The 82,126-nt window shown below is 70.9% G+C and carries 72 protein-coding genes, 4 tRNA genes and 2 pseudogenes (1 of these 78 only partly in view); 30 read left to right on the top strand and 48 right to left on the bottom strand.

Annotated features, from left to right (window positions below):
- Nucleotides 1-982: 982 nt before the first annotated feature.
- Together aceB and aceA are read right to left on the bottom strand one after the other, a co-directional pair.
- Nucleotides 983-2,623, bottom strand: coding sequence for a malate synthase A (aceB, locus tag IF12_RS0114235; protein ID WP_030159372.1), 1,641 nt, complete (start codon nt 2,621-2,623; stop codon nt 983-985).
- 122 nt (nt 2,624-2,745) lie between these two features.
- Nucleotides 2,746-4,089, bottom strand: coding sequence for an isocitrate lyase (gene aceA, locus IF12_RS0114230; RefSeq protein WP_030159369.1), 1,344 nt, complete (start codon nt 4,087-4,089; stop codon nt 2,746-2,748).
- A 129-nt stretch (nt 4,090-4,218) separates the two neighbouring features.
- On the opposite strand from aceA, the gene IF12_RS0114225 reads away from it, so the two are divergent.
- From IF12_RS0114225 to IF12_RS0114215, 3 genes are all read left to right on the top strand, one after another.
- Nucleotides 4,219-5,838, top strand: a complete 1,620-nt coding sequence (locus IF12_RS0114225; RefSeq protein WP_081913596.1) for a helix-turn-helix domain-containing protein — start codon at nt 4,219-4,221, stop codon at nt 5,836-5,838.
- A 394-nt stretch (nt 5,839-6,232) separates the two neighbouring features.
- Nucleotides 6,233-7,513 (top strand): right-handed parallel beta-helix repeat-containing protein, encoded by a 1,281-nt coding sequence (locus IF12_RS0114220; protein ID WP_081913595.1) that lies wholly within the window; start codon nt 6,233-6,235, stop codon nt 7,511-7,513.
- Between the two features lie 106 nt (nt 7,514-7,619).
- Complete coding sequence (locus tag IF12_RS0114215; RefSeq protein ID WP_030159361.1) at nt 7,620-8,459, top strand: alpha/beta fold hydrolase; 840 nt, start codon at nt 7,620-7,622, stop codon at nt 8,457-8,459.
- 7 nt (nt 8,460-8,466) lie between these two features.
- On the opposite strand, the gene IF12_RS0114210 is transcribed toward IF12_RS0114215, so the two are convergent.
- A complete protein-coding gene (locus tag IF12_RS0114210) occupies nt 8,467-9,228 on the bottom strand; it encodes a hypothetical protein (protein ID WP_030159358.1) in 762 nt (253 codons plus the stop codon).
- Nucleotides 9,229-9,319: 91 nt separating this feature from the next.
- Complete coding sequence (locus tag IF12_RS0114205; RefSeq protein WP_030159356.1) at nt 9,320-10,042, bottom strand: SDR family oxidoreductase; 723 nt, start codon at nt 10,040-10,042, stop codon at nt 9,320-9,322.
- A gap of 81 nt (nt 10,043-10,123) precedes the next feature.
- Between IF12_RS0114205 and IF12_RS0114200 the strand changes: the two genes are divergently transcribed.
- Nucleotides 10,124-10,534, top strand: a complete 411-nt coding sequence (locus IF12_RS0114200) for a MerR family transcriptional regulator (RefSeq protein WP_197034721.1) — start codon at nt 10,124-10,126, stop codon at nt 10,532-10,534.
- A 10-nt stretch (nt 10,535-10,544) separates the two neighbouring features.
- On the opposite strand, the gene IF12_RS0114195 is transcribed toward IF12_RS0114200, so the two are convergent.
- A complete protein-coding gene (locus IF12_RS0114195; RefSeq protein WP_030159351.1) occupies nt 10,545-11,018 on the bottom strand; it encodes a hypothetical protein in 474 nt (157 codons plus the stop codon).
- 108 nt (nt 11,019-11,126) lie between these two features.
- On the opposite strand from IF12_RS0114195, the gene IF12_RS0114190 reads away from it, so the two are divergent.
- Together IF12_RS0114190 and IF12_RS0114185 are read left to right on the top strand one after the other, a co-directional pair.
- On the top strand, nt 11,127-11,771 hold the full coding sequence (locus IF12_RS0114190; RefSeq protein WP_030159348.1) for a TetR/AcrR family transcriptional regulator C-terminal domain-containing protein: 645 nt from the start codon (nt 11,127-11,129) through the stop codon (nt 11,769-11,771).
- A gap of 81 nt (nt 11,772-11,852) precedes the next feature.
- Nucleotides 11,853-12,467: a dihydrofolate reductase family protein gene (locus IF12_RS0114185; RefSeq protein WP_030159346.1), complete on the top strand. Its 615-nt coding sequence runs from the start codon at nt 11,853-11,855 to the stop codon at nt 12,465-12,467.
- A 271-nt stretch (nt 12,468-12,738) separates the two neighbouring features.
- On the opposite strand, the gene IF12_RS0114180 is transcribed toward IF12_RS0114185, so the two are convergent.
- On the bottom strand, nt 12,739-13,941 hold the full coding sequence (locus IF12_RS0114180) for a hypothetical protein (RefSeq protein ID WP_030159345.1): 1,203 nt from the start codon (nt 13,939-13,941) through the stop codon (nt 12,739-12,741).
- Nucleotides 13,942-14,243: 302 nt separating this feature from the next.
- On the opposite strand from IF12_RS0114180, the gene IF12_RS0114175 reads away from it, so the two are divergent.
- Nucleotides 14,244-14,891, top strand: coding sequence for a DUF6518 family protein (locus IF12_RS0114175; protein WP_030159342.1), 648 nt, complete (start codon nt 14,244-14,246; stop codon nt 14,889-14,891).
- 287 nt (nt 14,892-15,178) lie between these two features.
- Here the strand turns inward: IF12_RS0114175 and IF12_RS0114170 are convergent, their stop codons facing one another.
- The 4 genes from IF12_RS0114170 to IF12_RS0114155 all read right to left on the bottom strand — a co-directional run bounded on the left by IF12_RS0114170 (nt 15,179) and on the right by IF12_RS0114155 (nt 19,690).
- On the bottom strand, nt 15,179-16,135 hold the full coding sequence (locus IF12_RS0114170) for an acyl-CoA desaturase (RefSeq protein ID WP_051704391.1): 957 nt from the start codon (nt 16,133-16,135) through the stop codon (nt 15,179-15,181).
- A 263-nt stretch (nt 16,136-16,398) separates the two neighbouring features.
- Nucleotides 16,399-17,040 carry a response regulator transcription factor gene (locus IF12_RS0114165; protein ID WP_030159333.1) on the bottom strand — a complete coding sequence of 214 codons (642 nt, stop codon included), beginning with the start codon at nt 17,038-17,040 and terminating at the stop codon, nt 16,399-16,401.
- 56 nt (nt 17,041-17,096) lie between these two features.
- A complete protein-coding gene (locus IF12_RS0114160; RefSeq protein WP_051704390.1) occupies nt 17,097-18,395 on the bottom strand; it encodes a sensor histidine kinase in 1,299 nt (432 codons plus the stop codon).
- A 626-nt stretch (nt 18,396-19,021) separates the two neighbouring features.
- Nucleotides 19,022-19,690: an O-methyltransferase gene (locus IF12_RS0114155; RefSeq protein ID WP_030159331.1), complete on the bottom strand. Its 669-nt coding sequence runs from the start codon at nt 19,688-19,690 to the stop codon at nt 19,022-19,024.
- A gap of 410 nt (nt 19,691-20,100) precedes the next feature.
- On the opposite strand from IF12_RS0114155, the pseudogene IF12_RS27250 reads away from it, so the two are divergent.
- Nucleotides 20,101-20,526 (top strand): annotated as a pseudogene (locus tag IF12_RS27250) (SsgA family sporulation/cell division regulator); the annotation flags it as partial.
- Nucleotides 20,527-20,781: 255 nt separating this feature from the next.
- Here IF12_RS27250 and IF12_RS0114145 read toward each other — a convergent pair.
- The 3 genes from IF12_RS0114145 to IF12_RS0114135 all read right to left on the bottom strand — a co-directional run bounded on the left by IF12_RS0114145 (nt 20,782) and on the right by IF12_RS0114135 (nt 25,616).
- Complete coding sequence (locus tag IF12_RS0114145) at nt 20,782-21,966, bottom strand: acetate/propionate family kinase (RefSeq protein ID WP_030159329.1); 1,185 nt, start codon at nt 21,964-21,966, stop codon at nt 20,782-20,784.
- Between the two features lie 29 nt (nt 21,967-21,995).
- Nucleotides 21,996-24,095 carry a phosphate acetyltransferase gene (gene pta / locus IF12_RS0114140; RefSeq protein WP_030159328.1) on the bottom strand — a complete coding sequence of 700 codons (2,100 nt, stop codon included), beginning with the start codon at nt 24,093-24,095 and terminating at the stop codon, nt 21,996-21,998.
- A gap of 360 nt (nt 24,096-24,455) precedes the next feature.
- Nucleotides 24,456-25,616, bottom strand: coding sequence for a citrate/2-methylcitrate synthase (locus IF12_RS0114135; RefSeq protein WP_030159325.1), 1,161 nt, complete (start codon nt 25,614-25,616; stop codon nt 24,456-24,458).
- Between the two features lie 350 nt (nt 25,617-25,966).
- On the opposite strand from IF12_RS0114135, the gene IF12_RS24210 reads away from it, so the two are divergent.
- From IF12_RS24210 to IF12_RS0114115, 4 genes are all read left to right on the top strand, one after another.
- Nucleotides 25,967-27,610 (top strand): serine/threonine protein kinase, encoded by a 1,644-nt coding sequence (locus IF12_RS24210; protein WP_051704389.1) that lies wholly within the window; start codon nt 25,967-25,969, stop codon nt 27,608-27,610.
- Between the two features lie 129 nt (nt 27,611-27,739).
- Entirely contained in the window at nt 27,740-27,910 is a 171-nt protein-coding gene (locus tag IF12_RS25675; RefSeq protein ID WP_156036838.1) for a hypothetical protein, read from the top strand.
- 403 nt (nt 27,911-28,313) lie between these two features.
- Nucleotides 28,314-29,810 (top strand): MFS transporter, encoded by a 1,497-nt coding sequence (locus tag IF12_RS0114120; protein WP_197034720.1) that lies wholly within the window; start codon nt 28,314-28,316, stop codon nt 29,808-29,810.
- Between the two features lie 122 nt (nt 29,811-29,932).
- On the top strand, nt 29,933-30,583 hold the full coding sequence (locus IF12_RS0114115; RefSeq protein WP_030159319.1) for a TetR/AcrR family transcriptional regulator: 651 nt from the start codon (nt 29,933-29,935) through the stop codon (nt 30,581-30,583).
- A gap of 200 nt (nt 30,584-30,783) precedes the next feature.
- Here the strand turns inward: IF12_RS0114115 and IF12_RS0114110 are convergent.
- From IF12_RS0114110 to IF12_RS0114100, 3 genes are all read right to left on the bottom strand, one after another.
- Nucleotides 30,784-30,856, bottom strand: a tRNA-Gly gene (locus IF12_RS0114110).
- 115 nt (nt 30,857-30,971) lie between these two features.
- The gene (locus IF12_RS0114105; RefSeq protein ID WP_030159317.1) at nt 30,972-31,640 is read right to left on the bottom strand and encodes a GNAT family N-acetyltransferase; all 669 of its coding nucleotides are present in this window, start codon (nt 31,638-31,640) and stop codon (nt 30,972-30,974) included.
- The gene (locus tag IF12_RS0114100; protein WP_030159315.1) at nt 31,637-32,296 is read right to left on the bottom strand and encodes a GNAT family N-acetyltransferase; all 660 of its coding nucleotides are present in this window, start codon (nt 32,294-32,296) and stop codon (nt 31,637-31,639) included. Before IF12_RS0114100 ends, IF12_RS0114105 begins: the two co-directional genes overlap by 4 nt.
- Before the next feature lie 114 nt (nt 32,297-32,410).
- Here IF12_RS0114100 and IF12_RS0114095 point away from each other — a divergent pair, with 114 nt between their 5' ends.
- The 4 genes from IF12_RS0114095 to IF12_RS0114080 all read left to right on the top strand — a co-directional run bounded on the left by IF12_RS0114095 (nt 32,411) and on the right by IF12_RS0114080 (nt 36,165).
- Nucleotides 32,411-32,764 carry a winged helix-turn-helix domain-containing protein gene (locus tag IF12_RS0114095; RefSeq protein WP_035749092.1) on the top strand — a complete coding sequence of 118 codons (354 nt, stop codon included), beginning with the start codon at nt 32,411-32,413 and terminating at the stop codon, nt 32,762-32,764.
- Nucleotides 32,764-33,009: a hypothetical protein gene (locus IF12_RS0114090; protein ID WP_133884345.1), complete on the top strand. Its 246-nt coding sequence runs from the start codon at nt 32,764-32,766 to the stop codon at nt 33,007-33,009. Before IF12_RS0114095 ends, IF12_RS0114090 begins: the two co-directional genes overlap by 1 nt.
- Nucleotides 33,010-33,139: 130 nt before the next feature.
- On the top strand, nt 33,140-35,512 hold the full coding sequence (locus tag IF12_RS0114085) for a phosphoketolase family protein (RefSeq protein WP_030159310.1): 2,373 nt from the start codon (nt 33,140-33,142) through the stop codon (nt 35,510-35,512).
- A gap of 116 nt (nt 35,513-35,628) precedes the next feature.
- Nucleotides 35,629-36,165 carry a DUF4188 domain-containing protein gene (locus tag IF12_RS0114080; RefSeq protein WP_133884346.1) on the top strand — a complete coding sequence of 179 codons (537 nt, stop codon included), beginning with the start codon at nt 35,629-35,631 and terminating at the stop codon, nt 36,163-36,165.
- 4 nt (nt 36,166-36,169) lie between these two features.
- On the opposite strand, the gene IF12_RS0114075 is transcribed toward IF12_RS0114080, so the two are convergent.
- The gene (locus IF12_RS0114075; RefSeq protein ID WP_051704386.1) at nt 36,170-37,144 is read right to left on the bottom strand and encodes a phosphotransferase family protein; all 975 of its coding nucleotides are present in this window, start codon (nt 37,142-37,144) and stop codon (nt 36,170-36,172) included.
- 121 nt (nt 37,145-37,265) lie between these two features.
- Here IF12_RS0114075 and IF12_RS0114070 point away from each other — a divergent pair, with 121 nt between their 5' ends.
- Entirely contained in the window at nt 37,266-37,829 is a 564-nt protein-coding gene (locus tag IF12_RS0114070) for a GNAT family N-acetyltransferase (protein WP_030159304.1), read from the top strand.
- Between the two features lie 176 nt (nt 37,830-38,005).
- Here IF12_RS0114070 and IF12_RS0114065 read toward each other — a convergent pair whose 3' ends face one another.
- Both IF12_RS0114065 and IF12_RS0114060 read right to left on the bottom strand, forming a co-directional pair.
- Nucleotides 38,006-38,719 (bottom strand): PspA/IM30 family protein, encoded by a 714-nt coding sequence (locus tag IF12_RS0114065; protein ID WP_030159301.1) that lies wholly within the window; start codon nt 38,717-38,719, stop codon nt 38,006-38,008.
- A 93-nt stretch (nt 38,720-38,812) separates the two neighbouring features.
- The gene (locus IF12_RS0114060; protein ID WP_133884347.1) at nt 38,813-40,783 is read right to left on the bottom strand and encodes a TPM domain-containing protein; all 1,971 of its coding nucleotides are present in this window, start codon (nt 40,781-40,783) and stop codon (nt 38,813-38,815) included.
- A 206-nt stretch (nt 40,784-40,989) separates the two neighbouring features.
- On the opposite strand from IF12_RS0114060, the gene IF12_RS23100 reads away from it, so the two are divergent.
- The gene (locus IF12_RS23100) at nt 40,990-41,487 is read left to right on the top strand and encodes an Hsp20/alpha crystallin family protein (protein WP_051704385.1); all 498 of its coding nucleotides are present in this window, start codon (nt 40,990-40,992) and stop codon (nt 41,485-41,487) included.
- A gap of 108 nt (nt 41,488-41,595) precedes the next feature.
- Here IF12_RS23100 and IF12_RS0114050 read toward each other — a convergent pair.
- From IF12_RS0114050 to IF12_RS0114040, 3 genes are all read right to left on the bottom strand, one after another.
- Nucleotides 41,596-41,669 (bottom strand) — tRNA-Cys (locus IF12_RS0114050).
- A 49-nt stretch (nt 41,670-41,718) separates the two neighbouring features.
- Nucleotides 41,719-41,790 (bottom strand) — tRNA-Val (locus IF12_RS0114045).
- A 24-nt stretch (nt 41,791-41,814) separates the two neighbouring features.
- Nucleotides 41,815-41,887, bottom strand: a tRNA-Gly gene (locus IF12_RS0114040).
- Between the two features lie 131 nt (nt 41,888-42,018).
- On the opposite strand from IF12_RS0114040, the gene IF12_RS0114035 reads away from it, so the two are divergent.
- From IF12_RS0114035 to IF12_RS0114010, 6 genes are all read left to right on the top strand, one after another.
- Nucleotides 42,019-44,367: a Tex family protein gene (locus IF12_RS0114035; protein WP_030159295.1), complete on the top strand. Its 2,349-nt coding sequence runs from the start codon at nt 42,019-42,021 to the stop codon at nt 44,365-44,367.
- A gap of 63 nt (nt 44,368-44,430) precedes the next feature.
- Nucleotides 44,431-45,570: a sensor histidine kinase gene (locus tag IF12_RS0114030; protein ID WP_051704384.1), complete on the top strand. Its 1,140-nt coding sequence runs from the start codon at nt 44,431-44,433 to the stop codon at nt 45,568-45,570.
- A complete protein-coding gene (locus tag IF12_RS0114025) occupies nt 45,567-46,238 on the top strand; it encodes a response regulator transcription factor (RefSeq protein ID WP_030159291.1) in 672 nt (223 codons plus the stop codon). The genes IF12_RS0114030 and IF12_RS0114025 overlap by 4 nt, the downstream gene beginning before the upstream one ends.
- Before the next feature lie 120 nt (nt 46,239-46,358).
- Nucleotides 46,359-48,494, top strand: a complete 2,136-nt coding sequence (locus tag IF12_RS0114020) for an MMPL family transporter (RefSeq protein ID WP_051704383.1) — start codon at nt 46,359-46,361, stop codon at nt 48,492-48,494.
- A gap of 133 nt (nt 48,495-48,627) precedes the next feature.
- Nucleotides 48,628-49,170: an HdeD family acid-resistance protein gene (locus IF12_RS0114015; protein ID WP_030159287.1), complete on the top strand. Its 543-nt coding sequence runs from the start codon at nt 48,628-48,630 to the stop codon at nt 49,168-49,170.
- Between the two features lie 85 nt (nt 49,171-49,255).
- Nucleotides 49,256-49,741, top strand: coding sequence for a hypothetical protein (locus IF12_RS0114010; protein ID WP_030159284.1), 486 nt, complete (start codon nt 49,256-49,258; stop codon nt 49,739-49,741).
- Nucleotides 49,742-49,787: 46 nt separating this feature from the next.
- Here IF12_RS0114010 and argH read toward each other — a convergent pair whose 3' ends face one another.
- From argH to IF12_RS0113960, 10 genes are all read right to left on the bottom strand, one after another.
- Nucleotides 49,788-51,188, bottom strand: a complete 1,401-nt coding sequence (argH, locus tag IF12_RS0114005; protein WP_030159282.1) for an argininosuccinate lyase — start codon at nt 51,186-51,188, stop codon at nt 49,788-49,790.
- Nucleotides 51,185-52,393, bottom strand: a complete 1,209-nt coding sequence (locus tag IF12_RS0114000; protein ID WP_030159280.1) for an argininosuccinate synthase — start codon at nt 52,391-52,393, stop codon at nt 51,185-51,187. The genes argH and IF12_RS0114000 overlap by 4 nt, the downstream gene beginning before the upstream one ends.
- A complete protein-coding gene (locus tag IF12_RS0113995; protein WP_035749089.1) occupies nt 52,390-52,941 on the bottom strand; it encodes an arginine repressor in 552 nt (183 codons plus the stop codon). Before IF12_RS0113995 ends, IF12_RS0114000 begins: the two co-directional genes overlap by 4 nt.
- On the bottom strand, nt 52,938-53,861 hold the full coding sequence (argF, locus tag IF12_RS0113990) for an ornithine carbamoyltransferase (RefSeq protein WP_030159276.1): 924 nt from the start codon (nt 53,859-53,861) through the stop codon (nt 52,938-52,940). The genes IF12_RS0113995 and argF overlap by 4 nt, the downstream gene beginning before the upstream one ends.
- On the bottom strand, nt 53,858-55,060 hold the full coding sequence (locus tag IF12_RS0113985; RefSeq protein WP_030159273.1) for an acetylornithine transaminase: 1,203 nt from the start codon (nt 55,058-55,060) through the stop codon (nt 53,858-53,860). The genes argF and IF12_RS0113985 overlap by 4 nt, the downstream gene beginning before the upstream one ends.
- The gene (gene argB, locus IF12_RS0113980) at nt 55,057-55,971 is read right to left on the bottom strand and encodes an acetylglutamate kinase (RefSeq protein ID WP_030159271.1); all 915 of its coding nucleotides are present in this window, start codon (nt 55,969-55,971) and stop codon (nt 55,057-55,059) included. Before argB ends, IF12_RS0113985 begins: the two co-directional genes overlap by 4 nt.
- The gene (argJ, locus tag IF12_RS0113975) at nt 55,968-57,122 is read right to left on the bottom strand and encodes a bifunctional glutamate N-acetyltransferase/amino-acid acetyltransferase ArgJ (protein WP_030159270.1); all 1,155 of its coding nucleotides are present in this window, start codon (nt 57,120-57,122) and stop codon (nt 55,968-55,970) included. Before argJ ends, argB begins: the two co-directional genes overlap by 4 nt.
- Nucleotides 57,119-58,132 carry an N-acetyl-gamma-glutamyl-phosphate reductase gene (gene argC, locus IF12_RS0113970; protein WP_030159269.1) on the bottom strand — a complete coding sequence of 338 codons (1,014 nt, stop codon included), beginning with the start codon at nt 58,130-58,132 and terminating at the stop codon, nt 57,119-57,121. Before argC ends, argJ begins: the two co-directional genes overlap by 4 nt.
- A gap of 90 nt (nt 58,133-58,222) precedes the next feature.
- Nucleotides 58,223-58,879: a response regulator transcription factor gene (locus tag IF12_RS0113965; RefSeq protein ID WP_030159268.1), complete on the bottom strand. Its 657-nt coding sequence runs from the start codon at nt 58,877-58,879 to the stop codon at nt 58,223-58,225.
- Between the two features lie 22 nt (nt 58,880-58,901).
- The gene (locus tag IF12_RS0113960) at nt 58,902-60,065 is read right to left on the bottom strand and encodes a sensor histidine kinase (RefSeq protein ID WP_030159266.1); all 1,164 of its coding nucleotides are present in this window, start codon (nt 60,063-60,065) and stop codon (nt 58,902-58,904) included.
- Nucleotides 60,066-60,180: 115 nt separating this feature from the next.
- On the opposite strand from IF12_RS0113960, the gene IF12_RS25020 reads away from it, so the two are divergent.
- Nucleotides 60,181-60,597, top strand: coding sequence for a YrdB family protein (locus tag IF12_RS25020; RefSeq protein WP_197034719.1), 417 nt, complete (start codon nt 60,181-60,183; stop codon nt 60,595-60,597).
- Here the strand turns inward: IF12_RS25020 and IF12_RS24205 are convergent.
- The 13 genes and pseudogenes from IF12_RS24205 to IF12_RS0113890 all read right to left on the bottom strand — a co-directional run bounded on the left by IF12_RS24205 (nt 60,581) and on the right by IF12_RS0113890 (nt 71,453).
- Nucleotides 60,581-61,060 (bottom strand): DUF4190 domain-containing protein, encoded by a 480-nt coding sequence (locus IF12_RS24205; RefSeq protein ID WP_051704381.1) that lies wholly within the window; start codon nt 61,058-61,060, stop codon nt 60,581-60,583. The two genes, IF12_RS25020 and IF12_RS24205, sit on opposite strands and share 17 nt — an antisense overlap.
- 87 nt (nt 61,061-61,147) lie before the next feature.
- A complete protein-coding gene (locus tag IF12_RS0113945) occupies nt 61,148-61,567 on the bottom strand; it encodes a DUF4190 domain-containing protein (RefSeq protein WP_051704380.1) in 420 nt (139 codons plus the stop codon).
- A 184-nt stretch (nt 61,568-61,751) separates the two neighbouring features.
- Nucleotides 61,752-62,294, bottom strand: a pseudogene (locus IF12_RS27245) (phosphatase PAP2 family protein); the annotation flags it as partial.
- A gap of 23 nt (nt 62,295-62,317) precedes the next feature.
- On the bottom strand, nt 62,318-63,727 hold the full coding sequence (locus tag IF12_RS0113935) for a penicillin-binding transpeptidase domain-containing protein (protein WP_030159252.1): 1,410 nt from the start codon (nt 63,725-63,727) through the stop codon (nt 62,318-62,320).
- Between the two features lie 338 nt (nt 63,728-64,065).
- Nucleotides 64,066-66,531, bottom strand: a complete 2,466-nt coding sequence (gene pheT / locus IF12_RS0113930; RefSeq protein WP_030159250.1) for a phenylalanine--tRNA ligase subunit beta — start codon at nt 66,529-66,531, stop codon at nt 64,066-64,068.
- 3 nt (nt 66,532-66,534) lie between these two features.
- The gene (gene pheS / locus IF12_RS0113925; RefSeq protein WP_030159248.1) at nt 66,535-67,602 is read right to left on the bottom strand and encodes a phenylalanine--tRNA ligase subunit alpha; all 1,068 of its coding nucleotides are present in this window, start codon (nt 67,600-67,602) and stop codon (nt 66,535-66,537) included.
- Between the two features lie 31 nt (nt 67,603-67,633).
- On the bottom strand, nt 67,634-68,557 hold the full coding sequence (locus IF12_RS0113920) for an RNA methyltransferase (protein ID WP_081913587.1): 924 nt from the start codon (nt 68,555-68,557) through the stop codon (nt 67,634-67,636).
- On the bottom strand, nt 68,558-68,941 hold the full coding sequence (gene rplT / locus IF12_RS0113915; protein ID WP_030159242.1) for a 50S ribosomal protein L20: 384 nt from the start codon (nt 68,939-68,941) through the stop codon (nt 68,558-68,560).
- A 50-nt stretch (nt 68,942-68,991) separates the two neighbouring features.
- The gene (gene rpmI, locus IF12_RS0113910) at nt 68,992-69,186 is read right to left on the bottom strand and encodes a 50S ribosomal protein L35 (protein ID WP_030159239.1); all 195 of its coding nucleotides are present in this window, start codon (nt 69,184-69,186) and stop codon (nt 68,992-68,994) included.
- A gap of 92 nt (nt 69,187-69,278) precedes the next feature.
- Entirely contained in the window at nt 69,279-69,953 is a 675-nt protein-coding gene (infC, locus tag IF12_RS23090; RefSeq protein WP_051704379.1) for a translation initiation factor IF-3, read from the bottom strand.
- A 303-nt stretch (nt 69,954-70,256) separates the two neighbouring features.
- Nucleotides 70,257-70,724, bottom strand: a complete 468-nt coding sequence (locus tag IF12_RS0113900) for a PH domain-containing protein (protein ID WP_133884348.1) — start codon at nt 70,722-70,724, stop codon at nt 70,257-70,259.
- Between the two features lie 31 nt (nt 70,725-70,755).
- Nucleotides 70,756-71,151, bottom strand: a complete 396-nt coding sequence (locus IF12_RS0113895) for a hypothetical protein (RefSeq protein ID WP_030159232.1) — start codon at nt 71,149-71,151, stop codon at nt 70,756-70,758.
- Nucleotides 71,148-71,453, bottom strand: coding sequence for a ribbon-helix-helix domain-containing protein (locus IF12_RS0113890; RefSeq protein WP_051704378.1), 306 nt, complete (start codon nt 71,451-71,453; stop codon nt 71,148-71,150). The genes IF12_RS0113895 and IF12_RS0113890 overlap by 4 nt, the downstream gene beginning before the upstream one ends.
- A gap of 236 nt (nt 71,454-71,689) precedes the next feature.
- Here IF12_RS0113890 and IF12_RS0113885 point away from each other — a divergent pair, with 236 nt between their 5' ends.
- The 5 genes from IF12_RS0113885 to IF12_RS0113865 all read left to right on the top strand — a co-directional run bounded on the left by IF12_RS0113885 (nt 71,690) and on the right by IF12_RS0113865 (nt 78,443).
- Nucleotides 71,690-73,177 carry an aminopeptidase P family protein gene (locus IF12_RS0113885; protein ID WP_030159228.1) on the top strand — a complete coding sequence of 496 codons (1,488 nt, stop codon included), beginning with the start codon at nt 71,690-71,692 and terminating at the stop codon, nt 73,175-73,177.
- A gap of 429 nt (nt 73,178-73,606) precedes the next feature.
- Nucleotides 73,607-76,327 (top strand): aconitate hydratase AcnA, encoded by a 2,721-nt coding sequence (acnA, locus tag IF12_RS0113880; RefSeq protein WP_030159226.1) that lies wholly within the window; start codon nt 73,607-73,609, stop codon nt 76,325-76,327.
- Between the two features lie 65 nt (nt 76,328-76,392).
- On the top strand, nt 76,393-76,782 hold the full coding sequence (locus tag IF12_RS0113875) for a VOC family protein (protein WP_030159224.1): 390 nt from the start codon (nt 76,393-76,395) through the stop codon (nt 76,780-76,782).
- Nucleotides 76,783-76,841: 59 nt separating this feature from the next.
- On the top strand, nt 76,842-77,300 hold the full coding sequence (locus tag IF12_RS0113870) for a DUF3291 domain-containing protein (RefSeq protein ID WP_030159222.1): 459 nt from the start codon (nt 76,842-76,844) through the stop codon (nt 77,298-77,300).
- A gap of 84 nt (nt 77,301-77,384) precedes the next feature.
- A complete protein-coding gene (locus IF12_RS0113865) occupies nt 77,385-78,443 on the top strand; it encodes an NAD(P)/FAD-dependent oxidoreductase (RefSeq protein ID WP_030159220.1) in 1,059 nt (352 codons plus the stop codon).
- A 9-nt stretch (nt 78,444-78,452) separates the two neighbouring features.
- Here the strand turns inward: IF12_RS0113865 and IF12_RS0113860 are convergent, their stop codons facing one another.
- The 3 genes from IF12_RS0113860 to IF12_RS0113850 all read right to left on the bottom strand — a co-directional run.
- Entirely contained in the window at nt 78,453-79,328 is an 876-nt protein-coding gene (locus IF12_RS0113860; RefSeq protein WP_051704377.1) for an endonuclease/exonuclease/phosphatase family protein, read from the bottom strand.
- Nucleotides 79,329-79,416: 88 nt separating this feature from the next.
- Nucleotides 79,417-81,111 carry a glycosyltransferase family 2 protein gene (locus IF12_RS0113855; RefSeq protein ID WP_197034716.1) on the bottom strand — a complete coding sequence of 565 codons (1,695 nt, stop codon included), beginning with the start codon at nt 81,109-81,111 and terminating at the stop codon, nt 79,417-79,419.
- A 283-nt stretch (nt 81,112-81,394) separates the two neighbouring features.
- Nucleotides 81,395-82,126, bottom strand: the 3' portion of a protein-coding gene (locus IF12_RS0113850) for an FAD-dependent monooxygenase (RefSeq protein WP_035749083.1). The gene runs 693 nt beyond the window's last position; the window shows 732 of its 1,425 coding nt (coding positions 694-1,425); the start codon falls outside the window, past its right edge; the stop codon is at nt 81,395-81,397.

The following is an 82,126-nucleotide window of genomic DNA, read 5'->3' as shown; positions in this document are numbered from 1 at the left end:
CCGACGCCCCGACGCCCCGACGCCCCGACGCCCCGACGCCCCGACGCCCCGACGCCCCGACGCCCCGACGCCCCGACGGATTGTCGTACCCCCGCGTCACCCTTGCAACCGGGGGCCCAGCGAACCGACACACCCGACCCCGGGGCACGCAGCAATCCCGACTGTCACACCCCCGCGGCATCGTTGAAACGGGGGATCCCGCGAACCGACACGCCCGACCCCGGGATCCGGACAACCCCCGCAAACCCACCGCTGGCCGCCTGCCACCGCTCTCAACGTTTCCGACGCCGCCCCGATCCGCCGCTATGAAGCCTTCCGTCGCCGCAGCGAGTCCCCAATTCGAATACCACGATTCCGATATAACTCAAAAAGGCACGGAGCTAAGCGCGAAAATGGCCGACCCTGCGCGCCAGCGGTCAGGGTCGGCCAAAAGTGAACGGAGGGTCCCGGCAAATCGGACATTCGCGGGCCCCCAGTTCAACCCTGCATCACGGGTACGACAATTCGCAGCCCGAGCGCAAGGCGGTCCGAGTGAAGGGCGACTCGGAGGGTGACTCGAAGGCCGACTCGGGTGAAGGGCGTCCCGGGTTAAGGAGACGGCTTGGGTGGAGGGCGACTCGAGTGAAGGACGGCTTGGGTGCAGGGCGACCTGGGTGAAGGACGGCTTCGGTAAAGGAGACGGCTTGGGTGAGGGGCGACCCGGGTGGAGGACGGTTTGGGAACGGAGTGGTGCTCCGCCGCCCCGGCGCCTGCGGCCCCGGACTCCTCCACTTCGGGCCCGCGGCCTCGACTTCCTTCACTTCAGGCTCGCCGCCTCGGCTTCCTCCGCTTTGTGTCTTCGGCCCCGGCCTCCTCCGCTGCGGACCTTCGGCCTCGGCTTCCTCTACTTCGAGCATGCAGCCCCGGCCTCCCCAGCTTCGAGACGGCGGGGCCGGGACCGGGCTAGTACGGCCCGGGTCCGGCCCCGCCTTCGGGGGATCACTCAGCGAACCAGGTTCGGGCGGCCTAAGACCAGGAATCTGGTGTAGGCCGGCAGCGTGAGGAAGGTCGGGTAGCCCTCGCCCAGTGCGCATTCGGCGAAGACCGACAGCGCGTCGTCGAACCGGTCGCCCTCGAACCGCTCCATGAGAGCGAACTCCTGGCGCAGCAGCTCCTCGACCCACGCGCGCGTCACGGTGCGCCCCTCGTCGGTCTTGGACTCGGCGTGGATCCACTGCCAGATCTGCGAGCGCGAGATCTCGGCGGTCGCGGCGTCCTCCATCAGGTTGTTGATCGCCGCCGCCCCGTTGCCGCGCAGCCACGACTCGATGTACCGGACCCCGACCTCCAGGTTCTTGCGGATCCCGACCTCGGTGATCTCCCCGGGCGTGGCGGCCACGTTCAGCAGGGCGGCCGCGTCGGGCACCACGTCCTCGCGCTGCTTGTCGATCTGGTTCGGCACGCCCCCGAGGGTCTCGTCGAAGACCGCCATCGCCACCGGCACCAGGTCGGGGTGGGCGACCCAGGACCCGTCGAAGCCGTCGTCGGCCTCGCGGGTCTTGTCGGCCCTGACCTTCTCCAGGGCCGCGGCGTTCGCCTCGGGGTCCCTGCGGTTGGGGATGAACGCGGCCATACCGCCGATCGCCGAGGCGCTGCGCCGGTGGCAGGTCCGCACGAGCAGTTCGGTGTAGGCGCGCATGAACGGCGCGGTCATGGTCACCTGGTCGCGGTCGGGCAGGACGAAGCGCGGACCCCGCTCGCGGAAGTTCTTGATGACCGAGAAGATGTAGTCCCAGCGCCCGGCGTTGAGCCCCGAGGAGTGGTGCCGCAGCTCGTAGAGGATCTCCTCCATTTCGAATGCGGCCGTGATGGTCTCGATGAGCACGGTGGCGCGGATGGTCCCCTGCGGGACGCCGAGGAGGTCCTGGGCGGTGACGAACACGTCGTTCCACAGTCGCGCTTCGAGGTGCGATTCGAGTTTCGGCAGGTAGAAGTAGGGGCCTCGGCCGAGTTCGAGGAGCCGGTGGGCGTTGTGGAAGAAGTACAGGCCGAAGTCCACGAGGGAGCCGGCCACGGGCAGGCCGTCGACGCGGAGGTGCAGCTCGGCGAGGTGCCAGCCGCGCGGGCGGACGATGATGGTCGGCAGGTCGGTGAGGCTCTCGCCGGTGAGCCGGTAGTCCTTGCCCTGCTCGCTGGTGAAGTCGATGCGCCGCTCGATGGCGTCGCGCAGGTTCGCCTGGGCGTCGATGACGTTGTGCCAGTTGGGGGTGGAGGAGTCCTCCAGGTCGGCCATCCAGCATTTGGCGCCCGAGTTGAGGGCGTTGATCGTCATCTTGCGGTCGCAGGGCCCGGTGATCTCGACGCGGCGGTCCTCCAGGCCCGGCGCGAGGGTCGCGACGCTCCAGGAGAAGTCCTCGCGCACGTCGGCGGTCGCGGCGAGGAAGCCGGGGTCGGCGCCGTTGGCGATCTGGGTGCGGCGCTCCTGCCTGCGTTGCAGCAGTTCCTGGCGTCGCGGCGCGAAGGTGCGGTGGAGGGCGGCGACGAAGGCCAGCGCCTCGGGCGTGAGGATCTCGTCTTGGCGGGCGGTGCTCGGCCCGCTGACCGTTATCCCGGTGTCGGTGCGGGTCTCGGATGTGGTGACCACGTGGTGCTCCTTGTGTCGCAAGGCGGTTGGTGTCGCAAGGCGGATGTTGTCGCGGGGCTGCTGGTCGTCTCGGGGCGGAGCCGGGCCGGGTCGGCTCCGCCGCGGCGGATGGTCGCGGGCGGCTAGTGGAATTGTCCCGCTTCGGTGGAGCCGTTGAGCGCGAGCGTCTCGCTGGCGGGGTTCAGGGCGGTGGTGACGCGGTCGAAGTAGCCGGTGCCGACCTCCCGCTGGTGTTTGGTGGCGGTGTACCCGCGGCCTTCGGCGTCGAACTCGCGTTCTTGGAGGTCGACGTAGGCGCTCATGCCGCTTTGGGCGTAGCCGTGGGCGAGGTCGAACATGGAGTAGTTGAGCGCGTGGAATCCGGCGAGGGTGATGAACTGGAAGGTGAAGCCCATCGAGCCGAGTTCGCGTTGGAATTTGGCGATGGTGTCGTCGTCGAGGTGGCGTTTCCAGTTGAACGACGGCGAGCAGTTGTAGGCGAGCATCTGCTCGGGGTGCTCGGCTTTGACCGCTTCGGCGAAGGTGCGGGCGGCCTCCAGGTCGGGGGTGCCGGTCTCCATCCAGAGCAGGTCGGCGTAGGGCGCGTAGGCGTTCGCGCGGGCAATGCACGATTCGATGCCGCCGCGGACGCGGTAGTAGCCCTCGGGGGTGCGGTCGCCGGTGATGAAGGGCCGGTCGCGTTCGTCGACGTCGGCGGTGAGGAGTGTGGCGGCCTCGGCGTCGGTGCGGGCGATGATGACGGTCGGGACGCCTTCGACGTCGGCGGCGAGGCGGGCGGCGTTGAGGGTCCGCAGGTGCTGGGAGGTGGGGATGAGGACCTTGCCGCCGAGGTGGCCGCATTTCTTCTCGGAGGCGAGTTGGTCCTCCCAGTGGACGGCGGCGGCGCCGGCGCCGATCATGGCCTTCATGAGCTCGTAGGCGTTGAGGGGGCCGCCGAAGCCGGCTTCGGCGTCGGCGACGATCGGCACGAGCCAGTCCTCGACGCTCTGGAGGCCTTCGGAGGCCTCGATCTGGTCGGCGCGCATGAGGGCGTTGTTGATGCGGCGCACGACCTGCGGGACGGAGTTGGCGGGGTAGAGCGACTGGTCGGGGTAGGTCTGGGCGGCGAGGTTGGCGTCGGCGGCGACCTGCCAGCCGGAGAGGTAGATGGCGTGGAGGCCGGCTTTGACCTGTTCGACGGCCTGGCCGCCGGTCATCGCGCCGAGGGCGTGGGTGTAGCCGCCGGTGGCCGCGTCCTCGGTGAGCCGGGTCCAGAGGTGCTCGGCGCCGCGGCGGGCGAGGGTGTGCTCTTCGGTGACGCGGCCGCGCAGGCCGATGACGTCGGCGGCGGTGTAGTCGCGGGCGGTGTGGGCCCAGCGCGGGTCGGAGGCCCATTCGAGGGCGAGCCGTTCGGCGGCGAGGCCGGCGTCGGTCGCGCTGTTGTGGGAGGCGCTGTCGCGGGTGCGGTCGCGGGTGCTGTCGGACATCGTCGGCTCCGAGAAGTCGGGACCGCAGTGCGGTCATTACTTGCAGGTAACAGCAATCTTTCATCGATGGAGGCGGTCTGGGAGCCGTTTGGGGTGGAAAGATCGGCAGTTCTTCGCGATACTGGGGAAATGACGAACCTGCCATCGAGTGCCGTGAACGAGGCCCGCGAGGGCGCCGGGGCCAAGCGGGTGCCGGTGCCGCCACGCAGCCGCAAGGCGCCGCGGCCGGCGGCCGAGGGTCCCGCAGACGCGCTGCCCGTCGACGAGGTGCACCGGCCGTGGGGTGCGGCAGAGGCGGCGGAGTTGGCTGCCGACGACGTCGCGGTGGACCTCATCAGCCTGGGCAAGCAGATCCGGCACCTGCGCAAGCAGCGGGAGATGAGCCTGGACGACCTGGGCGCGGCGGTCGGGGCGGCGGCGTCGCAGTTGTCACTGATCGAGAACGGCAAGAAGGAGCCGAAGCTGTCGATGCTGCGGGCGCTCGCGAGGGCGCTGGGGGTGTCCTCGGACGAGCTGCTGGGGGCCGAGCCGCCGAACCGGCGGGTGGCGCTGGAGATCGAGCTGGAGCGGGCGCAGCGGTCGGTGCAGTACCGGTCGCTGGGGCTGCCGTCGGTGAAGCCGTCGGGGCGGATTCCCACCGAGATCCTGGAGGCCCTCGTGGGTCTGCACCGGGAGGTGGACCGCCAGGTGAACCTGCACGCGGCGACACCGGAGGAGGCGCGGCGGGCGAACACGGAGCTGCGGCGGCGGATGCGGGACAAGGACAACTACTTCGGCGACATCGAGGCCGAGGCGCGCACGCTCCTGGGGCACGTGGGCTATGCGGGCGGGCCGCTGTCGCAGCACCAGATCGCGGATCTGGCCGCGCACCTGCGGTTCACGCTGCACCACGTGGACGACCTGCCGCATTCGACGCGGTCGGTGACCGACCTCAAGCACCGCCGGATCTACCTGACGCAGGTGGGCACGGGCTCGCACGATCCGCGGACGGTGCTGCTCCAGGCGCTCGCGAGCCATGTGCTCCAGCACGAGGTGCCGCGCACGTACCTGGAGTTCCTGGGGCAGCGGGTGTCCACGAACTACCTGGCGGCGGCGCTGCTCATCCCGGAGTCGAGCGCGGTGGCGCATCTGCGGCAGTCGATGGCGGGCAAGGAGATCGCGGTGGAGGACCTGCGGGACAACTTCGCGGTGTCCTATGAGGCGGCGGCGCACCGCTTCACGAACCTGGCGACGCACCACCTGGGGATCCGCACGCATTTCCAGAAGGTGCACAAGTCGGGGATCATCTTCAAGGCGTACGAGAACGACGACGTGGCGTTCCCGGCGGACGCGACGGGGGCGATCGAAGGACAGCCGATCTGCCGGTACTGGACGAGCCGGCAGGTCTTCGACGTGCCGGACAAGTTCAACGCGTTCAACCAGTACACGGACACGGCCACGGGCACGTACTGGTGCACGGCGAGGACGGAGCGGAGCCCGGACGGGCTGTTCTCGCTGAGCATCGGGGTGCCGTACGAGTCGGCGAAGTGGTTCCGGGGCAAGGAGACGCGGGCGCGGTCGGTCTCGCGCTGTCCGGACCCGGACTGCTGCCGCAATCCTCCGCGGGAGCTGTCGCGGGCGTGGGCGGGTCAGGTGTGGCCGACGGCGCGGGCGGCGAGCTCGCAGTTGGCGGCGATGCCGATCGGCTCGTTCCCGGGCGTGGACGAGACCGAGGTCTACCAGTTCCTGGAACGCCACTCGAAGGACTGATCAAGGAGCGGCGCGGGCAAACGCGGTCCGGAACGCTGCGGCGACCCTCCGGGCCGGTTGCCAAGTGCACGGTCGTACTGCCATGAGGCGGGCCTCGAAGCGGACCTCGGGGTGGTTTTCGCTCGCACGGTGGTATTGCCATCCCTAACCCCCACCCTCCCTGGGGAAAGGTAGGTCCCACTTTCCCGCGCGGGTACGACAAGAACCGGGCCCGGCCCGCCTCGTGTCACCCGGACGTGTCCGCCATGCGACGAGGGCTCCGATCCTCGCCGAGCCGGTCGCGATTTCCACCCATACATTGACTTTTGTCTATGCAACCGGTTACCGTGAACGCCAGGCGTCGGCAAGCGCCTTCATCGATCTCGTACCGCATCATCGAGAGAGCGACCCTCACATGACCACTGCATCTTCGCGCGCCGCCGCGCGCGCAACGCGCGGCCGCACCGCCGCTCCCACCGCCCGCCGCCGCTGGACCCGCAAGGCCGTCCTCGCGCTCGCGGCCGTCACCGCCGCCGCGACCGCCACCGGCGCCACCCTCGCCTGGACCCACACGGCCTCGGCCCAGACCGCCACGATCACCGTCGCCACCGACGGCGACGACGCCGCCCCGGGCACCGTGACCGAGCCGCTCCAGACCCTCCAGGCCGCCGTCGACCGCGCCGAACCCGGCACCGTCATCCAGATCCGCGGCGGCACCTACGCCCCGGACACGAACGTCCAGATCATCGCCGACGGCACCGCCGCCGCCCCGATCACCTTGCGCGCCTACGAGAACGAGAAGGTGATCATCGACGGGGAGAACATGCCGTACACCCCCGGCGCCGTCGACTCCTCGATTCCCCGCCCCGACCGCGGCGCCCTCCACGTCGAAGGCGACCACTGGCGCTTCGAGAACCTGGAGATCATCAACGGCCCCTACGGGATCTTCGCGGTCGACAGCAGCCACAACGTCTACGACGGGCTCATCACCCGCGACAACTACGAGTCGGGCCTGCACATCCAGGGCGCCTCCTCGGACAACCTGATCGTGAACCTCGACGCCTACGGCAACCGCGACCCCCGCAAGAACGGCGAGAGCGCCGACGGCCTCGCGATCAAGGAGGGCTCGGGCACCGGGAACACCGTCATCGGCGCTCGGCTGTGGAACAACTCCGACGACGGCTTCGACGCCTGGGAGTTCCTCTCCCCCATCCGCATCGAGGACTCCCTCGCGTGGAGCAACGGGTACAACCACTGGGACCTGCCGAACTACTCCGGCGACGGCAACGGCTTCAAGATGGGCGGCGGCGATGACGACCTGCCCGCCGACCACGTGGTCGTGAACTCCATCGCGTGGAAGAACTCCGCCCACGGCTTCACCGACAACGGCAACCCCGGCACGCTCCACTTCAACGACTCGACCGCCTGGAAGAACGGCAAGACCGGCTTCGACGTCGACTCCTCGACCTCGCAGCTGACGGCGAACCTCGCGCTCAACAACGCCACGCAGGTCGCGCTCGGACCGTCCACCGGGTCGGGCAACTCCTGGGACATCAAGTCGAAGTGGGTGGACGCCGACCTCCGGAATACCAGCGCCTCGGTGATCACCGGCCCCAGGGCCGCGGACGGCTCGATCCCGAGCACGGACTTCCTGGTCCCGAAGGACTACCCGGACCTCGGCGCCGACTTCAGCTAGACACCGGAGGGCGGCCCCGCTCGCGCCGCCCCTCGGCACGCCATTGGGGACGGTCGCGCCGCGCAGCGCGACCGTCCCGTCTCACCACCGGTGCGATAATCGGGCCATGACGCCGACGTTCGTACTCATCCACGGTTCCAACGCCAATTCGTTCAGTTGGGCGCCACTTCAGCGGGAGCTGGCGCTGCTGGGGCACCGGTCGCTCGCGGTGGACCTGCCCGGCCACGGCTTCGGGGCGGGCTTCCCCTCGGCCTACCAGACGCAGGACGCGGCCGAGCTGGCCGTGGCGCCGTCGAACCTCGTCGGTGTGGGCCTGGAGGCGAACGTCGAGCACATGGTCGCGCTCCTGCGCCGCGCCAAGGAGCACGGCCCGGTGATCGCGGTCGCCCACAGCCGCGGCGGCCTCACTCTCACCCCCGTGGCGAACCGCCACCCGGAGCTGCTGGACCACCTGGTGTACATGTCGGCCTGGTGCTGCGTCGACCACTCCCCGCGCGAGTACGTGGTCCGCCCGGAGAACTCCGGGAGCGTCCTCGACGGGGTGATGGGCGTGACGGCGGCGAACCCGGCGCGGCTCGGCGCGGTGCGGATGAACTGGCGCACCACCGACCCGGTCCTGCTCGCGGCGCTCAAGGAGTCGCTGCTCGCCGACGGCACCGACGACGAGTTCCGGGTCTTCCTGAGCACCCTCACCCCGGACGAGAGCCGCGACGCGGGCGGCCCCGACGACCGCGCGGATGCCGAGACCTGGGGCCGGCTGCCGCGCACCTATATCCGGCTCGCGCGGGACACGTCGATCCCGGTCGAGCTCCAGGACCTGTTCATCAAGGAGGCGGACGCGCTCACCCCGCAGAACCTGTTCGACGTGCGCACCATCGAGTCGAGCCACGTGGGCGTCCTCGTGCGCCCCGAGGAACTCGCGGGCGTGCTCGCCGACCTCGCCTGATCCCGGTTCAGGCGGCCGATTCGTCGACGGGGAGCTGGTCCCACCGCTTGCTCGAGTTCGGCGGGTCGGGCACGAGCAGCATCCAGCGCTTGCGGAAGTAGTCGTGCCTGATGAGATAGCCGCCTTCGGCCTCGGGCCCGAAGATGTCCGCAGCGGGCCGCACCTCGCGCTCGCCGTTGTGGTCGCGCACCGCGTTGGCGGTCTTCGCGTCGGTCCTGAGGTGCGCGAACCAGTCCTTGAACGCCCGCCGGATCCGCGCGGCGGCCACGGGGTCGAGGCGCGCGTCGATCCCGACCACGGCACTGGACCAGCCTCCGCTGCCGTGGACCTTGAAGTCGGTCGGGAAGGTCTCGACCATCACGCCGCGGTCGCGGGCCGCCTCGTACATGTCGCGGACCTCCTTGGGGTGGTCGCGCCGGTCCTTGCGGTAGACCCGGGGCGCGTGGAGGAGGGCCAGCACGCCGGCCGCCAGAGCGATGACCCAGTGCCAGCGCACGGCGACATCGAAGGCGGCCCAGAGGCCCTCGGCCCCGTCGACCGGATCGGGGCGGATAGCGAACGCCACGATCGCGTAGACGAGGTATGCGGCGCCGAACACGCCCCAGATGATCGCCGAGCCCGCGCCGGGTTTCGGCCAGCCGGCGAGGCGTTCGAAGTCCTCGAAGCGGGAGAGGTCGGGCGGTGTGCGGCGCGGCAGCGTGTCGATGCCGGTGGCGGTGGCGGCCCAGAAGGTGTCGGGGTCGCCGGGCCAGGGTTTCGGAGGGCGCATCGATCGATTATGCGCGCTCCGGTCCATGCCGGGCCCGTGCGAGCACGGGCCCGGCGGTGCACTAACCGGCAGTGAGCGAACTGGCTGTGACCTATCCGGCAGTGAGCTGATTGGCGGTGAGTTCGGGGTAGAGGTCGCGCAGGTCGGCGTTCAGGGTGGCTTTGAGGTCGATCGCGGCCTGATCGGCGAGCACTTCGAGCGCGCCGGCCTCGATGCCGTCGAGTCCCGCGCGGGCGACGTCGGCCGGGTCGCTCTTGTCGGCCTCGACCGCGGCGAGCATGTCGGTGTCGACGCCGCTGACGTGCAGTCCCGTCACCTGCGTGCCCTGGGCGGCCAGCTCCAGGCGGGCGCCGTTGGTGAGGCTCCACGAGGCGGCCTTCGAAGCGGCGTAGGCGGTCGCGAGGTTGACCGAGCGCCACGACAGGACCGAGAGGATGTTGAGGATCGCCCCGCCGCCGTTCGCGGCCAGCGCGGGCGCGAAGGCCCGCACCATGTTGAGCGTGCCGAAGAAGTTGGTCTCCATCTCGGTCCGGGCCGCGTCGGCGTCGCCGGTGACGAGGTTCTGGAAGGTCGCGATGCCGGCGTTGTTGATGAGGACCGTCACGTCGGGGGCGGCTTTGGCTGCCGCGGCGACCGAGTCGGGGTCGGTGATGTCGAGCCGGATCGGTTCGACGCCGGGCAGGTCGATCTGTTCGGGATTGCGTGCGGCGGCATAGACCTTGGTCGCGCCGCGTTCCAGTAGTTGCCGTGCGAAGTGGCGGCCGATGCCGCGGTTGGCGCCGGTGACGAGGGCGGTGGATCCGTGGAGGTTCATGTGGCGCTTCCGTTCTCGAGCGTGGGTCGCTGTTGCGCGGCCAACGCTAAGACCTGACATCGGTGTCAGAGGCAAATATTGGTGTCGGAGACCACAGGAGGGGCGCGGATGCGGATCGGGGAGTTGGCCGAGGCGACGGGGGCGAGCGTGCGTTCGCTGCGGTATTACGAGAAGCAGGGGCTGCTGGTCTCGGAGCGCAGTTCGAGCGGGCAGCGGCTGTACGAGCCGGAGGCGGTGGAGACGGTGCGGTGGATCCGGATGATGCTCTCGGCGGGACTGCCCAGTCGGGCGATCGCGAAGTTGAAGCGGTGCCGCCACCGCGATGAGGTCACCGCCGAGCAGAAGGCGGTGCTGGAGGCCGAGCGTGCGCGGATCGCCTCGCAGGTGGAGAACTTGACGGCGGTCCGGGACCGCCTCGACTCGATGCTCCGGTTCGTCGACGGCGAACCCGAGCCTCGTGGTGAGGCGGTCCCGGAGGCCGCGCACGGTTGAGGCGTCCTGGTCAGGTCGCGTTCTTGTCCTTGCGCCAGACGAGGATCACCGCCGCGAGTCCGGCGAGGCACGGCAGCAGCCCGAGGGCGCCGTAGGCGGGCGGCAGGATCGTGTCGTAGCCCTCGCCGCCGAGGGACATGTTGGTGAGGGCGATCAGCGTCCCGACCGCGAAGAGGGCGGTCACCAGGCCGCGGGCCCAGCGGCGCCCCGTGGCGACCGCCCCGATCGCGACGAGCCAGCACACGAGGCCCAGTCCCCCGGTGGCCGCGAGGTAGGTCGCGATCGCGTCGCGGTCCTTGCCCACCTCGCTCGCGGGCCAGTCGGGGTAGGCCTGGCGCACGTGGTCGGTCAGGGTGTCGACCGTGGCGATGTCGATCAGGGGCGCGACCGCGGCGATCGCGGTCAGCGCGAGCCCTAGGTACATGGCGAGGAGCAGCCGCGGCCGGGACGCGGGCCTCACCTGGGTTCGGGTGTCAGCGGACATTGGTTTCCCTTCGCTCGACGGCGCGGGTGAACGCCATCGAATCATACGATGTATGTTTCCTTCTCGCACCCTATACTTACGTCGTATGAATAATCAAGAGGGGGCACCATGACCGCCAATCGGACCCGCGGCCAGAAGGCCGGGCTGACCCGTGAGGCCGTGCTCGAGGGCGCGGTGCGGCTGGTGGACCGGGACGGGCTCGCGAAGCTGTCGATGCGCCGGCTCGGCGCCGAGGTCGGCGTGGAGGCGATGACCCTCTACAACTACTTCGCGAACAAGGAGGCCCTGCTCGACGGCCTGGTCGAGCACGTGTTCTCGCTGGCCACACTGTCGCTGGAGGAGGACGCGTCCTGGCAGGCGTGGCTTCGCGGCTACGCCCGCTCGCTGCGGGCGACGCTCCTCGCGCACCCGAGCCTCATGCCGGCGGTGATCACGCGCCCCGCGGTGACCCCGCAGAGCCTGCGGGTCATGGAGTACGGCCTGCGGGAGTTGCGCAAGGCGGGCTTTCCGACGAGGACGGCCATGGACCTGGTGTATTCGCTGACGGAGTTCGTCGTCGGCCACGTCGCGACCTCCCCGACCACCGTGCCGGACGGGGCGGCCGCGAAGGAGGAACGCCTGACCGGCGTCGATCCGCAGGAGTTCCCGCTCATAGCCGAGGCGATCGGCACCCCCCGGCCGCAAGGCGAGGACGCACGGTTCGACGTGGCGCTGGAGGCGATGTTCCGCGGTTTCGCCGACTTCATTCGCTAGCGGGGCCGCGCGGGCGCCGATGAGTCCCGGCTCGCGGGCTCGTCTCTACAGGCGAGGATTCCCAAGCGAAAGGGACGGACCATGGGCAAGCTCATCGTCACCGAGTTCATGACCCTCGACGGGGTCGCGCAGGCCCCGGGCGGGCCCGACGAGGACAAGGACAGCGGCTTCGATTACGGCGGCTGGCAGGCGCCGCTGATCGAGCCGGCGGCCGACGGCCTCGTGTTCGACCAGGCCAAGAGCATGGACGCGCTGCTGCTCGGCCGCAAGACCTACGACATCTTCGAGGCGTACTGGCCAAGCGCGCCGGACGAGATCGAGTTCAAGGGCCTGCTCAACGAGGTCCCGAAGTACGTCGCGAGCAGGACGCTCGCGGACCCGCTGGGCTGGAACAACTCCAGTGTTCTGGGAGGTGACCTCGCCGAGGCGGTGGCGGCCTTGAAGGAGCGCCACGACGAGGTCCAGGTGATCGGCAGTCTCGACCTGCTCCAGTCGCTGCTGAACCTGGGTCTGGTGGACCGGCTGAACCTGTGGGTGTATCCGCTGGTGCTCGGCCGGGGGAAGCGCGTGTTCGAGGCCGGGACCGTGCCGTCGGCGCTGCGGCTGGTGAATTCGAGCGTCTTCCCGAACGGAACGGTCAAGCTCGACTTCGAGCCCCAGGGAGACCCGGCCACCGGAGACATGGCCGCCGGCTAGCGCGCATGGCTTGAGCCGCAAGCAGGAAGCGAGCGCCGGCCTGGAGAGAACCGCCGCTGAGCGGATTCCTCGGGTCGGTGACTTCGCAGCGGATCCACAGTGGCCTGTCCGCGCCCCGCGGTCGGGCGTGTCGGTGCGGAGGTCCCCCCGCTTCAACAGTGACGCGGTGGTACGACACTCCGTCAAGGCGCTTGTTCGAGCCGGCCGGGTTCAGGCACGGTGACTCGGTGGTTCAACACCCCGCCAGGGCGCTCGTTCGAGCCGGCCGGGCTCAGGCGTCGATCGCCGCCAGCGCCGCCTCGAGTTCAGCGAGGTACGCCTGCTGGGCGGGGGCGTGCTCCAGGAACGACGCGGCGATGGTCTCCTCGTATTGGAGGCTCGCCGCCGCGGAGTAGCCGCTGGATTCGTCGCAGGCGGCGATCGCGGCCGCGGCCTCGAATTCGGCGGCCTTCACCGTCTCGTAGTTCTCGCGGTCGGCTTCGGTGATGTCCGAGTACCGGTATTCGGTGACCCCGTCCACGACGTCCTGCGCGGCCTCGGGGAGGTACTGCTCGCGCCAGTGGTCGTCGAAGTCGAGACCTCCGGACGCCGAGAGCGTCCACTCCGCATGGCCCGAATCGGCGAGGCAGGTCTCGAAACTCTCGGCTTCGGGGACGACGCCGACCGCGATCGGCGCGAACCCGCCGGCGTCGAGTTCGAGGATCGGGCCCCAGACCCATTGCGCGGCATCGGAACCGTTGTCGACTTGACGCGGTTCGCCGTGCAGCTCGGTGAGCACTTCGCCTTGGCAGCCTTCGGGACTGCCGGTCATCGCGTCGGCCTCGACCCATTCGCCGCCGGGCAGGCCCACGGCCTCCCAGTCGTCGGCGGTGAGGACGCTCGCGGCCTTGCTGATGGTGGCCCAGTCGGCGCCGCGGTAGGCGATCTCCCACACCATCTGCTCGCGGGCGGAAAGGTCATCCCAGCCTTCACCCGCCGATTCGAAGGAGGACAGGTCGACGACCGCCGTCTCGGACTCGTCCGTTTCGGCCTCCTGTTGCGCTGCTTCCTGCTCCGCGGTGTTCAGGTCAATGCCAGCCTGGTCGCCGTAGGCTTCGGCGAAGCTGAGCCAGTGGCCGAGCGCGCGGGTCTCGGCCTCGGCGGCGTCGGGAAAGCCGATCGGATCGTCGAGGCCGGCGAGAATCACGCTCGGCGCGGGGCTCTTGTAACTCCACGAGTTCGTCATGGATCGGACGTTGTGAGAGGTGAAGCCTTCGGCCGCGAGGCATTCGATGGTCAGTTCGGTCTCGATGAGCCGCAGGCGGGTCTGCGCTTCCACGACATCGGTCCAGAGCCGATCGAGCTGCTCCATGTTCTCCGGAGGCGCCGCGTTCTCCGGCGATGCGGTGTCCGCCGACGAGGCGGGATCGGTGGTGCCGGTGCAGGCTGCTGCGGCGAGGAGGACGAGAGCGAGTGGCGGCGCGAATCGGCGCAAGCGCAAAGCGGGAATCCGTTCGACGGGAGGGAGGCGACAGTCGGTTGCCGGGCCGATCCTACCCGCGGCAAGGCGGCACGCCGGTCCGGCGACCAGCAACCACCGACCACCGACCACCGACCACCGACCACCGACCACCGACCACCGACCACCGACCACCGACCACCGACCACCGACCGAGCCTCGCACGAGCGGCCTGGATAGAAAGCCGCAGCGAGGAACGACGGCAGGGACCACACACTCCATGAATACCCGGTATCCCTCCGGTCGACTTCGGGACGCCCCATGGGATACTCCCGGCCATGCCTCAAGAACACACCGGGCGGCGTCGGCTGCCTCTGATCCTGGCGGTCGCGGTCGTCGCGGGGATCGCGCTCGGCGCGGTCGACCTGATCGCACAGCGGGAACTCCCCTACCCCTGGGCGAACCTCGCCAATTCGAGCGCCGTCTGGGCGGTCGGAGCCTTCGCGATCGGCGCCTGGGTGCGGGCGGGCCGATGGCGGCCGGCGCTCGCCGGAGTGGTGCTGCTGGTCGTCGCGGTCGAGAGCTACTACCTGGCGGCGGCGCTGGTGCAGAACGACAACGTCGCGAACCTGTGGTCGCCGACGGCGGTGCTCTGGGTGGTCTTCGGGGTCCTGGCCGGGGTGGTGTTCGGAACGTTCGGGGCCTGGTCGCGGTCGGACACGCGCTGGCGGGCCGTGGTCGGCCTCGCCGCACTGAGCGGGGTGTTCCTCGCGGAGGCGGCGGTGCTGCTGGGTCGGCAGTCGAACATGGAGGAGGCCTACAGGGCCGACGGTCTGGCGACGGCGGCCATCACGGCGGCGATCGGCATCGCATTGCCGCTGGTGCTGGGACGCGGCTGGCGGACTCGACTCCTCGCACTCGGTGTGGCGATTCCCCTTGCGGCATTGGGCTATGCGGGGTTCAGGGCGGCCGGATTCGGCGCTTAAGGCTCGCAATGAATGGCCAGTGAGAAGCGGCGCAAGCACTTCGGGCCGGAGAGCAATGCGGTTGGCTACGGTCCTGAAAGTGGCCCGCGATGAACGGCGCAGGCGCTTCGGGCCCGAGACCAATGCAGGGGGCTCCGGCCCCGAAAACGACACGAGCGCTTCGCCCCCGGCTACGACTCTGGCGCTTCAGCTCCCAACAGGCCCGGTTTCCGCCTCCGATCACGGATACGACCAAGGCCGCGTACTCGGTACGCAGCCTTGGTCGTAAGAGTCGTCGCGGCAATACTCTAGTCGGCGGCGAGTTTTTCGAAGCGTTCCTTGTTGGGCCACTTCACGTCGGTGACCCAGCCGGCCTTCTCGAAGAACCAGATGAAGCGGGCCGAGGTGTCGATCTGGCCGCGCTTGACGCCGTGCCGCGCGCAGGTCGGGTCGGCGTGGTGGGAGTTGTGCCAGGACTCGCCGAAGGACAGCAGCGCGAGCGGCCAGAAGTTGGCGGCCTTGTCGCGGCTCTTGAAGGGCCGCTCGCCGATCATGTGGCAGATCGAGTTCGTCGACCACGTGGCGTGGTGCAGGACGGCGACGCGCACCAGTCCGGCCCAGAAGAAGGCCGTGAGGGCGCCCATCCACGAGCCCGTGATGAGGCCGCCGGCGAGTGCCGGGAGACCGAAGGTCAGCACCGTCCACACCCAGAAGTACTTGTCGATGCGGACGATGTCGCGGTCCTTGAGCAGGTCCGGGGCGAAGCGCTCTTCATTGGTGGTGTTGTGCGGCTCGAACATCCAGCCCATGTGCGCGTGCCAGAACCCGCGCGTCAGCGCCCAGGCGGAGGTGCCGTGGAGCCAGGGCGAGTGCGGGTCGCCCTCTTTGTCGGAGTAGGCGTGGTGGCGGCGGTGGTCGGCGACCCAGTTGATGATCGGGCCCTGCACGGCCATGCTGCCGACGATCGCGAGGGTGATCTTCGTGGCGCGGTTCGGGCGGAAGGAGCCGTGTGTGAACAGGCGGTGGAAGCCGATGGTGACGCCGTGGCCGGTCGCGTAGAAGAACACGAACGCCAAGATCACGTCGGTCCAGCTCAGCAGCCCGGTCGACCACGCGAGCGGGATCGCGGCCGCCAGGGCGGCCATCGGGATGAGCAGGAAGAGGTAGATCAACGACTGGCGTCCTACGTCGCGCCGTGCGCCGAGGATGGGCCTGGGCCCGGTGGGCGTCGCCCTGGGGGTCCTGGTCTGAGTGATGGTGGCCATCGCGCGTCCTCGCCTTCGCTTCGTCGGACCCTTCAATCGTCGCCTTTGGAGGTTCCGTGCGCAGTGGGGCGGATCAGTGCTTTTCGGACCATTGCTGCCCCGGGTCGCAGGGGGTGTACACCCCCCTTGGACCCGAGGTCCGCTCGCATCCCGTACGGAAGCGGACACGAGGGCCGCACGGGAGCGAGCGGCAGGACCGGCGGCGGTCGAGATCGTTCAGGATCGTTCGGACCCGGTGAAGATCGTTCGGGGCCGTTCGGGACCTAGTTGTCCTCGAGGTAGGCGAGGACGGCGAGGACGCGGCGGTTGTCGTCTTCGGACTGTCCGAGGCCGAGCTTGCGGAAGACGTTCGCCGAGTGCTTGCCGACGGCCTTCTCGGTGACGTACAGGCTCGCGGCTATGGCGGCGTTGGTGCGCCCTTCCGCCATGAGCCCCAGGACTTCCAGCTCCCTGGGGGTGAGGGCTTCGAGCCGGTTCTGCTGCCTGCCGAGGAGCCGGGCGACGACCTCGGGGTCCATGGCGGTGCCGCCGGCGGCGACGCGGCGGAGGGCCTCGATGAACTCGGTGACGTTGGAGACGCGGTCCTTGAGGAGGTAGCCGACGCCGCCGCGGCGGTCGCCGAGGAGTTCGCGGGCGTAGAGCTGCTCGACGTACTGGGAGAGCACGAGGATCGGCAGGGCGGGGATGTGGCGGCGGGCCTCGATGGCGGCGCGCAGTCCCTCGTCCTTGAACGTCGGGGGGAGGCGGATGTCGACCACGGCGACGTCGGGGCGGTGTTTGAGGAGCGCGGCGAGCAGGGAGGGCCCGTTGTCGACCGCTTCGACCACGGTGCAGTCGTGGGCCTCGAGCATCCGGGTCAGGCCGTCGCGCAGCAGCGAGTGGTCTTCGGCGAGGACGACGTCCATCAGGGCTCCTCTGTTGTTGTCGGCGGGCCGATCGGCGAGATCTGCGATCCGGTGGTTCAGCCGGCCGCGGCCTCGGCGGGATTATCGGCGCCGCCGCGGTCGACGGTCGCGGCGGGGATGGTCATGGTGACGAGCGTCGGCCCGCCTTCGGGGCTCTCCACGTCGAGCGTCCCGTCGAAGGCCGCGAGGCGGTTGCGGACCCCGTCGAGGCCGCCGCCGGGGGCGATGACGGCGCCGCCGCGGCCGTCGTCGCGGACCTCGATGACGACCCGGTCGCCCGCGCGGCCGACGATCACCTGGACCTGCCGGGCCTCGGCGTGCTTGGTGATGTTGGTGAGTACCTCGTTCGTCGCGAAGTACGCGGCCGCTTCGAGCGGTTGCGGAAGTTTGTCGACGAGCCGGTCGACGACCGACACCGGCAGCGGGTGGTCGAGGGCCATGGCCTGGAGCGCGCCGGTGAAGCCGCGGTCGGCGAGCACGGGCGGGTGGATGCCGCGCACGAGCTGGCGGATCTCCTCCAGTGCGTCGGAGCAGGCCTGGCGGGCCTCGCCGACGAGCGACGCGGCCTGTTCGGGCTTGTCGTGGTGGAGGAGCTCCTCGGCCATGCCGAGGGTGAGGCTGAGCGCGGCGATGCGGGCCTGGGCGCCGTCGTGCAGATCGCGCTCTATGCGGCGCAGCTCGGCGGCGGCGTGGTCGGCGGTCTGGTCGCGGGACTGGCGCAGCTCGGTGACGCGGGCGGTCAGCAGGGCCTTCGAGGTGGGGCCGAGCAGGAGCACGCCGAGGTGGGAGTACCAGCGCAGGAACAGCTCGCCCCAGCGCCACCAGGCGGCGCCGCAGGCGATCGCGAGCGGGACCAGCATGAGGGTCTTGGCGGGGGTGTCGAAGTCGTAGAACCCGAAGTCGTTGACGACCGGGATCGGCGCCGATTCGAAGATCGTGACCAGCAGCAGCGGTTGCACGAGGTAGTAGACGGCGATGCCGAAGACCCCGAGGTAGAGCAGGTTCACGAGGAACCCGAGGGTCGCGTCGATGGAGAGCCAGGCGACGTCGCGCCAGGTCGCGGCCTCGCGGACGAGCCACAGGGCCTGCTGGTCGAGCCGGGCCTTCGGCCGGACCCGGTACGGGGCGGGGATCTGGACGCCCAGTTGCTCTCCTATGATCCGCCGCTGCGAGTTCGCCCAGAGCCGTATGGCGAGGAAGACGGCGACGGCCACGGGGATGCCGATCCAGAACACCACCAGAGCGCCGGTGATGATCGCGGCGACCAGAAGGGCGCCGGCGACGAGAGTGAGACCGAAGCGCAGGACGGACCAGCCCGGCAGGGCCAGTCGCCGCGTGATGGGATTCGCCGGCATTGACATGGTGGAGCAAGCCTACTCGCCACCCCTGCCCCGACCTGCGGCGCGACCCGGCGATGCGCGCGGATCGTCGGGCCCGGGCCGGAAACCGCCCGGTCGGGGTGGGGAACGGCATGGACGCGAGTGCATGAGCGGTGCGGACGTGAGCCCTGGTCACGGGTGCTTCGGCTGGGATCGGAACGGCGATCGAGGAAGCACCGGCGGCCGCGAGCTGAGGCCCACGCGGGGCTCACGGCTCACGGCTCACGGCTCACGGCTCACGGCTCACGGCTCACGGCTCACGGCTCACGGCTCACGGCTCACGGCGACGTTATTGCCATCCCTAACCCCCACCCACCCGGGGAAAGGTAAGTCCGATATTTGCGCGCGGGTGTGACAAGAACCGGCGCCCGCGCCGATCATGTCACCCGAACGTGTCGTACAGCCGAGGATCGTTCGCCTGCAACACAACGCGGCGGCGCAGCGGGACAGTCGAGCAGCGGACCGATCGCCCGGCGGACCAGTCGCACGGCCAACCGATCGCACGGCCAACCGGTCGCATGGCTAACCGATCTCGAGGCGAACCGCACGCGAGGCGGGCTGCGCCCGCCATCGCGCGTCTCGAAACCGGTGCGGTGAGCATGTCACTCAACGACGCGGGCGATCGAGAGGCCGTCGTAGCCCTTCACGCCCACCGTCTGCATGACCGTGCCCTCGAGGTTCGGGTGCGCCGCGACGCTCTCCAGGTAGGACCGCACGCCGCGCACGTTCGGGTCGCGGCTGAGCCCATCGGCCACCGCCCCGCCGCGGACCACGTTGTCGGCCACGATGAGGCTGCCCGGCCGCGTCAGCTTCAGCGCCCACTCCAGATAGGCCGGATACCCGCCCTTGTCGGCGTCGATGAAGACCATGTCGAACGGCTCAGGCTGCTCCTCGGCCAGCTTCGGGAGGCTCTGGCCCGCGTCCCCGACGCGGATCTCCACCGTCCCCACCAGACCCGCCCGGGCGACGTTGCCGCTGGCGACCTCGGCATGCCGCGGGCTGAACTCCAGGCTGATGAGGTGCCCGTCCGCCGGCAGCGCCCGCGCCATCCAGATCGCGCTGTAACCGCCGAGCGTGCCGATCTCCAGGATCCGCCGCGCCCCGAGCACCTTGGCCAGCAGGTACAGCAGCTTGCCCTGCGCGGGCGAGATCGATATCGGCGGCAGACCGGCCCGCTGCGCGGCGGCGGTCGCCTCGGCGAGCGCCTCGTCTTCGCGGACGAGCAGCGAGCCGAGGAATGCGTCGACTTCGGTCCATTGCGCCTGACCCATGGTTCGCCCCTCCCGAGGAGTCCGAGTTGTAGGGTGAAACGCTATCACCGCACGCCCCCGGACCTCACTCCCGTAATTGCGGACTTGCACCGCGGCCTTGCGCGGCGACCCCGCGGGTCCATTGCGGTCCCGCATCGGAGAACGCGGAATAGTACCGCTAATGGGTGAAGCCTGTTGTTGTAATTACGACATCGAGGGACGATTGATGGTGGTCTTTTGTGGGATTTTGCCCCTGAATCAACGGAACGCGCCGGGCTCGGTCTTGCCGATCGTCGTACGACACAACGGCTTGAATGATAGACCTGAATCACGACTTGTTCGCGACCGAGAATCCGGCTCTCCGGTGCGGCGGCGAACTGGAATGACGACCGGCTTCGGGGGGAGCCGGTCGCACACTGGGGGGTAACGCTATGAGCATGGCACGATCGGCGACCGTCGATATCGGCACCACCATGCGGCTCGTCGCGCCCGATTTCGCGACGGTGAGTGTGCGCGCGAGTCTGCGATACGACCCGGACGACCCTTACGCGGTCTGCGTCATGTTCCACCCGGACGGCACGGACGCCGACCAGGTGGCCTGGTCCTTCTCCCGCGAGCTGCTCGCGAAGGGCCTGGAGGAGCCCACCGGCATCGGCGACGTGCGGGTGTGGCCGTGGACGACGCCGCGCGGCGAGTCGGTGGCGCTGGCGCTCTCCTCGCCCGACGGGAACGCCCTCTTCGAGATCAACCGCGGCGTGGTGCAGCGCTTCCTCCGCCGGGCCTACAGCCTCGTGCCCCGCGGCCGCGAATCGGGCTATGTGGACATGGACACGACCCTCGTCAAGCTTCTGGCCGGGGGCGTCTTAGCACCTCCGACCGCCATGCCAGCGAGTCGAAGGGCGGACCGGGAAACCCGGTCCGCCCTTCGCATGCGTCCATTCGCGAGGCCGAAGACTACGGTGCCTTCGGCGATGCCGACCATTGGGACCGCGTCGACCATTCGCATGTCCGCGAACGACCATCGCGGCCCCTTTGTCGTACCCCGGTGTCAGGGTTGTTACCGGGGGTCTTGCATGTGCCCGTTTTGCACTACTTAGGACTGGTATTGCCGCTCAGTTGCGCAGCAGTGCCGTTGTCTGCGAGGCGATCTCGCCTTCCTCGTTGGTCGGAATGACCATCACGGTGATCGGCGAGCCCGGCGTCGAGATGATCGGCCCTCCGGCGGCGTTCGCGGCCTCGTCGAGCCGCACGCCGAGGGCCACGAGCGAGCCGAGCGCGCCCGCGCGCACCTCGGCGCTGTTCTCGCCGATCCCGGCGGTGAACGCGATCGCGTCCGCCCCGCCGAGCGCGGCGATGTAGGAGCCGATGTACTTGCGGATGCGGTAGCAGTAGATCTCCAGGGCGACCTGCGCCGCCCGGTCCCCCTCGCGGGCCGCGGCCTCGATCGCGCGCATGTCGATCTGGCCGGCGAGGGCGAGCATCCCCGACTCCTTGTTCAGCGCCGCGTCGAGGTCGGCGAACGAAGCGCCGATCCGGCGGTGCAGGTGGAAGACGATCGCCGGGTCCAGATCGCCCGAGCGCGTCCCCATGACGAGCCCTTCGAGCGGGGTCAGGCCCATCGACGTGTCGATCGAGCGGCCGCGCTCCACGGCCGTCACCGAGGCGCCGTTCCCGAGGTGGGCGACGATCACGTTGACTTCCTTGGGGTGCCTGCCGAGCATCTCGGCGGCCTTTCGTGACACGTACGCGTGCGAGGTGCCGTGGAAGCCGTAGCGGCGCACCCCGTGCTCCTCGCGCCACGCGTTCGGCACCGCGTACAGGTGGGCGCGCTCGGGCACCGTGGCGTGGAAGGCGGTGTCGAACACCGCGACCTGCGGCAGGCGCGGGAAGAGCTTGCGGGCGACCCGGATGCCCTCCAGGTTCGCGGGGTTGTGCAGGGGCGCGAGCGAGGAGAGCCCTTCGATGGCCTGCTCGACCTCGTCGTCGATGACGACCGGCTGCACGAACCGCTCGCCGCCGTGGACGACGCGGTGGGCCACGGCGATGAGCCCGGCCTCGGCCAGAGGCGTGCCGTGCTCCTCGAAGGCCGCGACCATCGCCTCGAGCCCGGCGGCGTGGTCGGCGAGGTGCTCGGTCCGTTCGGTCCGCTCGCCCTCGTGCCGGTGGGTGAGGGTCGACTCCGACTGTCCGACGCGCTCGATCAGGCCTGAGGTGGACGCCTCCTGGGTCTCGCCGTCGACCAGTTGGTACTTGATCGACGAGGACCCGGAGTTGATCACCAGGACCGGTGCGCTCATGGAAGTTCCCCTCTCGGCCGGCCGCAGGCTCAGGCGGTCTGGCTCGCTTGGATGGCGGTCAGTGCGACAGTGTTGACGATGTCGGGCACCGTCGCGCCCCGCGACAGGTCGTTCACGGGCTTGCGCAGGCCTTGGAGCACCGGGCCGACCGCGATCGCCCCGGCGGAGCGCTGCACGGCCTTGTACAGGTTGTTGCCGGTGTTCAGGTCGGGGACGATGAAGACGGTGGCCTTGCCCGCCACTTGCGACTGCGGCAGTTTGGTTCCCGCGACGCCGGCGTCGGCGGCGGCGTCGTACTGGATCGGTCCCTCCACCGGGAGGCCCGGTCGGCGGGACCGGACGATCTCGGTGGCCGCCCGGACCTTGTCGACGGCTTCGCCGCTGCCCGAGGTGCCGGTGGAGTAGGAGAGCATCGCCACCCGCGGTTCCACGCCGAACTCGGTGGCGGTGTCAGCAGAGGATAGCGCGATGTCGGCCAGTTGCTCGGCATCGGGGTTGGGGTTGACGGCGCAGTCGCCGTAGACGAGGACGCGGTCTTCGAGGCACATGAAGAACACCGAGGAGACCACGGCGACTTCGGGTTTGGTCTTGATGATCTCGAAGGAGGGCCGGATGGTGTGGGCGGTGGTGTGGACGGCGCCGGAGACCATGCCGTCGGCCATGCCGGTGTGGACCATCATGGTGCCGAAGTAGGAGACGTCGGCGACGGTGTCGTAGGCGGCTTCGGCGGTGACGCCCTTGTGGGCGCGCAGCTGCGCGTACTCCTTCGCGAAGCGCTCGCGGATCTCGTGGTCGCCGGGGTTGAGGATGGCGACCCGGCCGAGGTCGACGCCGAGCTGCGCGGCCTGGGAGCGGATCTCGGACTCCTCGCCGAGGAGGGTCAGGCGGGCGACGTCGCGGCGGGTGAGGATCTCGGCGGCCTTGAGGATGCGCGGCTCGGCGCCCTCGGGGAGCACGATGTGCTTGTCGAGGGCCTTGGCGCGCCCCAGCATGGAGTGCTCGAACATGATCGGGGTGACCACGGTCGGTTTGGTGAGCGCGAGCCGGTCGAGCAGTTCGTCGCCGTCGACGCCTGCGGCGAAGTCCTCCAGAGCGCGGGTGATCTTGCCCTGGCCGCCGGCGGCGATCGAGCCGGCGACGTCGCCGACGAGGTTGGCCATGTCGAAGGTGTCGTGCTGCACCAGGGCGATCGGCAGCCGCGAGTCGAGGCCCGCGACGATGTCGAGGATCTGCGGTTCGGGCCGGATGCCGCCGGTGAGGAAGACCGCCGAGAGGCTCGGCGCGCCTTCGGCCTGGTGGGCGGCGAGGAGCCCGAGGAGGACCTCGGAGCGGTCGCCGGGGAGGATCACGGCCTTGTCGTCGGCGAGGCGCAGGAGCAGGTTCGGGAGGGTCATCGCGGCGACCACGACGTCGCCGACGGTGCGGGTGAAGACCTCGGGGTCGCCGGAGATGAGCGTCGCGTCGGCCGCGTCGATGAGCTCGCCGACGGTGGGCGCCTCGAGGGCCGGGTCCTCGGCGATGACGCCGATGCCGGGGTGGGCGGCGCGGACCAGGTCGGCGTCGGCGGGGTCGACGCGGTTGACGATCGTGCCGAGGACCGTCGCGTGCTCGGCCTCGGCCTGGGCGGTGCCGAAGCGCAGGGCCGCGGCGATGTCGGCAGGGCTCTTGCGGTGGCCGGTGACGACCAGGAGCATCGGCGAGGCGAGGTTCACGGCCACGCGCGTGTTGTAGGTGAACTCGACCGGGGAGCCGACGTCGGAGTAGTCGGAGCCGACGACGAGGACGACCTCGTGGCGTTCGGCCAGCGCGTGGTAGCGCTCGACGATCTGGGTGAGGGCGGCGTCGGCGTCGGCGCGGACGTCGCTGTAGGTGACGCCGACCGAGGATTCGTAGGGTTCGGTCAGGCGGTACTGGTCGCGGAGGAGGGTGATGACGGGGTCGCCGCCGCGTTCGGGGCCGAGCCCGGACGGGTCGGCGGCGGGCGGCGCGCTGGCGTGCTCGTCGCGGACGATGGGTCGGAAGACGGCGACGGAGACGGCGCGTCGGGTGAGCAGGTCCATGACGCCGACGGCGACGGCTGACTTGCCGCTGCCGGGGTCGAGACTGGCGAGATAGAGACTTTGAGCCACGGCTCCAACGCTATCCACCCCGTGCACGCGGCGCAGGTGATCTGCGCCGCGCTTCGCCTGTGAGCTTGGGCCCGCAGGAGGGCACTGCGGACGGTGAGCGAGCGTTTCGGTGCTGTGCCGGTAGGGAGACCGGACGGCGAATCGGTCGAGGAATCGGGTCGGTAACCGGTTGGGGAATTCGGTAAGGGAATCGGTCGGGGAATCGATCCGGCCTGGGGGTTGCCATCCCTAACCCCCACCCTCCCTGGGGAAAGGTAGGGCCAGCTTCCCGCGCGGGTGTGACAGAAAACGGGCCTCGTGGCGATCTTGTCGCCCGAAAGCATGAGCGACCGCGAGCGCAGCTCGCGGTCGCTCGCGGGTTCAGGCGGTGAAGCCGCCTTCGGGGAGCGGTTGCGGCGGCGGGGTGCCGGTGTAGCGGGCCCTGGGCCTGATGATCTTCGAGTCGCGGGCCTGCTCCAGGATGTTCGCGCTCCAGCCGACGACGCGGCTGGTGGTGAACGTGGGCGTGAACATCGGGCGCGGCACGCCCGACAGCTCCATCACCACGCCCGCGTAGAACTCGACGTTCGTGTAGAGCTTGCGGCCGGGTTTGACCTCGGCGAGGATCTCCACGACCCTCCGTTCGACGGTCTTGGAGAAGTCCACGATGTCGCCGCCGATCGCGGTGGCGACCTCCCGCAGGTGGTTGGAGCGGGGGTCCTCGGTCTTGTACACGTTGTGCCCGAAGCCCATGATGCGCCGCCCGGCCTCGAGTTCGCCGCGGATCCAAGCGTCGATGTTGTCCGGCCCGCCGATCGCGTCGAGCGCGTCGAGGGCCCGCGCGGGCGCGCCGCCGTGCAGGGGCCCCGACAGCGCGCCGATCGCGCCGACGAGTGCGGCGCCGACATCAGCGCCGGTCGAGGCGATGACGCGGGCGGTGAAGGTGGAGGCGTTGAAGCCGTGGTCGACGGTGAGGATGAGGTAGTGCTCGATCGCACTCGCGGCCGCTTCGGTGGGGACCTCGCCGGTGATCATGTACAGGTAGTTCGCGGCGTAGCCGAGGTCGTCTCGCGGGTCGAGCGGCTCCTGGCCCTGGCTCAGGCGCCACAGGCCGGTGAGGATCGCGGGGGTGACGGCGCAGGCGAACAGGGCGTCTTCGGCGCGGGCGTCCTCGTCGATGTCGAGGACCGGGCGCATGGGCCGGGCGGCACACGCGGCCGAGAGGGCGGTGCGCAGGCCGTCGAGCGGCGCGACGGGGCCGTTCTCGGAGACGGCGAGGTGCGGGAGGAGTTCGCGCAGTTGCGCGGTGAGCTTGCGGTGCGGGGCGACGCGGTCCTTGAAGGCGGCGAGCTGCGCGCGGGTGGGCAGCTCGGCGTGGGTCATGAGGTACCAGACCTGCTCGAAGGAGCAGTGCTCGGCGAGGTCGACGGCGCTGTACTGCCGGTAGTGGTAGAAGCCCTCCTCGCCGCGGACGTCGCCGATCTCGGTGTCGGCGACGATGACGCGGTCGAGGCCTTTGGGGACTTCGATGAACTCGGTCATTGGGTGCTCCTCCTCGGCGAGGCCGGTGACCTGGACGTTGACGGACCGGGACGGGCGCGGTCGGCCCGCTTGGCGCGGCCGGTCGCCTCGTCGCCCGATTCGCTTGAAAGCCTACGGGATTTCGCACCGGACGGGTCCGAACGGCGACCCGGGGCCGCGTCGCGGTGCCCGGGAGGTCACACTGGTGCAGAACGGTTTTCTAGAGCGTCGCTCAGCTTCTCGCACGCGCGCCCTAGAGTGGACCCCGCCCGATCGCAGCGCCCGCCCGTGAGCCGCCGGACCTCGTCTTTCCTGGCTCGCAGGCGATCCGACCCCTCGGCGCCGCAGTACGCCCCGAACGAGGTTTGCACGTGGACTCCGGAACGCTGATCGCCGGCCGGTACCGGCTGGAGCAGGTCGTCGCCTCGGGCGGCATGGGCTCGGTCTGGCGGGCCCGCGACGAGCGGCTCGACCGCGAGGTCGCCGTCAAGGTCATGCACCCGGGTCTCAGCGGCGAGGAGCTGCAACCGCACGAGCGCTTCGAGCGCGAGGCGAAGACCCTGGCGAGCCTCAAGGGCCCCGGCTGCGTGGAGGTCTACGACTTCGGGGAGCACCTCGACGGGGACCGCCGGGCGCTGTACCTGGTGATGGAGCTGGTCGAGGGCGTGTCGCTGGCCGAGCTGCTGCGCCGCGAGGGGCCGCTCGACCCGGCCCGGACCATGCGGATCGTCGCCGAGACCGCCGAGGCGCTCGAGGCCGCGCACCGGCGCGGGATCGTGCACCGGGACGTCAAGCCCGGGAACGTGCTCATCGACGCCGACGACCGGGTCCGCGTGATCGACTTCGGGATCTCGCTGTTCGCCGACCGGACGCGGATCACCCCGGGCGACTCGGTCCTGGGGACCGTCACATACGTCTCGCCGGAACAGTTGCGCGCCAAGGAGGTCACGGGTTCGTCCGATCTGTACTCGCTCGGGGCGGTGGCCTACGAGTGCCTGACCGGGGCGCCGCCGTTCGAGGCGGCCGACCCCGCGGCGGTGATCCACGGCCACCTGTACGCCGAGCCCCCGGCGCTGCCCGAGGCGGTGCCGCAGGAGGTGGCGCAGGTGGTCGCGAAGCTGCTCCAGAAGGCCCCGGACGAGCGCTGGCCTTCGGGCCGGGCGCTGGCGGCGGCCTGCCGCGCGGCCGCCGGCGAGGGTGCGCCGGTGTGGCTTCACCGCACCGTCGACTTGGAACGGCAGGACGGGGAGGCGGGAGTCGCTGCGGCAGGAGTCGGGCCCGGTGAGGCCTCCGGGTCCGGGTCGGCGGCATCGGAGTCGAGCGCGGGCACTGCCGTTGCGGGCGTGCCGGATTCGGCGGCCGGTGCGGAGCCGCCGGACGAGCGCTCGACGCTCGCCGAAGCGGCGTCCGAGCCGAGGCGGCGGCGCCGGGTCCTGCTGATGCTGCTGCCGGTGCTCGTGGTCGTGGTCGTCTCGGTGCCGTTCATGGTGACGTTGACGCCGTGGAACTCCTGGATCGCCGACGCGGGCCCCGGGGACGTCGACACCTCGTCGACGGTGTCCCATGGGGACACCGGTGAAGTGGAGGCGGACGATGCGGAGTCGGACTCGGCGTCCGCGTCGGCCACGCCTTCGGAGGGCGAGACGCCCACGGGCACTGCGGATTCGACCGCCGAAGGCCCCGGCGAGACCGGTGGGGGCGGCGGGAGCACCGGGCCGGCGCCCGATGCGGACGAGCCCGAGGACGAGGCCGAGCAGTCGCAGGCGCCCGTGCAGGGCAGCGGCGAGGTCCCGAACGTCACGGGCATGACCACCTTCGAGGCGCGGGACGCGCTCAACGCGCAGGGGTTCACGAACGTGGTCGCCCAGGTCGGGTACTACGCGATGTTCCCCGAACCGGAGCATTGCGAGGTCATGCAGCACTCCCCCGGCCGGGGCCAGACCATCGACCACGGCGACAGGATCACGCTGTCCTACCACAGCCGCAACGCCGTCGGCACCACCTGCGAATGGTGAGGCCCGGCCGTCGATTCGGCGGTGCGGGTTGACCGGCCCGACCCCGGCCTGAATGATGATGGGGGCGACCGGTAGAACGGTCCGTGCACGACCACCCTCTGATGTGATTGGTCTGAGATGGAAAACAACTTGGGCGCTGCCCCCGGCGTAGTGGTCGGGGTGCTGCTCATCCTCGCGGCGGTCATGTGGTTCTCCCCCGGGGCCCGGCACAAGTTCCGCAAGGCCACCATGTGGCTGGTGATCGTGGCGGTCGCGATGATCATCATCTTCGGGTATCTGAACGCGGGCCAGCAGACCTGACCGCAGCGCCGCCCGCGCCGCTTCGCGGCGCGCGGCGGGCGCACCCGACTTCAACGGATCGCGAACGTGTCGTTGAACGTCGCTCGTGAAGCCGAGCCTCCCTCGATCGCTCCAGTGCCCTCACCTGGTCGCCCTCCGACCTCGGTGCCCGGTGAATCGCCTCGTGAACGGCCCCTCCGCGCCGCTTTCGCGGCTGGATCCGCATCGACTGTCGTACCCCCGCGTCATCGTTGATACCGGGGGTCCCCCCGATGTCCGTTTTGAAGGCTGACGCCGGGTTCGACGGCATTCACCTTACCTGTTCCCGGCAAGATTCCGCCCTCCTAGTGGAACAGATCGTTCCGGTCTGTTATAGTGGAATCAAGCGTTCCGTTCCACTGTTCTCAGCTTTCCGGAGGCATCCGTGACTCACGTAGTCGACACCCCGCCCATCGACGGCCTCGCCGCCGACGCCGCTTCGGTCCCGAGCGAACCGATCACCCCGGTTTCTTCGCCGGCGCCGTTCCCGCGGCGCTGGCTCGGGCTCATCGCGATCCTCGCCGCGACCCTCCTCAACCTCCTCGACGCCTCGATCGTCAACGTGGCCGCTCCCGCGATCCGCACCGAGCTCGGCGGCACCGCCTCCACCATCCAGTGGCTCGCCGCCGGGTACACCCTCGCCCTCGCGGTCGGCCTGCTGACCGGCGGCCGCCTCGGCGACATGTTCGGCCGCAAGAAGGTCCTCATGATCGGCCTCGTCGGCTTCCTCCTCGCCTCGCTCGCCTGCGGCGCCGCCGGATCCATCGAGATCCTCCTCGCCTCCCGCGTCGTCCAAGGCGTGTTCGCCGCCGTCATGGTCCCGCAGTGCTTCGGGCTCATCCGCGACATGTTCGGCCGCGAGATGGGCAAGGCCTACGCCGTGTTCGGCCCGCTCATCGGCCTCGCCACCATCGCCGGGCCGATCGTGGCCGGCCTGCTCATCGACGCCGACCTCTTCGGCACCGGCTGGCGCTCGATCTTCCTGATCAACCTGCCCCTCGGCATCGCCGCGCTCGCCCTGGGCGTCAAGGTCCTCCCGGCCGGCGCGCCCGTCACCAAGGGCCTCAAGCTCGACCTCGGCGGGGCACTCATCGCCGCCGCCGGGATGTGCCTGCTGCTCGTGCCGCTCGTCGAAGGCCGCGAACTCGGCTGGCCCGCCTGGACGATCGTCATGCTCGTCGCCTCCATCCCGGTCCTGGCCGCGTTCGTCCGGAACCAGGCCAAGCGCGCCCGGTCCGGCCGGACCGCCCTGGTCGAGCTGAGCGTCTTCGCCAAGCGCTCGTACACCTCCGGCCTCGCGTTCGTGGTCGTCTTCTTCGGCTCGGTCACCGGCTTCTCGCTCGCCGTCGGCCTGTTCCTCCAGCTCGGCCTCGGCTTCGGCCCGCTCAAGGCGAGCCTGGCCATGGCCGCGTGGGCGGTCGGCGCGTTCATCGGCTCCGGCGCCAGCGCGGGCCTCGCCCCGAAGCTCGGCCGCGGGGTGCTGCACCTGGGGCTCGGGATGATGACCGTGGGCCTGGCGGTGCTGTGGTTCCAGTTCGGCGCCGAGACGGCTCCGGGCACGTGGGCGCTGTCGCCCGCGCTGCTGGTGTACGGGATCGGGATGGGCATGATCTTCGTGCCGCTGTTCGGGATCATCGTCGGTGACCTGGAGGACCACGAGGTCGGTTCGGCTTCGGGCCTGCTGGAGTCGTTCCAGCAGGGGGCGGCGGCGCTGGGCGTGGCGGGTCTGGGGACGGTGTTCTTCGGGCGCTTCGCGATCGGCGGCGGGGCCGTCGAGGCGATGGGCGCGGCCCAGTGGGTGGCGGCGCTGACCGCGGTGCTGACGGTGGTGGCGTTCCTGGTGGCGTTCGGTCTGCCGAAGCAGCCGAGGGCCGACCACTAGTGACGTTCGACCGCTCGACCGGCCGGGCCCGTCGGGGCCCGGCCGGTCGCGGCGCTGTACGCGGCGGTGCGGTCGGGGATGCTCAACAGAATGAATCGCTCTGTTCCAGTTAGGATGCCTTCATGACCGACAAGCCGATGAGCGGGCGCAAGGCGCAGGCCGCCCGCAACGACAAGCTCATCCTCGAAGCCGCCCATGCCGTGTTCGTGGCCGATCCGGGGGCGCCGATCGCGGAGGTGGCCAAGCGCGCGGGGGTCGGCATCAGCGCGCTGTACCGGCGCTACCCGAGCAAGGAGGACCTGCTCCGCAAGCTCTGCGGGGACGGTCTGAACCGGTACCTGGAGCTGGTGCGCGAGGCGGTGGAGTCGGAGGGCGATCCGTGGGAGGCGTTCTGCGCGTTCATGAGGGGCGTGGTCGTCGCGGACACGCCGTCGATCACGGTGCGGTTGGCGGGGACGTTCACACCCAGCGAGGAGATGTTCCGGGCGGCGGTCGAGGGCGATGCGCTCAACGTGCGGTTGCTGGAGCGGTTCAAGGCGGACGGGGTGCTGCGCGAGGACGTGGTGAACGGGGATCTTCAGATGGTCACCGAGTCGATCGCGTCGATCGAGATCGGCGACGCGGAGCGGACGCGGGGGGTGCGGTTGCGGACGCTGGAGTTGTATTTGCAGGCGTTGCGGGCGCCGGGGGCCGGGCCGCTGCCGGGGCCGGCTGTGACCGACGAGGAGATGGGCGCGCGATGGGTGCCGCCGGGGACGAGCTGGGAGGAGTAGCGACGGGGGCAGAGGGAAGCGGAAGGGCCCAGCGGAAATGCCGGGCCTTCAGCGTGAGCGAACGATCGGGTTGGCAAGGTGTCGCACCAGCGCGAAGCGCTGCGACCAGTACCGCCAACTGCGCTACGTCCGCCCCGAACCCGCCCCGATACCCCGGCACACGAAGAAAGGCCCGGCATCACTGCCGGGCCTTCGCGTTGAGCGGACGACCGGGATCGAACCGGCGACCTACACCTTGGCAAGGTGTCGCGCTACCAACTGCGCTACGTCCGCATTTCGCAGGGTTGCCCCGCGAACGAGCATTACTGTATCGCATCGGCGGGCGGCGCCTCATGGGGCCTTGGGCCCGATTGGGGCGCGCCTCACGCCTGAACCGGGTCCCTCCCGCTCACTCCCCGGCCCCTCCTCCGAGGCCCAGCATCGCCATGACCTCCTCGTCGACGCCCTCGACCTCCACCTCGCGCGTCCGGTGCGCCTCCCAGTCCTCGCGGCCGAGCCGCCAGCGCAGTTCGAGGCGCCGCACCCCTTGGGTCACCTCGTGGCCGATGCCGTCTTCGCGGTAGCCGAGCCTGCGCGAGACGCCCTCCGAGGCCCGGTTCCCTTCGAGCGAGCCGCTCGTGGCCCATTCGGCGCCGAGCGCGGCGAAGCCGAAGTGGAGCACGGCCGCGCGCATCTCGGTGCCGAAACCGTTGCCGTGGTGGGCGAGTCCGAGCCACGAGCCGGTGGCGACCTCGCGGGTGATCGCGAACGCCTTCGCCGTGATCTCCTGCATCCCGATCGGCGCGCCTTCGTGGAAGACGACGAACGGGAGCTGCCACTCGTCTTTGTCCCAGGCGCCGATGCTCCGGTGGTACCAGAGCGCGACACTGCGGCCGCGTTCGGCGGGGCTCGCGTCGGTCCACGGCACGAGGAAGGGCATGAAGTCGGGGTCGTGGACGCCCGCGGCGGCGGCGTCGGCCAGCGCGCCCAGTGCTTCGGTGTCGGCAAGGCGCAGTTCGAGCCGTTCGGTGCGCAGCCGGATCCGGTAGATCGGCAGGTGGTCGGCGAGGGTCGTCATTGGTCGGTCCCGAGGCCGAGCATTTCGAGGACGTCCTGGTCGAGGCCGTCGATCGCGACCTCGTGTTCGCGGTGCGCTTCCCAGTTCTCGCGGTCGAGGCGCCAGCGTTGCATGTGGCGGCGCCGGTCTTGGACCACGAGGTACTCCTCGCCGTCGGGGTGGTAGCCGAGGCGGCGCGAGACGCCGGCCGAGGCGTCGTTGCCGTCGAAGGAGCCGCTCCTGGCGGTCTGGGCCTCCAGGCCCGCGAAGGCGAGGTGGAGGACGGCGGCTCGCATTTCGGTGCCGAGTCCGTTCCCTTGGTGGGCGAGTCCGAGCCACGAGCCCGAGTCGACTTCGCGGGTGATCGCGAACCGCTTGCCGGCGAGCACTTGGACGCCGATCGGCGCGCCTTGGCGGAAGACCGTGAAGGGGATCGACCAGTGCTCGGCGTCCCAGCGGCCGACGGCCCGGTGGTACCAGAGGGCGACGCTGCGGCCGCGTTCGGCGGGGCTGCCGTCGGTCCACGGGATGTTGAAGGGCATGAAGGCGGGGTCGTGGACGCCCGCGGCGGCGGTGTCGGCCAGTGCGCTGAGCTCGTCGTGGTCGGCGGGCAGGCGCAGTTCCAGGCGCTCGGTGCGCAGGCGGAGCCGCAGGACGGGGAGGTGGTCGGCGAGCATGGGTCGATTCTCTCGGGGGCGGTTCGGGGCGGCAATCGAATAATCCCCGGGCCTGTCTTGCATCGGTGTCTGACATGTGTAAGACTTTTCTTACATATGACAAGGATGGTTGATATGCCGTCGGAGGAAATCCCACCGGAGACGATGACGGGCGCGGCCCTGCTGGCGGCCTGCTCGGCCCTGGCGAACCCGCACCGGCTGCGCATCCTCGGGGCGCTGGCGGACGGTCGGCAGTATGTGAGCCGGCTCGCCCGCGACCTGGGGATGAGCCGTCCGCTGCTGCACATGCACCTCCAGAAACTCCAGGCCGCCGGCCTGGTCACCGGTGAACTGGAGCTCTCGGAGGACGGCAAGGCCGTCAAGTACTTCGAGGCGGTCCCGTTCGACCTGTCGATCTCCCCGCAGGTCATCAAGGCGCTGGTGCCCACGCTGCCCGTTTCGGGCGAACACGGAAAGGAAACGGGATAATGCCCATGGGACAAGCCGGAATGCTGTTCGCTTTCGGATTCCTGCTGCTCATCACCGCGATCGTGATCACGGTGATCCTGGCGTTCACGACCACGTCGAAGGCGAAGGCCTCGGCCGCCCGCGAGGCGAACTACCGCGAGCTGGCCGAGAAGGCGAGCCTGGACTCCTCCGAGATCAGGGCCTCCCTGATCGAGGTCAAGAGCCGCCTCGCCTCGATGGAGCGGATGCTCAAAGAGGTCGAATGAGACCGCCGGGGCGGCGCATCGCACCCGTGTCGCCGCCACCGCATCGGGCGCGGGGAATTCTCGTGATTCACGGTTAACCCGCGCCCGATGCGGCACTCTCGGACGCATGGACTCGTCTCGCGAAACCGCCATGCCCGCCAAGCGTTCCGCGCCGCTCTCCGATGCGGAGCTGGCGCGCCTCGACGCCTACTGGCGGGCCGCGAACTACCTCACCGTCGGCCAGATCTACCTGCTCGACAACCCGCTCCTGCGCGAACCGCTGCTTCCCGAGCACATCAAGCCGCGACTGCTCGGCCACTGGGGAACGAGCCCCGGCCTGAGCCTGATCTACGCCCACCTCAACCGCTGCATCACCGCCCGCGGCCTCGACATGATCTACGTGACCGGACCGGGCCACGGCGGCCCGGCGATCGTGGCGAACACCTGGCTGGAGGGCACCTACCCCGAGCTGTACCCCTCGGTGAACCACTCCGAGGAGGGCATGCGGCGGCTGTTCCGCCAGTTCTCCTTCCCCGGCGGCATCCCCTCCCACGTCGCCGCCGAGGTCCCCGGCTCGATCCACGAGGGCGGCGAGCTGGGGTACTCGCTCGCGCACGCCTACGGCGCCGCGTTCGACAACCCCGACCTCACCGTGGCCTGCGTGATCGGCGACGGCGAGGCCGAGACCGGGCCGCTCGCCGGATCGTGGCTGTCCAATGTGTTCCTCAACCCCGTCTCGGACGGCACCGTCCTGCCGATCCTGCACCTCAACGGCTACAAGATCGCCAACCCGACCATGCTCGCCCGCATCTCCGAAGAGGACCGCGCCTCCTTCTTCCGCGGCGTCGGCTACGAGCCGTTCACCGTGGAGGGCGACGACCCGGCCGAGGTCCACCAGCAGCTCGCGGCGACCTTCGACGCGTGCTTCGACCGGATCGCCGAGATCCGCGACGACGCCCGCCGCGACGCGGACGGCGACGCGACCCGCCCGCGCTGGCCGATGGTGATCCTGCGGACCCCCAAGGGCTGGACCGGCCCGGCCGAGGTCGACGGCGTCCCCGTCGAGGGGACCTGGCGGGCCCACCAGGTGCCGCTTTCGGCGGTGCGCACGAACCCCGATCACCTTGCGATGCTGGAGGAGTGGATGCGCTCGTACCGGCCCGAGGAGCTGTTCGACGCGACCGGGAAGCCCACCGCCGAACTCCTCGGACTCCCACCTGAAGGCACGGCCCGCATGAGCGACAACCCGCACGCCAACGGGGGCCTGCTGCTGCGCGACCTCGTGCTGCCGGACTACCGCGAGTACGAAGTGGAGGTCGAGGGCCACGGCCGGACCGTCGGCGAGGCCACGAAGGCCCTCGGCGTGTGGCTGCGCGACGTCATCGCCGCCAACCCCGACCGCTTCCGGCTCTTCGGACCCGACGAGGTCGCCTCCAACCGGCTCAGCGCCGCCTTCGAGACCACCGACCGGCAGTGGGAGGCCGAGCGCTACGCCACCGACGAGCACCAGGCCCCGCACGGGCGGGTCATGGAGGTCCTCTCCGAGCACCTGTGCGAAGGCTGGCTGGAGGGCTACCTGCTGACCGGGCGGCACGGCCTGTTCACCTCCTACGAGGCGTTCATCCACATCGTCGACGCGATGTTCAACCAGCACGCCAAATGGCTCGACGCCGCCGGCGACATCCCCTGGCGCCGGCCCATAGCCTCACTCAACTACCTGCTGTCGAGCCATGTCTGGCGCCAGGACCACAACGGCTTCTCCCACCAGGACCCCGGGTTCATCGACCACGTCCTGAACAAGAAGCCGCACATCGTGCGGGTCTACCTGCCGCCGGACGCCAACACGCTCCTGTCCACCATGGACCACTGCCTGCGCTCGCGCCAGTACGTCAACGTCGTGGTCGCCGGGAAGCAGCCCTCGCTCCAGTACACGAGCATGGACGAGGCCGTGCGCCACTGCGAACGGGGCCTTGGCATCTGGGAGTGGGCCTCCAACGACGACGGCGCCGAGCCCGACGTGGTCCTCGCCTGCGCCGGCGACGTGCCGACCCTGGAGGTGCTGGCCGCCACCGACCTGCTGCGCCAGACCCTGCCGCGGCTGAAGGTGCGCGTGGTCAACGTCGTGGACCTCATGCGGCTCCAGCCCGACACCGAGCACCCGCACGGCCTCGGCGACCGCCAGTTCGACACGGTCTTCACCACCGACAAGCCGGTCCTGTTCGCCTTCCACGGGTACCCGACGCTCATCCACCGCCTCACCTACCGGCGCACCAACCACCACAACATCCACGTGCGCGGCTACAAGGAGGAGGGCACCACGACCACCCCGTTCGACATGGTCATGCTCAACGACCTCGACCGGTTCCGCCTGGTCATCGACGTCATCGACCGCGTGCCAGGCCTCGGCGCCAACGCCGCGGGCCTGCGGCAGCGCATGGTCGACGCCCGCCACGCCGCCCGCGAGCACACCCGGACCCACGGCGAGGACCTGCCGGCCGTCTCCGAATGGAGCTGGCCTGGATAGGTTGCGCGGCAACATAAGGCGATGTAGACGGTTTTGGTACGCCACTTGAGCCGCGCGTACGCACCTGGTACACCTGTTAGGGGAGGCACTCTCGCGAATCCCCTGGAGGACTGCACGTGGCGAAGGTCAGGACCGGTCGCGTCGTCGTCGACTACGACGAGGACTTCGTGGTCTTCACGGTCGGCATGCGGATCAACAAGTTCTGGAAGCTCGGCAAGTGGGTGCCGGTGCTCGCCTCGATGCCCAAGATGGTCCGCGAACTCGAGTCCCGCCCCGAACTGGGCCTGCTGGACTCGCGGACCATGATCGGCGGCAGAGTGGTCGCCGTCGTCCAGTACTGGCGCAGCGCCGACCACCTCGAGGAGTACGCCCACGCGCAGGCCCACGCCCACCGCGGCTTCTGGAAGTGGTTCAACCGCAACGTCAAGGACAACGGCGACGTGGGCCTGTGGCACGAGCTGTACCGGGTCAAGGCCGGCGAGCACGAGACCTCGTACATCAACATGCCGCCCTACGGACTCGCGAAGGCCACCAAGGAGAAGGACGCCACGCGCACCGACCCCGACGACCACGACCACGGCCACGGCCACCACCACGGGCACGACGAGCGGCAGGACGACCGCCGCGACCACGAGGCCGGCGGGGTCCACTGAGGCCTCAGCCCTCCAGGAACGCCAGCGTCTTCACGAGCGTCTCGGTGGCCCAGGCCATCTGATGCTCGGTCTGCTCGGCGTCGAAGCCGCGGACGGGGCACTCGGCGACGAGGATGAGCATGAGGTACACGGTGTAGAGCGCGAGCCGCCGCTCCTCCCCCGCCGTCATCGCCCGCCCCAGGAAGCCGTCCACGACGGCCGGGAACTCCTCCTCGGGAATGAGCTTGAGCGACACCAGCTCCGCGATCGGATCGCCGTAGAAGGCGCGCTCGCCGTCGATGAACGCCTCCAGGCCCCAACCGGACGCGGTGCGCTCCACGAAGATGTTGCCGTCCCACAGGTCGAAGTGGACCAGAGCGGGCCGGTCGACCTCGTCCAGCAGACCCCGCTCGGCCGCGACCAGCGCCGCGACCGACTCGACCGGGCGCGGCAGCGGCGCGCCGTGCTCGGCGATGTCGGCCAGCACGTCCCCGACCATGGCGCAGAACGACTCGCCCCAGGTGTCGGCCATGGTGCGCCCGCTCCTGCGCGGATAGCCGAACCGCTCACCGGCCGCCAGCGCGAAACGCGCGCTCATCGCCCCGATCTGCCTGCGCAGCGCCGGGCGCTCGTCGGCGGGGATGTCCTCGCGGATCTTCTGTAGGGAATGGCCGTCGAGGCGGTCGATGATCATGACGCCGCCTTCGGGGTCGGCGTACCACAGCCGCGGCATCGGCACTCCCGCGGCGATCGCGCGCTCGAAGCACTCGATCTCGGTCGCCATGAGGTCGACTTCGTAGCGCAGGAGCTTGAGGTCCTTGTCGGGGGCGATCTTGGCGACCAGGCGGCGGCCGTCGGCCGTGTCGAGGGCGTGCGCGGCGTTGAAGAAGCCGTCGGTGAACTCCTCGTGGGCGGTGAACTCGAGGTCCTCGCCGAGGCGTTCGCGGACGAGGGCTTCGACGGCGGCGCGGTCGAGTTTGGGGCGGATGGCGATCTCCATCGCGTCATTCTCGCCGCCGCGGGCGCGGACGGCAATCCTGAAACGGGACTCGCGGCGGGCCTTGTCCCGCAGGTCTGCCGGGCATAGCGTGGACCGGTCGGACGCGAGGATCGGAGGCGGCATGGCGGAGGCGTCGACGGACCGGTCGCGGGCCCCGGTGGTCCTGCGCGGCCTGCGTCCCGGGGACCTGGGTTGGATCGTCTACAGCCAGGGCAAGGGCTACGCCGAGCACTACGGGTGGAACGGCGAGTACGAGGCGCTCGTGGCGCGCATCGTCGCCGACTTTGCGGCCGAGCACGGCGCGGGGGACGGGCCGAAGCGCGAGGCGGGGTGGATCGCCGAGATCGACGGTAGACCGGTCGGGTCTATCCTGTGCGTCAGCGCCGACCCGGGGAACCCCGACGCGGACACGGCGAAGCTGCGGCTGCTGTGGGTCGAGCCGGCCGGGCGCGGGCGCGGCGTCGGGACGATGCTGGTGCGCCGGTGCGTCGACTTCGCGCGGGAGCAGGGGTACACGGCGATGACCTTGTGGACGACGAGCATGCTGCACCCGGCGCTGCGCCTGTACCGGGCGGCCGGGTTCACGCTCGCGAGCGAGGAGCCGGTGCGGCTGTTCGGGCAGGACGATTTGACGGCCCAGGTGTGGGAGCTCGACCTGCGTACCGGTGGCGGGCCGCAGAACTGACGCCGGGCGGGATGGCGGGCGGTTGATTGGCCGCAGCGGCGGATCGGCGTCGGTGCGGGGTGTCGGGGCGCTGATTGATCGCGGCTGCGGCCCGATGCGCGAGTGGTCCGTGGGTTCCTCTTGGCTTAGATAGAGCCGCGGGTGGCGGGCCCCGGCCGCTGGGGCCCGCCTCGCGGTCACTGCGACTTGAGCGCCGCCATGCGCGCCTCGATCTCGGCGTCGTCGCCGAGACTGTCGAGGTCTTCGAACTGGTTGTCCAGCGAGGACATCGCGATCTCCTGCTGCCCGCGGACCTTCGCCTCCTCGCGGCGGACCTTCTCCTCGAAGCGGCTCACCTCGCTGAGCGGGTCCATCACGTCGATGCTGCCGAGCGCCTCGGTGACCTGCTTCTGCGCCTGCGCGGTCTTCTGCCGCGCGGCGAGGCTGCTGCGCTTGGACTGGAGTTCGGCCAGTTTCGACTTCATGGTGGTGAGGGACTGCTTGAGCTTCTCGACCACCTCGTTCTGGCTCGCGATCACCGGCTCGGCGTCCTTCATCTCCTTCTCGAAGCCGATCTGCTTGCCCAGGGCGACCTTCGCGAGGTTGTCGAACCGGTCGGCCTCGGCGCCGTTGCCCTCGGAGCGGAGCTGGTCGGCCTTGACGCTCGCGTTTCGGGCCTTGGTGCCCCACTCCTCCACGGCCTGCTTGTCGGCGTTGTAGTCGTCCTCCATCAGCCGCAGGTTGCCGATGGTCTCGGCGATGGAGCTCTCGGCGTCGGCGATCGAGTTCTTGTAGTCGCGCTCCATCTGGGCGAGCATCTTCTCGGGGTCCTCGGCGTTGTCGATGACGTCGTTGACGTTCGCCTTGACGAGCTGCCCGATCCGCCCGAAGACCGATTGCTTCTTGGTCATGTCCACTCCTCGAATGCTGAAGTCCTGATGCGATGAGGTTCTGGTGCAATGAAATGCTGATGCGCCGGCGAGGCCGGGAGGCCTGCTCCCGGGTCAGAATCGGCCGCCGCCCCCTCGCCGGCCCCGGGTGCCGCCGCCGCCGAAGGAGCCGGGTCCTCCGCCGCGCCGGCCCCCGGAGCCGCCGCTGAAACCACCGCCGTATCTGCGGCCGGAGGATCGTCCCGAACCGCCGAGCATCCCGCCCAGGAGGATGCCGCCGAGGATCGCCCCGGCGTTCCCGCCCGACGAGGGCGCCGTCTGCCTCGGTCCGAGGTAGCCCTGCACGTCGCGCTGCGCGGCAGCGGACGCGGCGTTCGCCAGCTCGTCGGCGCGGTGCGCGCGTTCGAGCGCCCCGGACGGGTCCGAGTCCTTGAGCGCGAGCGCCCGCGAGAGTTCCTGCTTGGCCTCGTTGAGGCGGGTGCGGGCCTCGGGCCCGACCGCGCCACGGTTGGTGTTCACGTAGTCCTCGACCGCCGCGGTGGTGCTCTGCGCGCTCATGAGGACGCGGTCGAACTGCTCGCGGGCGCGCTGCGCGTTCTGCGCCGCGTCGCGCACCGCCTGGAGCTCCCGGTCGAGTTCGGCCGAGGCGCGTTCGACGGCGGCGACGGCCTCCAGCGGGTCCACCGGGCCCTCGGCGGACCGGATCGCGGCGACGGCGCCGCGCAGGCGCGCGGCCTTGGCCGCCGCGCCCGATCCGGCCGCGAGCCGTTCGGCCTCAGCGGCTTCGGCGTCGGCTTCGGTAAGGACGCCCGGCAGGCGCGCGGCGGCGTCGTCGAGTTCCACCGCGCGGCGGGCGACGGCGTCCACGGCCTGCTCGGCCTGGGCGGTGGCCTCTTCGGCGGCGCGGACGAGGACCGCGGCCCGGCCGCGTTCGCCCGCGTCCACGGCGGCCTCGGCCGCGTCGAGTTGCGCGGCGGCGAAGTGCAGGCGGTCCTCGGCGGTGCCGGGGAAGTCCTTGACCGTGGCGCGGGCGGTCGCGGGGTAGCGCCGCTGGAGGTCTTCGACGGTGCCGCGCGCGGCGGTGATCTTCGGGGCCAGGACCGCGGCGCGCTCCTTGAGGGCCGCGGCGGCCTCGGGGGCCCGCCGACCCAGGTCGCGCAGCTTGTCGAAGCCGGCGGCCTTGGCGTCGAGGTCCTTGTTGGCCTTGACGAGCTTCTCGATGATGGCCGCGAGCATCTCGCGCTGCTGCGGTTCGGTCTCCGGTATGTCGTCGTCGAGTTCCTGGCGGAGTTTGAACGAGGCGCTCAGCTCGGCCTTGGCCGCCTCCAGCACGGCCGCGAACGCGGCGGTCTGCTCCGTGCCGAACTCGGCCTCGGCGAAGCCGAGTTCCTGCTCGCTGGTACGGATGGCGTCGTCGGTCTCGACCAGGAGCCGGTTGGCCTCGTTGTCGAGCTGCTCGACGGTGAGCTTGCGCTGCCGGCCGGCGGACGGGGCGCCGACGGACGTGGCCTTGCCACGCCCGCGCCGCCACAGGACGAGGCCGATGACGACGGCCGCGACCACGAGAAGGATCAGGACCCACACGACCGCGGAGGAACCGGAGGAGCCGGAGCCGCCGCGGTAGGCGTCCTTGTAGCCCTCGGCGGCGCCGATCGCGGCCTCGGCCCACTCATCGTCGGCCAGTTCGGGGGCGATGCGCTCCGACGCCACCTCGTTGAGCTGGCCGTCGGTGAGCGGGAACGCCGCGGCGACCGACCACGTGTAGCGGCGCTCCTCGGTGGCGATCACCAGCAGCAGGTCCTCGGTCCCGAGCCCGCTGTCGACCGCGGTGGCATCGGCCCACTCCTGCGTGGTGTAGCCGCCGAAGTCGTCGATGTAGGCGACGTAGAGACCGATCCCGGTCTCGGACTCGAGGTCGGCGATGGCCGCCTCGATCCGGTCCTCGTCGCCGGCGACCGCCGCGACCCGGTCGGTGACGGGCCCGGAAAGCTGGATCGGGGCCGTCGCAGCCGCCGGAGCGCCCGCGGCGAGGAGGGCGAGCGCCGCGAGCGCCGCCAGCGACGCCTGCATCGAACGCGTGCGCACGCAACCCCCCTCGGTCGAAAACGGTGTCAGTCTAGGAGCGAATGCCCTGTTCACACCGGGGTATCGAAGATTTGGGCCCGAGCGTGCGACCACTCCGGACCAGTGGTGTGCGTCACGGCCGAAATATTCGCGGGCCCTCAGGCGCTGTATCGAGCATTAGCACTCTAGACCCGAGAGTGCTAAATCCGAGGAAGGAGACAGCCACCATGATCGTTCGCTACCAGCACCCGCACGCCGCGTTCCGGCAGTTCGACGGCAATCTCAACCGTCACCTCAACCGCGAGTTCGAGCGGTTGGTCCGGCTCGGCTTCGGCCGCGCCGCCGTCCAGAGCACCCTGCGCGCCGACGTCTACACCGAAGGCGAGGATCTCGTCGTCACCGCCGCCGTCCCGGGCGTGAGCCCCGAGGACGTCACGGTCGAGGTCGAGGGCAGGCGCCTCACGGTCACCGCCGAGCGCCGCGAGCGCGAGGCCGCCGAAGGCGACCGCTACCTCGTGCGAGGACTCTCGGCCGGATCGTTCAGCCGCGAGTTCACGCTCCCGGAGGGCACGACCCCCGACCAGGTGAGCGCCGAGGTCGCCGACGGCCTCCTCCAGGTGCGCGTCACCGGCGCGGTCAAACCCGCCCCGACCGCGCAGCGCATCCCGGTCAACGGCGTCCTGCCCGAGATCGAGGCCGACGCAGAGGAGACCGAGACCGAGTAGTCGGGCCGAGACGGTCCGGCCACAGTGAACCGCGCGGAAAACGCGGGCAAGGCGAAGGGCCCCGGAGTGATCCGGGGCCCTTCGCCTTACGCTCATTCGGTATTGGAGTGGAGGTGGGTACGGGATTCGAACCCGTGTGCACGGCTTTGCAGGCCGTTACCTAACCACTCGGACAACCCACCCTGATGCGAATAAAGCCCAGGTTGTACGACCCGGGCCTCTTCGCTTCGGTGGACGATACTGGGATTGAACCAGTGACCTCTCCCGTGTCAGGGGAGTGCTCTCCCGCTGAGCTAATCGTCCGGGACAGCGCTCTTTCGAGCTCCGAGCGGACGACCGGGATCGAACCGGCGACCTACACCTTGGCAAGGTGTCGCGCTACCAACTGCGCTACGTCCGCATGTCTTCCAGGGCTTTTTCGTTCCCCGGCGACGGGATAGAACTTTACCCAATGCCGCACGGAGCGTCCACCGGGGGGTGGGGGCTACGGCTTCGGACGAAGTTGTCGCAGCACTCTGGCAGAATCCATCCGTGGCTCAAGCTATCGATCAACGCATCGCCGGAGAACTCTCGGTCGGCGCTCACCAAGTCCGTGCGGCCGTCGCGCTTCTCGACGACGGCTCAACCGTCCCGTTCATCGCCCGGTACCGCAAGGAGGCCACCGGGGGCCTCTCGGACGAGGAGCTGCGCGCCCTCGAAGAGCGGCTCGGGTACCTGCGCGAACTGGAGGCCCGCCGCAAGGCGGTGCTCGAGTCGATCGCCGAGCAGGGCAAGCTCACCGAGGCGCTCGCCGCCTCGATCGACGCGGCCGACACCAAGGCCCGGCTCGAAGACCTCTACGCGCCCTTCAAGGTCAAGCGCCGCACCAAGGCCCAGATCGCCCGCGAGGCCGGCCTGGAACCGCTCGCCGACCTCCTGCTGAGCGATCCCTCACAGGACCCCGAGACGGCCGCCGCCGCGTTCCTCAACCCCGAGGCGGAGGTGACCGACGCGACCCAGGCGCTGGCCGGTGCCCGCGCCATCCTCACCGAGCGCTTCAGCGAGGACGCCGACCTCATCGGCGACCTGCGCGAACGCATGTGGAAGCGCGGCAGGCTCGTCTCCAAGGTCCGCGAGGGCGCCGAGGAGAAGGGCGCGAAGTTCGCCGACTACTTCGAGTTCGCCGAGACCTTCACCACCCTCCCCTCCCACCGGGTGCTCGCGCTCATGCGCGGCGAGAAGGAGGAGGCGCTCTCGCTATCGCTGGAGCCGGGCGAGACCGAGGACGGCGGGGTCGACTGCGAGGCCGTGATCGCCGCGAAGTTCGGCATCCGCGACGAAGGGCGGGCCGCGGACGCGTGGCTGGCCAAGACCGTCTCGTGGGCCTGGCGCACCCGCATCCTCGTCAAGCTCGGCGTGGACCTGCGGATGCGGCTGTGGCAGCTCGCCGAGGACGAGGCCGTGAAGGTCTTCGCCGCGAACCTCAAGGACCTCCTGCTGGCCGCGCCGGCCGGACCCAAGACCGTCATGGGCCTCGACCCGGGCTTCCGCACCGGCGTCAAGGTCGCCGTCGTGGACGCGACCGGGAAGGTCCTGGCGACCACCGCGATCTACCCGCACCAGCCGCAGAACCAGTGGGACGCTTCACTGGCGACCCTCGGCGCCCTGGTCAAGCAGCACGGCGTGCAGCTCATCGCGATCGGCAACGGCACCGCCTCCCGCGAGACCGACCGGCTCGCCGCCGACCTCCTCAAGGCCTTCGCGGGGGTCGCCGAACTGTCGAAGATCGTCGTCTCCGAGGCCGGGGCCTCGATCTACTCGGCCTCGGCGTACGCGACCAAGGAGCTGCCGGGCATGGACGTGTCCCTGCGCGGGGCCGTCTCGATCGCCCGCCGGCTCCAGGACCCGCTCGCCGAACTGGTCAAGATCGAGCCCAAGCACATCGGCGTCGGCCAGTACCAGCACGACCTCACCGAGTCCAAACTCACCAAATCCCTGGAGGCCGTGGTCGAGGACGCGGTGAACGCCGTCGGCGTGGACCTCAACACCGCCTCGGTCCCGCTCCTGTCGCAGGTGTCCGGGCTCAGCGAGAGCGTGGCCGCGAACATCGTCGCCCACCGCGACGAGAACGGCCGCTTCGCCGACCGCAAGGCCCTGCTGGGCGTGCCGCGCCTCGGCCCCAAGGCCTTCGAGCAGGCCGCGGGCTTCCTGCGGGTGCCGGGCGGGGCGAACCCGCTCGACGCCTCGGCGGTCCACCCCGAGGCCTACCCGGTGGTCGAGCGCATCCTCGCCGCCACCGGCGCCTCGGTCGGGACCATCGTCGGGGACGCCAAGAAGCTGCGCGGCCTCAAGCCCGCCGACTTCGCCGACGAGCGCTTCGGCGTCCCGACGGTCTCGGACATCCTGGCCGAACTCGAGAAGCCCGGGCGCGACCCGCGCCCGGAGTTCAAGGCCGCCACCTTCAAGGAGGGCGTCGAGAAGGTCGCCGACCTCCAGCCCGGGATGCTCCTGGAAGGGGCCGTGACCAACGTCGCCGCGTTCGGCGCGTTCGTCGACATCGGCGTCCACCAGGACGGCCTGGTGCACATCTCGGCGCTCGCCAACCGCTACGTGGAGGACCCGCGCGAGATCGTCAAACCCGGCGACGTCGTCAAGGTCAAGGTGATCAGCGTCGACCTCCAGCGCCAGCGGATCGCGCTGACGATGCGCCTGGAGGACGAGCCCGAGGCCGGCGGCCAGCGCCGCGGCCAAGGCGGCCAGGGCGGCGGGAACCGCTCGGGCGGCGGCGGTAAGGGCAACGGCGGCAAGGGGAACGGCCGCCGCCAGCCGAGCCAGCGCGGGGGCCAGAGCGCGCCGCAGAGCGCGATGGCCGAGGCGCTGAAGCGCGCGGGGCTCGCCTAGGGCCCGTCCTGGCGATTTCGGAGCGCCCGGCCGCGGCCGGGCGCTCCTCTCTAAGCTGGACGCGTGCTGGACCGCTTCTCCGATCGCGTAGGCGACCTCATCATCGGGGCCGTCAACGCCGTGATCGTCCTGGGCTGGTCGTTCGTGCAGGCGACGCTGAAACTGCGTGACCCGCCCGGGCTCAACGAGCAGTTGGGGTGGGTGATGGTGGCCATCTCGGTGGTCGTGCTGTTCTTCCGCTCCTCGTATCCGCTGACGGTCACGCTCGTGACGCTGGCGGCGACCCTGGTGTACTACCCGGCGTCGTCGATCGACGGGCCGATGCTCCTGGGCTTCGTCATCGCGCTGTACACGCTCGCGGCGCTGGGGCGGGTCATCGCGGCGTCGGTCATCGCGGCTACGACGTTCCTGATCGTGGTCACCTCGGAGATCCTGGCGGACTTCGCGCACATCACCGCGAGCGAGACGTTCATGCTCGGCGGGTGGATCATCGCGGTCCCCGCGATCGGTGCGGTGGTGGCGCACTACCGGCGGTACCGGGACGAGACCGCGGTGGCGCTCGCGGAGACGCAGAAGCGGAGCGTGGCAGAGGAGCGGCTGCGGATCGCCCGGGAGCTGCACGACGCGGTGGGGCACCACCTGTCGCTCATCAACGTGCAGACGGCGGCGGCGCTGCGCAGGCTCAAGCGCAACCCGGCGTTCAGGACCGAGGAGACCTTGCAGGTCATCGAGGAGACGAGCCGGTTGTCGCTGCGGGAGTTGCGGGCGATGGTGGGGGTGCTGCGCGAGGCGGGCGCGGACGCGCCGACCGGTCCGGGGCCGAGTCTGGACCAGTTGCCGTCGCTGGTGGAGGCCGCGCGGGACTCGGGGGTCGAGGTGGACGTGCGGGTGGACGGGAAGGCGCCGCTGCCGGTGGCGGTGGACGCGGCGGCGTACCGGGTGGTGCAGGAGGCGCTGACGAACGTGCTTCGGCACGCGAGGGCCGAGCGGGTGCAGGTCAAGGTGGTCACGGGCACGTCGACGCTGGCGGTGTCGGTGGTCGACGACGGGGTGGGCGAGGCCAAGGGGGCCAAGGCGGTCGGGAACGGCCTGACGGGGATGCGCGAGCGGGCCGAAGGGCTCGGCGGTAGCTTCTACGCGGGGCCGCGCGATGACGGCGGCTTCGCCGTGGAGGCCACGTGGCCGTTGGAGGTGCAGGCGTGATCCGGGTGATGCTGGTGGACGATCAGCGGCTGGTGCGGGCCGGTTTCGGTTCGATCCTCGGCGACGAGGAGGACATCGAGCTGGTCGCCGAGGCCGGTGACGGGGCCGAGGCGCTGGAGTTGGCGCGCAGGCACCGTCCGGACGTGGTGCTCATGGACATCAGAATGCCCAATATGGACGGCCTGGAGGCGACGGAGCGGATCGGGCGGGACCCGAAGCTCGACGGCGTCAAGGTGGTGATCCTGACGACCTTCGACGAGGACGACTACGTGTACCGGGCGCTGCGGGCCGGGGCGAGCGGGTTCCTGCTCAAGGACACCGATCCGGACGAGCTGCTGCGGGGCATCCGGGTGGTCGCGGCCGGGGAGGCGCTTATCGCGCCGAAGGTGACGCGGCGGCTCATCGGCGAGTTCGCGGGAAGGATCGCCAGGCCCGAGCCGAGTTCGAAGCTGAACGCGCTGACCGAGCGCGAGACCGAGGTGCTCAAGCTCGTGGCCACAGGCTTGAGCAACGACGAGATCGCCGGGGCGCTGTTCCTGTCGCCGGCGACGGCGAAGACGCATGTGAGCCGGATCCTGTCGAAGCTGTCGGCGCGGGACCGCGCGCAGTTGGTGGTCACCGCGTACGAGTCGGGTCTGGTGCGTCCGACCTGGACCGACGGCGAGTGAGGCCGCGGGCCGTGCGACCGGGGAGGTACGCGCGGGCGCGGGCCTGACCCCTGGGTCGTACGTCGATTGCCGCTGCCGAGCCGATGCGGCGCGGGTGCCCTGGCACCGATAGTCGTCGGTATGAGTTCACACCTTGCCTCCGCGAAGCCTTCGGCGATGGCGCGGCTGTCGCATTGGACGCAGCGCCGCCCTTGGATCGCCCTCCTGCTGTGGGTCCTGGTCTTCGGTGCGGCCGTCGGCGCTTCGGGCGCGGTCGGTTCGGCGTTCGAGGACGACAACTCGATGCCCGGCACCGAGTCCCAGGCGCTGTCCGACCTGCTCGACGAGCGGGCCCCTGAAGCGAACGAGACCACGGTGCAGGTGGTGTTCGCCGCCGACGACGTCGCGGCCGAGCGGGACCGGATCGAGGCGTTCTTGGCCGAGGTCGCCGCCGCGCCCGGGATCGCGGGCGTGAGCGATCCCTTCGACGAGTACGGCGCGATCAGCGAGGACGGGACGGTCGGGTACGCGACCGCCGTGTTCGACGGGACCGCCGCCGAGGCGGGCGACTTGATCCCGCTGGTCGAGGAGGCTACGGGCGGCGAGGTGGACTTCGCGCTCGGCGGGGACGTGATCCGCGAGGCGGCCGAGGGCGGCGGCGGTGCGGCTGAGGGCGTGGGGATGCTCGCGGCGCTGGTGATCCTGGTGCTCATGTTCGGTTCGTTCCTGGCCGCGAGCCTGCCGCTCATCACCGCCGTGTTCGCGGTGGGCACCACGTTCTGCCTGTCGATGCTCGTGTCGCATGTGGTCACGCTGCCGACGTTCCTGACGCCCATCATGTTCCTCATCGGCTTCGGGGTGGGCGTGGACTACGCGCTGCTGATCTTCGCGCGGTTCCGCGCCGAGCTGACCTCGGGGGCGAGCCGCAAGGCGGCCGCGGCGGTCGCGCTCGACACGGCCGGGCGGTCGGTGCTGTTCGCCGGCTCGGTGGTCATCGTCGCGCTGTTGGGGCTGTTCGCGCTCGGCCTGGGTTCGATGCAGTCGGTGGCGATCGCGGTGGCGCTCACCGTGCTGGTGACCATGCTCGCCTCGGTGACGCTCCTGCCCGCGCTGCTGGCGCTGTTCGGCAGGCGGATCGAGAAGGCGGTGCGCAAGCGCGCGGCGAAGTCGCGGCGCGCGCCCGGCAGCCGCTGGGAGGGCTGGTCGAAGTTCGTGGAGAAGGGCGCGTGGGCCGCGATCGCGGTCGTGACCGCGGGCCTGGTGGCCTTGTCGGCGCCGCTGCTGGACCTGCGGCTGGGCTTCGCCGACGCGGGCACGGACGCGGAGGAATCGACCACCCGCGAGGCGTACGACCTGCTCTCCGAGGGCTTCGGGGAGGGCTTCAACGGCCCGCTGCTGGTGGTCACGGACGGCACGCAGACCGAGGCCGAAGCGGCCTTCGACGCGATGGCGGGGCTCGACGAAGTGGACGCGGTCTCGCCGCCGTTCGCGATCGGCGAGGACCTGTGGATGTCCACGGTCGCCGGAAAGGCCGGGCCGGCCGACGAGGCCACGGTGGACCTGGTGCACCAGTTGCGCGACGACGTGCTCGGCGACGTGGAGGGCGAGCAGCTCGTGGGCGGCTCGACGGCGGCCGCGATCGACTTCAGCGACATCATGGTCGAGAAGGCCCCGCTGTTCCTGCTGTTCGTGGTCGGCCTGTCGATGCTGCTGCTCATGGTCGTGTTCCGCTCGATCCTCATCCCGGTCAAGGCCGCGATCCTGAACCTGCTGACGATCGGCGCGAGCCTGGGCGTGGTCGCCTGGATCTTCCAGGAGGGCATGTTCGGCATCAGCCCCGGCCCGGTCGAGGCGTTCGTGCCGGTCATGATGTTCGCGATCGTCTTCGGACTGTCGATGGACTACGAGGTGTTCCTGGTCTCGCGGATGCGCGAGGAATGGGTGCGCACCGGCGAGCCGATCGAGGCGGTCCGCAGGGGCCTGGCGTCCACGGGAGGCGTGATCACGGCCGCTGCGGCGATCATGATGTCGGTGTTCGGGGCGTTCATGCTCTCCGAGGCGAGGCTCTTGCAGCAGTTCGGGATCGGACTGGCCGTGGCGATCTTCATCGACGCGATCGTGATCCGCTGCCTGTTGGTCCCGGCCGTCATGAAGGTCATGGGCCGGGCCGCCTGGTGGATGCCGAAGTGGCTCGACAGGGTCCTCCCCCACTTCACCGTCGAACCCGAGACCGACCCGAAGCCCGCCGAAGAACGCGAGCCCGTGACGGTCAGCTAGGAGAGGGACCAACGGTGCCACGGCGCTTCGCGCCGTGGCACCGTTCGCGTTCGTCCGAAAACGCCTACGCCGCTCCAGTGGGGATTAGCCTGGGGTTCCGGAGTGTCCTCACAGGTGGAACGGGGTGTTCGCGATGTTGGCACTGCTCGCCAAGAACTGGGCCTGGGTGCTGCTGCGCGGCGTCTTCACCATCGTCTTCGGCGCCTTGGCGGTCTTCTGGCCCGGCATCACGATCCTCGCGCTCGTCATCCTCTTCGGCGCCTACGCCATCGTGGACGGCCTCACCGCGATCCTCATGGGCGCCCGGCGTTCCTCCGGGCGCGGGTTCCTCATCGTCATCGGCGTCCTCGGCGTCATCGCGGGCCTCGTCGCCATGCTCTGGCCCGGCATCACCGCCGTCGCGCTGCTCTACGTCATCGCCTTCTGGGCGATCATCATCGGCCTCGCCTCGATCGTCAGCGGGTTCGGCCTCACCGGCGACGCCGGCGGGCGCTGGCTCTTCGTCCTCTCCGGCCTCGCCGCGGTCGTCCTCGGCGTCCTCCTGCTCGCCAGGCCCGGCGAAGGCGCGGTCGCGCTCGTGGTCACCATCGGGTTCTTCGCGATCGTCTGGGGCCTGCTCACGGTCATCACCAGCGTTCGGCTCCGCAGGCTCGCCAAGGAGCTTGACGCGCGCTGAGACATCCGGGATATTTATGGACGTAAATATCCTGTGACCGAGTGCGAGGTTGGGCGCATTCCGGAACCGAGCCGAACGGAGCACCATGCACCGACCTCCCAGCCCCCTGCGCGTCGCCGTCGCGATCGTCGCCGGCGTCCTGTTCGCCTTCGCGGCGGCCAGCCCGGCCTCCGCGGCCGCGAGCCAGTTCGAAGTCAAGGACCTCGGCGAAGACCTCTGCACCGAGTACTACTCCGCCGGCGAGGCCGAGTGGCCCCGGATCATCGTCGTCCCCACCGTCGACGTCGTCGGCAAGGCCACCACCACCAAGCACTACGACCGCCCCTGCCTGCGCGTCGAACCCAGGACCCGGCACCTCGAGTTCATCGCCTTCTCCCGCGACCAGGCCGTGGACTTCCACCGCCAGCCCCTGTCCAACCAGGAGTCGAGCTTCGAGTACCGGTTCACCCTCAGCGCGGCCGTGACCGAGCCCATCGAGTACGTGACGGTCGCGATCTGCATCGACGAGCCCGACATCGGCCTGCCCGACCGGCAGTGCACCGAGCCGGTCGTGCTCTTCCCGACCCGCTGACGCGGCGAGGGGCCCGCGCGTCGCGCGGGCCCCTCTGCGTCGTCGACTACTCGGGCGAGGCCCACTCGTTCCAGGACGCGACCTCGTCGCGCACGCTCGCGAGCTGGTCGGCCACGGCCTTCGGGCCCGTCGAGCCCGGCGTGGTCCGCCCCGCCAGCGCCCCGTCCACATCGAGCACGGCCTTCACGGACGGGTCCAGGTGCTCGGAGAGGCCCGCCAGGTCGGCGTCGGCGATCTCGTGCAGCTCGATGCCGCGCGATTCGCAGTGGGACACGCAGGCCCCGGCGATCTCGTGCGCCGAGCGGAACGGGATGCCCTTGCGCACCAGCCAGTCGGCGATCTCGGTCGCGAGGCTGAAGCCCCTCGGGGCCGACTCCCGCGGGACCTCGGTGTTGAACGCCATGGTCGCGACCATGCCGGTCACGGCCGGGAGCAGCAGCGCCAGGTTGTCCAGGGAGTCGAAGACCGGCTCCTTGTCCTCCTGGAGGTCCTTGTTGTAGGTGAACGGCAGGCCCTTGAGCGTCACCAACAGGCTCGTGAGGTTGCCGACCAGGCGCCCGGCCTTGCCGCGGGCGAGTTCGGCCACGTCCGGGTTCTTCTTCTGCGGCATGATCGACGAGCCGGTGGAGAACGCGTCGTCGAGCGTCACCCAGCCGAACTCGTGGCTCGACCAGAGGATGACCTCCTCGCCCAGGCGGGAGAGGTGGACGCCGATCATGGAGCAGATGAACAGTAGCTCGGCGGCGAAGTCGCGGTCGGAGACGCCGTCGAGCGAGTTCGCCACCGGCCGGTCGAAACCGAGCTCCTCGGCCACGGCGACCGGGTCGAGCGGCAGCGAGGAGCCCGACAGGGCCCCCGAGCCGAGCGGCGAGACGGCCGCGCGGGCGTCCCAGTCCCTCAGGCGGTCGAGGTCGCGCAGGAACCCTTGGGCGTGGGCGAGCAACTGGTGGCCCAAGGTGATCGGCTGCGCGTGCTGGAGGTGCGTCATGCCCGGCGCGGGCGCGTCCACGACGGCGGCGGCCTGCTCGGCGAGGGCGCTCACCAGCGCGGTCACGTCCGCGGCGAGGCCCCGGGCGTGGTCGCGGCAGTACAGGCGCAGGTCCGTGGCGATCTGGTCGTTGCGGCTGCGGCCGGCGCGGAGCTTCCCGCCGAGGTCGCCGAGGCGTTCGACCAGGCCCCTTTCGAGCGCGGTGTGCACGTCCTCGTCGGCGACGGTGCCGGTGAAGGCCCCGGAGGCGACGTCCTCGCCGAGCGCGTCGAGCGCCGCGATCATCCGCTCCAGTTCGGACTCGGTGAGCAGTCCGGCGCGGTGGAGGACGCGCGCGTGCGCCTTGGAGGCTTTGAGGTCGTACGGTGCCAGCCGCCAGTCGAAGCCGATCGAGGCGTTCAGGGCTTCGAGGGCGGCGGCGGGGCCGCCCGAGAAGCGGCCCCCCCACAGTTTCGTCATTCGGCGGCCTTGACCCGCTCGTTCCGGGCGGCGGCGAGCTTGGACGGCAGGCTCCACAGGTCGACGAAGCCGCGCGCGTTCGACTGGTCGAACGTGTCGCCCTCGTCGTAGGTGGCGAGGTCGAAGTCGTAGAGGCTGGCCTCGGAGCGGCGGCCGGTGACGGTGGCCTTGCCCGCGTGGAGGTTGAGCCGGATCTCGCCGGTCACGTGGGTCTGGACGTCCTCGATGAACGCCTCGAGGCTGTCCTTGAGCGGGGAGAACCACAGGCCGTCGTAGACCAGTTCGCCCCACCGCTGGTCGACGGTGCGCTTGAACCGGGCCTGCTCGCGTTCGATGGTGACGTTCTCGAGCTCCATGTGGGCGGCGATCAGGGCGATGCCGGCCGGGGACTCGTAGACCTCGCGGGACTTGATGCCGACGAGCCGGTCCTCGACCATGTCGATGCGGCCCACGCCCTGGGCGCCGGCGCGCCGGTTGAGCTCGTGGATGAGTTCGAACGCGGACTTCTCGACGCCGTCGAGGGCGACCGGGCGGCCGGACACGAAGGAGATGACGACCTCGTCGGCCTCGCGGGGCTCGGCGGGGTTCTGCGTGTACGCGTAGATGTCCTCGATGGGGCCGTTCCAGATGTCCTCCAGGAAGCCGGTCTCGACGGCCCGGCCGAACAGGTTCTGGTCGATCGAGTACGGGGACTTCTTGGTCACGTCGATCGGGAGGCTCTTCTCCTCGGCGAACGCGATGGCCTTGTCGCGGGTCCAGGCGAAGTCGCGGGCGGGGGCGACCACCTTCAGATGCGGGGCGAGGGCGGCGAGGCCGGCCTCGAACCGGACCTGGTCGTTGCCCTTGCCGGTGCAGCCGTGGGAGACGATCGTCGCCCCGTGCTGCTCGGCGGCGGCCACGAGGTGCTTGACGATGAGCGGCCGCGACAGGGCCGAGACCAGCGGGTAGCGGTCCATGTAGAGCGCGTTGGCGTACACGGCCGGGAAGCAGTAGTCGGCGGCGAACTCCTCGCGCGCGTCGACCACCTCTGCGGCGACGGCGCCGCAGCCCAGGGCCCGCTCCTTGATGGCGTCCATGTCCTCGCCGCCCTGGCCGACGTCGATGGCCACGGCGATGACCTCGGCGTCGAGCTGCTCGGCGAGGTACGGGATCGCGACGGACGTGTCGAGGCCGCCGGAGTAGGCGAGCACTACTTTCTCGGTCATTGCTGGTTCTCCTTGGCTGGTTTGACGGGCACCGACTGGGTGGTGGTGTAAGGGTCGGGCGCTTTGCCGGCCCAATGAAGCATCTGCTCGGCGACTTGGGCGCCGGTGACGCCGTCGCGCGCGATCACGGCGATGGTGTCGTCCCCGGCGATCGTCCCGATGACGTCGGCGAGGCCGGAGCGGTCGACGGCGCTGGCGAGGTACTGGGCCGCGCCGGGCGGGACGCGCAGGACGGCCATGTTCGCGGAGTGGTCGGCGCCGACGAGGAGTTCGCGCAGGAGCCGCTGGAGGCGGTCGGGGGCGTCCTCGGCGTCGCGCAGGGGCCGCTCGCCCTCGGCGAAGATCGAGTAGACCGCGCCGCCGCCGTCGGTGCCGCGGACCTTGACGGCGCCGAGTTCCTCGAGGTCGCGCGAGAGGGTCGCCTGGGTGGCCTCGATGCCGTCGGCGGCGAGGAGGTTCGCCAGTTCGGTCTGGGAGCGGACGGCGCCGGCCGAGATGTGCTCGACGATCCGGGCCTGCCGGGCGGCTTTCGTGGTGGGCTGATTCACGAGGCCTCCTGGAGGAGCCGGGCGAGGAGGGCCTTCTGGGCGTGGAGCCGGTTCTCGGCCTGGCAGAACACGCGCGAGCGGGGGCCGTCGATGACCTCGTCGGTGATCTCCTCGCCGCGGTGGGCCGGGAGGCAGTGGAGCACGATCGCGTCCTCGGCGGCGTGGCTCAGCAGGTCGTCGTTGAGCTGGTAGCGGTGGAGGTCGCCGAAGCGCTTCGCGCTGTCGGCCATGCCCATCGAGACCCACGCGTCGGTCGAGACGACGTCGGCGCCCTCGACGGCGGCGACCGGGTCGGTGGTGACGGTGACCGATCCGCCGGTCTCGGCGTTGATCGCGGCGGCGCGCTCCAGGACCGCGGCGGCGGGCTGGTAGTCCTCGGGGGCGCCGATGCGCACGTGCATCCCGGCGAGGGAGGCGGCGATGACGGTGGAGTTGCCCATGTTGAACGCGGCGTCGCCGATGTAGGCGATGCTCGTGCCCTTGAGCGGCTTGTGCTCGGCGACGGTCTGGAGGTCGGCGAGGAGCTGGCAGGGGTGCCAGCCGTCGGTGAGCGCGTTGACGACCGGGACGGTGGCGTGCTCGGCGAGTTCGGCGATCCGCTCGTCCCCGAAGGTGCGGATGACGATCGCGGAGACGTAGCGCGAGAGGACCCGGGCGGTGTCGGCGAGGGTCTCGCCGCGGCCGAGCTGCGTGGACTGGGAGTCGATGACGACGGAGTGGCCGCCGAGTTCGGCGATGCCGATGTCGAAGGACAGCCGGGTCCGGGTGGAGGGCTTCTCGAAGATCACCGCGACGGACTGGGGGCCGGCGAGGGCACGGTAGGCGTAGCGGTGGGCCTTCATCTGCGCGGCGAGTTCGAGGACCTCGGCCTGCTGGGCGGTGGTGAGGTCGTCGTCTTTGAGGAAGTGCTTGAGGGTCACGGTCGGCCTCCGGGCAGTGGCAGGACCTCGTCGAGGGCTTCGAGGAGCTTGTCGCAGAACGCGTCGAGTTCGGCCCGGGTGATGGTCAGCGGCGGGGCGATGCGGACGGTGTCGGGGCGGGGCGCGTTGGCGAGCACGCCGAGTCCGATGAGGTGCGCGACGGCCTCGCCGGCGACCGGTTCGGACAGGCCGATGCCGCGCCACAGGGCCTGACCGCGGATCTCGGTGACGCGAGGGTCGGCGAGGAGCCGGGCGTCGAGGTGCTCGCCGAGGGCGAGGACGTTCGCGAAGAGGTGCTCGCGTTCGATCGTATCGATCACGGCGAGGGAGGCGGCGCACGCGATCGGGTTGCCGCCGAAGGTGGAGCCGTGGACGCCCTTGGCGAACAGGGCGGCGGTCGCGTCGGTCGCGAGGACGGCGCCGATCGGGACGCCGCCGCCCAGGCCCTTGGCGAGGGTCACGACGTCGGGGACGATCCCTTCGGCGTGGTGGGCGAACCAGGCGCCGGTGCGCCCGAACCCGGACTGGATCTCGTCGAGGACCAGGAGCGCGTCGTGCTCGGCGGTGAGCGCCCGCGCGCCCGCGAGGTACCCGGCGGGGGCGGGGACGATGCCCGTCTCCCCTTGGGTCGGTTCGAGGAAGACCGCGGCGACCGTGCCGTCCACGGCGGCCTTGAGGGCGTCGAGGTCGCCGTAGGGCACGAACACGACCTCGCGCCCGAGCGGCTCGAACGGCTCGCGGATCGCGGCCTTCCCGGTGATCGATAGGGCCCCGAGCGAGCGGCCGTGGAAGCCGTTCTCGGTGGCGACGATCCGGCTCTTGCCGGTGGCGTTGCCGTGGAGGATCGCGAGCTTGAGCGCGGCCTCGTTCGCCTCGGTCCCGGAGTTGCACAGGAAGACCTTGCCGGGGTTGCCCCACAGGTCGAGGAGCTTCTCGGCGAGTTCGACCTCCTTCTCGTGCAGGAAGAGGTTCGAGGTGTGGGCGAGCCGGGCGGCCTGGACGCTGACGGCCTCGACCAGCGCCGGGTGGTCGTGCCCGAGGCTGGAGACGGCGATGCCGCCGATCATGTCGAGGTAGGCGTTGCCGTCCACGTCGGTGACGGTGCGGCCCTCGCCTTCGCGCAGGGCCACCGGCGGCAGGCCGTAGTTGCCCATGAGGGACGCGGCGTACCGGGCCTTGATCTGCTCCGAATAGGTCATTTCGCCTCCACGACCATGGTGCCGACGCCGTCGGAGGTGAAGATCTCCAGCAGGGTCGAATGGGGGACGCGCCCGTCGATGACGTGCGCCTGGGGGACCCCGCCCTTGACCGCCCGCAGGCAGGCCTCCATCTTCGGGACCATGCCCGACTGGAGCGAGGGCAGCAGGCCGGCGAGCCGGTCGGTGCTGATCTGGCGCAGCAGGGAGTTCTTGTCCGGCCAGTCCTCGTAGAGCCCTTCGACGTCGGTGAGGACGATGAGCTTCTGCGCGCCGAGGGCCTCGGCCAGGGCGGCGGCGGCGGTGTCGGCGTTGAGGTTGTAGAGGATGCCGTCGTGGTCGAGCGCCACCGTGGAGACCACGGGGATGCGCCCGGCGTCGATGAGGTCGTCGACCGCGGCGGTGTTGACCGAGGCCACGTCGCCGACGCGGCCGACGTCGACCTGCTCGCCGTCCACATCGGCCCAGCGGCGCTTGGCGGTGAACAGCTGGGCGTCCTCGCCGGACATGCCGACGGCGAACGGCCCGTGGTTGTTGATCAGGCCCACCAGTTCGCGCCCGACCTGGCCGACCAGGACCATGCGGACCACGTCGGCGGCCTCGGGGGTGGTCACGCGCAGGCCGCCTTTGAACTCCGAGGCGATGTCGAGCCGTGCGAGCATGGAGGAGATCTGCGGGCCGCCGCCGTGGACGACCACGGGCTTGATGCCGACGTAGTGGAGGAACACCATGTCGGCGGCGAACGCGGCCTGGAGCTCGGGGTTGATCATGGCGTTGCCGCCGTACTTGACCACCACGATGGAGCCGGTGAAGCGCTGGAGCCATGGGAGGGCCTCGATGAGGGTCTCCGCCTTGCCGAGCGCGGACTTCAGGTGCGGCGCGAGGTCTTCGAGGCCGTTGTCTGCAAAGCTCATGTGCTGTACGCCGAATTCTCGTGGACGTAGTCGTGGGACAGGTCGTTGGTCCAGACGGTGGCCGAGGCCGCTCCGTTGTGGAGGTCGATGTCGATCCGCACGTCGCGGCCCGCCAGGTCGACGAGGTCGCGCGGCTTGCCGGCGGCGCCGGCCTTGCAGATCTGGACGCCGTTGACGGCGACGTCGACCTCGTCGGCGTCGAAGGGCGACTTGGAGACGCCGACGGCCGCGAGGATGCGGCCCCAGTTCGGGTCGCCGCCGAACATCGCGGTCTTGACGAGGCTGTCGCGGGCCACGCAGCGGGCGACCTCGACCGCGTCGTCCTCGGTCTCGGCCCCGGCCACGGTGATCGCGATGTCCTTGGTGGAGCCCTCGGCGTCGGTCAGGAGCTGCTTCGCGAGGTCCTTGCACAGGTCGGTGAGCGCGGTGATGAACTCGTCCGCCTCGGCCTCGACGCCGGAGGCGCCGGAGGCGAGCAGGAGCACGGTGTCGTTGGTGGACATCGAGCCGTCGGAGTCGAGCCGGTCGAAGGAGTACCGGCAGGCGGTGCCGATCGCGGCATTCGCGAGGTCGGCGTCGACCACGGCGTCGGTGGTGAGGACCACGAGCATCGTGGCGAGCCCGGGGGCGAGCATCCCCGCGCCCTTGGCGATGCCGCCCACGGTCCACCCGGCCGGACTGGCGACGGCCGCGTTCTTCGCGACGGTGTCGGTGGTCATGATCGCGGTCGCGGCGGCCTCGCCGCCGTCCTCGGCGAGGGCCGCGGCCGCGGCCTCCACGCCGGGAAGGAGCTTGTCCATGGGGAGGCGCTCGCCGATGAGGCCGGTGGAGCAGACCGCGATCTCGGCGGCGCCGCAGCCGAGGAGCGCGGCGGTCTTCTCGGCGGTGGCGTGCGTGTCCTGGAAGCCCTCGGGGCCGGTGCAGGCGTTGGCGCCGCCGGAGTTGAGCACCACGGCCTTGAGCCGGCCGTAGGTGATGACCTGCTGGGACCACTTGACCGGGGCGGCCTTGACGCGGTTGCCGGTGAAGCGGCCCGCGGCGACCTGGAGCGGGCCCTCGTTGACGACCAAGGCGACATCGGGCTTACCGGAGGCCTTGAGCCCGGCGGTGACACCGGAGGCCTTGAAGCCCTTGGGGGTCGTGACGCTCACGGTGCCACTCCGTTCACGGTGAGTCCGGCGGTCTCGGGCAGGCCGAGCATGAGGTTCGCGCACTGGACGACCTGACCGGCCGCGCCCTTGCCGAGGTTGTCGATCGCGGAGGTGACGACGATCCGGCCGGAGTCCTTGTCCACCGTGCCCTGGAGCAGGGCCACGTTGGTGCCGTAGGTCGAGGCGGTCGCGGGCCACTGGCCCTCCCGCAGGACCTGCACGAACGGCTCGCCGTCGTAGGCCTTCGCGAGCGCGGCGCGCACGTCGGCGGCGGTCGCGTCGGCGGTCGGCTTGGCGGTGACGGTCGCGATGATGCCGCGCGGCATGGGCGCCAACAGCGGGGTCATCGAGAGCGAGGTCGCCCCGGAGGCCTGCTTGACCTCGGGGACGTGCTGGTGGGCGCCGACCTTGTACGCGCTCATCGAGCCCATGATCTCGGTGGCGAGCAGGTGCTTCTTCGGGGCGTTGCCCGCGCCGGAGGTGCCGGAGGCGGCCACGACCACGACGTCGTCGGCCGCGGCGATCCCGGCGTCCAGGAGCGGGCGCAGGCCGAGGATGGCGGCGACGGCGTAGCAGCCGGTCGCGGCGACCCGGGTCGCGGCGGCGACGGCCTCGCGCTGGCCGGGCAGTTCGGGCAGGCCGTAGGTCCAGGTCCCGGCGTGGGGGCCGGGGTAGTAGGCCTCCCAGGCGGCGGCGTCCTCGAGCCGGTGGTCGGCGCCGAGGTCGACGATCTTCTGGTCGGCGGGGAGCTGCGCGGCGAGGGCGGCGGACTGGCCGTGCGGGAGGGTCATGATGACCAGGTCGGCGCCCGCGAAGGCCTCCGGGGAGGTCGGGGTGAATCGTCGTGAGCCGTACGAGGTGAGGTGGGGGTGGACTGCGGTGATGTATTCACCGGCGTTGCTGTGCGCGCCCGCGGCGACGACGTCGAGCTGCGGGTGGTCGGCGAGCAGCCGCAGCACCTCGCCCCCCGCGTAACCGCTGGCACCCGCCACGGCGACCTGGTACGTCACTGGAAACCTCCGGGTTGAATGACTATGCACAGAACTGTATCAGCATTCAACGAAGGCGCGAAAGCGAGATTCCGCGGTGTGGGACGTGTCCTATCGTCCCTGTTCGCGGGCGAAGATCGCCGCCTGGACGCGGCTGGAGAGGCCGAGTTTCGCCAGGACGCGCGTCACATGGGACTTGACGGTGGCCTCGGCCATGCCGAGCGCGGCCCCGATGTCGGCGTTCGACAGGCCCTCGCCGATGAGCGCGAGGACCTCCCGCTCGCGCGGGGTCAGGCCCGCCAGGCCCGCGTCGTCGACACTGATGGGCGCGTAGGCGGGGCGCGAGCGGCCGAACTCGGCGATGAGGCCCCGGGTGACGGCCGGGGAGATGAGGCCGTCCCCGCGCGCGACGGTCCGCACCGCCTCCACGAGCGTCGCGGCGTCGGCGTCCTTGAGGAGGAACCCGCTGGCGCCGGCGCGCAGGGCGTCGAAGACGTTGGCGTCGTCGCTGTAGCTGGTCAGGACCAGGACGTCGGCGACGCCGCGCAGCTCGGCCGCGGCGGCGATGCCGTCCTTGCGGGGCATCCGGATGTCCATGACGACCACGTCCGGGCGCAGTTCCCTCGCGAGCGCGACCGCTTCGACGCCGTCGGCGGCCTCGCCGACCACCACGATGTCCTCGGCGCCCTCGCCGTTGGCGCTCTCCAGCAGCATCCGCAGACCCGCGCGCACCGCGGCGTGGTCGTCGGCCAGCAGGACCCTGGTCATCGGCTCGCTCTCCTCGTCTCGGTCACAGGACGCCTCCGGTGGGGATCTCGGCGCGGACCCGCCACCGGTCGCCGACGGGACCGGCGCGCACCGCGCCGCCGAGGAGGCGCACGCGCTCGGTCATGCCGATCAGCCCCGCTCCCCCGCCGGGCACCGGGTCGGCCCCGGCGTGCACCGCGTTCTCCACCGTGACCGTCAGCCGCTCGGGCTCGTAGGCGATGGCGACGGCCGCGTCCGCACCGTACTTGAGGGCGTTGGTGAGCGACTCCTGCACCACCCGGTAGGCGCTCAACTCGACCTCGCCGGGGACCTCGCGCTCGGGCCCCTCCACGGCGAAGTCCACTTTGAGGCCGACCGCGCGCATCCGCTCGACGAGGCCGGGCACCTGGTCGAGCCGGAAGGACGCCAGCTCCTCGCCCTCGTCCCCGGCCCGCAGCAGGCCGATGATGCGCCGCAGTTCGGCCAGGCCCTCGACGCTGCTGGCGCGGATCGCCGCCACCGAGGTGCGCAGCGTCTCCGGGTCCAGGTCCCGGCGGGCCTGGAGCGCCGTGGACTGGAGGGCGATCGCCGAGAGGTAGTTCGCGACGGTGTCGTGCAGCTCCCGGGCCATGCTCGTGCGCTCGCGCAGCACCGCCTCGCGCCGGCGCGCGTCGGCCAGGCGCGCGGTCTGCTCGGCCCGCTCGGCCTCCAGGCTCGCCCGGTCGTGGGCCTGGCGCACGATGATGCCGGTGCCGATCGGCGACAGCAGGATGACCGCCCCGAGCGCGGCGGTGCTCACCACGCCGCCCACGTCCTTGCCGTCCATGATGCTCAAGGCCCCGAAGCCGAGGATCACCAGCGCCAGGATCGGGGCCAGGACGCGGATCCTCGTGCGCGGGCCGTAGCGCGCGAAGGCGTAGAGGTTGTCGGTGTAGATGCAGACGGTCGCCAGGGCGATGCCGATGACCAGCTCGGTGCCGAAGCCGATCGAGCCGATCACGAGGGCCCAGCCGGGGGACGCGCGGCGGATGACCACGCCGAGGCAGACGAGCACCAGCGGGATGAACCGCACCTGCGTCGGCACGTCGTCGATCAGCCGCTCGTAGCTGCCCAGGCCGGTCAGGACCGATCCGGCCGCGAGCAGGACGACGGCGGCGATGAGGTCGCCGCGCCGGATGCGGCGCAGCAGGTTGGGCGGGCCGGTCATCTGCCCATCCCATCATGGCCGCGGCCCCGCGGCCTCGGTCCGGTTGGGGAACCGGCCTCCGACTTTGGTCGCACCCGCCGCGACCGCCCCTGCGACCGAGGTCCATCATGTTCCGGTGTACGAACCGAAGCTTCCCTCAGCGGACGGCACCCCTGACCGGCCCGAATGGGACCGGTATTCCGGAATCCTCCGCACTTTCGTGATGGGCAACGCGCTCGTGGCGTTCGCCCTCGAACTCGCGATGCTCGCCTTCGTCGGGTGGTGGGCGCTCAGTCTCGACCTCGCCTTCTGGGCCCGGCTGCTCATCGCGGTCGGCGCGGTCGGGGCCCTGGTGACGGCGTGGGGCCTGTTCGCCGCTCCGAAGGCGCGCGTGAAGCTGCCGACGCTCGGCGTCGCGGCGGTCAAGGCGGTCGCGTTCGGTTCCGGGGCGCTGGCCCTGTGGGGCCTGGGCTTCGCGGCGGCGGCGCTCGCGTTCGCGATACTCGCAGCGGTGAACACCGCGGCGGTGACCTACGTCAGAAGGCGGCGCTGAAGGCGGTCGCCACCAGGCCGAACGCGTCCAGGACCTGACGCGACTCGACGTCCGAGAGGCGCAGCAGCACGGTGGCGCCGAGCCAGAAAACGACGTACAGCGCGAGGACCGCGGAAGCGACCAGCCCGATGCAGCCGAGCACGATCCCGGTCACTGCGAGGCCCGCGCCCCGCTCGCCGCGCCGCTGGATCTGCCCCCTCGCGATCCCGCCGAAGACGATGCCGAGGATCGCGAACGGCGCGAACAGCCCCAGCGCACCGGTGACGGTCGCCGCGACGGCGAGCGGGTTGAGCGGCAGACGCGGGGCGTCGAGGAGCGCGAACGACGGCGGATAGGGCTCGAATTCCGGCGGCTCCGAGGCCGCGTCCGGGGACGCGGGACCTTCGGTGCGGTCTTCGAGGGCGTCATCCTGGAAGGCGTTGTCTTGGGCAGTGCGGTCTTGGAAGGCCGGGTCGGACGGCATCGGGGCACCTCGGGTGGGAGGAAGGGGCAGTCGCTCGAGTGTAGACGCCCGGCCCGGGCGCGGCCGGTGCCGTGACGGGGCTGTGGATCAGAAGGCGGCGGCGACCAGCGCGTTCACCGCGTCGATCGTCCAGGTGGGGTCGCTCGTGGGCCAGTCGGTCTTGTCGATCTCGTTGACGGCCGTGGCGAAGAGGCCCACGACGGCGATGAAGTACAGGATCCAGAACACGGTCGCGGCCACGCCGATCCAGCCGAGCACGATCCCGGCGGTCGCCATGCCCTCGCCCTGCTCGCCGCGCTCGCGGATCTGGCGCTTGGCGATCATCCCGAAGATGAGCGCGAGGATCGAGATCGGGTTGCACGCCCCGACGCACCCCATGACCAGAGCGGCGATCGCGAGCCCGTTCGTCGGGCGCGGCGGCGGGTACGCGTACGGCGGGTAGGGCGCGTACGGCGGAGGCGGCTGCTGCGGTTGCGGCTCTTGGAAGTAGGGATCGGGCGTGGACATCGCTGGCACCTCTCGGACGGCTCGGGCCACACCAGCTTAAGCGGTCGTCGCCCGCCCCACCGGTCACCGCGGTCCCCGCGTTCCCGCGCATGGAGCGCTCGCGTTCCAGCAGCGGCACGCAGGCCCACCACAGGAACGTCGCGACGGCCCAGCCGGTCGCGGCCCCGCAGATCGTGTCGGTGAGCCAGTGGGCGTGCTGCCAGTTCCTGGCGAGCATCATCGCGAGCGTCAGCGCCGCCGCGACCGGCCACCAGTACCGCAGGCGCCGGGCCGGGACCGCCACGACGGCGACGACGACCACGAACGCGGCCATCCGGGCGCTGTGGCCGGACGGGAACGCCGACGAGGCGGTCGCGACCATGATGTCGGCCGGGCGGGGGCGCTCGGCGACGGTCTTGAACAGGTCGACCACGAGCGAGGCCGACGCGATCGCGGCGCAGGCGTAGACCGCCGAGCGCCAGCGGCGCGACAGCAGCAGCGCGAGGATCCCGGCGACGATGACGACCAGGCCGGCCTTGCCGCCGAACCGGTCGAAGGCGGAGGCGATCTGCCAGGCGAGTCCCGAGTCGGGGCCGCCGACGAGGTCGTTCCACCGGTCGTCGAGGCCCTGCCAGGGCGGGCCGGCCGGAGCCGCGCGGACCCAGATCGCGTCGCCGAGCACCCCCAGCGGGATCGCGATCGCGAGCGCCAGGAGGAGGCGGGAGCGCGGGAAGGCGTTCGGGGTCATGGCGGTGATCGTAGCGGTCCGGTTCAGCACCAGGGCCAGCCGCAGCCCGGCGTGGTCGGTTCGGGTTCGGGCTCGGTGGTGGGCGGATCCGGTTCGGGTTCGGCGCTGGTCGGCTCCGGATCGGGTTCGGGGTCCGGCTCGGGCTCGGCACTCGTCGCCTCGGGCGTGGGCGAGTCGGATTCGCTCGGGGACTCCGAGGGCGAGGCGGCGCAGGCCTCGTCGTCGGGGTTGGCCTGGCAGTACGGGCTGTCGGGGTCGATCCGGCCCTCGTCGTCGACGATGCCGTCGGTGAGGTCGTCGCCGGCGCCCGAGGCCCCTGGCAGTTGCTGCGCCTCGTAGCCGTTCACGGCGATGGCGGTGTCGATGACGTTGCGCCACAGCGGTATGCCTCCGCCGTCGGCGGCCGCGGCGCCGTTGGCCCAGGCGGCGACGCTCAGCTGCGGGATGGCGCCGACGAACCAGGACTGCGTGGTCGTGCCGTGGTAGTCGGCGGCGACGGCGAAGAAGTCGCGGTCGGCGATGGCCTCGCTCCGGCCGAGCCCGATGAACTGGAGGTCCTGGGCGGTGGTCGCGGCGACGGCCTGGTCGGTGCGGATGCCCTGGACGGGTTCGACCGCGCGGTCGTCGCCGTCGAGGACGCGGTCGACGAAGTGGGTCTCGGCGTGGACGCCGCCCGCGGCGATGGTCGCGTAGACCCCGGCCATGTCGAGGACGCTGACGGGGTAGACGCCGAAGCCGGCGGCGTCCAGGCCCTCGTAGTCGCCCTCGGCGAGGTCGCGGACGGTGCCGTCGTGGTCGGCGATGGCGTTGAGGCCCATGCCTTCGGCGGTGTCGAGCACGGCTTCGACCCCGTATTCGGCGGCGACGGCGTCCATGGCGTCGGGCCTGGACTCGCGCACCGCCGCGGCGAGGGTGACGTCCTCGGCGCCGTCGCGCCACCACGACTCGATGGAGGCGCCGGCTTCGAGCGCGGTCGCGGCGGTGACCATGTCGAACACCGAGGACGGCGGGTGCGGCGACTCGGCGCCGATGAGGTCGGCGCCGGCGGCCTCCTCGGCGCCGTAGTAGCACAGGACCGCGCCGGTGCCCGGTTCGACGGCGACGACCCCGGCCTCGCCGGAGGTCTCCTCGGCGGCGTCCTGGAGCGCCCGGTCGAGGGTGAGGACCACGCGCAGGCCCTCGGGGCGGGTCTGCGCGTCGTAGAGGTCCTCGGCGCTCAGGCCGTAGCGGGCCTGGAGTTCGGCGTGGACGGTCGCGACGAGGCTCGGGTGGCGGTCGGCGAAGTCGGCCGGGAGCGCCTGGCCGTCGGCGTACAGGAGCGCGGCGTCCTCGGCCGACTCGTCGGCGGGGAGGGTCTCGGGGAGGTTGCCGAGGACCATCGAGACGCCGACGGCGACCACGAGGCCCACCGCGCCCGCGACCGACAGGTGCAACCGATTGAACCGCAGGTCGCGCAGTCTCCCGGGGAGGGCGTCGTGGAAGGGCAGCGCGAAGACGGCCGACGGGGTCGCGCGCCGCCGTCCGCTGTAGGCGGGGCCGCGGCCGGCCCTGTGACCGCCCGGTCGGCCGCCTTCGGGTCCGGTCCGCCCCCGACGCCTGCCAACGTGAGAGGGGTTCCCGTATTTCACAGTACGTACCTTAAAAGGTGCGGACCATACGACAAGCCCCGGCTCCGGCCCTACTGCCTAAACCCATGTGACACGGACAAGTCACGGAAGCACGGCGGCGCGGCACCACCGCTGTGGTGCCGCGCCGCGGGGACTTCGAGCGCCTATTCGCGGATCGCCGCGCCGAAGCGGTCGGCGGCCACGGCCACGGCCGCGTCGCGCACGGCCACACCCTCCTCGTTGGTGAGGGTCCGGTCCGCGGCGCGCAGCTCCAGCTTGAACGCGAGGGACTTGCGGTCCTCGCCGAGCTTCGCGTCCCGGTAGACGTCGAACAGCCGCAGCGAGTCGAGCAGGTCGCCCGCGCCCTCGCGCAGGGCCGCCTCGACTTCACCGGCCGGGACCGGCTCGGCCACCACGACGGCGACGTCGATGAGCGTGGCCGGGAAGTGCGAGACCACCGGCGCGGGGGCGAGGTCCTGCAACGGCAGCGCGGACAGGTCCAGCTCCATCGCGGCGGTGCGCCGCGGCAGGCCGAGGCGCTCGCAGACCTCCGGGTGCAGCTCGCCGGCGTAGCCGACCGGGACGCCGCCGACCCGCAGCTCGGCGCAGCGGCCGGGGTGCCACGGCGCGGCTTCGCCTTGGGCGACTTCGAGTTCCACACCGGACGCGGCGGCGACGACCTCGGCGGCCTCGACCGCGTCGGCCCAGTCCACGGCGCGACCGGCCGTGTCCACGCCGGCGGGCACGGCCTGGCCGCACAGCACCGCGGCCACGTGCCGCGGCTGCACCGGCAGGCGCAGGACCGCGGCCGCGATCGCCTCGTCCTCGGGGCGCTTCGAGACGGGAAGGTCCACGACGTCGAGCTCGGTCCAGCCGTCGGCGGGCTGGAAGACCAGGCCCTCCTCGAAGACCGCGAGGTCGCGCGCGCCGCGCGCCAGGTTGGTCCTGACGGCGTTCACGAGGCTCGCGAGCACCGTGGTCCGCAGCAGCGGCGCGGCGTCGTCGAGCGGGTTGAGCACCGCGACGGCCTCGCGCTGCGGGTCCTTCTCGTCCAGACCGAGTTCGTCGGCGCGCTCGCGCGAGACGAACGGGAACGTGTAGGTCTCCACGAAGCCGTTGTCCGCCAAGGCGCGCGCGACGCGGCGGCGGCGCCGCTGCGAGGAGGTCAGGCCGGTCCCGGCGATCGCGCGCGGGATGCTGGAGGGGATGTGGCCGTAGCCGTGGAGGCGGGCCACCTCCTCGACCAGGTCCACCGGGTCGGTCAGGTCGGGGCGCCAGGGCGCGGGCGTCACCGTGAGGATCTCGTCGCCCTCGACGGCGCAACCGGCGGCTTCGAGCATCTCGATGACCAGGGCCCGGTCGTAGTCGACGCCGATGGTCTTCGACGGCAGGTCCACCGGGAGCGTGATCGGCGCGATCGGCTTGCGGCGGTCCACGTCGGCGACCTCGTCCACGAGCGTCCCGCCGCCGTACTCCACGAGCAGGTCGGCCGCGCGCTGGGCGGCGAGCAGCGACAGCGCCGCGTCCGCGCCGCGCTCGTAGCGCTTGGAGGCCTCGGAGGTGAGCCTGTGCCGCCGCGAGGTGCGCGCGATCGACACCGGGTCCCAGTGCGCCGCTTCGATGAGCACGTCGCGCGTGGCCGGCCCGACCTCGGAGGTCTGGCCGCCCATGACGCCGGCGAGCGAGAGCGGGCCGGTCGCGTCGCAGATGACCATGTCCTCGGGGTCGAGGGCGCGCTCCACGTCGTCGAGGGTCTTGAGCTTCTCCCCCGCCTTCGCCCGGCGCACGACCAGGCCCTCTCGCAGCGCGTCGAGGTCGAAGGCGTGCAGCGGGTGCCCCAGTTCGAGCATGAGGTAGTTCGTGACGTCCACGGCCAGGCCCAGCGGGCGCATCCCGGCCTGGACGAGCCGCTTGGCCATCCACTCGGGGGCCTCGGCGTTCGCGTCCACGCCGCGCACGGCGCGCAGCGTGAAGCGGGTGCAGCCGTCGGTCTCCACCGCGAGCGGGAACGGCGGCTCGCCGGTGGCGGCCGGCTCGACCGTCTTCGCGGCCGGGTCTTTGAAGGCCACGCCGAGGCGGTGGGCCACCTCGCGGGCGATGCCGCGCACCGAGAAGCAGTAGCCCATGTCCGGGGTGATCGCCAACTCGAACACCACGTCGTCCAGGCCCACCACCGGCCGGGCGTCCTCGCCCACGGTGCCCTCGGGCAGGACGATGATGCCGGCGTGCTCGTCGGAGACGCCCAGTTCGCGCTCGGAGCAGATCATGCCGTCCGACAGGCGCCCGTAGGTCTTGCGCGAGCCGATCTTGAAGCCGCCGGGCAGCTCGGCGCCCGGCAGCGCGACCACGACGAGGTCGCCCTCAGCGAAGTTCCGCGCGCCGCAGATGATCGAGCGCGGCTCGGCCTCGCCGACCTCGACCCAGCAGTGGCGGATCGGCTTCTTGAACTCGGTCAGCTCCTCGATCGAGGCGACCCGGCCCACCACGAGCGGGCCGGTGACGCGACCGCGCAGGTCGTCCACCTCCTCGACCTCGAGGCCGGCCTCGACCAGCGCGGCGTCGAGCGCCTCGGTGGTCAGGTCGGCGGGCAGGTCGGCGTACTCGGCGAGCCAGGAGACGGGAATCCTCATCGCTTACTCCTCCACTCGCAGGCCGGCCGGGAACCGGACGTCGCCGTCGATGATGTCGCGCAGGTCGGTGATGCCGTGGCGCAGCATGAGCGCGCGCTCGACGCCCATGCCGAACGCGAAGCCCGAGTAGACCTCGGGGTCGATCCCGCAGGCGCGCAGCACCCGCGGGTTGACCATGCCGCAGCCGCCCCACTCGATCCAGCGCGCGCCGTCCTTGTGGGCGGCGAACCACACGTCGACCTCGGCGCTCGGCTCGGTGAACGGGAAGTACGAGGGCCGCAGCCGGGTGATCGCGTCGGGCCCGAACACGGACTTCGCGAAGTGGTCGAGGGTGCCCTTGAGGTCGGCCATGGTGATGCCCTCGTCCACCACGAGGCCCTCGGTCTGGTGGAACACCGGCGAGTGCGTCGCGTCCACCTCGTCGGTGCGGTACACGCGGCCGGGCGCCACGGTGTAGATCGGCGGCCGCTGCGTGAGCATGGTGTGGATCTGCACCGTGGAGGTGTGGGTGCGCAGCACCATGTTCGACCCGTACCCGCCCTTGCCGTCGGCGATGTGGAAGGTGTCCATCATCGTGCGGGCCGGGTGGTCGGGGTGGATGTTGAGCGCGTCGAAGTTGAACCACTCGAGTTCGACCTCGGGGCCTTCGCCGATCTCGTAGCCCATCGCGACGAACAGGTCGGCGATGCGGTCCATCTGGACGTTGATCGGGTGGCGGGCGCCCTCGCGGCGCCGCGGCGTGCGGGCGGTGACGTCCACGGTCTCCTCGCGGAGGATCCGGGCCGCCTCGGCGGCCTTCAGGATCTCCTCGCGGGCGGCGAACACGGCCGTGATCTCGGCGCGGGCGGCGTTCACGTTCCGGCCGGCCTCGCCGCGCTCCTTGCCGGGGATCGAACCGATCGCTCTGCGGGCCAAGGAAACCGGGGCCTTGTCGCCGAGCGTGGCGGTCTTGGCGGCGGCGAGTTCGGCGGGGTTCGCGGCGGCCTCGATGACCGCGGCGGCGTCTTTGACGGCCCTGGCGAGGGCCTCGGGCTGGAGAAGGCCAGCCTCGTTCTCGTTGTCTGTGCTCATACGACTTTCTCCTGGCGGGTCCTGAAGGAGTCTAAGGAAGGCACGCGGCTGGGCCGCAGCCCGCCAGGGCGAAGGCGTGGACGGCTAACGCCGCAGCCCGCACCCGGCGGGCTGGATAAATTCGCGGTAGCCGTAAGACATGCGGCCATTCTAACTTCTCGCGCTGGGCGGAGGCACTGGCATAAAGGCACACCCCGGCGGCGACGGCGAGGTTCAGGCTCTCGGCCCGCCCCCAGATCGGGACGCCGACCTTCCGGTGCGCCAGCGCGGCCGTGGCCGCGTCGAGGCCGTGGGCCTCCGAGCCGAAGAGCCACACCGTGGGCGCGGCCAGGTCGCCGGCGGCTTCGAGCGCGAACAGGTTCTCGCCGCCGGCCGCGGCGGCCAGGATCTGGGCGTGCTCGAACACGTCGAGGAGGTCGGCGGTGTCGGCCGCGCGGATCACCGGCAGGTGGAACAGGCTCCCGGCCGAGGCCCGCACGCACTTGCCGTTGTACGGGTCGACCGAGTCGGTGCCGAAGACGACGCAGTCCGCTCCGGCGGCGTCGGCCGCGCGCAGCACGGTCCCGGCGTTGCCGGGGTCGGTGATGCCGTGGAGCACCGCGACCAGGTTCGCCTCTTCGGGGAGGCGCTGGTCGAGGAACCGGCAGACCGCGACGAGCCCCTGCGGGGTCACAGTCTCGGCGAGCGCGGCCAGGCCCTCGTCGGTGCAGGGGTGGACGTGGGCGCCGGCCGCCGCGGCGGCGTCGACCAGGTCCGAGTGCCGGGTGTCGGCGTCGAGGTCGTAGAACAGGTCCTCGACGGCTCCGGCGCCGATCGCCTCGCGAACCGCTTGGGGCCCTTCGGCGAGGAACCGCTCGGCCTTGTCGCGGCCGCGGCGGCGCTGGAGCTTGCGGGCGGCGACGACCCGGGACGATCGCGCGGTGAACGCGCCCGTCCCGGGATCACCAGCGGTCATCTACTGCTCTGCCGGAGCGTTGACGTCCTCGGGGAGGGCCGCCCGGGCCACGCCGACCAGGGCGGTGAACGCCGCCGGGTCGGAGACGGCCAGCTCGGCGAGGATCTTGCGGTCCACCTCGACCTCGGCCAGGGCCAGGCCCTGGATGAAGCGGTTGTAGGTGATGCCGTTCGCGCGGGCGGCGGCGTTGATGCGGGTGATCCAGAGCTTGCGGAACTCGCGCTTGCGGGCCTTCCGGTCGCGGTACGAGTAGGTGTACGAGTGGAGCAGCTGCTCCTTGGCCTTGCGGTACAGCCGCGAGCGCTGCCCGCGGTAGCCCTTGGCCTCTTCGAGTACGACGCGGCGCTTCTTCTTGGCGTTCAGCGAACGCTTGACGCGTGCCACAGTTCAGTCTCCTTGCGTTGAAACCGGATGAGAGTTCAGACGGGGGCCGGCTACTTGCCGAGCATCTTCTTGACCTGCTTGGCGTCGGCCGGGGCGACCTGCACGCGGCCGTCCTTGCCGCGCTTGAGCCTCGAGGACTTGTGCTCCATCAGGTGGTTCTTGCCGGCCTTGCGGCGCATGAGCTTGCCCGAGCCGGTCACCTTGAAACGCTTCTTGGCACCGCTGTGGGTCTTCATCTTCGGCATCGTGCTTCTCCTATGTGTTCAAAGCCGGCCAGGTGCGGGCGCGCGGTGGCGCCCGCGTCCGGTCGGTGCGTGCGGGGGATCCCGTCGAAGGACTAGGACTCCGGCTTCTCGGCGGGCGCGTCCTCGGCCGCCGCGACGGGGGCCTCGGCCTCGTCGGCGGCCTGGTCGGACTCGCCGCGTTCGCGGCCGCTCTTGCGTCCACCGCCCTTGATCTCGCTCTTGGGGCGGATCGGGGCGACGACCATGATCATGTTGCGGCCGTCCTGCTTGGCGGCCGACTCGATGACGGCGAGGTCGGCGAGCTCTTCGGCGAGCTTGTCGAGCAGGCGGCGTCCGAGTTCGGGGCGCGACTGCTCGCGTCCGCGGAACATGATGGTGATCTTGACCTTGTCGCCGGCCGTGAGGAACCGCACGATGTGACCCTTTTTGGTCTCGTAGTCGTGCTTGTCGATCTTCGGCCGCAGCTTCATCTCTTTGATGACGGTCTGCTGCTGGTTGCGGCGGGAAGCACGGGCCTTCTGGGCGGACTCGTACTTGTACTTGCCGTAGTCCATGAGCTTGCAGACCGGCGGACGGGCGGTGGGAGCGACTTCGACCAGGTCCAGGTCGACGTCGGCGGCCAGTTGCAGGGCCTTGTCGATCGACACGATGCCGACCTGTTCTCCCTGCGGGCCGACCAGACGCACTTCCTTGGTCCGGATCTGGTCGTTAACGCGCAAATCGCTGATGGGGCCTCCTTGGTTCGCGATTCTCGCCGATGCGGTCATCGGCGGCCCTTTGGCTGTCGGGCGTCGCCGGTGCGGGCGCATCGGCGGCTCGTCGTGCAAGCGTGACCCAGCCGGCCTCAGGGTTGCGCCGGGAGGCGCCGGTCCCCAAAAGAAAAGACCCCAGCTCACGCCGGGGTCCACTCCAGAGCACGGCGAACGTTGTCGCCGTGTGCGACCCGGTCACCTGTCGGTCCTCGCTGGTCTGACCCAGTGGACCCGGCTGCGGGTGGGAGCTGGACTCCGCTTGCTGCACCGCGCGCCGTTAGTGCAGGGCGCGGCGCGATCGACACGCAATCGTAGCACTCACCTGCGCGACTGCTCCAAGAGCGCCCGCAGGTGTTTGATCGCCGCCACAGCGCGCTCCTTGTCGCTGACCTGGATCGCCATGATCGACATCTCGTCGTCGTCGGCGAGCTCGACCGTGGCCCAGGTCATCTTGTCGGTGAAGTTGATCGCGGTGACCAGCTGCCACGGGAAGAAGCGCTTGGAGGCGACGTTGGTGACCTCGATGCCCTTGTCGTCGGCGCGCACGCGCAGGCGCAGGAAGCTGAGGCCGATCCCGGCGCCGATGGCGCCGAGGCCGACCATGCCCGCCTGGTCGACCCAGGTGACGGCGCCGCCGCCGGCGGTGGCCTCGCCGAGGGTGAACGACAGGGCGGAGAAGCCGCCCAGGGAGATGGCCGCGCCGATCCAGGCCCCGATGCGGGACTTGCGGGGGCGGTACTCCAGTGGGCCGGTCTCGGTCATGGTCTGCTCCTGTACGGCGTTCACGATGGCTCCCCTGGGCGTCTGCGGCCCGACCTCACGGCAGGTGGTCGATTTCGAGGCCGGAGTCGAATGCAAGCAGCGTCTTCGGCTCCCCGGTCACGATGGGCCAGCCGGGGCGGTTCAGGCCACACCAGGCGACGTGCCCGGCGGCGATGTTCCCGTGCTGTCGCGAGCGCGAGAGCATGAGGCCCACGTCGCGGGCGGACTTCTGGTCGAGGTCCATCACGACGGTGACGGGCAGGCCGAGCAGGACCAGGAGGGCGTCCCGGTCGCGGCGGCGGGCCTGGGACCAGGCCTCGGCGAGGGCCCCGGAGGGGATCGCGAGGACCACGTTCTGCTCCAGGGCGGTGAAGACCACGGCCTGCGGATAGGGCATGGAGGTGGCGAAACCGACGATGGCGGACACGTCCAGGATGCGGCCGCCGATCACGCTCGGCCCTCTCCTTCTTTGTCGTCGACGCCGAGGACCTCGCGGGCCCAGGCCAGGTGCTCGGCGCCGGGGGCCTGGCCCTTGCGCTCGAAGAGGTCCTGGAGTTCGGTCAGCGAGCGGTCCCGTTCGAGGCGCTCGGCGACGGCGGCGGCGACGTACTCGTCGACGGAGCCGGCCCGGCCGGCGGCGACGAGGCGCCGGATCTGCTCGAGCTGGCCTTCGGGAAGTGTGACGCTCGGACGCGAGGGGCCCGCCCCCGCCGAGGGGGGAGGGTTGAGCGACGGATTGGCGCGGTCGGTCACGATTCCCAGGGTAGCGGGGCGCCGGTCACGCAATGTGGCGGCCTTGCGATGGGCCGCGGCGCGGCGAGGGGGCTTGTCGAGGAAGCTTGCGGGGCATGGGGGGCGGGGAGGTACGGTCGGGGAGAGGCGCGTCGTCCTCATCTCGGCGGGGCCCACGAGGCTTCGCGCCCGCCGCCCGCTGGGCCGGGGCGGGCGTTCGCCGAGCATCCGCAGTCCGCTTCCTGGAAGGACCTGTCATGGCTGAGAAGAAGTCCGGCGAACGGCCTCACGACCCCAAGTTCCCCGAGAAGTTCCTGAACTTCATGCGCTCGGGCTGGGGCCCCTCGGAGCTGGACGTGGCCGAGTCGGAGCAGGCGCCCTTCACCGCCCGCCGCCGCGAGGCGGTCTCGGCGGCCTTCCCCGGGGAGACGGTGGTGGTGCCCACCGGCGCCGAGAAGGTCCGCGCGAACGACACCTTCTTCCGCTTCCGGGCCGGATCGGACTTCGCGTGGCTGACCGGCGACCTCGACCCCGAGGGCGTGCTGGTGCTGCACCCGAACGGTTCGGGCCACGACGCGGTGCTCTACCGGCGCCCGCGCAAGGGCACCGACTCCGACGAGTTCTTCCGCTCGGCGAAGTACGGCGAGCTGTGGATCGGACGCAAGCTCTCCCTGGAGGAGACGAGCGTGCGCCTCGGCGTCGAGGTGCGCGACGTCGAGCGCCTCGACGGGGACCTCACCGGGGTCGAGCGCGGCAAGGTCCGCGTCCTGCGCGGCTTCGACGGCGCGGTGGACGCGCGCTTCGCGGCCGAGGAGGCGACCGAGGACGCCGAGGGCAAGCCGCAGCTGACGCGCGACGCCGAACTGGCCGCGGTCCTCTCGGAGCTGCGGCTGGTCAAGGACTCCTGGGAGCTGGCGCAGCTCCAGAACGCCGTCGACATCACCGTGCGCGGCTTCGAGGACGTCGCGCGGGTCCTCCCGACCGGCGGGCCGATCGCGGAGCGAACCCTCGAAGGCGTGTTCGGGCTGCGCTCGCGCGTGGAGGGCAACGGCCTGGGCTACGACTCGATCGTGGGCGCCGGCTCGCACGCCACGACGCTGCACTGGATCACCAACGACGGGCGGACCGCGCCCGGCGAGCTCATCCTCATGGACATGGGCGTGGAGAACAACCACCTCTATACCGCCGACGTGACCCGGACGCTGCCGGTGAGCGGCACGTTCACGCCGCTCCAGCGGCAGGTCTACGACATCGTGCACGCCTCGCAGCAGGCGGGCATGGACGCGGTCAAGCCCGGCGCGGCCTTCCAGGACATCCACCAGACCTGCATGAGGGTCCTCGCCGAGGGCCTGGGGGACCTCGGGGTGCTCCCCGGCTCGGTGGAGGAGGCCCTCGACAAGGACTCGCTGGTCTATCGGCGCTGGACCCTGCACGGCTTCGGGCACATGCTCGGCCTCGACGTGCACGACTGCGCGGCCTCGCGCCCCGAGCACTACTACCGGGGCGCGGTGCAGGAGGACTACGTGCTCACCGTCGAGCCGGGGCTGTACTTCCAGGCCAACGACGAGCTCGTGCCCGAGGAGCTGCGCGGGATCGGCATCCGCATCGAGGACGACGTGCGGGTCACCGCCGACGGCTGCGAGAACCTCTCGGCGGGGCTGCCGCGCACGGCCGACGAGGTCGAAACCTGGCTTGCGGCCCAGCGAGAAGCCGGGCCCCGCTTGGCGACGCCAGTGGAGTCGTAGAGGTCCAGAGCTTGGCGACGCCTGTGGAGTCGTAGGATGCTGGGATCGGCGACCGCGGCAGCGCGGTAAGCGAGAACACAGGGGCGGTGTCAAGCCCTCATCTGCACCGCGTATAGTCCGAATTGAGACTTAAATCCACCGCACCGGGCCGGCGGCGGCGAACATCACCGCACTAACCGCCAGCCGCCGCCGGCCTTTAAAAAGGTTCACGGTCCGGATGCAGATCCCAGCAGACGCTCACGGCCGCTCGGCCGCTCCTTAGGCTCGGCTAAGAGCCCTCCTCGGGATGCCGGATGGTACAGTTGGTCCCGTTAAATAAGACGGACGTACTGTTTAAGAGTCGGTCGCTCTGCCCGACCTCGGTTCCCCGCCCTTCAGGTTGGGGCAGACTGAGACCGATCTTCAGTTCTGAATCAAGGAGCTCTCATGGTGAGCACGGACTCCTTCGACGCCCGCGAGAAGCTGCGGGTCGGCGAACACGAATACGACATCTTCCGCATCGACCGGGTCGAGGGCCACGAGCGGCTGCCCTACAGCCTCAAGGTCCTCCTCGAGAACCTGCTGCGCAACGAGGACGGCGCGGACATCACCGCCGACCACATCCGAGCCCTCGGCTCGTGGGACCCGGCCGCCAAGCCGAACACCGAGATCCAGTTCACGCCGGGGCGCGTGATCATGCAGGACTTCACCGGCGTGCCCTGCGTCGTCGACCTCGCCACCATGCGCGAGGCCGTGCGCGACCTGGGCGGCGACCCGTCCAAGGTCAACCCGCTCGCGCCCGCCGAGATGGTCATCGACCACTCGGTCATCGTCGACTTCTTCGGCCGCCCCGACTCCTTCAAGCGCAACGTCGAGCGCGAGTACGAGCGCAACCGCGAGCGCTACCAGTTCCTGCGCTGGGGCCAGACCGCCTTCGACGAGTTCAAGGTCGTCCCGCCCGGCACCGGCATCGTGCACCAGGTCAACATCGAGCACCTGGCCCGCGTGGTCATGACCCGCGACGGCGTCGCCTACCCCGACACCTGCGTCGGCACCGACTCGCACACCACCATGGAGAACGGCATCGGCGTCCTCGGATGGGGCGTCGGCGGCATCGAGGCCGAGGCCGCGATGCTCGGTCAGCCCATCTCCATGCTCATCCCGCGCGTGGTCGGCTTCAAGCTCTCCGGCGACCTCCCGCCCGGGACCACCGCCACCGACCTGGTCCTCACGATCACCGAGCAGCTGCGCGACCACGGCGTGGTCGGCAAGTTCGTCGAGTTCTACGGCGAGGGCGTCGCCGCCGTGCCCGTGGCCGACCGGTCCACGCTCGGCAACATGAGCCCCGAGTTCGGCTCCACCTGCGCGATCTTCCCGATCGACGAGCGCACCGTCGACTACCTGCGCCTGACCGGCCGCACCGAGGAGCAGATCGCCCTCGTCGAGGCCTACGCCAAGGCCCAGGGCCTGTGGCACGACGCCTCCCGCGAGGCCCAGTACTCCGAGTACCTCGAACTCGACCTGTCGACCGTGGTGCCCTCCATCGCCGGGCCCAAGCGCCCGCAGGACCGCATCCTGCTCGACCAGGCCGACGTCCAGTGGCGCCGCGACGTCGCCAACTACGTGGGCGACGAGGCCGGCGAGGAGTCCTTCCCGGGCTCCGACTCGCCCGCCGAGTCCCCCAACGGGGCCCGCCCGCACAACGCGCAGACGGTCAAGACCGAGGCCGGGGAGTTCCAGCTCGACCACGGCGCGGTCGTCATCGCCGCGATCACCTCGTGCACGAACACCTCCAACCCGTACGTCATGGTCGGCGCCGGGCTCCTCGCCAAGAACGCCGTCGAGGCCGGACTGGTCACCAGGCCGTGGGTCAAGACCTCCCTCGCGCCCGGGTCCCAGGTCGTCACCGGCTACCTCCAGCGCGCCGGGCTCTCGCCGTACCTCGACAAGCTCGGGTTCAACCTGGTCGGCTACGGCTGCACCACGTGCATCGGCAACTCCGGCCCGCTGCCGGAGGAGACCTCGGCGGCCGTGCAGGCCGGGGACCTCGCCGTCACCGCGGTCCTGTCGGGCAACCGCAACTTCGAGGGCCGCATCAACCCCGACGTCAAGATGAACTACCTGGCGTCGCCGCCGCTGGTGGTCGCCTACGCGCTGGCCGGGTCGATGGACGTGAACCTCACGACCGACCCGATCGGCCAGGGCAAGGACGGCCAGGACGTGTACCTGAGCGACATCTGGCCCTCCTCGGAGGCCATCCGCGAGGTCGTCGACGGCAACATCGGGCGCGACATGTTCCTCAAGGAGTACGCCTCCGTCTTCGACGGCGACGACACCTGGCGGTCCCTGCCGATCCCGACCGGCAACACCTTCGAGTGGGACGAGGCCTCGACCTACGTGCGCAAGGCCCCCTACTTCGAGGGCATGCCGGCGAACCCGGAGGCCGTCGAGGACATCGCCGGCGCGCGCATCATGGCGAAGCTCGGCGACTCGGTCACCACCGACCACATCTCCCCCGCCGGGTCCATCAAGGCCGACTCGCCCGCCGGCGAGTACCTGAAGAGCCAGGGCGTGTCCCCGGCCGACTTCAACTCCTACGGCTCGCGGCGCGGCAACCACGAGATCATGGTCCGCGGCACCTTCGCGAACATCCGCCTGCGCAACCAGCTCGCCCCGGGCACCGAGGGCGGCTGGACCCGCGACTTCACCCAGGCCGGCGGCCCGGTCGCGACGATCTACGACGCCGCGCAGAACTACGCCGCCGAGGGCACGCCCCTGATCGTCCTCGCCGGCAAGGAGTACGGCACCGGCTCCAGCCGCGACTGGGCCGCGAAGGGCACCCGGCTGCTGGGCGTCAAGGCCGTCATCGCCGAGTCCTACGAGCGCATCCACCGCTCGAACCTCATCGGCATGGGCGTGCTCCCGCTCCAGTACCCCGAGGGCGAGTCGCACCAGAGCCTCGGCTTCACCGGCGAGGAGACCGTCTCGATCACCGGCGCGGCCGCGATCAACGACGGCATCCCCGAGACCGTCACCGTCACCGCGGTGAGCCCCGACGGGTCCGAGAAGACCTTCGAGGCCGTGGTCCGCCTGGACACCCCGGGCGAGGCCGAGTACTACCGCAACGGCGGCATCCTCCAGTACGTGCTGCGCGGCCTGCTCGCCGCGTAAGCGACGCACGAAGGAAGGGGTGGGCCGCCGGCCCGCCCCTTTCCCCATATCCCCCAAGGAGACGCATGAACGCCGAACGCGGCACCTCCCCGTACGGCTACGGCCTCCACCACGTGCAGCTCGCCATCCGCCCCGGCGGCGAGGACGCGGCCAGGGCCTTCTACGTGGGCGTCCTGGGCATGACCGAGGTGGCGAAGCCGGCCGGGCTCGCGGGGCGCGGCGGGCTGTGGCTGCGCACCGACGCGGTGGAACTGCACCTCGGCGTCGAACCGGACCACATGCCGTCCGCGAAGGCGCACCCGGGGCTCCTCGTGGCCGACCTCGACGCGCTCGCGGCCGCTCTGGCGGCGGCCGGGCACCCGGTCGCATGGGACGCCGACTTCCCCGGATACCGGCGCTGCTACACCCGCGACCCCTTCGGCAACCGGCTCGAATTCCTGACGCCGGTGCTGTGAACCCGAGGGCTCCGCACTCGCGGCCGGGCAGGCCCGGCCACGGCCGATATCCTCAAAGGATGGCAATGGGATACGAACTCGCGCAAGTGAACATCGCGCGGATGCTGGCGCCGCTGGACTCCGAGACGATGCAGGACTTCGTCGGCGGACTCGACGAGGTCAACGCCGCAGCGGAGGCCGCCGAGGGCTTCGTGTGGCGGCTGGTCGACGAGTCCGGCGCGAACGCGACCGACTTCCGGTTCTACGACGACGACTGGCTCATCGTGAACCTGTCGGTGTGGACCGGCCCCGAGCCGCTGAAGTCCTTCATGTACGGACCGGTCCACCGGCCGTTCCTGCAACGGCGCCGCGAGTGGTTCGAGCGCATCGCGGAGGCCGTGACCGCGCTGTGGTGGGTCCCCGCCGGTCGCCCGCCCACGGTCGAGGAGGCCGAGCAGCGCCTGACACTGCTGCGCGAGCAGGGGCCGACGCCGAAGGCGTTCACGCTCAAGGAGACCTTCCCGAAACCCGCCGAGTAGCGGCGCACGCGTACGGAACCCGCGGCCGTGAAGGGGCTCACTCGGCGGAATCCATACGCGTGCGGGGCCGTTTCACCTGGTGTGATCCGCGAGGTGGAAGTCGTCGTCGTAGGGGCGGGGCAGGCCGGTCTGGCCGCCGCGTACCACCTGCGCCGCTTCTTCGAGCCCGAGACCGGATTCGTCGTCCTCGACCACGCCCCGCACGCGGGCGGCGCGTGGCAGTTCCGCTGGCCGACCCTCACCTTCGCCACCGTCAACGGCGTCTACCAGCTCCCTGGCATGTCCCTGCCGACCCCCGACGAGTCGACCCCGGTCTCGGGGGTCATCGCCGACTACTTCGCCGCGTACGAGCGCGAGTTCGACCTGCGCGTCCAGCGGCCCGTCTCGGTGCGCTCGGTCCGGTCCCTGCCCGACAAGCGCCTGGAGGTCGCCACCGACCGCGGCACCTGGGTGGCCCGCGCGCTCGTCAACGCCACCGGCACCTGGGAGCGCCCGTTCTGGCCGCGGTACGCCGGCCAGGACCGGTTCGGGGGTCGCCAGCTCCACACCGCGCAGTACCGGGGGCCCGAGGAGTTCGCCGGCGAGCGGGTCCTCGTGGTCGGCGGCGGGATCTCCGCGATCCAGCACCTCATGGAGATCCACCCGTACGCGGCCTCCACGACCTGGGCGACGCGCCGCCCGCCGCAGTGGCGCGAGGACATGTTCAACCCCGACCGGGGCCGCGAGGCCGTTGCGCTGGTCGAGGAGCGCGTCCGCAAGGGGCTGCGCCCGCAGTCGGTCATCAGCGTCACCGGCGTCCCGCAGACCCCCGAGATCAGGGCGGCCCGCGAAGCGGGCGTGCTCGAACGGCTCCCGATGTTCGAGAAGATCACGCCGGACGGCGCGGTGTGGGAGGACGGCCGGTCCGAGCCCCTCGACGTCATCCTGTGGGCCACGGGGTTCCGGGCCGCGCTCGACCACCTGGCGCCGTTGAAGCTGCGCGGGCCCGGCGGCGGGATCGTCATGGACGGCACGAGGGTCGCCGCCGATCCGCGGATACACCTGGCCGGCTACGGGCCCTCGGCGAGCACGATCGGCGCGAACCGCGCCGGGCGCGCGGCCGTGCGCGAGATCCGGCAGCTGCTGAACCAGGTCTCGGTATGACGCGGCCGTTCAGTCCCGCCTCGCGGCCTTCTCCTGCAAGCCGCGCCAGCCGACCGTGAGCACGGCCTGCACCGGCCAGTGGTCCGAGGGCACGAGCCCCTGCTCGCTGTAGGCGTTGACCGCGGCGCGGTGGACGCGGAGGCGCTGCCTGGGCCCGCCGGACTTCGTGAGGATCCAGTCGAGCCGCCTGCCCGCCGCCGGCGCGGGCCGCCAGCGGTTGTACGTGGCCCAGTCGGGCGTCAGGCGCTCCTCGGCGGTCTCCCACGCGTCGTGGAGGCCCCCTTCGGTGAGCAGCGCGTGCGTCTTCGAGCCGGGCTCGCAGTTGAAGTCCCCCGCGAGCACCGCCGGGCCGGCGAACCGCCGCATGAGGTCGAGGCACATCTGGGCGCCCTTGCGGCGGGCCCTCTCCGAGCGGTGGTCGAGGTGCACGTCGGCGACGTGGAAGTTCTCGCCGGTCGCCTTGTCCTCGAAGCGGACCCAGGTGAGCATCCGCACGGTTCCGGCGCCCCAGGCGCGGGATCCGATCAGGTTGGGGCGGCGCGAGAGCCACACGTGGTCGTATGCGACCGGGGCGAGCCGGGAGGCGTCCCAGAACACGGCGGTGGCCTCCGAGCGGGAGCCGCCGCCGCGCCCGAGGTGGACCCAGTCGTAGCCGTCGAGGCCGTCGCGCAGCTCCATGAGCTGGCGGAAGCGGCCCTCCTGGGTGCACAGGACGGTGGGCCGCTCGGCCTTGAGGATCCGCTGCACGAGGGGCCGGCGGCTCCACCACGAGCGCGGGGCCCGGCCCGAGGCCGACTTGAGGTTGTAGGTCATGACGTGCAGGAACGGCGGCTCGACCGGGCCGATGAGCGGCAGGTCGGGCTCGGCGTTCGCAGCGTCGTTCACAGTCGCGACGATAATCGGCTCGGGCCTGTTCGCGGGTCGCCTTCGCGAATACGGCGCCCTCCCCGGCCGGGGAGGGCGCCTCGCGGCGCTAGAGCGGTCCTAAAGCGGCAGTGCTCCGGAGGCGAGGATCGCGGTCGCGGCGAGCAGGCTCGTCCATGCCAGGGCCGCCGACCACGGCAGGCGGTTCGGTGACGGGCTGATCTTCGGGCGCATGGCCTTCTCCTTCAGTGGATTCCGATGGATTCGGGCGCGCGCGGCCGCGTCGACGCAGCGAGCCCCAGGCGGCGGCCACCACGGGCGCCGCCAAGTAGGTGTGGACGCCGATGAGCACCGCGGCGCCCCACAGGCGCTCCCAGCCGTGCACGGCGACGTCGTAGGCGAGCAGTGCCCACATCGCGGCCAGGGCCGTCCCGGTCCACCACAGGATCCAGTTCACGGCGGAGCCGACGACCGGGTTCGCCTTGCGGCGGGCGCCGGTCGGGACCCATTCGGCGGTGCTGCCGCGCAGGAGGTCCCGCAGGGCGATGAGGTGCGCGAAGCTCGCCAGGAGGCTCGCGCGGAGGGTCTCCAGGCGGGTGCGGGAGCGGTGGAGCAGCGGCAGCAGGACCGCCCACGTCCAGATGGGGACCAGGAACGGCAGCAGGTGCACCGGGCTGATCACCTCGGGCCACCAGATGAGGATGACGAGCATCGGCAGCGGGACGGCGAAGATGTTGACGACGCCCATGAGGTAGCCGCCGATGCCGGCCCAGAACCCGATCTTGCCGCGCAGCGGCAGGTCCATGCTCGGGAGGCCGCCGGGACGGGCGAGCTCGAGGTTGCCCAGGCACCAGCGGTACTGCTGGTTGACGAAGGCCTCCAGGGTGTCCGGGCTCAGCCCCTTCGCGACGGCCACGGGCACGTAGACCGTGCGCAGGTCGAGCCGGTAGAGCGCGAGGCCGGTGTAGAGGTCCTCGGAGTGGTCGCGGACGACGAACCCGTCGATGCGGTCGAGGGCCGAGCGGCGGTAGACGGCGTTGGAGCCGCAGCAGATGGCCACGTCGTCGGCGTCGCGGGCGGGCTGGAGCCAGCGGTAGAACTGCTCCTGCGCGGCGGCGCCGGTGCGCTGGAGCCAGTTCATCGCGCGGACGGTGTCGAAGACCTGCGGGGACTGGACGATCGCGACCGACTCGTCCGCGGTGTACGGCATGAGGTGGCGCAGGAAGTCCGGACGGGGGCAGAAGTCGGCGTCGAAGACCGCCACGAACTCGGCGCCGGAGCGGCTGAGGCCGTGGTTGAGGTTCCCGGCCTTCTTGCCGGCGCCGGGGTCCTCGCGGTGGCTGTAGGCGAATCCGTGCCTTTCGGCGAGGGCGCGCACTTCTGGCCGGTCCTTCTCGTCGAGGACGAGGACGCCGAGCCCGCCGTCCCATTCGAGGGCCGCGACGTGGCGGTAGGTGTTGGCGAGCACGTCGAGCGGTTCGCCGCATGTGGGCAGGAATACGTCCACTGTAGGCGGTTTTTCCGGCTTGTAGGCGCTCAGCAGGAGGCGGTGGCCGGTGACGGTGAAGCGCCTTTCCCGGATGCCGTCGAGGGCGGAGAGCCCGACCGCGATCGTGTTGAGGACAAGAACGGCCGCGAAAGGCCACAAGAGAGGGTTGTAAAGGGCCAGTGCGATGGTCGCCCCGGCCGGGAAGAGGCAGGAGGCGAACATGACCGCCATGACCCAGCGCCGCTGCGGGCCGAAGTAGCCGTAGAGTTCGTCATCCGTTGGCGGGGAAGGGAGTTCGTCGTACGCGGGTTTCATGTGCATCGACTCCGAGGTGCGGCGGGTGAGGGTCGCGTCCGGTGTGCGGGCCCCCCGGTCCTCGACTCGGACACTACCCGAACGGTAGCGCTCCCATGATTCTTGCACAACAATCGAGGGTTAATTTCTCGGTCAGTATGCGAAGCGCCACAATGCAATTCATCGATGATCTTCAGCATTTGACATAAACGAATAGACAACCGCTTATAGGAAAGCGGGCGCTGCCAGCGGCAGCGCCCACATGGGACGGCGACGCGGGCGCCTCCTGCGCTCGGTGCCCGTCTCAAGGCCTTCCGGCGTGGCTCGCGAGGTAGGCCCGGACCGCCGCCGGGTCGTCGGTCCCGGCCCAGCCGATGTAGCCGTCGGGGCGCACGACGCGGGTCAGGCCGTCGGGTGCGGCCGAGGCGGCGTGCACCGCGACGCCGCCGTTTTCGGTGCCGTCCTCGGTGCCGTCGAGCACGACGAACCTCCCGCCGCGCAGGGCCTCGTAGAGCCGCGAGCCGCCTTCGAGGTCGATGTCGGGGGCGCGCCTGCCGACCAGGCGGTGGTCGCCGCGCCCGCGTACGTAGTGGATGCCGATGCCGCTGATCCGGCCGCGCGCGCGGCGGGCGGCGGGCCGGATGCGCATGGCGACGGCGGCGATCGAGCCGACCACGGTGGCGAGCGCGCGGGAGCCGGTGGCCGCGAAGCGGACCAGCGCGCCGCTGGTCTTGAGGACTTCGGCGCCGACGGGGTGGCGCTCGTCGTGGTAGGTGTCCAGGAGCGGTTCGGGCGCGCCGCGCAGGACCGCCGCGAGCTTCCAGCTCAGGTTCGCCGCGTCCTGGAGGCCGGTGTTCATGCCCTGGCCGCCGGCCGGCGAGTGGCAGTGGGCGGCGTCGCCGGCGAGGAGCACGCGGCCGTCGCGGTAGGACGGGACCTGGCGCTCGTCGGAGTGGAAGCGGGACATCCACTTCGGGGAGTGCATGGCGAAGTCGGCGCCGAAGGTGCGGCGGGCGACGGCGGTGATCTCCTCGAT

The organism is Glycomyces sp. NRRL B-16210, from assembly GCF_000719515.1.
In the GTDB taxonomy this organism is placed as follows: domain Bacteria; phylum Actinomycetota; class Actinomycetes; order Mycobacteriales; family Micromonosporaceae; genus Glycomyces.
The sequence above is the reverse complement of the archived record's forward strand: the minus strand, read 5'-3'. Positions and strand labels throughout refer to the sequence as shown.

Bases quoted from the DNA above. Each gene is read 5' to 3' on its own strand.
- infC (WP_051704379.1), bottom strand. From the start codon at position 69,953: ATGACCGCATCGGCGAGAATCGCGAACCAAGGAGGCCCCATCAGCGAT.
- IF12_RS0114065 (WP_030159301.1), bottom strand. From the start codon at position 38,719: ATGACCAAGAAGCAATCGGTCTTCGGGCGGATCGGGCAGCTCGTCAAG.
- IF12_RS0114155 (WP_030159331.1), bottom strand. From the start codon at position 19,690: ATGGGTCAGGCGCAATGGACCGAAGTCGACGCATTCCTCGGCTCGCTG.
- IF12_RS0114205 (WP_030159356.1), bottom strand. From the start codon at position 10,042: ATGAACCTCCACGGATCCACCGCCCTCGTCACCGGCGCCAACCGCGGC.
- argB (WP_030159271.1), bottom strand. From the start codon at position 55,971: ATGAGCTTTGCAGACAACGGCCTCGAAGACCTCGCGCCGCACCTGAAG.
- IF12_RS0114000 (WP_030159280.1), bottom strand. From the start codon at position 52,393: ATGACCGAGAAAGTAGTGCTCGCCTACTCCGGCGGCCTCGACACGTCC.
- pheT (WP_030159250.1), bottom strand. From the start codon at position 66,531: ATGAGGATTCCCGTCTCCTGGCTCGCCGAGTACGCCGACCTGCCCGCC.
- IF12_RS23100 (WP_051704385.1), top strand. From the start codon at position 40,990: ATGATCGTTCGCTACCAGCACCCGCACGCCGCGTTCCGGCAGTTCGAC.
- IF12_RS0114195 (WP_030159351.1), bottom strand. From the start codon at position 11,018: ATGTCCGCTGACACCCGAACCCAGGTGAGGCCCGCGTCCCGGCCGCGG.
- aceA (WP_030159369.1), bottom strand. From the start codon at position 4,089: ATGTCCGACAGCACCCGCGACCGCACCCGCGACAGCGCCTCCCACAAC.
- IF12_RS0114115 (WP_030159319.1), top strand. From the start codon at position 29,933: ATGACCGACAAGCCGATGAGCGGGCGCAAGGCGCAGGCCGCCCGCAAC.
- IF12_RS0114070 (WP_030159304.1), top strand. From the start codon at position 37,266: ATGGCGGAGGCGTCGACGGACCGGTCGCGGGCCCCGGTGGTCCTGCGC.
- IF12_RS0114175 (WP_030159342.1), top strand. From the start codon at position 14,244: ATGCCTCAAGAACACACCGGGCGGCGTCGGCTGCCTCTGATCCTGGCG.
- pheS (WP_030159248.1), bottom strand. From the start codon at position 67,602: ATGAGCACAGACAACGAGAACGAGGCTGGCCTTCTCCAGCCCGAGGCC.
- IF12_RS0113920 (WP_081913587.1), bottom strand. From the start codon at position 68,557: ATGACCGCTGGTGATCCCGGGACGGGCGCGTTCACCGCGCGATCGTCC.
- IF12_RS0114170 (WP_051704391.1), bottom strand. From the start codon at position 16,135: ATGGCCACCATCACTCAGACCAGGACCCCCAGGGCGACGCCCACCGGG.
- IF12_RS0114190 (WP_030159348.1), top strand. From the start codon at position 11,127: ATGACCGCCAATCGGACCCGCGGCCAGAAGGCCGGGCTGACCCGTGAG.
- IF12_RS0114225 (WP_081913596.1), top strand. From the start codon at position 4,219: ATGACGAACCTGCCATCGAGTGCCGTGAACGAGGCCCGCGAGGGCGCC.
- IF12_RS0114135 (WP_030159325.1), bottom strand. From the start codon at position 25,616: ATGACCGAGTTCATCGAAGTCCCCAAAGGCCTCGACCGCGTCATCGTC.
- IF12_RS0114160 (WP_051704390.1), bottom strand. From the start codon at position 18,395: ATGCCGGCGAATCCCATCACGCGGCGACTGGCCCTGCCGGGCTGGTCC.
- IF12_RS0113875 (WP_030159224.1), top strand. From the start codon at position 76,393: ATGAACGCCGAACGCGGCACCTCCCCGTACGGCTACGGCCTCCACCAC.
- argH (WP_030159282.1), bottom strand. From the start codon at position 51,188: ATGACGAAACTGTGGGGGGGCCGCTTCTCGGGCGGCCCCGCCGCCGCC.
- IF12_RS0114215 (WP_030159361.1), top strand. From the start codon at position 7,620: ATGACGCCGACGTTCGTACTCATCCACGGTTCCAACGCCAATTCGTTC.
- IF12_RS0114145 (WP_030159329.1), bottom strand. From the start codon at position 21,966: ATGAGCGCACCGGTCCTGGTGATCAACTCCGGGTCCTCGTCGATCAAG.
- IF12_RS0114015 (WP_030159287.1), top strand. From the start codon at position 48,628: ATGTTGGCACTGCTCGCCAAGAACTGGGCCTGGGTGCTGCTGCGCGGC.
- IF12_RS0114075 (WP_051704386.1), bottom strand. From the start codon at position 37,144: ATGGAGATCGCCATCCGCCCCAAACTCGACCGCGCCGCCGTCGAAGCC.
- IF12_RS0114105 (WP_030159317.1), bottom strand. From the start codon at position 31,640: ATGACGACCCTCGCCGACCACCTGCCGATCTACCGGATCCGGCTGCGC.
- IF12_RS0114165 (WP_030159333.1), bottom strand. From the start codon at position 17,040: ATGGACGTCGTCCTCGCCGAAGACCACTCGCTGCTGCGCGACGGCCTG.
- IF12_RS0114085 (WP_030159310.1), top strand. From the start codon at position 33,140: ATGCCCGCCAAGCGTTCCGCGCCGCTCTCCGATGCGGAGCTGGCGCGC.
- rpmI (WP_030159239.1), bottom strand. From the start codon at position 69,186: ATGCCGAAGATGAAGACCCACAGCGGTGCCAAGAAGCGTTTCAAGGTG.
- IF12_RS0113960 (WP_030159266.1), bottom strand. From the start codon at position 60,065: ATGACCGGCCCGCCCAACCTGCTGCGCCGCATCCGGCGCGGCGACCTC.
- IF12_RS0114100 (WP_030159315.1), bottom strand. From the start codon at position 32,296: ATGCTCGCCGACCACCTCCCCGTCCTGCGGCTCCGCCTGCGCACCGAG.
- IF12_RS0114010 (WP_030159284.1), top strand. From the start codon at position 49,256: ATGCACCGACCTCCCAGCCCCCTGCGCGTCGCCGTCGCGATCGTCGCC.
- IF12_RS0114090 (WP_133884345.1), top strand. From the start codon at position 32,764: ATGCCCATGGGACAAGCCGGAATGCTGTTCGCTTTCGGATTCCTGCTG.
- IF12_RS0114220 (WP_081913595.1), top strand. From the start codon at position 6,233: ATGACCACTGCATCTTCGCGCGCCGCCGCGCGCGCAACGCGCGGCCGC.
- IF12_RS0113885 (WP_030159228.1), top strand. From the start codon at position 71,690: ATGGCTGAGAAGAAGTCCGGCGAACGGCCTCACGACCCCAAGTTCCCC.
- IF12_RS0113855 (WP_197034716.1), bottom strand. From the start codon at position 81,111: ATGAAACCCGCGTACGACGAACTCCCTTCCCCGCCAACGGATGACGAA.
- IF12_RS0113985 (WP_030159273.1), bottom strand. From the start codon at position 55,060: ATGACCTATTCGGAGCAGATCAAGGCCCGGTACGCCGCGTCCCTCATG.
- IF12_RS0113965 (WP_030159268.1), bottom strand. From the start codon at position 58,879: ATGACCAGGGTCCTGCTGGCCGACGACCACGCCGCGGTGCGCGCGGGT.
- IF12_RS0114095 (WP_035749092.1), top strand. From the start codon at position 32,411: ATGCCGTCGGAGGAAATCCCACCGGAGACGATGACGGGCGCGGCCCTG.
- IF12_RS0114210 (WP_030159358.1), bottom strand. From the start codon at position 9,228: ATGCGCCCTCCGAAACCCTGGCCCGGCGACCCCGACACCTTCTGGGCC.
- IF12_RS0114185 (WP_030159346.1), top strand. From the start codon at position 11,853: ATGGGCAAGCTCATCGTCACCGAGTTCATGACCCTCGACGGGGTCGCG.
- IF12_RS0113870 (WP_030159222.1), top strand. From the start codon at position 76,842: ATGGCAATGGGATACGAACTCGCGCAAGTGAACATCGCGCGGATGCTG.
- IF12_RS0113945 (WP_051704380.1), bottom strand. From the start codon at position 61,567: ATGTCCACGCCCGATCCCTACTTCCAAGAGCCGCAACCGCAGCAGCCG.
- IF12_RS24205 (WP_051704381.1), bottom strand. From the start codon at position 61,060: ATGCCGTCCGACCCGGCCTTCCAAGACCGCACTGCCCAAGACAACGCC.
- IF12_RS0114020 (WP_051704383.1), top strand. From the start codon at position 46,359: ATGAGTTCACACCTTGCCTCCGCGAAGCCTTCGGCGATGGCGCGGCTG.